Source organism: Amycolatopsis sp. CA-161197, from assembly GCF_050942255.1.
In the GTDB taxonomy this organism is placed as follows: domain Bacteria; phylum Actinomycetota; class Actinomycetes; order Mycobacteriales; family Pseudonocardiaceae; genus Amycolatopsis.
This window is the reverse complement of the sequence record NZ_CP192059.1, coordinates 8720320-8834483: the sequence shown is the minus strand read 5'-3', so window position 1 is coordinate 8834483 and position 114164 is coordinate 8720320. Positions and strand designations below refer to the sequence as shown.

General features: G+C 69.6%; 103 protein-coding genes and 6 pseudogenes (2 of these 109 only partly in view). 65 read left to right on the top strand and 44 right to left on the bottom strand.

The annotated features are described in order from the left end of the window. The 4 genes in view from ACQPXB_RS41830 to ACQPXB_RS41815 are tightly spaced (at most 17 nt apart) and all read left to right on the top strand, a layout consistent with a single transcriptional unit that may run on beyond the window. Positions 1 to 777, top strand: the 3' portion of a protein-coding gene (locus ACQPXB_RS41830) for an ABC transporter ATP-binding protein (protein WP_432847382.1). Its footprint begins 312 nt before the window's first position; 777 of the gene's 1089 nt are visible here — the last part of the coding sequence; its start codon lies off the left edge, out of view; it ends in the stop codon at positions 775 to 777. Then, positions 777 to 1472, top strand: a complete 696-nt coding sequence (locus ACQPXB_RS41825; RefSeq protein ID WP_432847380.1) for an ABC transporter permease — start codon at positions 777 to 779, stop codon at positions 1470 to 1472. Before ACQPXB_RS41830 ends, ACQPXB_RS41825 begins: the two co-directional genes overlap by 1 nt. Then, positions 1469 to 2167, top strand: coding sequence for an ABC transporter permease (locus tag ACQPXB_RS41820; protein WP_432847378.1), 699 nt, complete (start codon positions 1469 to 1471; stop codon positions 2165 to 2167). The genes ACQPXB_RS41825 and ACQPXB_RS41820 overlap by 4 nt, the downstream gene beginning before the upstream one ends. A gap of 17 nt (positions 2168 to 2184) precedes the next feature. Continuing rightward, entirely contained in the window at positions 2185 to 3054 is an 870-nt protein-coding gene (locus tag ACQPXB_RS41815) for an ABC transporter substrate-binding protein (RefSeq protein ID WP_386955161.1), read from the top strand. 4 nt (positions 3055 to 3058) lie between these two features. Here ACQPXB_RS41815 and ACQPXB_RS41810 read toward each other — a convergent pair whose 3' ends face one another. Together ACQPXB_RS41810 and ACQPXB_RS41805 are read right to left on the bottom strand one after the other, a co-directional pair. Beyond that, positions 3059 to 3394 (bottom strand): hypothetical protein, encoded by a 336-nt coding sequence (locus ACQPXB_RS41810; protein WP_432847376.1) that lies wholly within the window; start codon positions 3392 to 3394, stop codon positions 3059 to 3061. Positions 3395 to 3404: 10 nt separating this feature from the next. Further along, positions 3405 to 3923 (bottom strand): GNAT family N-acetyltransferase, encoded by a 519-nt coding sequence (locus tag ACQPXB_RS41805; protein WP_366579661.1) that lies wholly within the window; start codon positions 3921 to 3923, stop codon positions 3405 to 3407. A 174-nt stretch (positions 3924 to 4097) separates the two neighbouring features. On the opposite strand from ACQPXB_RS41805, the pseudogene ACQPXB_RS41800 reads away from it, so the two are divergent. Then, positions 4098 to 5297: pseudogene (locus ACQPXB_RS41800) on the top strand (S8 family peptidase); the annotation flags it as partial. A gap of 15 nt (positions 5298 to 5312) precedes the next feature. On the opposite strand, the gene map (ACQPXB_RS41795) reads toward ACQPXB_RS41800, so the two are convergent. Together map (ACQPXB_RS41795) and ACQPXB_RS41790 are read right to left on the bottom strand one after the other, a co-directional pair. After that, positions 5313 to 6098, bottom strand: a complete 786-nt coding sequence (gene map, locus ACQPXB_RS41795; RefSeq protein WP_432847374.1) for a type I methionyl aminopeptidase — start codon at positions 6096 to 6098, stop codon at positions 5313 to 5315. Between the two features lie 141 nt (positions 6099 to 6239). After that, on the bottom strand, positions 6240 to 9980 hold the full coding sequence (locus tag ACQPXB_RS41790) for a multifunctional oxoglutarate decarboxylase/oxoglutarate dehydrogenase thiamine pyrophosphate-binding subunit/dihydrolipoyllysine-residue succinyltransferase subunit (protein WP_432847372.1): 3741 nt from the start codon (positions 9978 to 9980) through the stop codon (positions 6240 to 6242). 322 nt (positions 9981 to 10302) lie between these two features. Here ACQPXB_RS41790 and ACQPXB_RS41785 point away from each other — a divergent pair, with 322 nt between their 5' ends. Further along, on the top strand, positions 10303 to 10575 hold the full coding sequence (locus ACQPXB_RS41785; protein ID WP_366579653.1) for a hypothetical protein: 273 nt from the start codon (positions 10303 to 10305) through the stop codon (positions 10573 to 10575). Here ACQPXB_RS41785 and ACQPXB_RS41780 read toward each other — a convergent pair. From ACQPXB_RS41780 to ald, 3 genes are all read right to left on the bottom strand, one after another. Beyond that, on the bottom strand, positions 10572 to 11219 hold the full coding sequence (locus tag ACQPXB_RS41780; protein ID WP_432847370.1) for a DUF4291 domain-containing protein: 648 nt from the start codon (positions 11217 to 11219) through the stop codon (positions 10572 to 10574). The two genes, ACQPXB_RS41785 and ACQPXB_RS41780, sit on opposite strands and share 4 nt — an antisense overlap. 349 nt (positions 11220 to 11568) lie before the next feature. Beyond that, a complete protein-coding gene (locus ACQPXB_RS41775; protein ID WP_432847368.1) occupies positions 11569 to 15330 on the bottom strand; it encodes an ABC transporter ATP-binding protein in 3762 nt (1253 codons plus the stop codon). A gap of 592 nt (positions 15331 to 15922) precedes the next feature. Next, positions 15923 to 17038 carry an alanine dehydrogenase gene (gene ald / locus ACQPXB_RS41770; RefSeq protein ID WP_432847366.1) on the bottom strand — a complete coding sequence of 372 codons (1116 nt, stop codon included), beginning with the start codon at positions 17036 to 17038 and terminating at the stop codon, positions 15923 to 15925. A 193-nt stretch (positions 17039 to 17231) separates the two neighbouring features. Between ald and ACQPXB_RS41765 the strand changes: the two genes are divergently transcribed. Together ACQPXB_RS41765 and ACQPXB_RS41760 are read left to right on the top strand one after the other, a co-directional pair. Further along, a complete protein-coding gene (locus ACQPXB_RS41765; RefSeq protein WP_432847364.1) occupies positions 17232 to 18173 on the top strand; it encodes a zinc-binding dehydrogenase in 942 nt (313 codons plus the stop codon). After that, positions 18170 to 18613 (top strand): pyridoxamine 5'-phosphate oxidase family protein, encoded by a 444-nt coding sequence (locus ACQPXB_RS41760; protein ID WP_432847362.1) that lies wholly within the window; start codon positions 18170 to 18172, stop codon positions 18611 to 18613. The genes ACQPXB_RS41765 and ACQPXB_RS41760 overlap by 4 nt, the downstream gene beginning before the upstream one ends. Before the next feature lie 632 nt (positions 18614 to 19245). On the opposite strand, the gene ACQPXB_RS41755 is transcribed toward ACQPXB_RS41760, so the two are convergent. Then, positions 19246 to 20805 carry a PucR family transcriptional regulator gene (locus ACQPXB_RS41755; protein ID WP_432847360.1) on the bottom strand — a complete coding sequence of 520 codons (1560 nt, stop codon included), beginning with the start codon at positions 20803 to 20805 and terminating at the stop codon, positions 19246 to 19248. A 289-nt stretch (positions 20806 to 21094) separates the two neighbouring features. Between ACQPXB_RS41755 and ACQPXB_RS41750 the strand changes: the two genes are divergently transcribed. Genes ACQPXB_RS41750 through ACQPXB_RS41740 form a run of 3 tightly spaced genes read left to right on the top strand, consistent with a single transcriptional unit; the run spans position 21095 to position 24187 of the window. After that, complete coding sequence (locus ACQPXB_RS41750; protein ID WP_366579639.1) at positions 21095 to 22402, top strand: bifunctional o-acetylhomoserine/o-acetylserine sulfhydrylase; 1308 nt, start codon at positions 21095 to 21097, stop codon at positions 22400 to 22402. Beyond that, positions 22399 to 23532: a homoserine O-acetyltransferase MetX gene (gene metX / locus ACQPXB_RS41745; protein WP_432847359.1), complete on the top strand. Its 1134-nt coding sequence runs from the start codon at positions 22399 to 22401 to the stop codon at positions 23530 to 23532. Before ACQPXB_RS41750 ends, metX begins: the two co-directional genes overlap by 4 nt. A gap of 37 nt (positions 23533 to 23569) precedes the next feature. Beyond that, positions 23570 to 24187 (top strand): hypothetical protein, encoded by a 618-nt coding sequence (locus ACQPXB_RS41740; RefSeq protein WP_432847357.1) that lies wholly within the window; start codon positions 23570 to 23572, stop codon positions 24185 to 24187. Between the two features lie 684 nt (positions 24188 to 24871). Here ACQPXB_RS41740 and ACQPXB_RS41735 read toward each other — a convergent pair. Next, a complete protein-coding gene (locus ACQPXB_RS41735) occupies positions 24872 to 25639 on the bottom strand; it encodes an SGNH/GDSL hydrolase family protein (protein ID WP_366579962.1) in 768 nt (255 codons plus the stop codon). 197 nt (positions 25640 to 25836) lie between these two features. Here ACQPXB_RS41735 and ACQPXB_RS41730 point away from each other — a divergent pair, with 197 nt between their 5' ends. From ACQPXB_RS41730 to ACQPXB_RS41700, 7 genes are all read left to right on the top strand, one after another. Next, positions 25837 to 26427: an SACE_7040 family transcriptional regulator gene (locus ACQPXB_RS41730; protein WP_285972690.1), complete on the top strand. Its 591-nt coding sequence runs from the start codon at positions 25837 to 25839 to the stop codon at positions 26425 to 26427. Positions 26428 to 26481: 54 nt separating this feature from the next. Beyond that, positions 26482 to 26979 (top strand): hypothetical protein, encoded by a 498-nt coding sequence (locus ACQPXB_RS41725; protein WP_285972691.1) that lies wholly within the window; start codon positions 26482 to 26484, stop codon positions 26977 to 26979. Positions 26980 to 27025: 46 nt separating this feature from the next. Further along, the gene (locus ACQPXB_RS41720) at positions 27026 to 27379 is read left to right on the top strand and encodes a VOC family protein (protein ID WP_366579633.1); all 354 of its coding nucleotides are present in this window, start codon (positions 27026 to 27028) and stop codon (positions 27377 to 27379) included. Positions 27380 to 27418: 39 nt separating this feature from the next. After that, the gene (locus ACQPXB_RS41715; protein ID WP_432847354.1) at positions 27419 to 28309 is read left to right on the top strand and encodes an oxidoreductase; all 891 of its coding nucleotides are present in this window, start codon (positions 27419 to 27421) and stop codon (positions 28307 to 28309) included. Between the two features lie 114 nt (positions 28310 to 28423). Then, positions 28424 to 30037 (top strand): carboxyl transferase domain-containing protein, encoded by a 1614-nt coding sequence (locus ACQPXB_RS41710; protein WP_386954833.1) that lies wholly within the window; start codon positions 28424 to 28426, stop codon positions 30035 to 30037. Between the two features lie 6 nt (positions 30038 to 30043). Then, positions 30044 to 32023: an acetyl-CoA carboxylase biotin carboxylase subunit gene (locus tag ACQPXB_RS41705; protein ID WP_432847352.1), complete on the top strand. Its 1980-nt coding sequence runs from the start codon at positions 30044 to 30046 to the stop codon at positions 32021 to 32023. Next, entirely contained in the window at positions 32020 to 33177 is a 1158-nt protein-coding gene (locus ACQPXB_RS41700) for an acyl-CoA dehydrogenase family protein (protein ID WP_366579627.1), read from the top strand. Before ACQPXB_RS41705 ends, ACQPXB_RS41700 begins: the two co-directional genes overlap by 4 nt. A gap of 3 nt (positions 33178 to 33180) precedes the next feature. Here the strand turns inward: ACQPXB_RS41700 and ACQPXB_RS41695 are convergent, their stop codons facing one another. Continuing rightward, complete coding sequence (locus tag ACQPXB_RS41695) at positions 33181 to 33909, bottom strand: class I SAM-dependent methyltransferase (RefSeq protein ID WP_432847350.1); 729 nt, start codon at positions 33907 to 33909, stop codon at positions 33181 to 33183. Positions 33910 to 34037: 128 nt separating this feature from the next. On the opposite strand from ACQPXB_RS41695, the gene ACQPXB_RS41690 reads away from it, so the two are divergent. Together ACQPXB_RS41690 and ACQPXB_RS41685 are read left to right on the top strand one after the other, a co-directional pair. Continuing rightward, entirely contained in the window at positions 34038 to 34163 is a 126-nt protein-coding gene (locus ACQPXB_RS41690) for a hypothetical protein (protein WP_432847349.1), read from the top strand. Positions 34164 to 34187: 24 nt separating this feature from the next. Next, a complete protein-coding gene (locus tag ACQPXB_RS41685; RefSeq protein ID WP_432847347.1) occupies positions 34188 to 34919 on the top strand; it encodes an alpha/beta fold hydrolase in 732 nt (243 codons plus the stop codon). Here ACQPXB_RS41685 and ACQPXB_RS41680 read toward each other — a convergent pair. After that, on the bottom strand, positions 34906 to 35649 hold the full coding sequence (locus ACQPXB_RS41680; RefSeq protein WP_432847345.1) for an alpha/beta fold hydrolase: 744 nt from the start codon (positions 35647 to 35649) through the stop codon (positions 34906 to 34908). The genes ACQPXB_RS41685 and ACQPXB_RS41680 overlap by 14 nt on opposite strands. Before the next feature lie 33 nt (positions 35650 to 35682). Here ACQPXB_RS41680 and ACQPXB_RS41675 point away from each other — a divergent pair, with 33 nt between their 5' ends. Then, entirely contained in the window at positions 35683 to 36144 is a 462-nt protein-coding gene (locus ACQPXB_RS41675) for a MarR family winged helix-turn-helix transcriptional regulator (RefSeq protein WP_432847343.1), read from the top strand. A 64-nt stretch (positions 36145 to 36208) separates the two neighbouring features. Further along, positions 36209 to 37651: an FAD-dependent monooxygenase gene (locus tag ACQPXB_RS41670; protein ID WP_432847342.1), complete on the top strand. Its 1443-nt coding sequence runs from the start codon at positions 36209 to 36211 to the stop codon at positions 37649 to 37651. On the opposite strand, the gene ACQPXB_RS41665 is transcribed toward ACQPXB_RS41670, so the two are convergent. Then, the gene (locus ACQPXB_RS41665; protein WP_432847340.1) at positions 37648 to 38127 is read right to left on the bottom strand and encodes a RidA family protein; all 480 of its coding nucleotides are present in this window, start codon (positions 38125 to 38127) and stop codon (positions 37648 to 37650) included. The two genes, ACQPXB_RS41670 and ACQPXB_RS41665, sit on opposite strands and share 4 nt — an antisense overlap. Before the next feature lie 47 nt (positions 38128 to 38174). Between ACQPXB_RS41665 and map (ACQPXB_RS41660) the strand changes: the two genes are divergently transcribed. From map (ACQPXB_RS41660) to ACQPXB_RS41645, 4 genes are all read left to right on the top strand, one after another. Continuing rightward, complete coding sequence (map, locus tag ACQPXB_RS41660) at positions 38175 to 38942, top strand: type I methionyl aminopeptidase (protein WP_432847338.1); 768 nt, start codon at positions 38175 to 38177, stop codon at positions 38940 to 38942. 16 nt (positions 38943 to 38958) lie between these two features. Then, the gene (locus ACQPXB_RS41655; protein ID WP_432847336.1) at positions 38959 to 39468 is read left to right on the top strand and encodes a GNAT family N-acetyltransferase; all 510 of its coding nucleotides are present in this window, start codon (positions 38959 to 38961) and stop codon (positions 39466 to 39468) included. A gap of 97 nt (positions 39469 to 39565) precedes the next feature. Continuing rightward, positions 39566 to 40429 carry an SDR family oxidoreductase gene (locus ACQPXB_RS41650; RefSeq protein WP_386954859.1) on the top strand — a complete coding sequence of 288 codons (864 nt, stop codon included), beginning with the start codon at positions 39566 to 39568 and terminating at the stop codon, positions 40427 to 40429. Positions 40430 to 40555: 126 nt separating this feature from the next. Continuing rightward, positions 40556 to 41608, top strand: coding sequence for an alpha/beta fold hydrolase (locus tag ACQPXB_RS41645; RefSeq protein ID WP_432847334.1), 1053 nt, complete (start codon positions 40556 to 40558; stop codon positions 41606 to 41608). Positions 41609 to 41662: 54 nt separating this feature from the next. Here ACQPXB_RS41645 and ACQPXB_RS41640 read toward each other — a convergent pair whose 3' ends face one another. Both ACQPXB_RS41640 and ACQPXB_RS41635 read right to left on the bottom strand, forming a co-directional pair. After that, entirely contained in the window at positions 41663 to 41923 is a 261-nt protein-coding gene (locus ACQPXB_RS41640; protein WP_432847332.1) for a hypothetical protein, read from the bottom strand. Then, positions 41920 to 42054: a hypothetical protein gene (locus ACQPXB_RS41635; protein ID WP_432847330.1), complete on the bottom strand. Its 135-nt coding sequence runs from the start codon at positions 42052 to 42054 to the stop codon at positions 41920 to 41922. The genes ACQPXB_RS41640 and ACQPXB_RS41635 overlap by 4 nt, the downstream gene beginning before the upstream one ends. 892 nt (positions 42055 to 42946) lie before the next feature. Between ACQPXB_RS41635 and ACQPXB_RS41630 the strand changes: the two genes are divergently transcribed. From ACQPXB_RS41630 to ACQPXB_RS41620, 3 genes are all read left to right on the top strand, one after another. Continuing rightward, complete coding sequence (locus ACQPXB_RS41630) at positions 42947 to 43192, top strand: hypothetical protein (RefSeq protein WP_432847329.1); 246 nt, start codon at positions 42947 to 42949, stop codon at positions 43190 to 43192. A gap of 12 nt (positions 43193 to 43204) precedes the next feature. Next, positions 43205 to 44638, top strand: coding sequence for an AIPR family protein (locus ACQPXB_RS41625; protein ID WP_432847327.1), 1434 nt, complete (start codon positions 43205 to 43207; stop codon positions 44636 to 44638). Between the two features lie 72 nt (positions 44639 to 44710). Next, a complete protein-coding gene (locus ACQPXB_RS41620; RefSeq protein ID WP_432847326.1) occupies positions 44711 to 45544 on the top strand; it encodes an alpha/beta fold hydrolase in 834 nt (277 codons plus the stop codon). 3 nt (positions 45545 to 45547) lie between these two features. Here the strand turns inward: ACQPXB_RS41620 and ACQPXB_RS41615 are convergent, their stop codons facing one another. Next, a complete protein-coding gene (locus tag ACQPXB_RS41615) occupies positions 45548 to 45904 on the bottom strand; it encodes a VOC family protein (RefSeq protein WP_053731577.1) in 357 nt (118 codons plus the stop codon). Between the two features lie 129 nt (positions 45905 to 46033). Between ACQPXB_RS41615 and ACQPXB_RS41610 the strand changes: the two are divergent. The 10 genes and pseudogenes from ACQPXB_RS41610 (at position 46034) to ACQPXB_RS41565 (ending at position 54441) form a co-directional block, all read left to right on the top strand. After that, positions 46034 to 47564: pseudogene (locus ACQPXB_RS41610) on the top strand (IS1634 family transposase). A 605-nt stretch (positions 47565 to 48169) separates the two neighbouring features. Continuing rightward, positions 48170 to 48379, top strand: a pseudogene (locus ACQPXB_RS41605) (hypothetical protein); the annotation flags it as partial. Next, the gene (locus tag ACQPXB_RS41600) at positions 48376 to 48687 is read left to right on the top strand and encodes a hypothetical protein (protein WP_432847323.1); all 312 of its coding nucleotides are present in this window, start codon (positions 48376 to 48378) and stop codon (positions 48685 to 48687) included. The pseudogene ACQPXB_RS41605 and the gene ACQPXB_RS41600, both read left to right, overlap by 4 nt. A 2-nt stretch (positions 48688 to 48689) precedes the next feature. Continuing rightward, positions 48690 to 48893: a hypothetical protein gene (locus ACQPXB_RS41595; protein ID WP_432847321.1), complete on the top strand. Its 204-nt coding sequence runs from the start codon at positions 48690 to 48692 to the stop codon at positions 48891 to 48893. After that, positions 48874 to 49125 (top strand): AMED_5909 family protein, encoded by a 252-nt coding sequence (locus tag ACQPXB_RS41590; RefSeq protein ID WP_432847320.1) that lies wholly within the window; start codon positions 48874 to 48876, stop codon positions 49123 to 49125. The genes ACQPXB_RS41595 and ACQPXB_RS41590 overlap by 20 nt, the downstream gene beginning before the upstream one ends. A 335-nt stretch (positions 49126 to 49460) precedes the next feature. Continuing rightward, positions 49461 to 51009, top strand: a pseudogene (locus tag ACQPXB_RS41585) (FtsK/SpoIIIE domain-containing protein). Further along, positions 51006 to 51392 (top strand): hypothetical protein, encoded by a 387-nt coding sequence (locus ACQPXB_RS41580; protein ID WP_432847318.1) that lies wholly within the window; start codon positions 51006 to 51008, stop codon positions 51390 to 51392. The pseudogene ACQPXB_RS41585 and the gene ACQPXB_RS41580 overlap by 4 nt, the downstream one beginning before the upstream one ends. Next, positions 51392 to 52987 carry a replication initiator gene (locus ACQPXB_RS41575; RefSeq protein ID WP_432847316.1) on the top strand — a complete coding sequence of 532 codons (1596 nt, stop codon included), beginning with the start codon at positions 51392 to 51394 and terminating at the stop codon, positions 52985 to 52987. Before ACQPXB_RS41580 ends, ACQPXB_RS41575 begins: the two co-directional genes overlap by 1 nt. Before the next feature lie 15 nt (positions 52988 to 53002). After that, a complete protein-coding gene (locus tag ACQPXB_RS41570; RefSeq protein WP_432847314.1) occupies positions 53003 to 53191 on the top strand; it encodes a helix-turn-helix domain-containing protein in 189 nt (62 codons plus the stop codon). Between the two features lie 296 nt (positions 53192 to 53487). Then, positions 53488 to 54441, top strand: a complete 954-nt coding sequence (locus ACQPXB_RS41565; RefSeq protein ID WP_432847313.1) for a tyrosine-type recombinase/integrase — start codon at positions 53488 to 53490, stop codon at positions 54439 to 54441. Between the two features lie 91 nt (positions 54442 to 54532). Here ACQPXB_RS41565 and ACQPXB_RS41560 read toward each other — a convergent pair whose 3' ends face one another. Both ACQPXB_RS41560 and ACQPXB_RS41555 read right to left on the bottom strand, forming a co-directional pair. Then, positions 54533 to 55735 (bottom strand): acyl-CoA dehydrogenase family protein, encoded by a 1203-nt coding sequence (locus tag ACQPXB_RS41560; protein ID WP_432847311.1) that lies wholly within the window; start codon positions 55733 to 55735, stop codon positions 54533 to 54535. 12 nt (positions 55736 to 55747) lie between these two features. Beyond that, positions 55748 to 57043, bottom strand: coding sequence for an acyl-CoA dehydrogenase family protein (locus ACQPXB_RS41555; protein ID WP_432857008.1), 1296 nt, complete (start codon positions 57041 to 57043; stop codon positions 55748 to 55750). Positions 57044 to 57297: 254 nt separating this feature from the next. On the opposite strand from ACQPXB_RS41555, the gene ACQPXB_RS41550 reads away from it, so the two are divergent. Further along, a complete protein-coding gene (locus tag ACQPXB_RS41550) occupies positions 57298 to 57819 on the top strand; it encodes an EF-hand domain-containing protein (RefSeq protein WP_432847309.1) in 522 nt (173 codons plus the stop codon). Positions 57820 to 57822: 3 nt separating this feature from the next. Here the strand turns inward: ACQPXB_RS41550 and ACQPXB_RS41545 are convergent, their stop codons facing one another. The 4 genes from ACQPXB_RS41545 to ACQPXB_RS41530 all read right to left on the bottom strand — a co-directional run bounded on the left by ACQPXB_RS41545 (position 57823) and on the right by ACQPXB_RS41530 (position 60990). Further along, a complete protein-coding gene (locus ACQPXB_RS41545) occupies positions 57823 to 59025 on the bottom strand; it encodes a low temperature requirement protein A (RefSeq protein ID WP_432847307.1) in 1203 nt (400 codons plus the stop codon). A gap of 58 nt (positions 59026 to 59083) precedes the next feature. Further along, positions 59084 to 59410 carry a hypothetical protein gene (locus tag ACQPXB_RS41540; protein WP_432847305.1) on the bottom strand — a complete coding sequence of 109 codons (327 nt, stop codon included), beginning with the start codon at positions 59408 to 59410 and terminating at the stop codon, positions 59084 to 59086. A 142-nt stretch (positions 59411 to 59552) separates the two neighbouring features. Continuing rightward, positions 59553 to 59729, bottom strand: coding sequence for a hypothetical protein (locus tag ACQPXB_RS41535; RefSeq protein WP_432847303.1), 177 nt, complete (start codon positions 59727 to 59729; stop codon positions 59553 to 59555). 88 nt (positions 59730 to 59817) lie between these two features. Next, a complete protein-coding gene (locus ACQPXB_RS41530; RefSeq protein ID WP_432847301.1) occupies positions 59818 to 60990 on the bottom strand; it encodes a TetR/AcrR family transcriptional regulator in 1173 nt (390 codons plus the stop codon). A 159-nt stretch (positions 60991 to 61149) separates the two neighbouring features. Between ACQPXB_RS41530 and ACQPXB_RS41525 the strand changes: the two genes are divergently transcribed. Both ACQPXB_RS41525 and ACQPXB_RS41520 read left to right on the top strand, forming a co-directional pair. Next, a complete protein-coding gene (locus ACQPXB_RS41525) occupies positions 61150 to 62361 on the top strand; it encodes an acetyl-CoA C-acetyltransferase (RefSeq protein ID WP_360594468.1) in 1212 nt (403 codons plus the stop codon). A gap of 9 nt (positions 62362 to 62370) precedes the next feature. Then, entirely contained in the window at positions 62371 to 64542 is a 2172-nt protein-coding gene (locus ACQPXB_RS41520; protein WP_432847299.1) for a 3-hydroxyacyl-CoA dehydrogenase NAD-binding domain-containing protein, read from the top strand. Between the two features lie 3 nt (positions 64543 to 64545). Here the strand turns inward: ACQPXB_RS41520 and ACQPXB_RS41515 are convergent, their stop codons facing one another. Then, a complete protein-coding gene (locus ACQPXB_RS41515; protein ID WP_432847297.1) occupies positions 64546 to 65142 on the bottom strand; it encodes a hypothetical protein in 597 nt (198 codons plus the stop codon). Positions 65143 to 65239: 97 nt separating this feature from the next. Here ACQPXB_RS41515 and ACQPXB_RS41510 point away from each other — a divergent pair, with 97 nt between their 5' ends. Continuing rightward, entirely contained in the window at positions 65240 to 66004 is a 765-nt protein-coding gene (locus tag ACQPXB_RS41510) for a GntR family transcriptional regulator (RefSeq protein ID WP_432847295.1), read from the top strand. A 64-nt stretch (positions 66005 to 66068) separates the two neighbouring features. Then, a complete protein-coding gene (locus tag ACQPXB_RS41505) occupies positions 66069 to 68861 on the top strand; it encodes a hypothetical protein (RefSeq protein ID WP_432847293.1) in 2793 nt (930 codons plus the stop codon). A gap of 163 nt (positions 68862 to 69024) precedes the next feature. Here the strand turns inward: ACQPXB_RS41505 and ACQPXB_RS41500 are convergent, their stop codons facing one another. Then, positions 69025 to 69573: a dihydrofolate reductase family protein gene (locus ACQPXB_RS41500; protein ID WP_432847292.1), complete on the bottom strand. Its 549-nt coding sequence runs from the start codon at positions 69571 to 69573 to the stop codon at positions 69025 to 69027. A gap of 54 nt (positions 69574 to 69627) precedes the next feature. Beyond that, positions 69628 to 70722: an FAD-dependent oxidoreductase gene (locus tag ACQPXB_RS41495; protein WP_432847290.1), complete on the bottom strand. Its 1095-nt coding sequence runs from the start codon at positions 70720 to 70722 to the stop codon at positions 69628 to 69630. A 140-nt stretch (positions 70723 to 70862) separates the two neighbouring features. On the opposite strand from ACQPXB_RS41495, the gene ACQPXB_RS41490 reads away from it, so the two are divergent. Next, positions 70863 to 71372: a DUF3761 domain-containing protein gene (locus ACQPXB_RS41490; RefSeq protein WP_432847288.1), complete on the top strand. Its 510-nt coding sequence runs from the start codon at positions 70863 to 70865 to the stop codon at positions 71370 to 71372. 17 nt (positions 71373 to 71389) lie between these two features. Here the strand turns inward: ACQPXB_RS41490 and ACQPXB_RS41485 are convergent, their stop codons facing one another. Next, positions 71390 to 72583, bottom strand: coding sequence for a hypothetical protein (locus ACQPXB_RS41485; protein WP_432847286.1), 1194 nt, complete (start codon positions 72581 to 72583; stop codon positions 71390 to 71392). A gap of 28 nt (positions 72584 to 72611) precedes the next feature. Here ACQPXB_RS41485 and ACQPXB_RS41480 point away from each other — a divergent pair, with 28 nt between their 5' ends. Further along, positions 72612 to 72827, top strand: coding sequence for a hypothetical protein (locus ACQPXB_RS41480; protein WP_432847285.1), 216 nt, complete (start codon positions 72612 to 72614; stop codon positions 72825 to 72827). A 48-nt stretch (positions 72828 to 72875) separates the two neighbouring features. Here the strand turns inward: ACQPXB_RS41480 and ACQPXB_RS41475 are convergent, their stop codons facing one another. After that, positions 72876 to 74033 carry an SPFH domain-containing protein gene (locus ACQPXB_RS41475; RefSeq protein WP_432847284.1) on the bottom strand — a complete coding sequence of 386 codons (1158 nt, stop codon included), beginning with the start codon at positions 74031 to 74033 and terminating at the stop codon, positions 72876 to 72878. A gap of 204 nt (positions 74034 to 74237) precedes the next feature. Here ACQPXB_RS41475 and ACQPXB_RS41470 point away from each other — a divergent pair, with 204 nt between their 5' ends. The 5 genes from ACQPXB_RS41470 (at position 74238) to ACQPXB_RS41450 (ending at position 79324) form a co-directional block, all read left to right on the top strand. After that, positions 74238 to 75041, top strand: a complete 804-nt coding sequence (locus ACQPXB_RS41470; protein ID WP_432847283.1) for an IclR family transcriptional regulator — start codon at positions 74238 to 74240, stop codon at positions 75039 to 75041. A 73-nt stretch (positions 75042 to 75114) separates the two neighbouring features. Beyond that, positions 75115 to 76311, top strand: a complete 1197-nt coding sequence (locus ACQPXB_RS41465; protein WP_432847281.1) for a Rieske 2Fe-2S domain-containing protein — start codon at positions 75115 to 75117, stop codon at positions 76309 to 76311. 20 nt (positions 76312 to 76331) lie between these two features. Then, positions 76332 to 77240, top strand: coding sequence for a PDR/VanB family oxidoreductase (locus ACQPXB_RS41460; RefSeq protein WP_432857005.1), 909 nt, complete (start codon positions 76332 to 76334; stop codon positions 77238 to 77240). Between the two features lie 9 nt (positions 77241 to 77249). Beyond that, positions 77250 to 77726 carry a hypothetical protein gene (locus tag ACQPXB_RS41455; RefSeq protein WP_432847279.1) on the top strand — a complete coding sequence of 159 codons (477 nt, stop codon included), beginning with the start codon at positions 77250 to 77252 and terminating at the stop codon, positions 77724 to 77726. 188 nt (positions 77727 to 77914) lie between these two features. Further along, positions 77915 to 79324, top strand: a complete 1410-nt coding sequence (locus ACQPXB_RS41450) for an MFS transporter (RefSeq protein ID WP_366579563.1) — start codon at positions 77915 to 77917, stop codon at positions 79322 to 79324. Positions 79325 to 79378: 54 nt separating this feature from the next. Here the strand turns inward: ACQPXB_RS41450 and ACQPXB_RS41445 are convergent, their stop codons facing one another. Beyond that, a complete protein-coding gene (locus ACQPXB_RS41445; protein ID WP_386954926.1) occupies positions 79379 to 80002 on the bottom strand; it encodes an NADPH-dependent F420 reductase in 624 nt (207 codons plus the stop codon). 24 nt (positions 80003 to 80026) lie between these two features. Further along, positions 80027 to 80766, bottom strand: a pseudogene (locus ACQPXB_RS41440) (SDR family NAD(P)-dependent oxidoreductase). Between the two features lie 120 nt (positions 80767 to 80886). On the opposite strand from ACQPXB_RS41440, the gene ACQPXB_RS41435 reads away from it, so the two are divergent. Continuing rightward, positions 80887 to 81462, top strand: a complete 576-nt coding sequence (locus tag ACQPXB_RS41435) for a TetR/AcrR family transcriptional regulator (protein ID WP_432847276.1) — start codon at positions 80887 to 80889, stop codon at positions 81460 to 81462. 112 nt (positions 81463 to 81574) lie between these two features. On the opposite strand, the gene ACQPXB_RS41430 is transcribed toward ACQPXB_RS41435, so the two are convergent. Together ACQPXB_RS41430 and ACQPXB_RS41425 are read right to left on the bottom strand one after the other, a co-directional pair. Further along, positions 81575 to 83128 carry an acetolactate synthase large subunit gene (locus ACQPXB_RS41430; protein ID WP_366579555.1) on the bottom strand — a complete coding sequence of 518 codons (1554 nt, stop codon included), beginning with the start codon at positions 83126 to 83128 and terminating at the stop codon, positions 81575 to 81577. 30 nt (positions 83129 to 83158) lie between these two features. Continuing rightward, the gene (locus tag ACQPXB_RS41425; protein ID WP_432847274.1) at positions 83159 to 84532 is read right to left on the bottom strand and encodes an FAD-binding oxidoreductase; all 1374 of its coding nucleotides are present in this window, start codon (positions 84530 to 84532) and stop codon (positions 83159 to 83161) included. Positions 84533 to 85385: 853 nt separating this feature from the next. Here ACQPXB_RS41425 and ACQPXB_RS41420 point away from each other — a divergent pair. Next, positions 85386 to 85691, top strand: a complete 306-nt coding sequence (locus ACQPXB_RS41420; protein ID WP_366579551.1) for a winged helix-turn-helix transcriptional regulator — start codon at positions 85386 to 85388, stop codon at positions 85689 to 85691. A 74-nt stretch (positions 85692 to 85765) separates the two neighbouring features. Here the strand turns inward: ACQPXB_RS41420 and ACQPXB_RS41415 are convergent, their stop codons facing one another. Further along, positions 85766 to 86266 carry a DUF3830 family protein gene (locus tag ACQPXB_RS41415; protein ID WP_364050084.1) on the bottom strand — a complete coding sequence of 167 codons (501 nt, stop codon included), beginning with the start codon at positions 86264 to 86266 and terminating at the stop codon, positions 85766 to 85768. 3 nt (positions 86267 to 86269) lie between these two features. Then, positions 86270 to 87529 carry an aspartate aminotransferase family protein gene (locus ACQPXB_RS41410; protein ID WP_364050082.1) on the bottom strand — a complete coding sequence of 420 codons (1260 nt, stop codon included), beginning with the start codon at positions 87527 to 87529 and terminating at the stop codon, positions 86270 to 86272. A 111-nt stretch (positions 87530 to 87640) separates the two neighbouring features. On the opposite strand from ACQPXB_RS41410, the gene ACQPXB_RS41405 reads away from it, so the two are divergent. The 3 genes from ACQPXB_RS41405 (at position 87641) to ACQPXB_RS41395 (ending at position 90714) form a co-directional block, all read left to right on the top strand. After that, entirely contained in the window at positions 87641 to 89104 is a 1464-nt protein-coding gene (locus ACQPXB_RS41405) for an NAD-dependent succinate-semialdehyde dehydrogenase (protein WP_432847271.1), read from the top strand. Then, positions 89101 to 90159, top strand: coding sequence for a tartrate dehydrogenase (locus ACQPXB_RS41400; RefSeq protein WP_366579545.1), 1059 nt, complete (start codon positions 89101 to 89103; stop codon positions 90157 to 90159). The genes ACQPXB_RS41405 and ACQPXB_RS41400 overlap by 4 nt, the downstream gene beginning before the upstream one ends. Positions 90160 to 90243: 84 nt before the next feature. After that, on the top strand, positions 90244 to 90714 hold the full coding sequence (locus tag ACQPXB_RS41395) for a DUF4262 domain-containing protein (protein ID WP_366579543.1): 471 nt from the start codon (positions 90244 to 90246) through the stop codon (positions 90712 to 90714). Between the two features lie 289 nt (positions 90715 to 91003). On the opposite strand, the gene ACQPXB_RS41390 is transcribed toward ACQPXB_RS41395, so the two are convergent. Genes ACQPXB_RS41390 through ACQPXB_RS41380 form a run of 3 tightly spaced genes read right to left on the bottom strand, consistent with a single transcriptional unit; the run spans position 91004 to position 93224 of the window. Beyond that, positions 91004 to 91699, bottom strand: coding sequence for a GntR family transcriptional regulator (locus ACQPXB_RS41390; protein WP_366579541.1), 696 nt, complete (start codon positions 91697 to 91699; stop codon positions 91004 to 91006). Between the two features lie 3 nt (positions 91700 to 91702). Continuing rightward, on the bottom strand, positions 91703 to 92437 hold the full coding sequence (locus ACQPXB_RS41385; RefSeq protein ID WP_386954942.1) for a maleate cis-trans isomerase family protein: 735 nt from the start codon (positions 92435 to 92437) through the stop codon (positions 91703 to 91705). A gap of 46 nt (positions 92438 to 92483) precedes the next feature. Further along, positions 92484 to 93224 carry a maleate cis-trans isomerase family protein gene (locus tag ACQPXB_RS41380; protein ID WP_366579537.1) on the bottom strand — a complete coding sequence of 247 codons (741 nt, stop codon included), beginning with the start codon at positions 93222 to 93224 and terminating at the stop codon, positions 92484 to 92486. A gap of 163 nt (positions 93225 to 93387) precedes the next feature. Here ACQPXB_RS41380 and ACQPXB_RS41375 point away from each other — a divergent pair, with 163 nt between their 5' ends. The 3 genes from ACQPXB_RS41375 to ACQPXB_RS41365 all read left to right on the top strand — a co-directional run bounded on the left by ACQPXB_RS41375 (position 93388) and on the right by ACQPXB_RS41365 (position 96022). Then, a complete protein-coding gene (locus ACQPXB_RS41375; RefSeq protein WP_386955173.1) occupies positions 93388 to 94320 on the top strand; it encodes a D-2-hydroxyacid dehydrogenase in 933 nt (310 codons plus the stop codon). Further along, on the top strand, positions 94317 to 95699 hold the full coding sequence (locus ACQPXB_RS41370; protein WP_366579534.1) for an amidase: 1383 nt from the start codon (positions 94317 to 94319) through the stop codon (positions 95697 to 95699). Before ACQPXB_RS41375 ends, ACQPXB_RS41370 begins: the two co-directional genes overlap by 4 nt. A 62-nt stretch (positions 95700 to 95761) precedes the next feature. Further along, complete coding sequence (locus ACQPXB_RS41365; RefSeq protein WP_366579532.1) at positions 95762 to 96022, top strand: hypothetical protein; 261 nt, start codon at positions 95762 to 95764, stop codon at positions 96020 to 96022. 387 nt (positions 96023 to 96409) lie between these two features. Here ACQPXB_RS41365 and ACQPXB_RS41360 read toward each other — a convergent pair whose 3' ends face one another. Then, the gene (locus tag ACQPXB_RS41360; protein WP_432847267.1) at positions 96410 to 97117 is read right to left on the bottom strand and encodes an ArsR/SmtB family transcription factor; all 708 of its coding nucleotides are present in this window, start codon (positions 97115 to 97117) and stop codon (positions 96410 to 96412) included. Positions 97118 to 97182: 65 nt separating this feature from the next. Between ACQPXB_RS41360 and ACQPXB_RS41355 the strand changes: the two genes are divergently transcribed. Next, positions 97183 to 97653 (top strand): MaoC family dehydratase, encoded by a 471-nt coding sequence (locus ACQPXB_RS41355; RefSeq protein ID WP_366579528.1) that lies wholly within the window; start codon positions 97183 to 97185, stop codon positions 97651 to 97653. A gap of 16 nt (positions 97654 to 97669) precedes the next feature. Here ACQPXB_RS41355 and ACQPXB_RS41350 read toward each other — a convergent pair whose 3' ends face one another. Then, entirely contained in the window at positions 97670 to 98893 is a 1224-nt protein-coding gene (locus tag ACQPXB_RS41350) for an MFS transporter (RefSeq protein WP_432847265.1), read from the bottom strand. A gap of 112 nt (positions 98894 to 99005) precedes the next feature. On the opposite strand from ACQPXB_RS41350, the gene ACQPXB_RS41345 reads away from it, so the two are divergent. Continuing rightward, complete coding sequence (locus tag ACQPXB_RS41345; protein WP_432847263.1) at positions 99006 to 99980, top strand: aldo/keto reductase; 975 nt, start codon at positions 99006 to 99008, stop codon at positions 99978 to 99980. A gap of 3 nt (positions 99981 to 99983) precedes the next feature. On the opposite strand, the gene ACQPXB_RS41340 is transcribed toward ACQPXB_RS41345, so the two are convergent. Continuing rightward, positions 99984 to 101360, bottom strand: coding sequence for a WS/DGAT/MGAT family O-acyltransferase (locus ACQPXB_RS41340; RefSeq protein ID WP_432847261.1), 1377 nt, complete (start codon positions 101358 to 101360; stop codon positions 99984 to 99986). 162 nt (positions 101361 to 101522) lie between these two features. On the opposite strand from ACQPXB_RS41340, the gene ACQPXB_RS41335 reads away from it, so the two are divergent. The 4 genes from ACQPXB_RS41335 to ACQPXB_RS41320 are packed head-to-tail and all read left to right on the top strand — an operon-like array spanning position 101523 to position 107678. Then, positions 101523 to 103154, top strand: coding sequence for a thiamine pyrophosphate-binding protein (locus ACQPXB_RS41335; RefSeq protein ID WP_366579522.1), 1632 nt, complete (start codon positions 101523 to 101525; stop codon positions 103152 to 103154). Then, positions 103154 to 105211: a hydantoinase/oxoprolinase family protein gene (locus tag ACQPXB_RS41330; RefSeq protein ID WP_432857001.1), complete on the top strand. Its 2058-nt coding sequence runs from the start codon at positions 103154 to 103156 to the stop codon at positions 105209 to 105211. The genes ACQPXB_RS41335 and ACQPXB_RS41330 overlap by 1 nt, the downstream gene beginning before the upstream one ends. Then, positions 105205 to 106890 carry a hydantoinase B/oxoprolinase family protein gene (locus tag ACQPXB_RS41325; protein ID WP_432856998.1) on the top strand — a complete coding sequence of 562 codons (1686 nt, stop codon included), beginning with the start codon at positions 105205 to 105207 and terminating at the stop codon, positions 106888 to 106890. The genes ACQPXB_RS41330 and ACQPXB_RS41325 overlap by 7 nt, the downstream gene beginning before the upstream one ends. A 2-nt stretch (positions 106891 to 106892) precedes the next feature. Continuing rightward, positions 106893 to 107678, top strand: a complete 786-nt coding sequence (locus ACQPXB_RS41320) for an SDR family NAD(P)-dependent oxidoreductase (protein ID WP_432847259.1) — start codon at positions 106893 to 106895, stop codon at positions 107676 to 107678. Between the two features lie 289 nt (positions 107679 to 107967). Here the strand turns inward: ACQPXB_RS41320 and ACQPXB_RS41315 are convergent, their stop codons facing one another. The 6 genes and pseudogenes from ACQPXB_RS41315 to ACQPXB_RS41290 all read right to left on the bottom strand — a co-directional run. Next, positions 107968 to 108762: an NPCBM/NEW2 domain-containing protein gene (locus ACQPXB_RS41315; RefSeq protein WP_432856995.1), complete on the bottom strand. Its 795-nt coding sequence runs from the start codon at positions 108760 to 108762 to the stop codon at positions 107968 to 107970. A gap of 9 nt (positions 108763 to 108771) precedes the next feature. Further along, positions 108772 to 109443: pseudogene (locus ACQPXB_RS41310) on the bottom strand (NPCBM/NEW2 domain-containing protein); the annotation flags it as partial. Between the two features lie 92 nt (positions 109444 to 109535). Next, complete coding sequence (locus tag ACQPXB_RS41305) at positions 109536 to 110801, bottom strand: tyrosine-type recombinase/integrase (protein WP_432847257.1); 1266 nt, start codon at positions 110799 to 110801, stop codon at positions 109536 to 109538. Positions 110802 to 110841: 40 nt separating this feature from the next. Then, positions 110842 to 111072, bottom strand: coding sequence for a helix-turn-helix domain-containing protein (locus ACQPXB_RS41300; RefSeq protein WP_432847255.1), 231 nt, complete (start codon positions 111070 to 111072; stop codon positions 110842 to 110844). Beyond that, the gene (locus ACQPXB_RS41295) at positions 111069 to 112712 is read right to left on the bottom strand and encodes a replication initiator (RefSeq protein WP_432847253.1); all 1644 of its coding nucleotides are present in this window, start codon (positions 112710 to 112712) and stop codon (positions 111069 to 111071) included. Before ACQPXB_RS41295 ends, ACQPXB_RS41300 begins: the two co-directional genes overlap by 4 nt. Further along, positions 112709 to 114164 carry the 3' portion of an FtsK/SpoIIIE domain-containing protein gene (locus ACQPXB_RS41290; RefSeq protein WP_432847252.1) on the bottom strand. Its footprint extends 134 nt past the window's final position, so 1456 of the gene's 1590 nt are visible here — the last part of the coding sequence; its start codon lies beyond the right edge, outside the window; it ends in the stop codon at positions 112709 to 112711. The genes ACQPXB_RS41295 and ACQPXB_RS41290 overlap by 4 nt, the downstream gene beginning before the upstream one ends.

The following is a 114164-nucleotide window of genomic DNA, read 5'->3' as shown; positions in this document are numbered from 1 at the left end:
TCCGGCTGGGACAAGCGCAAGGCCCGCGCCCGCGCGGCCGAGCTGCTGGAGACCGTCGGCCTCCCGAAGGAGCTCGGCAAGCGGTACCCGGCGCAGCTCTCGGGCGGCCAGCAGCAGCGCGTGGGCGTGGCCCGGGCGCTCGCGGCGGACTCGCCGGTGCTGCTGATGGACGAGCCGTTCTCGGCCGTCGACCCGATCGTGCGCGAGGAGCTGCAGGACGAGCTGCTGCGGCTGCAGTCGCAGCTGGGCAAGACCATCGTGTTCGTCACGCACGACATCGACGAGGCCGTGCGGCTCGGCGACAAGATCGCGGTGCTGCGGGTGGGCGGTGTGCTCGCCCAGTACGGCACTCCGTCCGACGTGCTGCGTCACCCCGTGGACGACTTCGTGGCTTCGTTCGTCGGCCGTGACCGCGGCTACCGTGGACTGTCCTTCGTGTCCGCCGGCGGTGTCGAGGTGTCCCCTGTGGACGTCGTCGAGCTCGGCACCAGGCTGCCGGAGCCGACGAAGAGCTGGCAGCTCGTGGTGAACTCCGACAAGCAGCCCCGCGGCTGGCTGCCGCCGAACTCCACTGTGGACGGCGAGCTCACCGAGGGCGACCTCGTGGCCGGCGGCTCCCTCTACGTGCAGGGCACCCCGATCCGCGGTGCGCTCGACGCCGCCCTGTCCTCGCCCGCCAGCCTCGGCGTGGTGGTGGACGAAGAACACCGCGTGGTGGGCACCGTCGTGGCCCGCCAGGTCCTGGACGTGATCGAGGCCACCCCGCAGGCGTCCTGATGGGCGGGTTCTTCGCCGAGCTCGGGCGCTACCTGGGCAGCGCGAACAACCGCGGCGAGATTCTCGGGGACCTGGGCGAGCATATCTACCTCGCACTGGTGCCGCTGGTGATCGGGATCGTGCTGGCCGTCGTGCTGGGCTGGCTCGGGCACCGCTGGCAGCCGGTGCGCAGCGTCCTGCTGGTGGTGGCGAACCTGCTGTACACGATCCCGTCGCTGGCGCTGTTCGTGGTGATTCCGGGTCTGATCGGGTCGAAGATCCTCGACAGCATCAATGTGATCGTCGCGCTCACGATCTACACCACGGCGCTGCTCGTGCGCCCGGTGCTCGACGCGCTCGACGCCGTGCCGTCACACGTCATCGCCGCCGCCACGGCCATCGGTTACCGGGCGCCGCGACGTTTCCTCGGCGTGGAGCTGCCGCTTTCGGTGCCGGTGCTCGCCGCGGGCGTGCGCGTGGCGTCGGTGAGCAACATCAGCCTCGTGAGCGTCGGCGCGCTGATCGGCACCGGCGGGCTGGGCGTGCTGTTCACCGACGGCTTCCAGCGCGAGTACTTCTCGCCGATCGTGGTCGGCATCGTGCTCACGCTGCTGCTCGCGCTGGTCGTCGACGTGGTGCTCGTGCTGCTGCGCAACGTCCTGACCCCGTGGGAGCGCGCCGGCCGCGCGCCCGTCCTCGCGGAGGCGGTGGCGTGAGTGTCTTCGACTGGTTCACCACGACCGCCAACTGGCAGGGCCCGGACGGCATCGCCACGCGCCTGGGCGAGCACCTCGCGTACGTGCTGCTGGCGCTGGTCATCGCGGTGGTGATCGCGTTCCCGCTGGGCCTGTGGGTCGGGCACACCGGCCGCGGCGCCGTGGTGCTGGTGGGCGCGGGCAACGCGATCCGCGCGCTGCCGACGCTGGGGCTCGTCACGTTCCTGTTCCTGCTCTTCACCGAGAGCACCACGGCCACGATCATCGGGCTCGTCGTCCTGGCGATCCCGCCGATCCTGGCCGGCACGTACGCGGGCCTGCAGGCGGCCGAGCACGACGTGGTCGACGCCGCCGAGGGCATCGGCATGACGGGCTGGCAGCAGCTGTGGAAGGTCGAGCTGCCGATCGCGTTGCCGCTGGTGCTGGGCGGGATCCGCAACGCCGTGCTGCAGCTCATCGCGACGGCGGCGGTCGCCGCGTACGTCGGGCTCGGCGGCCTCGGCCGGTTCCTGCTCGACGGGCTGGCCATCCTCGACTACACGGAGGTCGTCGCGGGTGCGATTCTGACGGCCCTGCTGGCGATCGTGCTCGACCTGGTGCTCGCCGCGGCGCAGCGCGCACTCGTTCCGAAGGGCGTCCGGCTCGCCGCGCAGGCGACCACCGGCTCGGCCGCGGCGGCGGGAGGTGTGGCGTGAGGCGCTGGGGTGTGGTCTTGGTGTCGTTGGCCTTGGTCGTCTCGGGCTGCGGCAACCCGCTCGCCGGCGGCGGCGAGGGCGGCACGACGGGCGACATCATCATCGGCGCGTCCGACGTCGGCGAAAGCCTCCTGCTGGCCCAGATCTACGCCGGCGCGCTGCGCAACGCGGGCGCCGCCAACGTCACCGTGCGCCCGCCGGTCGGCAGCCGCGAGGTCGTGGTGAAGGCGCTGCAGGACAAGTCCCTGTCGGTGGTGCCCGACTACAGCGGCAACCTCCTGCGCTACTTCGACAAGGACACGCAAGCGACCACTTCGGACGACGTGTACGCGCAGCTCAAGCAGAAGCTGCCCGCCGGGTTCGAGGTCCTCGACCAGGCGCCGGCGCAGGACAAGGACTTGCTGGTGGTGCGCCCCGAACTGGCGGCCGCGGGCGTGCGGACGTTCTCGGACCTGGGCCGCCGCTGCGGGGAGCTGGTGATGGGCGGGCCGGGCCAGTGGAGCAGCCGCTGGAAGGACCGCATCAAACAGCTGTACGGCTGCTCCTTCAAGGAGATCCGCACCACCGACACCGGCGGCCCCGTCACCGTCGCCGCGCTGAAGTCCGGCGAGGTCCAGGTGGCCGACCTGTTCAGCACGTCGTCGACGATCAAGTCCAACGGCTTCGTCCCGCTGGACGACGACAAGAACATGTTCCCGGCGCAGAACATCGTGCCACTCGTCGCCCGCGGCACCCTGTCGCCGGCCGAGGTCGCCGCCCTGAACCGCGTCTCGGCCGCCCTGACGACCGACCAGCTGACCGAGCTGAACGTCCAGTTCACCGACGAGAAGCGCAACCCCCTCGACATCGCCGACGACTTCCTGGCGCGCAACCACCTCAAGGCCTGAACCTTCAGCGGAACTCGTGCACGACCTCGATCTCGCCGATGATGTGGCGGTTGAACTCCGCCAGCTCTTCGGCGGGCACCCACAGCTCGAGGATCGTCTCGCCGCCCGCCTGCTGCACCGGGTAGCGCTTCAGGAACTCCGTCTCCACCTCGAACCGCGTGACGAACCCGGCGCCGTCGTGGCGCACGTTCCAGTCCCCCGCGATGCGCACCGCGTAGTCCTCGTTGAGCACCGGGTAGAAGATCGGCTGCTCCGGCAATCGCGGCGGCCACGCACGCCATTCGAGCTCGCGCACGAGTTCCAGCTCCACCGGCCCGGTGGGGCGCCAGAGGGTGGTCATCGGTTTTCCCTCACAGTCGTTCGAACGCCGGCGCGTAGCTGAAGGCGCCCCGGTTTTCCGGCTGGTGGGCGGTGAGGGCGCGGGCCTGGAAGTGCCGGGCCCACTCGGGCACCGGCGGCGTGATCCCGAGTTGCTCGGCCAGGACGAACCCGAACCGGCCGTAGTAGCCCGGATCACCGAGCAGAACCACGAGCCCGAACCCGAGCGCGTCCGCGGCTCCGAGCGTTGTGTGCACCAGCGCCGACCCGACGCCGCCGCGGTGAAATTCCGGCAACACCCCGAGCGGCCCCAGACCCACGGCGCTGCGGTGGTCTTGGCCCAGCTTGGCGGGACTCGAACACACGTGGCCGACCACCTGGCCGTCCCGCTCGGCAACCAGCGACAGTTCGGGGATGAGGTCGCCGTCGGCCCGCAACCCGTCGACGAGCAGGGCCTCGGGCACGGTCGTGAGCCCGGGCTGCGCGAACGCGGCCGTGTGCACGGCGCGGATCGCGGTCTCGTCGGCGCGGACGGCTCGGCGGATCAGCATGGCGTGAATTCTTGCTGGCCGCGTGTGCGGGGGTAAAACCCTTTTCCGATCAGCGAATGGTCCGAACAGGGCAACGCGGTGAAAACCTCCCGGACGACTCTTCTTCCGGCGAACAGGGCCGCACACCTAGCCTCAGGCCAACCGGTGTCCGCACTGGTCGAGGAGGGACGAACTGTGCGCAAATCTCGGGTAACTGTGACCAGAAGCGTGACGATCCTGGCGTGTGCCGCCTCGATCGCGACCGTCACTGTGTTCGGCAGCGGCGTGGCGTCCGCTCAGGAAGGCGCGATCGTGGGCGCGGGGAGCGCCGGTGCGGTGAAGGACAGCTACCTCGTGGTGCTCAAGAACGGCACTTCGGTGGAGTCGACGGCGAAGAGCGTCACCGGCCGCCACGGCGGGTCGGTCGAGCGCACGTTCTCGAAGGCGTTGCGCGGCTTCACCGGCACGATGTCCGAGGCGCAGGCCAAGCGCACGGCCGCCGACCCCGCGGTGTCCTTTGTGGAGCAGAACCGCGTGCTCCACGTGTCGGAGGACCAGTCGGACCCGCCGTCGTGGGGTCTCGACCGGGTGGACCAGCGTGAGCTGCCGCTGGACGCGGATTACAGCTACAGCACGACGGCCGCCGACGTGCACGCGTACGTGATCGACACCGGGATCAACCTCACGCACTCCGAGTTCGACGGCCGCGCCGTCTCCGGGTACGACTTCGTGGACAACGACTCCGACGCCACCGACTGCTACGGCCACGGCACCCACGTCGCCGGCACGATCGGCGGCACGACCTACGGCGTGGCGAAGGAAGTCAGCCTGACCGCCGTCCGCGTGCTCGACTGCACCGGCAGCGGTACGACCGACCAGGTCGTCGCGGGCATCGACTGGGTCACCGAGAACGCCGAGAAGCCGGCCGTGGCGAACATGAGCCTCGGCGGTCCCGTGTCCACTGTGGTGGACGAGGCCGTGCAGCGGTCGATCGAAGCCGGTGTCACGTACGGCATCGCGGGCGGCAACTCCTACGGCGGCAGCGCGTGTGACGCCTCGCCCGCCCGCGTACCCGAGGCGATCACCGTCGGCGCCACCACGGACACCGACGCCAGGTCCGTCTTCTCCAACACCGGCACCTGTCTCGACCTCTTCGCGCCCGGCACCGACATCACGTCAGCGTGGATCGGCAGCGACACCGCGACCAACACCATCAGCGGCACGTCGATGGCGACTCCGCACGTGGTCGGCGCCGCCGCGCTGTACCTGGCCGACAACCCGTCGGCCACACCCGAAGAGGTCCGCGACGCGCTGGTCGACGCGGGGACGAAGGACGAGATCACCGACGCGGGCACCGGGTCGCCGAACGTGCTGGTGTACACCGGTGCCGAGGGCACCGGGTGACCTGAGTCAGCCGGCGGAAAGTTCCGCCTCGCGTCGCGTGAGCACCACCGGCCCGTCATCGGTGACGGCCACCGTGTGCTCGGAATGCGCCGTCCGTGAGCCGTCGGCCGAGCGGATCGTCCAGCCGTCGGGGTCGTACACGATGCGGTCCGTCGTGCGCGCGAACCAAGGCTCCAGCGCGAGCGTCAGGCCCGGCCGGAGCTTCAAGCCGCGGCCCGCCGTGCCCTTGTTGGAGACGTGCAGGTCCTCGTGCATGGTGCGGCCGATGCCGTGGCCGCCGAACTCCGTGTTGACCGGGTAGCCGTACGAGGTCGCCACCGCGTAGATCGCCGCGGAGATGTCGCCCAGGCGGTTGCCGGGGAGGGCCGCCGAGATCGCCGCCTCCAGCGCTTCCTCCGTGGCGCGGATGATCCGCAGGTCCTCCTCGGCGGGAGTTCCGACGATCACCGTGCGAGCGGAGTCGGCGACCCACCCGTCGATGCTCACCGCGAGGTCCGCGGTGAGCACGTCGCCGTCGCGGAGCACGTAGTCGTGGGGCAGGCCGTGCAGGACCGCGTCGTTCACCGAAAGGCAGATGACGTTGCGGAACGGCCCCTTGCCGAACGAAGGCGAGTAGTCCCAGTAGCACGACTCGGCCCCGCGCCGTTTGATCATGCCGCGCGCGTGGTGCTCGAGGTCCAGGAGGTTGACGCCCACGTCGGCGAGCCGGCCGACCTCGGTGAGGACCTCCGCGACGAAGCGGCCGGTCACGTGCATGCGGTCGATCTCCGCAGGCGTCTTCAGTTCGATCACGAAAAACCTCGCAGCACGAAAGGTATAGTTATACCGCCAGCTTAACACTGGCCGGTATAGAAATACCACGCACTCGAGGTGCGGAAACGGCCGGAGGCCACCACGGGCGAACCGTGGTGGCCTCCGGAAAGAAACCAGCGATCAGTCGAACGCCTTCGCGATCAGTGCCTTCTGCTCCACCTCGTGCACCTTCGACGAACCCGCCGACGGCGCGGCCATCGGGCGGCGCGAGACGACCTGCAGGCCGGCGAAGACCTCCGGGAACTTCCGCGGCAGGTTGAGACCGAAGAACGGCCACGCACCCTGGTTCTCCGGCTCCTCCTGGACCCACGCGATCTGCTGCGCGTTGCTGTAGCGCTCGATGGCGGCGAGCAGCTTGCGCTTCGGCAGCGGGTAGTACTGCTCGATGCGCACGATCGCGACGTCGTTCGCCTCGCGCTTGGCGCGCTCGGCCACCAGCTCCCAGTAGAGCTTGCCCGAGGTCAGCAGCACCTTGCGGACGCCTTCGGGATTCTGGGTGGTGTCGTCGATGACGGACATGAACCGGCTCTGGCCGGTGAAGTCCTCGACCGCCGACGTCGCGGCCTTGTTGCGCAGCATCGACTTCGGCGTGAAGACCACCAGCGGACGCTGGATGCCGTCGAGCGCGTGGCGGCGCAGCAGGTGGAAGTAGTTCGCCGGGGTCGACGGCACGGCGACGGTCATTGAGCCCTCGGCGCACAGGGAGAGGAAGCGCTCGATGCGGCCGGACGTGTGGTCCGGGCCCTGGCCCTCGTGGCCGTGCGGCAGCAGCAGCACGACGTCGGAGCGCTGGCCCCACTTCGCCTCGCCCGAGGAGATGTACTCGTCGATCACGGTCTGCGCGCCGTTGACGAAGTCACCGAACTGCGCTTCCCACATGACCAGCGACTCGGGGTTCGCCACCGCGTAGCCGTACTCGAAGCCGACGGCCGCGTACTCCGACAGCGCCGAGTCGTAGATCATCACGCGGCCCTGGCCGTCGGCCAGGTTCTGCAGCGGCGAGTACTCCTGGCCGGTCTTGCGGTCGATGAACACCGAGTGCCGCTGCGTGAACGTGCCGCGGCGCGAGTCCTGGCCGGACAGCCGCACCAGGCGGCCCTCCATCGCCAGCGAACCGAACGCGAGCAGCTCGCCGAACGCCCAGTCGACGTCGCCTTCGCGCGACATCTTGTGGCGGCGCTCCATGACCGGCTTCACGCGCGGGTGCGGGGTGAAGCCCTCGGGGACGTTGACGAACGCGTCGCCGATCCGCTCCACGACCTCCTTCGAGACGGCCGTGGTGACCTTCGCCGGCACCTGCTGCTCTTCCTCGACCGAGGGGCTCGCCTTCGCCGGGTGCTTCTCGAGCTCACGCACCTCGTTGAAGACGTGCTCCAGCTGGCTGGAGAAGTCGCGCAGCGCGGCTTCGGCCTCTTCGACGGAGATGTCCCCGCGGCCGATCAGCGCCTCGGTGTAGGTCTTCCGGACCGAGCGCTTGGTGTCGATGATGTCGTACATCGCCGGCTGCGTCATCGAGGGGTCGTCGCCCTCGTTGTGGCCGCGGCGGCGGTAGCAGATCAGGTCGATGACCACGTCCTTGTGGAACGCCTGGCGGTACTCCACGGCCAGCTTGGCCACCCAGTGGGCGGCTTCCGGGTCGTCGCCGTTCACGTGGAAGATCGGCGAGCCGATCATCTTCGCGACGTCGGTGGCGTACTGCGACGAGCGCGAGTGCTCGGGCGCGGTGGTGAAGCCGACCTGGTTGTTCACGATCACGTGCACGGTGCCGCCGGTGCGGTAGCCGCGCAGCAGCGCAAGGTTCAGCGTCTCGGCCACGACACCCTGGCCCGCGAAGGCCGCGTCGCCGTGCATCAGGACCGGCAGCACCGAGTAGCCCCCGGTGGCACTGTCGCCCTTGTCGAGGATGTCCTGCTTGGCGCGGACGATGCCCTCGAGCACCGGGTCGACCGTCTCGAGGTGCGACGGGTTCGAGGCCAGCGACACCTTCGTCTCGCCGTCGCCGAACATGCGGAAGTACTTGCCCTCGGCGCCGAGGTGGTACTTCACGTCACCGGAGCCGTGGGCCTGGCCCGGGTCGAGGTTGCCCTCGAACTCCTGGAAGATCTGGCTGATCGGCTTGCCGACGATGTTGGCCAGCACGTTGAGGCGGCCGCGGTGCGGCATGCCGATCACGACCTCGTCGAGCTCGTGCTCGGCGGCCTTGTCGAGGATGGTGTCGAGCAGCGGGATCGCCGTCTCGCCGCCTTCCAGCGAGAAGCGCTTCTGGCCGACGTACTTCGTCTGCAGGAAGGTCTCGAACGCCTCGGCGGCGTTGAGCTTCGACAGCACGTACTTCTGGACGGTGGAGTCGGGCTTCTCGTGCGGGATCTCCACGCGGTCCTGGATCCAGCGCCGCTCCTCGGGGTCGAGGATGTGCGTGTACTCGATGCCGACGGTGCGGCAGTACGAGTTGCGCAGCACGCCCAGGATGTCGCGCAGGGTCATGCGCTCCTGGCCGGAGAAGCCGCCGACCGGGAACTCGCGGTCGAGGTCCCAGAGCGTGAGGCCGTGGGAGATGACGTCGAGGTCGACGTGGCTGCGCTGGCGGTAGTTCAGCGGGTCCGTGTCGGCCATCAGGTGGCCGCGGGTGCGGAACGCGTCGATCAGCTCGATCACGCGGGCCGTCTTGTCGACCGGGCCCTCGGGGATGTCGGCGACCCAGCGGATCGGCTCGTACGGCAGGCGCAGGCTGGTGAAGACGTCGTCGTAGAAGCCGTCGCCACCGAGCAGCAGCTCGTGGATGCGCTTCAGGAACTCGCCCGACTCGGCGCCCTGGATGATGCGGTGGTCGTAGGTGGACGTCAGCGTCATGATCTTGCTGACGGCCAGGTCGACCAGCGTCTTCTCGCTCGTGCCCTCGAACGCCGCCGGGTACTGCATGGCGCCGACGCCGATGATCGCGCCCTGGCCGGCCGACAGGCGCGGCACCGAGTGGTTGGTGCCGATGCCGCCCGGGTTGGTCAGCGAGATGGTGGTGCCGGCGAAGTCGTCCGCGGTGAGCTTGTTGTTGCGGGCCTTCTTGATGATGTCCTCGTAGGCCTGCCAGAACTGCAGGAAGGACATGTCCTCGACACCCTTGACCGAGGCCACGACGAGGGTGCGCGCACCCTCCTTGCCCTTCATGTCGATGGCGAGGCCGAAGTTCACGTGTTCCGGCGTGACCGCGAACGGCTTCCCGTCGATCAGCTGGTAGTGCCGGTTCATGTTCGGGAAGTCCTTCAGCGCCCGCACCATGGCGTAGCCGATGAGGTGCGTGAAGGAGATCTTGCCGCCGCGGGTGCGGTTGAGGTGGTTGTTGATGACGATGCGGTTGTCCGCCATCAGCTTCGCCGGGACGGCGCGCACGCTGGTCGCGGTGGGCACCGTCAGCGAGGCGTCCATGTTCTTCGCGATCGCCGCGGCGGCGCCGCGCAGCTGCTTGGTCTCGGGCTCTTCCTTCGCCGCCGGCGTGGCAGCGGGCGCCTTCTCGGCGGCCTTCGGAGCCGGCTTCGCGGGCGCGGTCTTCGGGGCCGGGGCGGCGGCCTGAGTGGCCTGGCCGGCCGGCTTGGCCGGCGCCGACTGCCGGGCGGCCGACTCGGCGTTCTGGACCGCCTTGGCCGACGGTTCGATCGCGTGGCCGTTACCGCTGGCCGCAGTGGTGGCGGCTGCGCTCTGGCGCGCACTGTCGGCCTTCGCCTGTGCCGTCTGCGTCGGCTTGAAGTCTGCGAAGAAGTCGTGCCAGGCGGCATCGACTGAGGAAGGGTCCGCGAGGAACTGGTCGTACATTTCCTCGACCAGCCACTCGTTGGGGCCGAACTGTGACGCAGGGCTGCTGCTGGACACGGCTTGGGCTCGCCTCTATCCGTCTCGATCTTGTCTGTGCTAATGCGCCTACCAGGCTAACCCCCTCTGTAGCGGCCGTGTGATGGAACTGCCCTGTGTGAGGCCTGGCGCACTAGGGGATCGATCACTGACTCGATCAAGTGTCCCGAGGAGCGGACTTTTGAGGTAGAGGAGATTCGCCTGTCACGACCATTTCGGGCAACGTTGGTGCCTGCTTCGCCGAGCCGCCCGCACGCGTTCACGCCCGCCCGGTGCACTGGCGGGAGGATGCGGCCCACGTCGGCTGTGCGGCCGCCCCGGCGTTCCGAGGTGGTGCAGCACGATGTGGCTCGTCGAATGTCCCTCGTTCTGGGACCAGGGGCTCATCCGCCCCCTGGTCGTCGAGAACGGCAAGGTCGTCCTCATGTGCGACTCCTGCGGCGTGGTGTGGCACACCCCCGCCGGCATCGACGACTTCGAGCACGTCGCACCTTGCGAACCGGACTGGTCCATCGACCAGGACAGCCACGTCCGCCCGGGCACGGTCCGCTGGGCCTCCGCGGCCGACGTCACGTCGGCCGGCTGGGGCGAGCTGGCCTGGCGCGAGCTGCCCTAGTTTCCTTCGCTCGCGTCGTCCTGGCTCGCGGCGACGGCCTCGGCCAGCTCGGCGGACAGCGGGTACGGCTTCTCGACCGGCAACAGCGCTCGAGCTTCGGCGACCCGCCCGTCGGCGAGGTGCGCACGGATGGCGCGCATCACCGGCGTGACGTCGGTGACCGCGGTGATCCACTCGTCCACGTACCGGTCCACGGCTTCGCCACTCAGCCCGAGCTGGATCGACCGGTGCGGCAGCGGCCGGTGGTGCACGTCACGCTCGGGGTCCCACTGCACGCGGACAGGGCTGGTCCGCATCGCCGCCTTCCACGCCGCCTCGTCGCGGTGCACGCGCGGGTCGAAGTGACTCAGCGCCGCGTGGGCGAGCACCCAGCCGAAGCCCTCGCGCGTCAGGTCCAGCGCCAGCACCCGCTCCTGCCCGGGCTTGGCCGCCCAGCCGCAGCGGTACCCCATCCACGCGAACGACGGCTTGATCCACGTCATCCGCTCCGGCTTGAACGGCGCCACGAACGTCCCCGCCGCCAGCGCCGCGTCGGCGATCTCCGGCGAGTACGCCTGGTAGACGCGGATCGTCCACTCGTCGTGCCGCGCGCGGATCTGGCGGGCCGGGATCCCGGCCGCTTCGACTGCTGTCTCTTCGAACACGCTCCTGATTCTCGTGTTGTACGCCCTGGCCTGGCGAAGGCTTTTCCGCCGGCTGGCCAGCACGGGGTCGCGCGCGGCTGGTCGGCTGCGCGGCGAGGCCCGCCGGATCCGGGACTTGCCGGGGATGGCGCCGGCCGGGTGACTGTCAGGTCACACACTCGTCGAACGCCGCGGCGCGGCATCGCGGTGAGTCGCAGGCGCACGCCGCGCGTCTGTGCGGCGGCGCGCAGCTGCTCGGCCGCCGCGCCTGCGCCGGCCGGCACAGGCGCGCACGTTGGCATGCGGTTGGTCGCCGCGCGGCGAGACCCCCCGAGGTCGGCCCGGCCTCGGGGAGCGTCCGCCGGCGACGTCAGCCGAGGGACCACAGGCGGGCGTAGTGGCCGCCGGCGGCCAGGAGGTCGGTGTGGGTGCCCTGTTCGATGATGCGGCCGTGGTCGAGGACGACGATGCGGTCGGCCTTGGCGGCGGTGGCCAGGCGGTGCGCGACGACGAAGGTGGTGCGGCGGCGCGCCAGGTGTTCGGTGGCGCGCAGGACGGCCGCCTCCGTGGAGGGGTCGAGGGCGGCGGTGGCCTCGTCGAGCAGGAGGACGTCGGGGTTCACGAGCTCGGCGCGGGCGAGAGCGACGAGCTGGCGCTGCCCCGCGGACAGCGACCGGCCGCGTTCGCCGACGGGCTGCAGGAAGCCGGCGGGCAGGGCGGCGACGCCGTCGAGCGCGCCGACCGAGCGGACGGCCGCCTCGACCTCCGCGTCGGTCGCGTCGGGGCGGCCGTAGCGGACGTTGTCGGCGACGGTGCCGGAGAACAGGTGCGCCTCCTGCGGCACCACGCCCATGCGGGCGCGCAGGCCGGGCAGGTCGTACTCGCGGACGTCGACGCCGTCGATCAGCACCGCGCCGCCCGTGGCGTCGTAGTAGCGCGCCACCAGCTTCACCGCCGTGGACTTGCCCGCGCCCGTCGCGCCGACCAGCGCCACGGTTTCGCCCGGTGCCACGTCCAGCGACAGCTTCTCCAAAGCCGGCTGATCGGCGCCGGTGTAGGAGAAGTCGACGTCCTTGAACGTCACCTCGCCGCTCAGGTGCTCGGGCAGCGCGATCGGGTGCGCGGCGGGCGGCACCGACGTCGGCGTGCGCAGCAGGTCGCCGATGCGGGACAGGCCGACGGCCGCCTGCTGGTAGCCGTCGAACACCGCCGACAGCTGCTGGATCGGCGAGAAGAACTGCTGCAGGTACAGCAGGAACCCGAGCAGCACGCCCGCCTCCAGCGTCCCCGCGGCCACGCGGTTCGCGCCGACCACGAGCACCGTGGTGGTCGCCAGGTCCGACAGCAGCGCGACCAGCGGGAAGTACGTGGCGACGTAACGCTGCGCCCGCAACCGCGAGCGCCGGTACGCGTCGCTGCGCGAAGCGAATGCCTCGGCCGAACGCTCTTCGCGCGTGTACGCCTGGGCGACCCGCAGGCCGCTCACGTTCTCCTGCAGGTCGGCGTTGACCACGCTGACCTTCTCGCGTGCTTCGGAATACGCGCGTGAAGCGACCCGCCGGAAGATCACGGTCGACGCCAGCAGTACCGGGAGCAGCGCGAGGGCGTACAACGCCAGCGACGCGTCCGTGACCAGCAGCGCCACGGTGATGCCCACCAGCGTCAGCACGCTCACCACAGCGGTGGCGAGGCCGGTCTGCAGGAACGTGGACAACGCGTCGACGTCCGTAGTCATCCGGGTCATGATCTTCCCGGACAGCTCGCGCTCGTAGTAGTCGAGCCCGAGCCGCTGCAGGTGCGCGTAGCTGCGCACCCGCAGCGAGTACAGCACCGTCTCGCCGACGCGCGCGGTGAGCCGCGTCTGACCGCGCACCACGAACCAGTCGGCCGCGACCACGATCGCGCCGATGCCCGCCATCAGCCAGATCACGCTGACGACACCCGGCTGCACGCCGTGGTCCACCCCACGCTGGTACAGCGCGGGCAGGGCCAGCGAGGCCAGCGCGTCGGCCGCCACCAGCGCGATCACCGCGACCAGCGGCCACCGCACGGGCTTCAGCAGCCGCGACAGCCGGAACCCCGGGTCGGCGGCGGTGATGTCCACTTCGGACAGTCGCGGTCGGTCGTCGGCCGGCGGCAGCTTGCGCACGCCCTCCAGCAGCTCCGGCGTCGGCGGCACGTCGGCCCCCGCTCCGCCGCCGACGAAACCGGTCCCGCCACCCGGCGCGCCCCCGCGTGCGGCGGCGGCTTCGGCGAGCGCGTCGACCTCGTCGCGGCCGTCGTCGCGCGGCCACAGCACCTGCGTCACGCCGCCGGCGTCGGGCTCGAGGTCCTCGCAGCGGTGCGGTTTCTCGACGTCGTCGCCCGGCCCCGCCACGAGCTCGCGGAACAGCGGGCAGCGCGCCTGCAGATCCTCCTCCGTGCCGACGTCGACGACCTTGCCCTGGTCGAGCACGGCGATGCGGTCGGCCAGCTGCAGCGTGGACCGGCGGTGCGCGATGAGCAGCGTGGTGCGCGAGGCCGTGACCGAGCGCAGGGTGTCGTGGATCGCGGCCTCGGTGACCGTGTCGATCGCCGACGTCGCGTCGTCCAGGATCAGCACGCGCGGGTCCGTCATCAGCGCCCGCGCGAGGCCCAGGCGCTGGCGCTGGCCGCCCGAGAGCGTGAGGCCGCGCTCGCCGACCTCCGTGTCGTAGCCGTGGGGCAGGGCGCGGATGAACTCGTCGGCCTCGGCCGCGCGCGCCGCCGCGTGCACCTCTTCGTCGCTCGCGTCGGGGCGGCCGTAGGCGATGTTGTCGCGCACGGACGAGGAGAACAGGAACGCCTCCTCGAACACGACGCCGATCGCCTGCCGCAGCTGCTTGAGCGGCACGTCGCGCACGTCGAGGCCGCCGACGCGGACCACGCCCGCGTGCGCGTCGTAGAACCGCGGCAGCAGCAGCGAGATCGTGGACTTGCCCGACCCCGCCGTGCCCACCAGGGCGAGCGTCTCGCCCGGCCGCGCGGTGAGCGTGAGGCCGTCGAGCACCGGCTCGCTGCGGGTGTAGCCGAACTTCACGTCTTCCAGCTCGACGCCGAGCGGGCCCTCCGGCAGCGGCCGCGCGTCGGGGCTGTCCACCACGTCGGGCTGGGCGTCGATGAGCTCGTACACGCGCTCGGCGCCCGCGCGCGTCAGCTGGGCCTGCACCACCAGGCTGGACAGCATCCGCGCGGGCCCGATGAGCGTGGCGAGGTAGGTGGCGAACGCGAGGAAGGTGCCGAGGCTGATCTGGCCGTTGAGCGCCAGGACGCCGCCGATCGCGAGCACCGCGACCTGGCCGGCGGCCGGCAGCGCGGTGGTCGTGGCGGTGGGCACCGCGGACAGCTTGGCCGCGCGCAGCCGCTCGGCGAACAGCCGCCGCGCCGTGCGCTCGAGCCGCGAGACCTCCCGCGACTCCTGGCCGAAGCCCTTCACCACGCGCACGCCGGTGACGGTCTCCTCCACCTGCTGCGCCACGTCGGCCGCGCGCTGCTGGGCCGACCACGTGGCCGGGAAGAGCCGTTTGCGGCTCAACGTGACGATGATGCCGACGGCCGGCGCCACCACCAGCGCGATGAGCGTGAGCAGCGGCGACATCCACAGCATCGCGCCCAGGGCGAGCAGCGCGAAGATGACCGAGCCCGCCGACAGCGGCACCTGCATCAGCAGCCCCGTGACCAGCTGCAGGTCGGAGATCGCCCGCGAGACCACCTGGCCGGTGCGCAGCGCGTCCTGTTTGCCACCGTCGAGCCGCGAAACGGAGCCGAACACGCGGTTGCGCAGGTCGTGCTGCACGTCGAGCGCGAGCCGGCCGCCGACGTAGCGGCGCAGGAACGCCGACCCGAACGCCACCACCTGCAGCGTGACCAGCGCGGCGGCGATGCCGCCGAGGCCCGCGGTGTGGCCCGCCACCGCGTCGTCGACCGCCGTGCGCACGAGCAGCGGGCTCGCCGCCTGCACGCCCACGGACAGGATCGCCGCGGCCATCGCGAGCACGACGACACCCCGGTGCTCCCAGCACGCGGCCGAGAGCCGCCGGACCCAGCCGACGGGGGGAGCCGGCGTCTCAGCAGCCGGACGGTCTTGACGCGCACGCGTCGCAGTGGTGGTCACGTTCTCAATCTAGGCATGGGGACCGACTTTTTATTCCGCCTTGAAGGTGTGACGGGTCCCTTCACCCCTTCGGCCGGGGGAGCGCAACCGCGACCTGACGCAGTGAAGCCCTTGCGCCACAACGCATCGCGACCCACTGCAACCACGCTGGGTCCGGCACCGACCGCACGGTGGGGTTTCCGGGGGCTCGGCCCCGGGCACTACCTCGCCCCTTCCACGGCAGCACGAAGTGCGAACAGGAAGGGGGAGAAGGGGCGACCCGCTCAACCAGCCTGGGGGTCACTGGGAGCGGGTCGCCGAGTACCAGCTTAGGTAATAAGTGCGGACTTCGCTCCTCGGGGTCTTCAACGAAGCCGGATTACTTCTTCACAGAGTGAGCCTGCAACCGGTTAAGAAGCACGTTCAGAATCGTGAAACCCCTTGTCAAGGGCACTTCTGCCGTCGAGGGGGTACCGCTGAACGGGACGCGGAGCGTGACGAACGTCGCTCCGGCCAGGGGTTCCTGTTCGGCCTCGGCGCGGTGCCCGAAGAGAACACGAGGGCCCCCGCTGGTTCGCGGAGGCCCCTCGAGGCGCCAGGTGGATCGGAAGGGTCACGCCAGGGCGGTCGCCAGCGTCGTGTGCGGCAGGCCGTGCGCGGTGGCGACGGGCTCGTTGGTGAGGGCGCCGTCGTGGGTGTTGAGCCCCTTGGCGAGCGACGCGTCGGCGTTCAGGGCCGCGTGCCAGCCGCGATCGGCGAGCTGCACGGCGTACGGCAGCGTCACGTTGGTGAGGCCGTAGGTCGAGGTCCGCGGCACGGCGCCCGGCATGTTGGCGACGCAGTAGAACACCGACTCGTGGACGCGGTAGGTCGGGTCGTCGTGCGTGGTGGGGCGCGAGTCGGCGAAGCAGCCGCCCTGGTCGATGGCGATGTCGACCAGCACGGAGCCCGGCTTCATGCGCGAGACGAGGTCGTTGGAGACCAGCTTCGGGGCCTTCGCGCCGGGCACCAGCACGGCGCCGATCACGAGGTCGGCCTCCAGCACGGCCTCCTCGACCGACAGGCGGTTGGAGGTGACCGTGCGGATACGGCCGCCGAAGTCGTTGTCGATCTGGCGCAGGCGGTCGACGTTGGTGTCCAGGATCTCGACGTCCGAGCCCAGGCCCAGCGCCACGCGGGCGGCGTTGATGCCCGCGACGCCGCCGCCGATCACCACGACCCGCGCCGGGTGCACGCCGGGGATGCCGCCGGGCAGCACGCCGCGGCCGCCACTCGGCTTCATCAGCGAGTAGGCGCCCACCTGCGGCGCCAGCCGGCCGGCGACCTCGGACATCGGCGCGAGCAGGGGCAGGGCGCCGGTGGCCGTCTGCACCGTCTCGTACGCGATCGCCGTGGTGCCCGCCGCCAGCAGGGCGTCGGTCAGGGGTCGGTCGGCCGCGATGTGGAGGTAGGTGAACAGCACCAGGTCCTTGCGCAGGCGGGGGTACTCCTCGGCGATGGGCTCCTTCACCTTGAGCACCAGCTCGCCCTCGGCCCACGTCTCGTCCGCGGTGGCGAGCACCTTCGCGCCCGCGGCCACGTACTCCTCGTCGCTGATCGACGAACCCACCCCGGCGCCGGTCTCGACGAACACGTCGTGACCACGCCCCACCAGCTCGTGCACGCCGGCCGGGGTCAGGGCCACCCGGTACTCGTGCTTCTTGATCTCACGGGGAACGGCGATACGCACGGCGGCCTCCTGGCGGCGGTTCGGTTCGAGGTGCTGCCACTCACGGTGATGCACCCGGACGGCGGTGTCATCATGCGCGCGGAACAGTTCTTTTGCCATTTCATGGTGCCACGAGAACAAATCGCTTGACCTCGACCGCGCTCGAGGTTGTTGGCTGTCGCACCTGGTTCGTCGATTTCGGGGAGGGCGTGGCATGCGTGCGGTGTGGTTGAGGGAGTTCGGCGGACCCGAGGTGCTGGTGGCGGGGGAGGCGCCCGACCCGGTCCCGGGGCCGGGTCAGGTGCTGGTCGAGGTGGCGTTCGTGAACGTGACGTTCGTGGAGACGCAGTTCCGGGCGTCGGGTTTCGGACCGGTCGATGCCGCCCTGCCGATGATCCCCGGCAACGGTGTCGGCGGCGTGATCAGCAAAGTCGGCGACGGCGTCGACCTGGCCCTCGTGGGCCGGCGCGTGGTGACCTCGACCGGCGGCAGCGGCGGCTACGCGCAGCGCGCGGTCGTCGACGCGACCCTGGTCTTCCCGGTGCCCGACGCGCTCTCGCTTGACGCCGCCGTCGCCCTCCTCGCCGACGGCCGGACGGCCACCGGCCTCGTCCACGCCGCCGCCGTCGCGCCGGGCGACCGCGTACTCGTCGAGGCCGCCGCCGGTGGCGTCGGCAGCCTCCTCGTGCAACTGGCCAAGTCGGCCGGCGCACAGGTCGTCGCCGCGGCGGGCAGCGCTGCAAAACTCGCGCGCGCCCGGGAGCTGGGCGCGGACATGACGGTGGACTACACGGCCGCCGACTGGGCTTCGGCAGTCGGATCGCTCGACGTGGTCTTCGACGGCGTGGGCGGCGCGATCGGGACCACCGCTTTCTCCTTGCTGCGCCCCGGCGGCCGCATGGCGGTGTACGGCCTCGCGAGCGGCACGTGGGCGGAAGTGCCCGAAGAGGACGCCCGGTCCCGCGGCGTCACGGTCATCCGCTCCCTGGGCGACGCGGCCGCACTCCGCGCCTTCACGGTGTCCGCCCTCGACGCGGCCTCGGCCGGCCGCCTCACTCCGGTTATCGGCCGACGGTTTCCACTCGCCGCGGCGGCCGACGCCCACGCGGCGATGGAGGCGCGGGGGACTTTTGGCAAGACGTTGCTGGTCGCGTGAAGTCGTTCGACGTCGACGAGTTCCTCGCGCAGCCACTCACCGCGCGCGTCGCCACGGACGGTCCCACCGTCCGCCCTACTTGGTACCTCTGGGAGGACCGGGCATTTTGGATCCTCAGCGGTCCGTGGTCCCGCTTGCCCGGGCAGGTTCGCTCGTCCCCACGGCTCGCGTTGACGGTTGATGTGTGCGATCTCGCGACCGGCTTGGTGCGCCAGGTCGTCGCGAGCGGTCCCGCGGAGGTGGTGGCCTTCGACGTGCCACGCGGCCGGCGGAAGCTGGCGCGGTACTTGGGACCTGACGAGCAGCAGTGGGACCCGCGGTTCCACGCTTACCTGACCGAGGCCGACCGCGGCACGGTTTGGGTGCGGCTGGTGCCGGAAAGGCTTCGTGCGAAAGACCTTTCGTACGTCAGCTCCACCGCAGCCCCATCAGCTGACTGAGCAACACCGGCCGGCCGTCGGCGTGTTCGACGCGAGGGCGTCGGGCCGAATTGCGCGCATTCCGCCAGAGTCCGCGCGACGGCGCCTGCCCTCCACCGTGGGGTCCAACAACTCGCTATGGCCTGGTTATGCGGCTCTGGTTGATCATGTGGGTGTCTGGACCCCGTGATCGCATGACAGCCGTGCTCGCGATGTCCCTCCTGGCCATCAGCGCACTCCGCCACGCCGGCGACACGACCGCCGCCGGACTACGCCACATGACTCGCAATCCCATCCGCGCCCGCACCCTGCTCGGCATCCACCCCGCCCCGACAGACAGCCCCCACCCTCCACGGGGGGCGTCCCTGTTCCAGCCTACCGGCCCATGGCCCCGAAAGACGGCGCCAGCGCAATCTGTGGACAACTCCGCCAAAGACGACCTGCCTGTGGACAAACCAAACCCATCACTCGGTTGTCGCGAGCGGTCCCGTGGAGGTGGTGGCCTTCGACGTCCAGCGGGCGGCGGAAGTCGGTGCGGTACCTGGGGTCTGACGACCAGCGCTGGGCCCCGTGGTTCAGCGCCTACCTGAACGAGACCAAACAAGCCGCCGCGTGGATCCCGGAAACCCTTCGCGGACAGGAACTCGCGTACGTCAGCTCCACCGCAACGCCACCAACTGCATGAGCAACGCCAACCGCACATCCGGATCATCCAGATCAAGCGGCACAAGATCCAGCAACCGCTTCATCCGATACCGCAACGTGTTCGGGTGGATGCGCAGCTCCGCGGCGGCCGCGCGGGGGTCGCCGGGGTGGCGGAGCCATTCGTAGAGGGTGTCGACGTAGCCGGCTTTCGTGGTGTCGTCGTGGGTGCGCAGGAGGCTGAGCGGGCCGAGGTCGGCGACGTGCGCGGTGGCGGAGCCCGTGGCGGCGCGGTGGAGCACCAGGGAAGTCCACGCGTCCTCGTAGGCGACGACGCGGCCGGCCACCAGGCCGGCGCGCAGGAGGCCCAGGGCTTCGTCGGCCTGGGTGCGCGAGGTGGCCAGGGCGGAGACGGCCACGGGCGCGCCGGCGGCGGCGCGGGGGACGCCGCCGCGGCGGGAGGCGGGCTGGAGGGTCAGGGCGTCGCGCAGTTCGGACCAGGCGTTGCCGTCGGGGACGACCGCGTAGAGGAGGCCGCCGAGTTCGGTGGCGACGGGGCGGCGGCCGATGCCCTGGGAGATGCGTTCGAGCAGCGCCAGCCGCAGGCCCTCGGCGTCGCGGCCGTCGCCGCCGGTGACCTCGATCGCGACGACGCGGTGGGGCTCGTCGGAGAGGTCCAGCTCGGCCACGACGCGTCGCTGGCCGGCGTGGCCTTCGAGCACTGCGCGCAGCAACTCGGCCGACGCGCGACGTTGCGCGTCCGTGTGCGCGCGGCGGCGGAGCAGGTGCAGCGCGACAACGGGTGCGGCGTCGGCGAAGGCGGCCGCTCGTTCCTCCGAAACCGGCCCCGCGACGACGGCCCACATCGACCCCAGCAGCTCACCGCCCATGCGGATGGGCACGATCAGCCGCGGCAGCGTGCCGTCGCGCTGGGCGGGCACGAAGATCGTCTGCCGGCCGCGCGACAGCTCGCGGAACACGCCGCGCGAACGGAACCGGGCGAGCACGTCGTCGGGGATCCGGCGGCCCATGATCGTGGCGACGCGCGCGGGGTCGGTGAGGTCCTGGCGCGCGGAGTAGGCGAGCACGCGCGAGTTCGTGTCCTCGATGGTCACGGGCGCGTCGACCACGGACGCCACCGCGTCGGCGAGCCGGAACAGGTCGCCGGAGCCGGGATCGCCGCCGTCTTCGAGGGACTCCGATTCGTCGCCCAGCGCGTCGAGGACCGTGCGCAGCAGCCACACGAGCTGGGCCCACGACGTCGCCGAATGGACCTGGATGAGCGCTATCCCGGCCGTTTTCGCCGCGCGCCGCACGGTGGGCTTGGCCGCCAGCGGCGGTTTCAAGAGGACGGCGGCGGCGCCCTGCGTGGCGCTCACCCGCACCAGCTCGGCCGCGTCGGCCGGATCGGCCGTGGCGACGCCCAGCACGAGGTCGCCCGCCGCGATGCCCGCCGGCACGCCGGGCTCGGCGATCACCACGTCGCCCGCCGCCGGGCAGTCGTCGGGCAGCTGGAGCGCGTGGAGCAACGTCGGCCCCACCCGGTCGACCACGCTGCGCACCGAGACCACGGGATACATCCTCGCCGAGACGCGTCCGGGGCGCTCGGCGCGGGTAGCCTTCGGGCAACCGCCGAACGGAGGAACCGGCTCCGAAAGCAACCGGTTCGCGCTCCGACGGCGTCGCGGAGTCCGTTATGGACGGTCACCCGAACGGCCGCGCCCGGGCACCCTGTCGGGTGATCGACTTGCACGGTAGGTTGACGGAGTACTCCCAGCCCGTGGGAACCCTTGGGTGGGCCGTTCAGGGGAGCTAGCTTCGTCCGAGGAGCCGATCCCTTTGAGCCGCAAGGAGAAACAGATGCCGGAAGACACCTCGGCCTGGTCCTTCGAGACCAAGCAGATCCACGCCGGCGCGGCACCCGACCCCGCGACGGGCGCCCGCGCGACGCCGATCTACCAGACCACGTCGTACGTCTTCCGCGACACCCAACACGGTGCAGACCTGTTCAGCCTGGCCGAGCCCGGCAACATCTACACGCGCATCATGAACCCGACCCAGGACGTGCTGGAGCAGCGCCTGGCCGCGCTCGAAGGCGGCGTCGCGGCGCTCGCGTTCGCCTCCGGCTCCGCGGCCACCACCGCGGCGATCCTGACGCTGGCCGGCGCGGGTGACCACTTCGTGTCCAGCCCGTCGCTCTACGGCGGCACCTACAACCTGTTCCACTACACGCTGCCGAAGCTCGGCATCGAGGTCACGTTCGTCGACGACCAGGACGACCCCGAGCAGTGGCGCGCGGCCGTGCGGCCCAACACGAAGGCGTTCTTCGCCGAGACGCTGGCCAACCCGGGTAGCAACGTGCTCGACATCCGCACCGTCGCCGACGTCGCCCACGAGGCCGGCGTGCCGCTGATCGTCGACAACACCGTGCCCACGCCGTTCCTGCTGCGCCCGATCGAGCACGGCGCCGACATCGTCGTGCACTCGGCCACCAAGTACCTCGGCGGCCACGGCACCACGGTCGCGGGCGTGATCGTGGACGGCGGCACGTTCGACTTCGGCAAGGACCCGGCGCGCTTCCCGGGCTTCTCCGAGCCGGACCCGAGCTACCACGGTCTCAAGTACTGGGAAGCCCTCGGCCCCGGCGCATACGCGGCGAAGGCGCGCGTCCAGATCCTTCGCGACACCGGCGCGGCCATCTCGCCGCTCAACAGCTTCCTGATCCTGCAGGGCATCGAGACGCTTTCGCTGCGGCTCGAGCGCCACGTCGCCAACGCGCAAGCGCTTGCGGAGTGGCTGGAGGAGCGCGACGAGGTCGAGACCGTGTACTACGCCGGCCTCCCGTCGAGCAAGTTCCACGCGGCCGCGCAGAAGTACCTGCCGCGCGGCGCGGGCGCGGTGCTGTCGTTCGACCTGCGCGGCGGCGTCGAGGCCGGGCGCAAGTTTGTGGACGGCACCACGCTGCACAGCCAGCTGGTGAACATCGGCGACGTGCGCAGCCTGATCGTGCACCCGGCGTCGACCACGCACAGCCAACTCAGCCCGGAGGAGCAGCTCGCGAGCGGCGTCACGCCGGGCCTGGTGCGGCTCGCCGTGGGGCTCGAGGGCATCGAGGACCTCAAGGCCGACCTCGAGGCGGGCTTCCGCGCCGCCAAGGCGGAACTGTGACGGATTCCGGTGCGTTTCCCCTGCCCGTCACCGGTGCGTGGCGGGCAGGGGACCCACCCGGCAGGCGGCAGTGGTTCACCGGTCCCGGCGCGCTGTCGCTGGAGGCCGGTGGGTCGCTGCCGTCCTACACCCTCGCGTACGAGACGTGGGGCACGCTCAACTCCGACGGTTCCAACGCGGTCCTCGTCGAGCACGCCCTGACCGGCGACAGCCACATCGCCGGCCCCGCCGAGCCCGGCCACCCCAGCGCGGGCTGGTGGGACGGGCTCGTCGGGCCCGGCAAGGCGCTCGACACGGACTCGCTGTTCGTGGTGGCGCCCAACGTGCTCGGCGGCTGCCAGGGCTCCACGGGCCCGTCGTCCCCCGACCCCGACGGCCGGATTTACGGCAGCCGCTTCCCGTCCGTCACCGTGCGGGACCAGGTGGCCACCGAGGCCGCACTCGCCGACGCGCTCGGCATCGAGCGCTGGGCCGCCGTCGTCGGCGGCTCGATGGGCGGCATGCGGGCCCTCGAATGGGCGGTGACTTTGCCCGATCGGGTGGCGTCCGTCCTGGTTCTGGCTTCGACGGCCCGCGCGTCGGCCGAGCAGATCGCCTGGGCCGCGCCGCAGCTGCACGCCATCCGCTCCGACCCGGGCTGGCACGGAGGCGACTACTACTCCTTGTTGCCCGGTGAAGGCCCCCACCGCGGCCTCGGCGTCGCCCGCCGGATCGCCCACGTGACCTACCGCAGCGAACCCGAACTCGCGCAACGCTTCGGCCGGAAGCCGCAGGGTTCGGAGGACCCGCTGCGCCGCGGCCGCTTCGCCGTGGAGTCCTATTTGGACCACCACGCCGACAAGCTGGTCCGCCGCTTCGACGCCGGTTCCTACGTGGTCCTCACGGAGTCCATGAACACCCACGACGTGGGCCGCGACCGCGGCGGGGTGGCCTCGGCGCTCTCGCGCGTCCGCGCGCGCACCGTGGTCGCCGGCGTGGACAGCGACCGGCTCTACCCGCTGTACCAGTCGGTGGAGATCGCCGAGGGCGTCGGCGGTGAGACGGCGGTGGTTTCGTCGCCGTACGGGCACGATTCGTTCTTGATCGAGACGGGGCAGATCGCGGCTTTGGCGAAGTCCCTGCTGGGTTGACCGGGCGCGCCTGCTTGGTTCACGGCACGGTGGTGTGGTGGACGATGCCTTCACTTCGCGCTTGGAGATCACCTACGGCCCGGCTGGTTCGGCCGATCGGCGTGACCCGGTCGGCTCGTCGGATCCGCTGGGTTCGGCCGGTGCGGGCGGCCAGGTTGGCTCGTCGGATCCGCTGGGTTCGGCCGGTGCGGGCGGCCAGGTTGGCTCGTCGGATCCGCTGGGTTCGGCCGGTGCGGGCGGCCAGGTTGGCTCGGCCGGCCTCGCCGGTGGGCTCGGCGCCGAGCCCGGCCAGCCGATCTCCCTCGACCTGCACCCGATCCTGCGCGACTTCGCCCACTCCACTGCTTCGGCTTCGCACCGCGCTTGGCTGACCGGCCTCACCTGGACCGCCCACCTTCGCGACGCGATGATCGTCGTCACCGCCTCGTCCCCGGACGGCAGTTCCTTCGGCTTCGGAATCCCGGACGGCCCCGCCGCCTCCCGTCTGGCCGCCGCGGCGGACCGCCTGCAGGACTTCGTGGTCGAGCACCTCCGCGTCGGGCTACCCCCGGTTCCCGGCACCGCTCGCCCTGCCCACGCGCTTCTCCACGACGGCGTCGCGCTCTGGGCTGACGACCGCACCGCGTGGACGTGCCCGATCGGCTCTTACGCCTGAACGTTTGCCTGTGACGTCGCACCGGCACACCGGCGCCGGCGCGAGGCTGCACGGGCGTCCGGCCCGCACCGGCACAACGGCACCGGCGCCAGGCCCGCACTGGCGCCCGGCCCGCACCGGCACCGGCGCCAGGCCCGCACTTGCGCCAGGCCCGCACGGGCGTCCGGCCTGCACCGGCACGAGGCCCGCACACGGTCCCCGCCGCGCGCACGAGGAGTGGCACCGCAGCGACGTCCCGACTGCTCGCTACCTTTGCTCACTACTCCAGAGAACTCTCGCCTGCAGAACGCAGATCGCTCCCGGCACAACCCCCGCGCGACGGCATAGCCCACCCTCCCTAAGGGGGCTGCCCAGGATTCATTCTATCGGTCGTCGGCGACAAAACCCTGTGCTCAGGCGGAGTTGTCCACAGCAGGCCAGGTCGGTTCGGGGTTGTCCACAGCACCCGATCGTGGAACCTCGATGGGCCGAGTTCGTCGGCCCCGCGACACGTCGGTGCTCCGGGGAAGGCGCGCGCAGCGAACGAGAACACCCTGAGCGAGCGGCCAAAAGCCGTCGATCAAGGTGAGCGCACGAACGACCAACCCGGCATCCTCCGCGAACCACCGACCTCAGTCGATCAAAGCGAACAAAAAAGAAGAGGCGCCCCACCAAGGGACGCCCCTTCCGAACGAACAGAACAGATCAGCCGATCGCCGATGTCAACGGGTTGTAGTACCCGCCCCGCTGCCCGGCCGCGGTCGGGTGGTACGACTCGTCCACCGGCCAGGTGAGGCTGTGGAGGTAGTCGCTCGCCGAGGAGCAGATGTTGTGGCCCACGAAAGCCGAGCGCACGTCCACGAACTGGGCACCGGCGGCGGCCGCGCGGGAAGCCAGGACCGAGGCCAGCGTGTCGGCGCCGGAGTTGATCGCGGAGCGCTTGGTGTCGCTCAGGCCGACGCTGCAGGAGCCCGGCACGGTGTAGAAGCGCGGGTAGGACAGCACCACGAGCTTCGCGTTGGGCGCCTTGGACTTCACGGCGCGGTAGACGTTGTCGAGCAGGCTCGGCAGGGTGTTCTGCACGTAGGTCTTGGCGGTGTTGACCCGGTCGATGCAGGTCTGGTCGCTGTTGAGGGTGCAGGTGGTGATCACGTCGGTGAAGCCGGCGTCGTTGCCGCCCACCGTGAGGGTGACCAGGCTGGCGCTGGACGGCATCGAGTTGATCTGGTTGAGCACGTCACCGGTCTTCGCGCCCGAGCAGGCGAGGAAGGTGAACGTGGTGCCGGCGTGGGCGTTGGCCCACAGCTGGCCGTAGGCGTTGGCGCTGCGCTTGCAGCTGCCCGAGCTGCCGTAGCTCCCGGCGCCCACCCCGGAGGAGTAGGAGTCGCCGAGTGCGACGTAGCTCTGTGCAGCGTTGGCGGTGCCCACAATGCCCAGAGAGGCGAGAACAGCGACCCCCAGGGCCGCGCACATCCGGAGGAACGATCGTGAGGTGGGACGGGTGGCTTCAGCCATGGGTCACTCCTGGTCGTGACGGCTCGACGAGGAATACGAATACCAGGTGGAATCCCCACACGACACCCCAGAATCCGCAGGTGACTCCACTTGGCCCAAGCACTAAGTAGGGCCGGAAGTTAGCGCTCGCTAACCGCCCGTCCTACTATGACCGAATGCCGGCGAACCCCACCCCACTCGTGAACGGCGAGAAGGCGAACAGGCGTGAACAGATCATGGCCGCCGCCGCCGAGCTGTTCGCCCACCACGGCTTCCACGGTGTCGGGATCGACGACATCGGCGCGGCCGTCGGCATCTCGGGACCGGCGCTCTACCGCCACTTCCGCAGCAAGGACGCCATCCTCGGCGAGATGCTGAACTCGATCAGCCACTACCTGCTCGAAGGCGGCACCGACCGCGCCGAGACGGGCGGTACGCCGCTCGAGCTACTCGAAGCGCTGGTGCGCTTCCACGTCGGCTTCGCGCTCGACCACCCGGCGCTGATCACCGTGCAGGAGCGCAACCTCGCGAACCTCACCGACAGTGACCGCAAGCAGGTGCGCGCGCTCCAGCGGCAGTACGTCGAGGTGTGGGTGCGCGCGATCCGCGACGCGATCCCCGGCCTCGAAGAGCGCGAGGCCCGCTCGGCGGCACACGCCGTGTTCGGCTTGATCAACTCGACGCCGTACAACCGCCATCTCGGTGACGCAGAGCTGTCCGAACTGCTCTGCCGGCTCGCTCTGGGCGCACTTTCCGCGGCGGGCTGATCACCCGGATTCGGGGTATCCCCACGGAAGCCGGTGCTGGTGTTTGATAGGCACGTGACCCCGGACCGGAGCGAGGACGAGCAGCGGCTCGTGGAGAAGGCGCAGCGCGCGCTCGTCGCCATCAGCCTCGGCGAGGACGCCGAGGCGCTCGAAGAGGTCACCCCGTCGTCCGACGAGCCGCAGGCGCGCTCTGAGGAGACCAAGGAGCTCATGCTGCTGCTGTTCGGCGAGTGCAGCGCCATGGTGTCCACGCTCGGTGACGGCGGCACGGCACCCGTGAAGGTCCAGGTCTTCGACGAGGACGGCGAAGAGGTTTCCATCGACCAGGCCGACCCGCCCGTGCGCACCGCCGTGCGCACGCTGCTCGCCGAGGTGCACGGCAACACCGCCGCCGCGCGCGAGCAGGTGGAGATCGCGCTGGCCAGCGCCGCGCCCAACGAGGTCGACAGCCTCGTGCTCCAAGCGCTGCGCTGGACGATCCGGCTGTCGGTCGAATGCCTCGATCGCGATCTCCCTGTCGCCGAGTGGATCTCCGACGCCGTCACCGACTGACCCTGTCTCTCGGACAACCGCCCGCCGCGCTGGCAGGATCACGGCCATGGAACGCGTGCTCGGCATCGGCGGCTACTTCATCCGCGCCTCGGACCCCGCGGCGCTGGGCGCCTGGTACCGCGACTGCCTCGGCCTCGACGCCGACGAAAACGGGGTGTGGCGCCAAGATCCCGGCCCGACGGTCTTCGCGCCCTTCGAGGCCGGCACGGACTACTTCGGCTCGAAGTCGCAGCAGACCATGCTCAACTTCCGCGTCCGCGACCTCGACGCCATGCTCGCCCAGCTTCGCGACAAGGGCGCCGAAGTGGCCGAGGAAACGCAGGAGATGGCCGGCATCGGGCGGTTCGGCTGGGTCACCGACCCGGAGGGCAACCGCATCGAGCTGTGGCAGTCCGCGTGACGACCGGCCGCCCGCGGTGAACCGGGCGATACTCGGAGAATGACGACGCCCGGAAGCGTCGCCGTGGTCGGCCCGGGAGCGATCGGGACGACCATCGCGGCCGCACTGCACCAGGTCGGCCGCACACCCCGGCTGTACGGCCGCACCGCCCGCGACCGGCTCGAGCTGCACGCTCCGGGGGAGCACCTCGTGGTGCCCGGCCCGGTCCAGGTCGAGGTGACGCCGGACGTCACCCCGGTCGATCTCCTTTTCCTGGCCGTCAAAGCGACCCAGGTGGCGGCGGCCGCGCCCTGGCTGGCCGCGCTGTGCCGGGCCGGCACGATCGTCTGCGTGCTCCAGAACGGCGTCGAGCAGGAAGCCGTCGTCGCGGCACACGCGAACCTCGGCCGGGTGCTGCCCAGCGTCGTGTGGTTCCCGGCGCAGACCCGGGCCGACGGGTCGGTGTGGCTGCGCGCCCCCGCCCGCTTGACCGTGCCCGACACCGAGGCGGGCCGCGCGGTGTCCGAGGCGCTGGCCGGGAGCTTGTGCACCGTCGAACCGGTCGCCGAGTTCCGCTCGCTGGCCTGGCGCAAGCTCATGCAGAACGCGCTCGCGGGCCTGATGGCCCTCACCGGCCGGCGCGCCGGCATGTTCGCGCGGGCCGACATCGCCGAGCTCGGGCTTGCGTACCTGCGGGAGTGCCTCGCCGTGGCCCGGGCCGAGGGCGCCGACCTCGATGACGACGTGCCCCGGGAAATCATCGACGCGTTCCGGGCCTACCCGGCGGACATGGGCACGTCGATCCTGGCCGATCGCGAAGCCGGCCGGCCGCTGGAATGGGACGTCCGCAACGGGGTGGTGCTGCGTCGCGGGCGCCACCACGGCATCCCCACACCCGTCAGCGAAATCGTGGTCCCGCTGCTCGCGGCCACCGGAGACGGGCCCGGCTGACGCGAGTGTGAGCCGCGGGACCCTGGGTGGACACTCCGGTTAGCGGTCGCTAACATCCGAAGAGGAGTTAACGACCGCTAACATCTTGGATCACCAACGTCTCGACGGGGAGTCATGGACACGCCGGTACTGAGCAGTTCCGCGGATCCGCGCAGCGACGGGTTCGCCCGCAGCGTCACCTCGCACGGCGAGCTCGTCGAGGACCTGCGCAAGCGCCTTGACACCGCCCGCCTCGGCGGGCCCGAGAAATCCCGGGCCCGGCACGTGGAACGCGGCAAGCTGCTGCCGCGCGACCGCGTCGACACGTTGCTGGACCCGGGTTCGCCGTTCCTGGAGCTCTCGCCGCTCGCGGCCAACGGCCTCTACGACGACGAGGCGCCGAGCGCCGGCATCATCACCGGCGTCGGGCGCGTCTCCGGGCGCGAGTGCGTGATCGTGGCCAACGACGCCACCGTCAAGGGCGGCACCTACTACCCGCTCACGGTCAAGAAGCACCTGCGCGCCCAGGAAGTGGCGCTGCACAACAACCTTCCGTGCATCTACCTCGTCGACTCAGGCGGCGCGTTCCTGCCGCACCAGGACGACGTGTTCCCCGACCGCGAGCACTTCGGGCGCATCTTCTACAACCAGGCCACGATGTCCGCACGCGGTATCCCGCAGATCGCCGCCGTGCTCGGCTCGTGCACCGCGGGTGGCGCGTACGTGCCGGCCATGAGCGACGAAGCGGTGATCGTCCGCAACCAGGGCACGATCTTCCTGGGCGGCCCGCCGCTGGTGAAGGCCGCGACGGGTGAGGTCGTCACGGCCGAGGAGCTGGGCGGCGGCGACGTGCACTCGCGCCAGTCCGGCGTCACCGACCACCTCGCCGACGACGACGCCCACGCGCTGCGCATCGTCCGCGACATCGTCTCCACACTCGGCCCGCGCACGCCGCGGCCGTGGGACGTGCGGCCCGTCGAGGAACCGGCCGTGGACCCGCGAGAGCTCTACGGCGTGGTGCCCACGGACTCGCGCACCCCCTATGACGTGCGCGAGGTGATCGCGCGCGTGGTCGACGGCAGCCGGTTCTCCGAGTTCAAGAAGGAGTACGGCGCCACGCTCGTCACCGGCTTCGCGCACATCCACGGCCACCCGGTGGGCATCATCGCCAACAACGGCGTGCTGTTCGCCGAGTCGGCCATGAAGGGCGCGCACTTCATCGAGCTGTGCGACCGCCGCTCGATTCCCTTGGTGTTCCTGCAGAACATCACCGGGTTCATGGTCGGCAAGGCCTACGAGGCCGGCGGCATCGCGAAGCACGGCGCGAAGATGGTCACCGCCGTCGCGTGCGCGCGGGTGCCGAAGTTCACCGTGATCATCGGCGGCTCGTTCGGCGCCGGCAACTACTCGATGTGCGGGCGGGCGTACTCGCCGCGGTTCCTGTGGATGTGGCCCAACGCGCGGATTTCCGTGATGGGCGGCGAGCAGGCGGCGTCGGTGCTTTCGACGGTCCGCCGCGACGCGATCGAGGCCCGCGGCGGCGAGTGGTCGGCCGAGGACGAGGACGCGTTCAAGGCGCCGATCCGCGAGCAGTACGAGCACCAGGGCAGCCCGTACTACTCCACCGCTCGGCTGTGGGACGACGGCGTGATCGACCCGGCGGACACCCGCACGGTGCTCGGGCTCGCACTGTCGGCCGCCGCCAACGCACCCCTGCCCGAGGTCAACTACGGCGTCTTCCGGATGTGAGTGAGCATGTCTTCGTTCGACACCGTTCTGGTCGCCAACCGCGGGGAGATCGCGGTCCGCGTCATCCGCTCGCTGCGTGAGCTGGGCATCCGCTCGGTCGCGGTGTACAGCGACGCGGACGCCGACGCCAAGCACGTGCGCGAGGCCGACACCGCGGTGCGCCTAGGCCCGGCCGAGGCGGCGAAAAGCTATTTGTCGATCCCGGCCATCGTCTCCGCGGCTCAGGTGACGGGCGCGCAGGCCGTGCACCCGGGTTACGGCTTCCTCGCCGAGAACGCGGCGTTCGCGCGAGCGTGTGAAGAGGCGGGGCTGGTGTTCATCGGCCCGCCCGTCGCCGCGATCGAGCAGATGGGCGACAAGATCCGGGCCAAGGCCACGGTGTCCGCGGCCGGTGTGCCGGTCGTCCCCGGGGTGTCCGATGTGGACATTCCGGAGGGCGGGTTCGCCGAGGCCGTGGCCGGGGTGGGTTATCCAGTGCTGCTGAAGCCGTCGGCGGGCGGCGGCGGCAAGGGCATGCGGCTCGTGCACGAGGAGTCGGAGCTCGCCGCCGCGATCGAGTCCGCGCGCCGCGAGGCCCGGGGCTCCTTCGGTGACGACACGCTGCTGGTGGAGCGGTTCGTCACCACGCCGCGGCACATCGAGATCCAGGTGCTGGCCGACAAACACGGGAACGTTCTGCACCTCGGCGAACGCGAGTGCAGCCTGCAGCGGCGGCACCAGAAGATCATCGAAGAGGCCCCGTCGGTGCTGCTCGACGAGGCCACACGCCAGAAGATGGGCGCCGCCGCGGCCGAGGCCGCGCGGTCGGTGGGTTACGTCGGCGCGGGCACCGTCGAGTTCATCATGTCCGCGCACGACCCGGACGAGTTCTTCTTCATGGAGATGAACACGCGGCTGCAGGTGGAGCACCCCGTCACGGAGATGGTGACCGGGCTCGACCTCGTGGCGTGGCAGGTCCGCGTGGCCGCCGGTGAGCCGTTGACGGTGAAGCAGGAGGACGTGCGCCTCGAAGGCCACGCCATCGAAGCCCGGGTGTACGCCGAGGATCCCGCGCGCGGCTTCATCCCGACGGGCGGCACGGTGCTGGCCGTGCACGAACCTTCGGGCGACGGCGTGCGCGTGGACTCGTGGATGACCGAGGGCGCGGTGGTCGGGTCGAACTACGACCCGATGCTGGCCAAGGTGATCGCGTACGGTCCGGACCGCGCGGCCGCGCTGCGCAAGCTCGACCGCGCGCTGGCGGACACCGCGTTGCTGGGCCTGGGCACGAACATCGCGTTCCTGCGCAGCCTGCTCGCCGACGAGGACGTGCGCGCGGGCCGGCTCGACACGGAGCTGGTGGACCGGCGGCTGTCGTCGCTGGTGTCGTCGGAGGTGGCCGAAGGGTTTTTCGTGGCGGCGGCGCTCGACCGGCTGCTTTCGTTGCAGCCGAAGGGTTCCGTGGTGGATCCGTGGGACGTGCCCAACGGGTGGCGCATCGGTGGCGGAGGCGGGGTCACGTTCCGGCTGCGGGCCGGCGAGGTCCAGGCCGTGGTCCGCGTAACGGGTTCGACCGTGCAGGTCGACGACAACGAACCGGTCGAAGCCACCGCGACCCGCGTCGGCGACGTGCTGGAAGTCCGGCGGGACAGCGGGCTCGAGCGCTACCGCCGCGCCGATGGTCCACAACGGACGGTCTGGCTCGCGCGCGACGGCTTCGGTTTCGCGTTCGCGGACCAGGAAGTGCGCCTGGCCGCCCGCGGTGAGGCCGCGGGCGCCGGGCCGGTGAAGAGCCCGATGCCGGGCACGGTGCTCGTGGTCAAGGTCGCTCAAGGCGACGTCGTCGCGGCCGGCACGCCGTTGCTGGTCGTGGAAGCGATGAAGATGGAACACACCGTGACCGCGCCGATCGACGGCGTGGTGAGCGAGCTTTCGGCGCGCGCGGGCCAGCAGGTGGCGTTGGACGAAACCCTGGCCGTGGTCAGCCCGAACGAGGAGCAACGATGATCGACTTCCGGCTGGACGAAGAGTACGAAGCGCTCCGCAAGACGGTCGAGGACTTCGCGCACAACGAGGTCGCGCCGGTGATCGGGCCGCTGTACGAGAAGGAAGAGTTCCCCTACGAGCTCGTCGCCAAGATGGGCGAGATGGGTCTGTTCGGCCTGCCGTTCGCCGAGGAGTTCGGCGGCATGGGCGGTGACTACTTCGCGCTGTGCCTGGCGCTGGAGGAGCTGGCGCGGGTCGACTCGTCGGTGGCGATCACGCTGGAGGCCGGCGTTTCCCTCGGTGCGATGCCGATCTACCGCTTCGGCACGCAGGAGCAGAAGGAAACCTGGCTGCCCGCGCTGTGCTCCGGCGAGGCCCTCGGCGGTTTCGGCCTCACGGAACCGGGCGGCGGCTCCGACGCCGGCGCCACGCGTACCCGGGCCAAGCTCGACGGCGACCAGTGGGTGATCAACGGCAGCAAGGCGTTCATCACCAACTCCGGTACCGACATCACGCGGCTGGTCACCGTCACGGCCGTCACCGACGTGATGGAGAACGGCCGCAAGGAGATCTCCGCGATCCTCGTGCCCTCGGGCACGCCGGGCTTCGCCGTGGCGCCCAAGTACTCCAAGGTCGGCTGGAACTGCTCGGACACGCACGAGCTGTCCTTCGCCGACGTCCGCGTGCCGGCCGAGAACCTGGTCGGCATCCGCGGCCGCGGCTACGCGCAGTTCCTGTCCATTCTGGACGAAGGCCGCGTCGCGATCGCCGCCCTGAGCGTCGGTCTGGCCCAGGGGTGCGTCGACGAATGCCTCAAGTACGTGAAGGACCGCGTCGCGTTCGGGCACCGCATCGGCGAGTACCAGGCGATCCAGTTCAAGATCGCCGACATGGAGGTGCGCACCCACACCGCGCGCCTCGCGTACTACCAGGCGGCGTCGAAGATGCTGCGCGGCGAACCCTTCAAGAAGGAAGCGTCCATCGCGAAGCTCGTCGCCTCCAACGCCGCCATGGACAACGCCCGCGACGCCACCCAGATCCACGGCGGCTACGGCTTCATGAACGAGTACCCGGTCAGCCGCTTCTACCGCGACGCGAAGATCCTGGAGATCGGCGAGGGGACGAGCGAGGTGCAGCGGATGCTCATCGCTCGTCACCTCGGCGTCGCCGGGTAGCGCTTACCGAGCGGTCAGCACGAAGAACAGGAAACTCGGGCTGATCGTGAGCAGCCGGTAGTCCTCGGGCCACAGCTCGCGGGCTTCCGGTGCGGGCATGGGTTCGCTGAGCACGGAGATCTCGAAGCCCGCCGCGGTGAAGGCCGCGGTCATGGCGTGCAGTGGCCGGATCCAGAACGACATCGGGATGGTTTGCTCACCGAACGTCCAGTCTTCGGTCCACTTGTAGGTTTCGAAGTAGTTGGTCTTGACGCCGTCCAGGCGCTGCAGCGCGTGGATCGCGAACGGGTGGTCGACCGAGATCAGCAGCCGACCGCCCGGTTTGAGGATGCGCTTCAGCTCGGCGAGTGACGGGCCCCAGTCCTCCAGGTAGTGCAGCACGAGGGACGCGACGACGTCGTCGAACGCGTTGTCGGCGTAGGGCAGCGGCTCGGCCAGATCGGCGACGCGCAGGTCGGCTTCGGGGCCGAGGCGGCGGCGGGCCAGCTCCAGCATGCCGGCGCTGAGGTCGAACCCGGACATGATCGCGCCGCGGTCGCGCAGCATCGCGGACAGGGGGCCGGCCCCGCAGCCGGCGTCGAGGATCCGTCTCCCGGCGACGTCTCCGGCGAGCTCCAGCATCGCGGGCTGCTCGTAGTAGGCGTTCTGGATGCCGCCCTCGTTCTGGGCCGCGTATGCCTCGGCGAAGCTGTCGTAGTGGTTGGCCGGCAGGGTGTGGTTGTCCGGGGTCATGCGACCGATCATGGCAGAAAACGCCGGACCGCCGGTCGATCCCCTTTCACCATAACCCGGGTGGCAAGCCGGAAACATCGGTCTTCGGAGCGATGTTTCCGCGCCGCCGAATGATTATTGTGGTCGGTATGTCTGAGGAACTCGCGCTGAACGTCGGCCCGTCCGGAATCGAGCTGGCGTACGAATGCTTCGGTGATCCTGGAATGCCGCCGGTCGTGCTGATCATGGGCGGTGGCGCGCAGATGATCAATTGACCTGAGGAGTTCTGCCGGGAACTGGTGGACCGCGGCCTGTACGTGATCCGCTTCGACAACCGCGATTCCGGCCGGTCTACGCATTTCGACGACGCGCCCGTGCCGGATTTCGCAGCCGTTCTCGCGGGGGATTTCGCGACGGCGTCTTACACGCTGTCGGATCTCGCGGGTGACACGGTCGGCCTGCTCGATCTGCTCGGGCTGGAAAGCGCGCACCTCGTCGGAGCGTCGCTCGGCGGGATGATCGCGCAGATGGTCGCCATCGAGCACCCCGATCGGGTGCGGACGCTGACGTCGATCATGTCCACGACCGGCGCCCCGGAGGTGGGCGCGCCCGACCCGTCGATCCTGGTCGAGATGGGACAGCCGCCGAGCGAGCGGGAGGCGTTCGTGGCTTGGCAGGTGCGCGCGTCGGGGATCACGGGGTCGCCGGGGTTCGAGTTCGACGAGGATGCCATTGCCGAGCGAGCGGGGCGGACGTTCGACCGGGGCTACCCCGCGCTGGGCATGCCGCGGCAGGCCGTCGCCGTGGTGGCGTCGGGCGACCGCACGGACCGGCTGCGGCGGCTGGACGTGCCCACCCTGGTCATCCACGGCGACGCCGACCGCATGTGCGACCTCAGCGGCGGCCGCGCCACGGCGGCGGCCATACCCGGCGCGGAGCTCGTGGTGGTGCCCGGCATGGGGCACAGCCTGCCGCGCGAGTTGTGGGCGGACTTCGCGACGAGGATCGCCGCGCTGGTCAAGACGCGATGACCGCGGCGAGTTCCCGAGGCGCGGTGCGCTGCGCGAAGTGCTGCTGACCGTCCAGCACCCGCACCTGCGCGCCGAGCCGCGCGGCGTAGTGGCGCACACCGTCGGCCATCCGGGCCGGGCTGGCGCCACCCAGCACGAACCGGGCCGGCACGGAGACCTCGGGTAACCCCGCCTCGACGATCGCCGCGTCGTACGCAGTGGTGTGGGCGAGCGTGAGATCTTCTTGCCACTGCGGGGTTTTTCGCATCGACGCGACCACGTCGGCCGGCATCCCCACCGCCTCCGTGCGGAACGAGGTCAACGCGCCGTCGAGATCACCGGCGTCGACCAGTGCCCGCAGCCGCTGGGCGACACCCGCCGTGACCACTGATGGCGGCTCATACGCGACCACCCGCCGCACCACATCCGGCCGCACCGCCGCCGCCCGCAACGCCAGCAGTGCCCCCGACGAATGGCCGGCCACCACGGCATCACCGCCGGCCGCAACCGCCGTGGCGACGACGTCGGCGACCTCGTCCGCCACCTCCGACCCGGCCCGATCGCCGCTGCCCCCACGCCCGCGGCGGTCCAGTGCGTACACCGTGAACTCGTCGCCGAGGAACGGCACCACCGCGTCCCATGCCCTGCGGTCGCCCCCGGCGCCGCCGACCAGCACCAGTGGTGGTCCGGAGCCGGTGCGTTCGACGGCGAGCCGCACGCCGTCGGGGGAGGTCAGCGTCAAGAGCGCCATAACGTCAGGGTACCTGACGATTAGACTCGACGCATGACGTCACGTCGATCCCTTGCCGAAACCCCCAGCTCAGGCCAGGGTCCGCTGCTCGGTCCGCTCGCGCGCCGGATGACGCGCTGGTTCGAGGACGGCATCCTCACGGAGCTGGCCGCGCGCGGCGAGGCGCGGCTGACGATGACGCAGATCGACATCGTCGCGAAGCTCGACGCCGAGGGCATCACGATCGCGGAGCTGGCGCGTCGCGCGGGGGTGGCGCGGCAGTCGGCGCACCAGGCGGTCGGTGAGCTGACCCGGGCGGGGCTGGTGCGCGTGGACCCGGACCCGGCGTCGGCGCGCAACAAGCTCGTCCGGCCGACGGAGGCCGGCGTCGCGCGGCTGAACCTGGCGCGCGAAGTGCTCGAAGACCTCGAACGCAAACTCGGCGAACGCGTGGGCGCACGTCGGCTGGAGCAACTGCGGGCCGCACTGGACCTCGACTGGGAGGCCATCGACTGAACCTCTTGAACCGGGCCACCTCCGAGGCTTATTGTCAGGTAGCCTGACAGTTTAGGTGGGGGTCATGGACGAGGTGCTGGTCGCCGGCGCGGGCCCGGTGGGGCTGCTGGCCGCGATCGAGCTGCGGCGCCGCGACGTGCCGGTGCGGATCGTCGACGCGGCCGCGGGGCCGGCGCGCATCAGCCGTGCGCTGGGCAACCTGGGGCGCACGATGGAGATCTACGACGAGCTCGGCGTGCTCGACGAGCTGCTCGCGAACGGCGTGCGCGTCACGAAGTTCGTGCGGCACCTCGCCGGCCAAGAGCCACTCGCGTACGGCATCGGCTACAGCGAAGTGCCTTCGCGCTTCCCGTTCGTGCTGTTGGTCGACCAGTGCGTCACCGAGCGCGTGCTGCGCGAACGTCTCGCGAAGCTGGGCACGCGCGTCGAATGGTCGACGCGCCTGGAATCCCTGACACAGGACGCCGACGCCGTTCGCACCGTGGTCGTCCGTGACGGCACCAGGGAAACCGTGTCCACGCCGTGGCTCGTCGGCTGCGACGGCGCGCACAGCGTCGTGCGCAAGCAGCTGGGAATCCCGCTGCGCGGCGAGTCCGGCCACACGTGGCTGGTCGTCGACGCGGAGGTCGAGAGCGCTCTCGACCCCGTCGCCATGCACTGGCTTTCGGCCGACGACGCCGCGATGCTCGCGTTCCCCCTGCCCGAGCCGGCGCGCTGGCGCCTGACCGACACCGCGTGGACCGCCGGCGGCGTCGAGACTCCGGGCGCCGTCGCCGAACGCTTCCGCGGCCGCCTCGCCGCGGCGACGGGCGCCCGGGCGCGGGTGCGCATCCGCGACTGGATCAAACCGTTCACCATCCAGCAGCGCGCGGTGCCGGCTATGCGGTCCGGCCGCTGCTTCGTCGCGGGCGACGCCGCCCACGTCCACAGCCCGGCCGGCGGCCAGGGCATGAACACCGGGCTGCAGGACGCGTTCAACCTGGGCTGGAAACTCGCGGCCGTCTGCGCGGGCGAGGCCGGCGTGGCCCCGCTGGACACGTACTCTCGCGAACGCGTCCCGGTCGGTGCCGCGCTGCTCGACGCCACCGCGATGATCACCGACTACGTGATGCACGGCGACTTCTCCGATCAGTCCGGAGTGGACGGTGCGGGCCGCGAGATCATCGGTAGCACGCAGGCACTCGCTTCGCGCTACGTCGACAGCCCGCTCACCACGCCCGGTCCGGGAGTTCCGGCACCCGGCGAGCGCGTCACCCGTGTCGATCCTCCAGGTGCGACGACGCCCGGCTGGCTCGACTTCCTCGACCGGCTGCGTGATCCGCGCTGGCTGCTTGTCCACCGCGCCACCGTGCGTCACTCGGCGCCCGGGATGACGGCCTGCCCCGTGGCTGAATCGGTGGCCGACGACCTGCAACTCGACGACGGCTGGCTGCTCGTGCGCCCCGACGGCTACGTCGCCGCCCGTGGCACCGGGGCTCCCGCGCGATTCGGGTACGCCGGCGCTTAGTCGATCGCCACTTCCGCCTCGATCTCCACCGGAATGCCGAACGGCAGCTCCGCGAGGCCGACCGCCGAGCGCGCGTGGTCACCCGCGTCCGCGCCCCACAGCTGCACGATGAGGTCGGAGAAGCCGTTGACCACGGCGGGGGTGCGGGCGAACCCCGGCGCGGCGTTGACCATGCCGAACACGCGCAGCCACGTCGTGACGCGGTCGAGGTCGCCGAGCGCGAGCTTCAGCGAGCTGAGCACCGCGAGCGCGGTCAGGCGGGCGGCCGCGTACGCCTGCTCCTCGGTGACCTCGGCGCCGACCTTGCCGAACGGGCCGGCGAGCGACCCGTCGGGCAGCAGTGGCCCGTGGCCCGAAACGAACGCGCGGTCCCGGAAGACGCGGACCCACGGGAAGGAGAGCGTGACGCCGGGCGGCGGGGTCATCGGCTCCGGTAGCTGGAGGCCGAGCTCGGCCAGGCGGGTTTCGATGTGCACAGCGGCAGCCTACGGACCTGGATAGTAATACCGGTATAGTTATCCGCATGGTGGAGCTGAAGACCGCGACCGAGCTCGCGGTGATGCGGGAGGCGGGCCGCGTGGTGGCCCGGGCGCTGGCGGCGGTGCGGGAGTCCGCGGACACCGGCGTGTCGCTGGCCGAGCTGGACGCCGTTGCCGCGCAAGTGATGGCCGACGCGGGGGCGAAGCCGTCGTTCCTCGGCTACCACCCGAACTGGGCGCCGACGCCGTACCCGGGCGTGATCTGCGCGAGCGTGAACGACGCCATCGTCCACGGCATCCCCGGCCGGTACCGCCTGCGCGACGGCGACCTGGTGAGCATCGACTGCGGCGCGGCCATCGACGGCTGGCACGGCGACGCCGCCGTGAGCTTCGTCGTCGGCGCCGCGGACCCGGCCGACCTCGCCCTGATCGCGGCGACGGACCAGGCGCTCGCGGCCGGCATCGCGGCGGCGCAGCCGGGCGCGAAGATGGGTGACATCTCCGCTGCCATCGCCACGATCGGCCGCGCCGCGGGCTACGGCGTCACCGAAGACCACGGCGGCCACGGCATCGGCCGCGCGATGCACGAGGACCCGCCGGTGCCCAACGACGGCCGCCCCGGCCGCGGCCTGCGCCTGCGGCCCGGCCTCGTCCTCGCCCTCGAGCCGATGTTCACCCGCGGAGGCCGCGACGACTACCGGCACGCCGACGACGGCTGGACCGTCCACACCACCGACGGCACCCGCGCATCGCACTCGGAGCACACCGTCGCGATCACTGAGGCCGGACCGGTGGTCCTGACGCTGCCCTAGGGGTACAACGTCGGGGATGGGGACGTTCACGATCCGCCCGGGCGAGCCCGGCGACGCCGACACGTTGCTGCGCTTCTTCGACGAGGCCGTCGAGTGGCTGGTGGCGCGCGGCAGCGCCGGGCAGTGGGGTGATCGGCCGTGGAGCGGCATTCCGCACCGGGCCTCGCGCGTGGCCGACATGACGAAGGAGCCGGGCCTGCGCCTCGCGGAGGTGGACGGGGAACCCGCGGGGGCGCTGATCGTTCAGGACGAATGCCCCAAGCACGTGCCGCCGGCCGGGGAGCGGGAGCTGTACATCGGGCTGCTCATCACGTCGCGCCGGTTCGCGGGGCATCGCGTGGGTACGCGGCTGCTGGAGTACGCGCTGGCGGAGGCTCGGAAACGCGGCATCAGCCTCGTGCGCGTCGACTGCTGGGCCGGCGGCGACGGCGAGCTGCAGCGCTACTACGAGGGCCAGGGCTTCACGCCGACGGTCCGCTTCGACGTCGACGGCTGGATCGGTCAGGTCTTCGAGCAACGCCCCTGATCGGGGCAGTCGACTGGCGCTCGGCGCCACGCCGGGGCACCATATTGACACGACGCCAACAGTGTTCCGTCTCCGTCGACGCAGGAGGAGCCCCGTCATGGCCAAGCAGCCGCGTTCGCTCGCCGGGAAGGTCATCGTCATCACCGGTGGCGCGCAGGGCATCGGGGCCGCCACGGCCACCGCGCTCAAGCGGCTCGGCGCGCGGGTGGTGCTGGGCGATCTCGACCACGTCCGCGCGGAGAAGACGGCCGGTGAGCTGGGGCCCGAAGCCGTCGCACTGCCGCTGGACGTCACCGACACCCGAGCGTTCACCGAGTTCCTCGACGAGGTCGAACGCCAGGTCGGGCCCATCGACGTGCTGATCAACAACGCCGGCATCATGCCGCTCGCGCCGCTCGACGAGGAGGACGACGCGGCGACGCGCCGGATGCTGGAGATCAACCTGCACGCCGTCATCCACGGCACGCGCGAAGCCGTGAAGCGGATGAAGCCGCGGGGGACCGGGCACATCGTGAACGTCGCTTCGATGGCCGGGAAGTCCGGGTTCCCGGGCGCGGCCACGTACTGCGCGACCAAGCACGCCGTGGTCGGCCTGTCGGAGGCGGTGCACCTGGAGCTGCGCGGCACGGGCGTGTCGGTGTCCTGTGTGATGCCGGCGGTCGTGCGCACGGAGCTGGCGTCGGGGCTCGGCGAGGCGAAGTTCATCAAGTCGGTGGGGCCCGAAGACGTCGCCGCGGCGATCGCGGATGCCCTGAAATACCCGAAGTTCGATGTTTTCGTGCCGAAATCCCTGGATTTCACGGGCCGGATCACGCGGCTGTTCCCGCGTGCGTTCGGCGAATGGTTCGTCCGCGCGCTCGGCGGCGATCAGCTGCTGGCTTCGGCCGCGCATTCCCCGGCCCGGGCGGAATACGAGTCCCGCGCTGCTCAGAGCGCTCCGGCCGCCGACTCGGGGAACTAGCTTCCCGGTCACCGGGCACTGTCCGAAATGGACGTGCTTGCCGGGTGCTTGCAAGTGTGGCGGTGTTGATGCCGCCCGCGGCCCCGGGCAAGATTGCCTCCGAGAGGTCGAGCTCAGGAGGCACGCATGGTTTCACCCACGGCACGGCTGGCCGCAGCGGCGTCGAACGTCGTGGGGAAGGTGCTGCACGGTGGCGTCGCCGACCTGCGCCCGATGCCGCGGGTGCTCATCGACCAGGGTCCGAACCGCTCGTTGTACCGGATGACCCACAGCGGCGCGCCGGTGTCGGGGCCGCCGATCCTGCTCGTGCCGCCGCTGGCCGCGCCCGCGCTGTGCTTCGACCTGCGCCGCGGCTGCAGCCTGATCGAGCACTTCGTGGAGGCCGGGCGCAACGTCTACCTCGTCGACTACGGCAACGTGGCGTTCTCCGACCGGCGCCTCGGCATCGAGCACTGGATCGACGAGGTGCTGCCGCGCGCGATCCGCAAGGTGAGCGAAGACGCGGGCGGTGAGGGCGTGCACCTGGTGTCGTGGTCGCTGGGCGGGATCTTCTCGCTGCTGGTGAACGCCGACCAGCCGGAGCTGCCGATCGAGTCCGTCACCGCCATCGCGTCGCCGGTCGACTTCGCGGCGATCCCGATCGTCGCGCCGTTCCGCCCGCTCGTCGACCTCACCGGCGGTCACCTGCTCACGCCGGTCTACCGCGCGTTCGGCGGCGCACCGTCCTATTTGGTCAGCCGCGTGTTCCGCGCGACGGGCATCAGCAAGGAGATCACGAAACCCATCGCGATCCTCAAGAACCTCGACGACCGCGACTACCTCGCGCAGATCGAGGCCGTGGACCACTTCATGGACAACATGTACGCATACCCGGGCCGCACGTTCGGGCAGCTCTACCACCGCCTGTTCCGTACCAACGACCTCGCCGAGGGCACCGTCGACCTCAACGGGCGCAAGATCAGCCTGGCCGACGTGAAGGCCCCGGTGCTCGTCGTCGCGGGCGAGAACGACACGATCGCCCCGCAGCCTTCGGTGGAACGCGTGGTGCGGCTGCTGGAGAACGCGCCGGAGGTGCGCTTCCGCACCGCACCCGGCGGCCACCTCGGTGTGCTCACCGGGCGCAAGGCGCGGGGCACCACGTGGACTTATCTGGACGAGTTCCTCGACGATCGCATCTGACGGCGTTGGGAAGCGGGCCACCCGGGACTCCGAGTGGCCCGCTTTGCGTTGCCGTCAGATGGCGGGCGCGGGGCCGCGCTGGGCGGTGATCCACGCGCGGACGTCCTTGTGCAGCAGGCCGCGCAACGCGAGGCCGGCGAACACGATCGGCAGGATGCCGGTCACGCCGGAACTGATGATGGTCACGATTCCGTTGATCACGACGATCGCCTCGACCACGATCGCCGTGACCCACGGCCACTGCTTGCCCGATTGCAGCGTGATCGCGCAGACGGCGAGGACCACCGCCATCAGGATGTTGATCACGATGATCACGACCAGCAGGCCCGCGACTCCGGTGTCGGGAGCAGGAGGGAGCCCAGCAGGTTGAAGGCGACCTGGATCCACATGAAGATCCGCGCCTGCCCCAGGCCCTTCGGCGGGCCGTAAACCCCAGGGTTCGTCATGCGGGGAAGGCTAGGGCAAAGGTGCGGAAAACGATCGTTCGGAGATCAATCCGATATTCTGCACCTTGGGCGCAAATTGCCGGATGGGTTGGGGAAAAACTCACTTGAGCGCGGAAAGTGCCGTTTTGAATGCGTCGAGGGCGTCGCGGTAGCACGCTTCGGTGCCGACGTCGCTTCCCGCCACGGCACTTCGGAGTTCCTCGGGCACTTCCACGGGTCTACTTCAGCTGCGCCGAAGTCTTCCCCAGCACCCGACGAGCCACGATCAGCTGCTGAATCTGCTGCGTCCCCTCGAAGATGTCCAGGATTTCTCAGCCGGTTTTCGCTAACCTTGCGATCTTGGCTGGAAACGGCCTCTGACCTGCGCTGATGTGTCTCGTTAGTTCTCGTCGTCTGTCGCCTCTCCCTGGCCGCTGACGGCCTGGAGACGGCCTGGCGACCAGCCACACCTACCCCTGCATCCCGATACGAGGCCAAGCACGCGGCCGGTGGTGCCGGGTCAAGACACGCTTCACCGTCTTGACGCGGTGCTACCGGCCGTTGTCACGATCCGGCGTCGGGATGGAGGTCTCCCACGACGGTGCGTAACGGAGATCGAGTCACGAACGACCCGAATGTCACCACCGCTCGTAGCTCGTCGAGGAGGCCGGGATGGGGCGGGGGACTCGTGTGTTGCCGCCGCGCGGCGCTGCGCCAGGTGACCCGCTGGCGGCCGCACCGCCCGGCCGGCGGGCGAAGCGGAGCGGCAGCCCGCCGTGTCGGAAGCGGATGCGGCCGCCCAGGCGAGGGGCTACGTAGGCGACAGGCGCGCCGCCAGCGGCGGCGCGCCCTTGATCCTGTAGAGGTAAATTCGGCAGTAGGCGGCGTCTGCTGAACGCAGAGAGGATGGGAATTGAGCAAGGTTCACGTGCGACACATCAAGGCTGCGCTGGTTCGTGACTTCGATCAGCTTATCGACATGTCTGACTATGCGAAGGCTAGCGACGAGCAGCGAGAGAAGGTGTTTTGTACGAGAGCCTTGGCGGCATTCGCGCTTCAGCGGTTTGCGGATGTTGATCAGGTGCAGGCTGCAAGCTGTGTGGTCGACGGAAGTAATGACAACGGAATCGACGCCATCTACCTCGATCAGGCTAATTAAAAAGTAATACTTGTGCAGTCCAAGTGGGATTCTAATGGTACGGCAACTATAGGACTGGGTGACTCTCGCAACTTCGTTGCCGGCTTCAAAGACCTAACTGACGAACGGTTTGACAGGTTCAACGATAAAATCGCTCGCCAGAAGGATCTCATAAGTGAAGCTCTAGGGGATCCAAGTGTTCGCTTTGTTCTGGTTGTAGCCACGACAGGTGCAAGTACACTTAACCCTGTCGTTCAGAATGTATTTGACGACACGCTTGAAGAGTTGAATAACCCCATTCCACTGGTGGACTTCCAGGTTCTAGGTCTGACTGAGTTTCATGCGCTGGTTTCTGAAGGGCTAGACGGGGGATCTGTAGACCTATCTGCAACCGTTGAGCACTGGGGAACTGTAACTGAGCCATACGAGGCATTCTATGGTGTAGTCGACGCGAAGACGGTGGGCGATTGGTATGCGCGATACGGAGATAAACTGTTCGCGCAGAATATTCGCGGATCGCTAGGTGCGACTGGGGTAAACAACGACCTTCGGGACACTCTTACTCGGGGGCCTGAGCATTTCTGGTACTTCAATAATGGTATCACTGTTCTTTGTCAAAAGATCGAAAAATCAGCGCGCGGAGCCACCACGCGAAACTATGGAAAATTCTCGCTATTCGGCGCGAGTGTAGTAAATGGTGCGCAGACGGTTGCAAGTATTCACAGGGCGTTGAAGGACTCAGAAGCTGCTGAAAATGCACGCGTATGGATCCGGTTCATCTCACTGGAAGCTTGTCCGCCGGAATTCGCGAAGGAAGTTACAAGGGCAACTAATACTCAGAATTCTGTTGAGGCCAGCGACTTCGTAGCTCTGGACCCTGAGCAAGCTAGGCTGCGTGTAGAGATGCTTCTTTCGTGCAGCAAAATCTATGCGATCAAGCGAGGTGACCAACCGCCAGATCAGGCTACGGGGTGCACGGTTTACGAAGCAACGGTTGCGCTCGCGTGCGCGTATCCGGACCCGTCGTTGGCGGTTCTTGCGAAAAGTGCCGTAGGACGTCTGTGGGAGTCAACGGAAAGGGCGCCATATAAATCGCTTTTCAATTCCGGGGTCAGTGCGTTCAGGATTTGGCGTACCGTTGACGTACTGCGTTCGGTTGATTCTGTGCTGAATCGTTTGCGTTACAGAAAAGAGGGCCGAGAAAAGTCTATTGTCGTGCAAGGTAATAGAATAGTTGCACATCTAGTGTTTCATATGCTCGATATGAGCAAGGTGGATGATCCGGATCTCGATTGGTCGAAGATTTTAGACACCGTGCCAAAGTTTACGCTATCGATCGTAAAGATGCTGACTGAACGCGTAGAATCGATGTATGCCAACAACTACATTACTAGCCTGTTCAAGAATGCGTCTAGATGCAAAGACTTGGTTGGCAAGATCACTAAACAACTGGAGGCTTTGCAGTAAGAAAAACGTTGGGTAGCTGTCGCGCAATGGCGCAATACCTGACTTGGCTCAAGATCGCTGATCTTGGGTAGGGTGCTGGCTGTTGAGCTGCGGTTTCGTCGTGTGAACGGCGAAAATCTGCGCACTGAGCGGCCGGTTCTAGGGGTCTGCCCATCGCTTCCCGGTTACGGCTTCAGCGACAAGCCGGCCGCGCCGGGGTGGGGGATCGAGCGGATATCCGACGCGTGGTGCGAGCTGATGGCCCGGCTCGGCTACCGGCGGTTCGGCGCCCAGGGCAGCGACTGGGGCACCAGCATCGCCACGAGCATCGGTCAACGGCAACCCGATCGGGTCGCCGGCATCCATCTCATGCCGCCGCTCGCACCGCCCGATCCGGCCACGTTGGACGACCTCACCGGTGCCGAGCGGGCGGCGCTCGCGACACTGCGGGAGGCGGACGAATGGGGCTCCGGATACTCGGCGCAGCAGTCGACCCGGCCGCAGACGGTCGGCTACGGGCTGGTCGACTCGCCGGCCGCCCTCTGCGCCTGGATCGTCGAGAAGTTCTGGTCGTGGACCGACTCCGGTGGCGACCTGCATCGGGTTATTACCCGGGATGAGCTGCTCGACAACCTGATGCTCTACTGGCTGCCCGGCACCGGTGCCTCATCCGCCCGGCTGTACTGGGAAAGCCTCCGGCAGGTCAACGAATGGATCTCCGGGTCGGCCGGCGCGCCGGTGACCGTACCCACCGGCTGTTCGGTCTTCCCCAAGGAGCTGCAGCGCCCGTCTCGGCGGTGGGCGGAGCGCCGGTTCCCGAACATCCGGTACTGGAACGAGCCCGGCAAGGGCGGCCACTTCACGGCGTTCGAGCAGCCGGCGTTGTTCGTCGACGAGGTCCGGTCATTCTTCCGGCTGGTCCGCTGATGGTCACCCGTACTCGGTAAGCGGCTGGCTAAAGATCAACAAGTGCCCATCGGGTGTCCGTACGTTGAAGTCGCGCATCCCGTAGGGCCGGTCAGCCAGTGGCTCGACGATGTCGGCGCCGCGGGCGCGCAGCTCGTCGTGGCAGGAATCGACGTCGTCGACGACAACCGTCACCCTGGCCGGGCCGACGCTGCTTTCGGCGTACAGGTGGAACTCGGCGGTGTCGCGGATCACGGCCGCGTAGCTAGGTGGGGTCTCCCAGGTGAATATGGTGTCGAATCCGAGCACGTCCGTGAAGTACGACCGCGCTGCCTGCACATCTCGGCACGGCAGCACGGGAACCGCCACCCGCATGACCATTCCGTCACCTTACCTGACTTTGGCTCAAGATCGCTGACCTTGGGTCAGGGTGCTGGCTGTTTAGCTGCGGTTTCGTCGTGTGAACGGCGAAAATCTGCGCACTAAGCGGCCGGTTCTAGGCTGTCTCTCGTGGCGTATGTGCGCACGGTGAAGACGGCGTCGGGGGCCGGGGCGGTGCAGATCGTGCACTCCTCGCGTCGCGGGTCGCGGGTCGCGGGACATCGAGCACATCGGCTCGGCGCATGACGATGCGGCGTTGGAGGCGCTCAAGGCGGTGGCGAGGCAGCGTCTGGCTGTGGGGCAGCCCGAGCTCGACTTTGGCCCGGACTTCGCGGCGTTGCAGGCCGGCAGTGGTGCTGGTGGTGGGCCGCTTGCGATCACGTCGTCGCGGATGGGGTACCTGTGGGACGCGCTCGGCCACGCCTACCAGCTGTTGGGGTTCGAGGAGGCCGCTGGTGGTGACGAGGTGTTCCGATTACTGGTGCTGGCACGGATCGTCGAGCCGACCAGCAAGCTGGACAGTCTACGGGTGGTCGAGGAGGCAGGTTTCGACCCGCCGGCGTACGCGACCCTCAAGCGGCGTCTGCCCGCGTTCGCGAAAGAGTCCTGGCGGCAGAAGTTGGCCGCGGCGTGCGCCCGCACCGCTGATCTGCGGCCGGCGTCACTGGTTCTCTAAGATGTGTCCACCTTGTACTTCGAGACCGATGCCGGGGACGGGTTCCGTGAGCCCGGGTTCTCCAAAGAACGCCGCCTGGAGCCGCAGATCACGATCGGGCTGCTCACCGACGCAAGTGGGTTTCCGTTGATGGTTAACGCGTTCGAGGGCAACCGGGGCGAGACCACTACGATGCTGCCGACCATCCGTGCGTTCATGGATGCCCACCAGCTGGCTGATGTCACGGTCGTGGCCGACGCTGGCATGATCTCTGCGGCCAACCAGCAGGCCATCGAGGCCGCGGGGTTGTCGTTCATCCTCGGCGCGCGGATACCCGACGTGCCGTACGTGGTCCAGGCGTGGCGCCACGAGCACCCGGATGAGCAGATCCCCGACGGGCACATCTTCACCCAGCCCTGGCCTGCCGGCCCCAAGGACCAGCGCCGCGACCAGATCATCTACTACCAATACCGGGCGGACCGGGCTCGGCGCACCCTGCACGGCATCGACGAACAGGTCGCCAAGGCCGAGCAGGCCGTCGCCGGCAAGACCGCGGTCAAACGCAACCGGTTCATCCAGCTCACCGGCGCCACCAAGAGTGTCAACCGGACCCTGGAAGCCAAGGCACGCGCCCTTGCCGGCCTCAAAGGCTACGTCACCAACCTCCCGGATGTCACCGCCGAGTTCGTGATCGACGCCTACCACCGACTGTTCCACATCGAGAAGTCGTTCCGAATGTCTAAACACGACCTACGTGCGCGGCCGATCTACCACCACAAGCGCGAGTCGATCGACGCGCACCTGACGGTCGTGTTCGCCGCCCTGGCCGTCAGCAGGTGGATCGAGCAGACCACCGGCTGGCCGATCAAGAAGTTCGTGCGCACCACCCGCCGCAGCCGCACCATCAACATCCAGGCCGGCGAGCACACCCTCACCGCCGTCGACCCGCTACCCGACGACCTCCGCGATGCCCTCACCCGCATCCACGACCGCGGTGCGCACTAATTTGAGCAAAGTCAGGTTACTAGTCTATTCAAGAATGCGTCTAGATGCAAAGACTTGGTTGACAAGATCACTAAACAACTGGAGGCTTTGCAGTAAGAAAAACGTTGGGTAGCTGTCGCGCAATGGCGCAATACAATTTCTCAGCGTGAACCGCGATCGCGAGTTACTTAAGGTGCGGTATCTACGGTCTGGCGACTTGCTAGCATCGCTGGGTGGATCGCGTCCTGCTCGCGGCGGCATAAGCTGTTCTACTCTGCCGTTAACTATTGCAGCTCAAAAAGGCTGCGGTGGCTGCTCTGCGAATGGCGCGGCTCGGTGACTGAACAGTTTGAGGGTCTTCAGGTGAAGTAAGGCGTTGAGCGTTGTTCGAGTGCGTGGCGCAGTCGCAGGCGAATGCTTGCGTGGACTGTAAGGTTCTTAAGTTGATCGGCCGAAATCCAAGCGACCTCCTTGCTTTCGCTACTTGTTCGCGTCGCGCCACCACTGAACTTCGCTCGAAAGCAGATTGAAAACTCTTGCCTAACTTCGCCATCGTCGTAGGCGATGACGTGTTTGGGATCTGAGTACAGGCCGATCACCCCGGTGATCTCGCATTCAACGCCAGTCTCGCCGACGTCCAGCCGGTGCCGACCACCTCGGAGGCGCTGCCCGGGATGCGGCCGATCGAGCTGGACGGCCTGACGGCCGAACCGCGCGTGGCGGGGCAGGGCGAGTTCAAGTACCAGTCCTACGTGTTCCGCGCGACCGGGTTCAAGCAGGCCGCGAGCAAGCCGTCTCGGTCCGGCGGGGCCAGTGAGACGGCGAAGGCGGCGTGACAGGGATGGGCTTCCGCGAGCGGGTCGAGGCGTGGGAGCAGGCGTATCGGGACTACATGGCCGCGTGGGAGCACGGTCGTGCGGTCCTGTCGCCGGTGAGTGCGACGAACACGGCGAACGCTGCTCGGCGGGTGTCGCGGGCGTGGCACGAGCTGGCGCAGGCGCGCGGGTTGCCGTGGTGGTGTGTGGCGGCGCTGGAGTCGGCGGCCGAGGGGTTCGCCGACCTGGCCCGGGAATGGGAACAACATGACGGCAACGTGGGACGGGCTGGGACTGCGCTGGACGGTGGGCGCGGGGGACCGAGGTGACGGTGGAGGAGACCGGGACGGGCGCGTCACATCCGCCGGTCCTGGTGCTGGCCGGTGGGCTGTGCGTGGTGACGCTGGTGCCGCCGGAGGATCAGACCGCGTGGACGGGGTGCGCGGTGTTCCTTCGCCGGCTCCGCGACCACGCCGAGGACCTGGCGGCGCTGCTGGAAGCCCGCGCGGAGAGGCGTGACGGTGCGGAAGGCTGAACCGAAGACGCTGCGGGAAGCGCACGAGGTCGTGATGGATCGCCGGCCGCCGAACAATGCGAACCCGTCGGTCTGGCCGGCGTTCCTTCTCGGCAACGCGCGGTTGTACAAGATGATCGCGGACGTCGACCGGGGTCATCACCACGAGGCGTTGTACTGGGCCGGATACGAGGAGCGGCAGGCGGGTGAGATCTCGGCTGAACTTCAGGCGGAAGGGACGCCTGCTGATTAGTCGCATGTAGACGACCGGAAAGTCAACAGTACTAGCGAAAAACGCACGCTATGACGTGCGGCGATGAAGCACGTCCTGATGTGGGTGCGTGTGATCCGTTAAGGCGCAGAAGCGGAAACCGGCTACCAACCTTGCCGCTCCTGCGCTGTCCACAACCAGCGGAAGTGAACAATGACAACGCTAAACGATGACAACGGGCGAGCGTCAACGGGGGTCACCCGAACGCGCTGCTCCTCCTGCAAACGCTTCGCGAAATTGTTGCCCGGCGAGACGCAGTGCGCTCCCTGCTTGGGAATGCTGCCGCTGGATCTCCGTGTGAAGCTGGGTGGTCGGTGATGTCTCCCGGCTTCGCGGTAGTGGCCCTGGCTGGGCTGGGACTTGGTGTGTGGGTGCTGCACAAGGTCGGCCGCGCCTTGGCGTCTGTGGTGGAAGCTGTAGCTGCGGCGGCCGTGGTGTTCGTGGCGCTGTGGTGGCTGTGCAAGGCCGTGCTCTGGATGCTCGCGCAGGTGGTGACGCGGTGGCGGACCAGCCTCACCGTGATCGCGGTGTTCGTGTGGTGCCAGCTTCTCGGCTGGCTCTCGCTGGCGATCATCGTTGGCAGCGTCGCGGTGGTCCTGCTGGCGTGGTGGCTCATCGACGCCGTCTCGTTCGACCAGTGGTGCTGGCGGTTTCTGCGGTCGTGGTGGGCTCGGTGGGCGGTCTATGGGCGGAGGCTGCCGGAGTGGCTGCACGCCTGCGGTCTGTCGGTGCGGGATGAGGCGCTGCCGGTGGTGGTGAACGTGAACCTGGTCGGCCGGCGTCGCGCCCTGTCCCGCTCGACGTCGAACCGGGCGAGCGCGCGGATGCCCAAGGTGCTCGGCGTCCGCTCGGGTGCCTCGTGGGATGAGGTACGGGTGGAGCTGGTGGCCGGGCAGAAGCCGGAGGACTTCGATGACGCCGCCCGTGCCCTGGCCGTGGCGCGGAAGGCCGCTCGCTGCCAGGTCCGCGAGCTGGCCCCAAACGTCGTCTCGATCGACTTCCAACGCCGTGACCTGCTCAGCGGCGGCGTGGCCGGCCCCCAAGTCCCCGACGGCGTCGACTCGACCGGCGTGGACCTGCGCAACGTCTGGGCCGGGCGGACCGAGTACGGGCGTGACTGGCGCGTCCCGTTGCTCGGCTCTGGCGCGCACTGCCTGACCGCCGGTGCCTCGGGCGCGGGCAAGAACAGCGTCATGTGGTGCCCGCTCGTGGCCGCTGCTCCGGCGATCCGGGCCGGGGTGGTGCGCATGTCCGGGATCGACCCAAGGGATGGAACTGGCCTACGGGCGCGGGATCTTCTCTCGCTACGCCGTGGGCGGCAAGGACGCGGTCGAGCTGCTTGACGGCCTGGTGGAGGAGATGGAGTCGCGCAAGCGCGCGTTCGCCGGGCGGCTGCGCACGATCCCGGTGTCGACGGAGTATCCGTTGGAGCTGCTGGAGTTCGACGAGATCGGCGCGCTGACCAAGTACACCGACCGCAAGACCCGCGAGGCCATTGTGGAACGCGTCGCGCTGCTGACCACCCAAGGGCGGGCCTTGGGGATCTCGATCCGTGGCTATGTCCAGGAGCCGACCAAGGACACCGTCCCGGTCCGGGAGCTGTTCACCCGGCGGGTGTGTTTGCGCGTGACGTCCAAGACGCACGTCGGGATGGTGCTGGGTGACGGCGCGTATGAGCGTGGTGCCTGGGCGAATCGGATCGGCGATTCGGAGGCCGGAGTCGGTTACGTGTGGGGCGAGGGCATCCGCGAACCGTTGCGTGTCCGGGCCGGGTGGGTCTCTGACAGCACTGTGAAGGCGTTGGAGTACGTGACCAATGGTGGTGTCGCGGATTTGCGACACGGTGGTGAGGGGGTGGCCGCGTGAACCGGCTGATGATCTTCCTTGACGCTATCCGTGACCACCTGGACTCGCACCAGCTGCCGCCGGCCGCGTCGGTCGACGTCAACGTCTGGTCCAGCCCGATCACGGTCCAGCTCGACGTGGACGGCCTGCCGGAGGTCGCGCGGGCGCTGCTGGTGTGGACGCAGACGCTCGAGGACGTCTCGGCCCGGCTGTGGCGGCTGTGCGACGGCAAGTGGGTGCACATCTCGATCACCGGCCGGACACCCTGCGGGATTCCAGTCCTGGTGTTCGGCGTGGTCCGGTTCGAGCCAAGCACGTTTCCCGACCTCCCGACCGGGGCGAAGCAGGACATGCCCGTCTACCTGCTGCGCGGCTGGTCCTCGCCTGGGGAGGTGGCGGCCTGATGAGTGAGACACGCGCCGAGAGGATGCGGGCACCGCTTGCGGCTGACGTGATCCGGGCGACGGCGGAGAAGCACGGTGTTTGCGTCCGCCCGTTCACGATGGAGGTCGGCGACACCACAACCGGCGAACTCCGTTACGTCTCGGTGCCGTGCGGGTCCACTGTGGAGTCGGTGTGCCTGCCGTGTGCGCGGAAGGCGAAGGCGCTGCGGCAGGCCCAGTGCCGCGAGGGCTGGCACCTGACCGAAGAACCCACCCTCACCGCCGCTCCGCCCTCGGATAATCACAAGGAGCTGCTGACCTACCGCGCCGATCTGGTGGCGGCGTATCGGGAGGTGGTCGAGCACGACCAGGCGGAGGCCGAGGAACTGCGGGAGGAGATCACCGGGGTCGACGCGGAACTTCGGCAACTCGGGATGCGGGGCCGGCTGCCCGCCCTCGACCTGCCGACCAAGCGGGCCGTGAAGCGCTCGACCAAGCGGCGACAGGGTGCGCCGAACCTGCCTCGGCAGAAGGTCGCGAAGACGACGGTCGGGCGGGAGTACGCGGGGAAGTTCCGGCCGTCCATGTTCGTGACGCTGACCTGCGACACCTACGGCCCGGTCCGTGGCGACGGCTCGCCGGTCGACCCAAGTCGATATGACTACCGGCGGGCGGCCAGGGACGCGGTGCACTTCTCGGCGCTCGTGGATCGGTGGTGGCAGAACCTGCGCCGGGTCGTCGGCTGGGATGCGCAGTATTTCGCCACCGTCGAGCCCCAGCGTCGGGCCGCTCCGCACCTGCACGCGGCTGTACGGGGCTCGGTGCCGCACGACGTGATCCGCCAGGTCACCGAAGCCACCTACCACCAGGTCTGGTGGCCGGCGCATGACGAGATCGTCTACGCCGATCGTCTGCCGGTCTGGGACGGCCCGGAGGCCGGCTTCGTCGATCCGGAGACGCGTAGGCCGCTGACCCGGTGGGACGACGCGGTGGAGACCGTCGAGCAACCGGCGCACGTCGTCACGTTCGGGCGGCAGGTGCACTCGAAGGGCATCCTCGGCGGCACCGAAGAGGCTGGCCGTCACATCGGCTACCTGACCAAGTACCTCACAAAGTCCACGGGTGAGGTGGTCGAGGCTGACAGCGCGGCTCAGGCCGATCATCACGACCGGCTTCATGCCGAGCTGTCGGTCACGCCGTGTTCGTCGCGCTGTGCGGTCTGGTTGTTCTACGGCGTCCAGCCCAAAGGCGTCACCGGCAAGACCACGCCGGGGCACTGTAAGGGCCGGGCTCACCGCCGGACCACGCTCGGGCTGCCCGGTCGTCGGGTCCTGGTCTCGCGGAAATGGTCGGGCAAGACGCTCGTCGACCACAAAGCCGACCGGCGGGCCTTCGTGCTGCAAGCGCTCGCGGCGGTCGGGATCGAGAAGCCGGAGGCCGACCGGTCACAACAGGTTTGGCGCAAGGTCGAGCCCGGCGACCCGCAGGTCCCGCCCCGGCCGCACCTGGTGATGCGCGCGATCGCGGAACGGATCACGTGGAAGGCCGAGTACGACCGGGCGCTACTCGCGGCGGGGAGACTTCCAGAAACTTCGGCAACTGGACTCGCGGCCTGATCAAAAGGGGGAGCAATGAACAACATCAGCAACATCGATCGGCTCTGGACCGTCGAGGACGTCTCCGACTACCTCGGGGTCCCGGTGAAGACGCTCTACCAGTGGAAATGGCGCGGTGAGGGCCCGCCGGTGAAGAAGATCGGTCGGCACCTGCGCGATGACCCGGCCAAGCTGCGCGCCTGGGTCGACGCGGAGGCGGCCTGATGGGGCACATTCAAGACCGTTGGTTTCGCCCCGCGCGGGATGCGGTGACCGGGAAGGTCATCCTCAACGCGCGGGGCAAGCCCGTCATGGAACGGTCCGAGCTGTACGGCATCGGTCTGCGGTACAAGGTCCGCTAACTCGACCCTGACAACAACGAACGCTCGAAGTCGTTCGCGGACAAGCAGAAGAAGCGCGCCGAAGACTTCCTCATCGGCGTCGAGTCCGACAAGCGTGAAGACAAGTACATCGATCCGCGGGCGTCCTCGACGACGTTTCGGCAGCAGGCGGAGAGCTGGGTGAAGAGCCAGTCTCCGGACCCGGGCACGCGGTCAACCATCCTCAGTCGGCTCGAAAGCCAGATCTACCCGGTCTTCGAGACCAAGAAGGTCGGGCAGATCAAGCCGTCGACCAGTCGTGACTGGGTCGGCTCGATGGAAGAGCGGAAGCTCTCGGACAACTACCAGGCGGTCTTGTTCAACACCGTCTCCGGCGTGATGGACTCGGCCGTGGACGACCGCCGGATTCGTGAGAACCCGTGCCACGCGAAGACCGTGCGGCGACCGGTCGCGAGTAGCCCGCCGATCGTCGTATGGCCGGAGGAACGTGTTCAGGCTGTGAGGTCGGGGCTGGTGGAGCGGTTCAAGATCGCAGTTCCGCTCGGTGCCGGCTTCGGTCTGCGGCAGGGTGAGATTCTGGGCTTCTCACCTGACGACGTCGATCGGACGGCGATGACCGTGCAGATTCGTCGACAGATCAAGACTGTCAGGGGCGTGGTGATGTTCGCGCGCCCGAAAGGCGGCAAGGAGCGAACCATCCCGTTGTCGGCCGCCATGCTGGCCGAGATTGACGACCACGAGGACCGGTTCCCCTCCGCGGCCGTCACGCTGCCCTGGCAGAGCGCTGACGGTGAGCCGGTGACGGCACGGCTGCTGATGACCGGGGAAGGTGGCCGGCTGTACTCGGGGGACTTGTTCACCAAAGTCGTCTGGTACGGAGCGTTCCGCGCAGCAGGGGTCGAGTACCGGCGTCGCGCGGACGGGATGCATGCGCTTCGTCACTTCTACGCATCGACGTTGCTCGCTCGCGCGGTCTCGATCAAGGAGTTGGCGGACTACCTCGGGCACGCGGACCCGGGCTTCACGCTCCGGACATACACGCACCTCGTCCCGTCGAGCCACCAGCGGGCGCGTGAGGCCGTCGACGCGGTCTTCGGACGGCCTGCCCTCGATGACGGCCTGGAGGCGGCCTGATCATGAAACCCGTCCCCGCCGACGCGAAAGCCGCCCGGTCGCAGAGCTCCGAGAAGGGACGGCGACCGGGCGGCTTTCCGTTACGTCACAACTACTTCAGCTCGGCGGAAGTCTTGCCGAGGACTCGACGGGCCACGATGAGCTGCTGAATCTGCTGCGTCCCCTCGAAGATGTCCAGGATTTTCGCGTCCCGGGCCCACTTCTCCAGCAGCGATTCCTCCGTGTACCCGTAAGCCCCCGCCAGCTCGACGCACTTCAGGGTCACGTCGACGACCGTCCGGCCGGCCTTGGCCTTCGCCATGGAGGCCTGCAGGGAGTTGGGCTTGCGGTTGTCCGCCATCCACGCGGATTGCAGCGTCAGGAGGTAGGCGGATTCGAAGTCGGCCTCCAGTTCGAGCCAGGTGGCGGCGGCCGGGTGCTGCGGGGGGCGGTCGTAGTCGATGGTGACGCCGGCCGAGGTCAGGATGCGGTGGGTTTCCTCCAGGGCCGCGCGGGCGACGCCCACCGCCATGGCCGCGACCAAGGGGCGGGTGTTGTCGAACGTCTGCATGACGCCCGCGAAGCCCTTGGCGGTGTCGATGTCCGGCGTGCCCAGCAGGTTTTCGCGGGGGACGCGGCAGTTCTCGAAGCGCAGCACGGCCGTGTCGGACGCGCGGATGCCCAGTTTGTGTTCCACGCGAACGACTTCGAAGCCCGGGGTGCCCTTCTCGACCACAAAGGACTTGATCGCGGCGCGGCCCTTCGAACGGTCCAAAGTGGCCCAGACGACCACGGCATCCGCGCGCTGGCCCGAAGTCACGAAGATCTTCTCGCCGTTGAGCACGTAGTCGTCGCCGTCGAGGACGGCGGTGGTGGTGATGGCGGCGGAGTCGGAGCCGCAGTCCGGTTCGGTGATGGCCATGGCGGCCCACAGGCCGGAGAACCGTTCGAGCTGCTCGTCCGTCGCGACGGAGCTGATGGCCGCGTTGCCGAGGCCCTGGCGGGGCATGGAAAGCAAGAGCCCGACGTCGCCCCAGCACATTTCGATGGTGCCGAGGACGACGTTGAGGTTGGCGCCGTTGCGGTTGGCCTTGGCGGTGTCCGGAGCGGACCGGCGCACGCCCGCCGCGCCCGCGCCGCCTTCGCCGGAGGAGTTGAGGCCGTCGAGCAGCGCGGCGAACATGTCGAGCTCGGCGGGGTAGGTGTGCTCGGCGCGGTCGTACTTGCGCGAGATCGGCCGGAACACTTCGGCCGCGGCCTGGTACGCCTGGTTGATCAGCGCGCCGGCCTTCTTCGGAACTTCGAGGTTGATCATCGAAAAGCCTTTCTAGAGGAGGACGGCGCCTTCCATCACGCCGATCGCTCGCAAGTCCCGGTACCAGCGCTCCACGGGGTGTTCCTTCACGAAGCCGTGCCCGCCCAGCAGCTGCACGCCCGCGTTGCCGATGCGCATGCCCTTGTCCACGGCCAGCTTGCGCGCCAGCGCGGCCTCCCGCGCGTAGTCCTTGCCCTGCTCGGCCCGCGCCGCCGCGCGCAGCGTGACCAGGCGCAGGCCCTCCAGCTCGATGGCGATGTCGGCGACGGAGAACGCCACCGCCTGCCGGTGGCTGATCGGCTCGCCGAACGCGGTGCGTTCGTTCACGTACGGCACCACGTAGTCGAGCACGGCCTTCGCCGTCCCGGCCGCGAGCGCCGCCCAGCCCAGCCGCGAGAGTCGCACGACCTCGGTGAACACGTCGGCCTTCCCGCCGCCGAGCAACGCACCCGCCGGCAGCGCGACCTTCTCCAGGTGCAGCTTGCCGGTCGCGGCGCCGCGCAGGCCCATCGCGGGCTCGGCCTCCACCGTGACGCCTGCCGACGACGATTCCACGAGGAACAGCGCCGGGCCGCGGCCTTCGAGATCGGCCGAGACGAGGAACAGCTCGGCCTCCGCCGCGCGCGGGACCAGCGACTTCACGCCGTCGAGCTGGTAGCCCTTCGGCGTGCGCTTGGCCTTGGTGGCGGGCTTGAACGGGTCGAACAGCGGCGTGCGCTCCAGCAGCGCCAGCGCCGCGGCGGGCACCTGGTCACCGGCGAACGCGGGCACGTAGTCGGCCTGCTGCTGCTCGTCGCCCCAGGCCACGAGCGCCGTGCTCACCGCGGACGGCGCCAGCACGGCCACGGCCAGCCCCATGTCGCCGTGCGCGAGGGCCTCGGCGACGAGCGCGTTGGTGACCACGGAACGTTCCGTGCCCGCGCCGCCCAGCTCCTCGGGGATGCTCAGGACGCTGATGCCCAGCTCCGCCGCCCGCATGAGCAGGCCTTCGGGCGCCGCGAGCTTGGCGTCGGCGTCCGCGGCGGCGGGCCGCAGCTGCTCGGCGGCGAACTCGGTGACCGTTTCGGCGATGAGCTGCTGGTCTTCGCTCGGGGTGAGGTCGAACAGCCCGGTGTCGGTCGTCGGTGCGAGCCGCGCGGGTTTGCCCAGCCGTCGCATCGACTTGAACGACCGCGTGGCCGCCCCCGCCGCGCGGAAACCGTTGCGGGTGCCCGCTTTGACCAGGTTCTGCACGGGCCCGCGCAGCCCGGCCCTGTCGATCACGCCGCTCCCGGCCAGCCGGGTGAGCGCGGCCAGGCCGAAGCCCATCGCGTCTCGTTTCCTCGCCGCAGCCATGTGGCCTCTCCCTCGGGTTACCTACTGGCGAGTAGGTTAGCACGGGCCGGGCGGCTTCGCGTGGCGGTGCGTCACCGGCGGTGGATCGAACGGCCGAACTGCTGCGCTTCTCCGGTGAATTCGCCCGGTGACGGCAATTGCACTCTTTAGTGTGGAAACGGTTTCATGGTTACCTGGGTCTCGGCACACTTCGATGTGGAATTTTCGCCGGAATGATGTGGGGAGTCATGGCCGTCACAACCGAAGATCGGACCAAGGTTGTTTTCGAATTGTTCGACGTTGATCACAACGGATATCTCGAGGGGAGCGATTTCGCGGCGATGTCCACCCGTGTGGAGCAGGTGGCGGGCGGCTCGAGCGATGCCGCGAAGGCCGCGTTGAGCGCCTCTTTCAGCAAGTGGTGGACCACCGTCGAGCGCGAACTCGATGCCAACCGCGACGGCAAGGTGAGCTACGACGAGTTCACCGCGTGCGTCCTCTCGCCCGAAAAGTTCGACGACACCGTCACCGACTTCGCCGACGCCCTCTCCGCCCTCGGCGACCCCGACGGCGACGGCCTCATCGAACGCCCGCTTTTCACCGCTTTGATGCTCGCCATCGGATTCAACCCGGCCAACGTCGACGCATTGTTTGATTTTTTCCAACCCAATTCCGAAGACCGGATCACCGTCCGCGTCTGGCGCGACGGCATCGTGGAGTACTACCACCCGACGAAACCCGATGTCGCCGGGAACTACCTGGTCCCCTGACGGTCATCGCGGCGGCAGGGGCACCTGCCGCCGCACCCAGGCCATCCGCTCGAACGCGACCAGCCCCAGCACCGCCACGGCCGCGGTGACCACCGCCGCGGCTGCGGGCGCATGCTCCAGCAGCGGCGTGACCCCGAGCAGCACCGCGGCGAGCACGAGGCGCTGGATGTTCCAGCTGCCGACGTTCCGCCGCCGCAACGCGCTCAGCGCCACGAGGTACAACGCGAGCCCACCGGTGAGCGTCCACATGGGCACGCCGTGCAGTGCTTCGCCGGGTGTGTGGTGCGCGGTGTCGGACAGGTAGAGGAACGCCTTCTTCAGACCCAGTGCCACGAGCACGATCCCCGCGATCAGCGGCAGGTGCAGGAACGTGTACGAGTCCGTCGCGAGCTTCGTGCGCTCCACGCCCTTCGCTCCCGCAAGCCGGTGCTCGGCGACGCGCGCGACCACGTCGAAGTACGTCCACCACATGCCCGCCGCGAGCGCGATCCCGCACAGCGCGCAACCGGCGATCAGCCACGTCATGGGCACCGGCCCGATGCCTATCCCGATCGCCACGATCGACTCGCCGAGCGCGATGATCACGATCAGCCCGAACCGCTCCGCGAAATGCGCCGGCGAGTTGAGCCGCCAGCCGGCGGGGCCGGAGAAGTAGACGTTCAGATAGTCCACGGTCAGCGCGACCACCCAGAGCACCAGCTGCCACGGCCCGTTGAGGAACGCCGCCAGCACCAGCAACCCGATGCTCGGCACCAGCCCGCGCAACATCCGCAGCAGCACGCGTTGCAGCTCCGGGTCGTGCCGCGCGGCGCCCAGGTACGCGACCTCGTGCAGCACCCGCACGATCGCGTAACACCCGACGAACAGCAACGGCCCGTCCAGTCCGCCCGGCCGGTCCGTGAACGCTTCGGGCACCGTGAGCGAGAGCAGGAACATCACGCCCGTCGCCCCGAACATCGCGAGCCGCGCGATGCCGTGGTCCACATGGATCGTCGTGCCGAGCCACGCGTAGCAGCACCAGCACCACCACAGCACCGCCAGCACCAACAGCCCCTCGACGACCCCGAGGGGGCTCAGGTGGTCGGCCATCAGCTGGGTCGTCTGCGTGATCGCGTACACGAACACGAGGTCGAAGAACAGCTCGAGCGTCGATACTCGATGTCCCTCGTCCGCCGTGACCAGATGCAGCCTTCGTCCAGTGGGCACTCGGCATGCTCGCACGCCGAAGCGGCAACGGGCAGCGATTTCGCCCAGGACGGATATTTCAGGGGAGCTTCAGGACGTCCCGCGTGCCGGGCGGCGGAGTGGTGGTGCCAGCAGCCCTCACCGCGACTTCCGTCAAGTGGTAGAGGTCGACCCAATACCGGCCGTTCTGGAGCCACGTGGCGCCGGCGGCGAGCCAGACGTTGCTGAAGATCTTGTAGATGAGCCAACCGCCGCCGAGGGCGAGAACCCAGAAGAACGCCAGACCGGGCTTTTGCACCCGGCCGACACCGCCGCTGTTCGCGGCCGGCAACCCGAGAACGATCAGCGCCGTGACGACCCCGGCCCAGAGCGCACTCTTCGGCGTCTCCTGCCGCCATTCGAGCACCGGCCCTCGTCCGTCCGGGGTCGGCGGGTGACTGCGCGGTTTTCGGTCGACCGGTGTCACGTCGGCGCCCCGAAACTCCGGGGCGCCCGCGGCGGCCGCGGCTCGCCCGTGGAGACGTCCGGCTGCGGAGGCAGTGGGCTCGTCACGGCTGGAAAATACTGGAGAAGAAGTGGCCGACGGCCTTTCCGGCGTTCTCCACGCCGTGGCCGATGTCTTGCGCGGTGTCGCCCGCCCCATGGGAGATCTCGGGCCAGTGGTTCACCACTTCGCCGACCCCGTACGCCACACCCACCCCGATTCCGATCGCCGCCAGAGTCACCGGGCCGCTTGAAAAGGTGCCGCGACGCTCAGCCCCGATCTGCAAATGTCGTGGTAGCAAGCGACTTCGCCCAACAAACCGCAAGAACTCACGGAACCGGGCACTCCAGCACCACATGCAACAAAGCCGTCAACTCCGCCTCCAAATTCGCCCGCCCACTCACCCGACGCGTCCGAGTCAGATCGTTGGCGATCGTCAACGCCGCATGCACGCGGATCTTCGCCTCGCGGGCCGGCAAGGAAGGCGAGATCGTCCCCAGCAAAGCCACCCACTGATCCACATAATCCCGTTGCACCCGAAGCAGATCGGCCTTGTCGCGGTCCGGCATGGTGACGCGGTCGGCGGTGAAGGACACGAGCAGTTCGGGCGTGTGCAGCAACGTGTGGACGTACGAAGCGGCAAGCCGGCGCAACGCGGAGAGCTCGTCCGGTGCCCGCAGCGCCTGTTCGGCAGCGAGGGCCAGCCGGTCCGCAGCCCGGTGACCGATGGCCACCATCAGAGCCGCTTTGCTCGGAAAGTGCCGGTACACGCTGGGGCCGGCAATGCCGGCCGCGGCGCCGATGTCCTCCATGCTCACGGCGTGGAAGCCGCGTTCGCCGAACAACGCGGTCGCGGCGGCCAGGACCTGTTCGCGGCGGGAAGGTGTGCCGAGGCCGTCCCGCTCAAGCTCCGCGACGCCCCCGGCGGGGAGTGTGCTGTTCAACACAGCGGTGGCCAGCTCCACCAGCAACGGCACGAACCGGCGGCGGGCCACGGTCGTGTGGTGCACGGCCACGCTGCCGAAGACCGACAGCGCTCCCCAGCACAGGAACTCGGCGTCGTCCACGGCGAGGTCGGGGCGGGCGGCCAGGAGGGCCTTCGTCCACGCGTCGAGCACCGCGCCCGAGCGGTGGCGGATCTCGCGGCGCTCGTCGCGGGGCAGGTGGGGGCCCTCCCAGCGCCACAGAGCGGCGATCTCGCGCCGTTCGACGGCCTGCGTGGCCAGGCCCGTGAGCAGCACTTCCAGCTGGTCAGGCGCGCCCGACAGCGCCGAAGCGGTCACCGCCTCCATGTCGTCGATCCCGGCCAGCACGACGTACGCCAGGATCGCCTGCTTGTCCGCGAAGTGGCGGTACAGCGCCGGCCCGGTGACGCCCGCCGCGGCCGCGATGTCGTTGATGCCGACGCCGTGGAAGCCGCGCGCGCGGAACAGCCCGGCGGCGACCGCGGCGAGCTGGGCCTTGCGGTCGCGGGGGCGCGACCCGCGGGCTGGAGTACTCATGGTGAACCGACGATAGCGCTAATCGGAACACGGGCAACCCATTGACACCATCGGGTTCGCCGGGCTTATGTTAATGGGCATTAGCACCCATGGCCCGGTACGCTCGGCCGTGAGATACACCGAAGTGTCCAACCACGCCGCTGCGCGGAGGAGTGTTCAGTGAGTAGCGAGGCCTACATCTACGAGGCGATGCGCACGCCTCGAGGTAAGAACAAGGGCGGTGCCCTCCACGGCACCAAGCCGCTCGACCTGGTGGTCGGGCTGATCGAAGAGCTCAAGGTCCGCCACCCGAACCTCGACCCGAAGGCGATCGACGACATCGTGCTCGGCGTGGTCTCGCCGGTGGGTGAGCAGGGCGCCGACATCGCGCGCACCGCCGCCCTCGTGTCCGGCCTGCCGGAGACGGTCGCGGGCGTGCAGCTCAACCGCTTCTGCGCGTCGGGCCTGGAGGCCACCAACATCGCGGCCCAGAAGGTGCGCTCGGGCTGGGACCAGCTGATCATCGCCGGCGGCGTCGAATCGATGTCGCGCGTGCCGATGGGTTCGGACGGCGGCGCGCTGTTCATGGACCCGACCACGGCGTACGACGAGTACATCGTGCCGCAGGGCATCGGCGCCGACCTGATCGCGACGATGGAGGGCTTCAGCCGCGAGGACGTCGACCGGTTCGCGGTGCGTTCGCAGGAGAAGGCCGAGGCGGCCTGGTCCGGCGGCTACTTCGCGAAGTCCGTGGTGCCCGTGAAGGACCTCAACGGCGTCACGATCCTCGACCACGACGAGCACCGTCGCCCCGGCAGCACCGTCGAGGGCCTGGCGAAGCTCAAGCCCGCGTTCACCACGATCGGTGACATGGGCGGCTTCGACGCCGTCGCGCTGCAGAAGTACCACCAGGTCGAGAAGATCGACCACGTCCACACGGGCGGCAACTCCTCCGGCATCGTCGACGGCGCGGCCATCGTGCTCGTCGGCAGCGAAGAGGTCGGCAAGACCTTCGGCCTCACGCCGAAGGCGCGCATCGTCGCGACCGCCGCCATCGGCTCGGAGCCGACGATCATGCTCACCGGCCCCACGCCGGCCACGCAGAAGGTGCTCAAGACCGCGGGCCTGACCCCGGACGACATCGACCTGTGGGAGCTCAACGAGGCGTTCGCCTCCGTCGTGCTCAAGTGGATGAAGGACCTGCACCTGCCCGAGGAGAAGGTCAACGTCAACGGCGGCGCGATCGCCATGGGCCACCCGCTCGGCGCCACCGGCGCGATGCTGGTCGGCACCGTGGTCGACGAGCTGGAACGCCGCCAGGCGCGCCGCGCCCTGGTGACCCTGTGCATCGGCGGCGGCATGGGCGTCGCGACCATCATCGAGCGGGTGTGAGGATCCAGAATGGCTGAGAGCAAGACCATCCGCTGGGAGAAGGACGCGGACGGCATCGTCACGCTGACGCTGGACGACCCGAACCAGTCGGCCAACACGATGAACTCCGCGTTCCGCGAGTCGCTCGGCGTGACCGTCGACCGGCTGGAGGCGGAGAAGGACGACATCACCGGTGTCGTGATCACGTCGGCGAAGAAGACGTTCTTCGCCGGTGGCGACCTGCGCGACCTGATCCAGGCCAAGCCGGAGCAGGCCGAGGCGTTCACCGCGTCCAGCACGCTGATGAAGTCGCAGATGCGCCGCATCGAGCAGCTGGGCAAGCCGGTCGTCGCGGCGATCAACGGCGCCGCTCTGGGCGGTGGCCTCGAAATCGCGCTGGCGACGCACCACCGCATCGCGGCCGACGCGAAGGGCAGCCAGATCGGCCTGCCCGAGGTCACGCTGGGCCTGCTGCCCGGTGGTGGCGGCGTCGTGCGCACCGTGCGGCTGCTGGGCATCCAGAGCGCGCTGCTGAACGTGCTGCTGCAGGGCACGCGCCACAAGCCGCGCAAGGCGCTGGAGCTGGGCCTGGTCCACGAGGTCGTGGACACCGTCGAGGAGCTGGTGCCCGCCGCCAAGGCGTGGATCAAGGCCAACCCCAAGGGTGGCGTGCAGCCGTGGGACGTCAAGGGCTACAAGATCCCGGGCGGCACCCCGTCGAACCCGAGCTTCGCGGCGAACCTGCCCGCGTTCCCGGCGAACCTGCGCAAGCAGCTCAAGGGCGCGCCGATGCCGGCGCCGCGCGCGATCCTGGCGGCGGCCATCGAGGGCGCGCAGGTCGACTTCGACACCGCGATCCAGGTCGAGACCCGCTACTTCGTCAGCCTGGCCACCGGTCAGGTCTCGAAGAACATGACGAAGGCGTTCTTCTTCGACCTGCAGTCGATCAACTCGGGCGGCTCGCGTCCCGACGGTTTCGAGAAGTACACCGCCCGCAAGGTCGGTGTCCTGGGCGCCGGGATGATGGGCGCGGCGATCGCCTACGTGTCGGCGAAGGCCGGCATCGACGTCGTGCTCAAGGACGTCTCGCAGGAAGCCGCCGACAAGGGCAAGGGTTACGCGGTCAAGCTGGAGGAGAAGGCCCTCTCGCGCGGCAAGACCACGCAGGAGAAGTCCGACGAGCTGCTGGCCCGGATCAAGCCGACCGCCGACGCGGCCGACTTCGCCGGCGTCGACTTCGTGATCGAGGCCGTGTTCGAGAGCGTCGAGCTCAAGCACAAGGTCTTCGGCGAGATCGAGAGCGTCGTCAACTCCGACGCCGTGCTGGGTTCCAACACCTCGACCCTTCCGATCACCACCCTCGCCGAGGGCGTGAAGCGGACCGAGGACTTCATCGGGATCCACTTCTTCTCGCCCGTGGACAAGATGCCGCTGGTCGAGATCATCTGCGGTGAGAAGACCTCGCCCGCGACGCTGGCGAAGGTCTTCGACTACACCCTGCAGATCAAGAAGACCCCGATCGTCGTCAACGACAGCCGCGGCTTCTTCACCTCGCGCGTGATCGGCACGTTCATCAACGAGGCCGTCGCCGCGCTGGGCGAGGGCGTCGAGCCGGCGTCGATCGAGCAGGCGGGTTCGCAGGCCGGCTACCCGGCGCCGCCGCTGCAGCTGATGGACGAGCTCACGCTCACGCTGCCGCGCAAGATCCGCCTAGAAACGAAGAACGCCGTCGAGGCCGCCGGCGGCACCTGGACGCCGCACGCGTCCGAGGCCGTCATCGACCGCATGCTCGACGAGTACGACCGCAAGGGCCGCTCCACCGGCGCCGGCTTCTACGAGTACGACGAGAACGGCAAGCGCACCGGCCTCTGGCCGGGCCTGCGCGACGCCTTCAAGTCCGGCACCGGCGACGTCCCCTTCGAGGACCTCAAGGAGCGCATGCTCTTCGCCGAGGCCCTGGAAACGGTGAAGTGCTTCGACGAGGGCGTGCTCACCACCGTGGCCGACGCCAACATCGGCTCGATCTTCGGCATCGGCTTCCCCGCGTGGACCGGTGGCGTGATCCAGTACATCAACCAGTACGCCGGCGGCCTGCAGGGCTTCGTCGACCGCTCCCGCGAACTGGCCGCGCGCTACGGCGACCACTTCCTGCCGCCGGAGTCGCTGGTGGCGAAGGCCGCCAAGGGTGAGATCTACGAATAAGTTCTAAGCGCTGAGCGAGAGGGGCTCTTTCCCGGATTCTTCCGGGGAAGAGCCCCTCTCGCTTTCGGGTACGGAGTCGTGCTCGGGCACCAGATCCAGCCGGATGGTGTAGCCGAGGAAACGGGCGTACATCAGGAACTCGCACAACGCCAAGTCGTGGACGGTCGGGCTGTACTCCAGGCACCAGATGTGGAGGGGGCTGGCGTCGAGGGCGTCGGCGAGGTCGGTGCGGGAGCGGCCGGCGGCCATACGGGCGTGGCGCAGCTTCTCTTGCAGGCGACGGGGTTCGGCCATGGCGTCCGCGTCGGGGTCGGGGGTCGTGAAGTCGGTGTGGGGCATGCGTTCGCGCCAGGGCAGGGGGCGTTCGGCGGGGTCGTCCTCCACGATCAGCAGGCGGATGCCGTAGCCGAGTTCGCGGGCGTAGTCGGCGAGCCGGTGCAGGCCCTTCGAGTGCGGGGCGCGGAACCACCAGCGGGCGGCGGTGACGCGGTTCGGGAGGCCGGTCATCTCCTGGATGTTCGAGAGAGTCCAGCCGCGGGAGTAGCGGATTTCCTCCAGCCGCGTCCGCGCCACCTCGATCTGCTCGGTCAACGAATCCATGGTTCACCATCCAGCGACTTGTCCTGACGAGTTGCGCTACGGTGACATACCGCAGGGGAACTGGTCAAGACAAGTTGATGAGTGCAAGAATGGTGGCATGGTGGATCGCAGAAGCGGCATACCTGCGTTTCGGCAGGTCGCCGGGGATCTGCGCGACAAGATCGCGGCGGGTGAATACGCGCCGGGTGAGCAGTTGCCCAGCGAGCGCGAGTTGGTCGACACTTACGGTGTGTCGCGGCCGACCGTTCGCGAAGCGGTGAACATGCTGCGCTCCGAAGGTCTGGTGACCTCCGAGCACGGACGTGGAGTGTTCGTCCGGCCGCCGGCACTGGTGCAGGAACGAGTGGCGACCACTCGGCTGTCGCGCGCTGCTCGGCAAAGCGACCGCGGAGCCTTCCGCGCGGATGCCACAGCGCGCGGGCTCACTCCCTCCGCGTCGGTCGAGGTCCGGTTCGAGCGTGCGGACGCCAGAGCCGCCACGAGGCTTGGGATCGCTGAGGGCGACGAAGTGACCGTTCGGGATCGCGTGATGCGCGCCGATGATCTGGTTGTTCAGCTCGCGGTGTCGAGGTTGCCTCGTGAACTGACCCGCGGCACCGTTATCGAAGATCCCGACACCGGGCCTGGTGGCACCTACGCGCGGCTGGAGGATGCCGGACACCGGCTCGGCTCGTTCACCGAACGGGTCGGCGCGCGGATGCCGTCGCCGGGTGAGACGTCGTTGTTGCAGCTCGCCGATGGTGTCCCCGTCATCACCGTCACGCGGGTGGCCTACGGGACCGACGGGACGCCGCTCGAGATGAACGACATGGTGCTGGCCGCGGATCGCTACGAGTTGTCGTACGAGTGGCCCGCTGACTAGACCATTCGGTAGGTGACGGCAGAAATGCCGGGAGCCCTCCCGTGCTGGCATGTGAAACTGGTTCATGACCACGACGACGCCCACCGAGGAGCGCGACCCGCTCGCGTTCGCGGGGTCCGACAAGCTGGTGAAGCTCGTCGGCGCGCTGTACCAACGGCCGCGGATGGGGGATCTGCCGCGGTCGTTGCACGCGGCGAACGTCGAGTGGGAGCCGGGCTACCAGCAGGAACGCGCGGGCCGCAAGGGTTTGCCGATGGTGTGCCTGGTGGGGCCGGCCGAGGGTGTGCTCGAGGAGTTCAAGCGGCGCCTGGGCACGGCGCGGCCCAGCGGCGGCGTGCGGTACGCGTACCTGACGCTCGACCAGCGCAAAGACGCCGAGGGTCCCGCGACCGAGGCGAGCGTCCACGCGATCCGCGACATCCTGTGGGAAGCGCGCACCGAACTGCTGCGCAGCCCGCGTTCGCGGGGTTCCGGCCTCAGGTTCGGGCTGTTCACGCTCGTCGTGCAGCTGATGGCCGAGAAGCTGCCCGCGTCGGATCCGCCGGAGCGGACGTTGCTGCGGAAGCTGCAGGACAACGGCCTGCTGGTGCGGTTCCGGTCGGCGATCGAGAACGTTGGCAAGGAGCTGGTGCCGTCCAACGACGCGTGGAAGTACCCGTTGCTGGTGCTGCGGTTGCTGACGATGGCGACGTTCCGGCTCGCCGTCACCGGCCGCGTGCCGCTGCTTTCCGGGCGGTACCGGTGGTTCCTGCGCCAGCCGCACCTCGCGCCGGAGATGTCGGGCAGCTTCGCGCGCTTCGCGGTGCGCCTCACCGACGGCGAGTGGCAGCAGGAGTCGCCGGAGTTCGTCGCGCGGCTGCTGGTCAACGCGTTCCTCGAAGACCTGCGCCGCGGCTACCGGCGGCAGTTCTTCCGGCGCCGGCGCATGACCTATCCCGTGCTGCTGCTCGACCACGTCACCACCACCAACGGCGGCTACCGGCTGCTGGAGCTCATCAACGACGTGCGCAACCAGACCGGCCTGTTCGACCCGCTGCTGGTGGTCAGCACGAGCGACGCACCGCCCCCGGACGACCGGCCGAGCCAGGACCGTCCACGGTGGACCGCCGCGGACGCGGGCGACGCCTACCGCTCGTGGCAGCACGAGCTGCTCCGCGACCGCCGCGCCCGCGACGCCGCCGCGTGGTACCTGCCGATCGGCCTCGACCCGGGCACGCCGGAGCAGCAGAGCCGGGCACGCAAGCACCTGCAGTCGCTCGGGGACAGGTATGTGTTGCGCCGCAGGCAGTCGAGCCCGCCGTGGTGGGCGACGCGGTGGATGCGGCTGGGGGTGCCGCTGGTGATCGTCGCGCTGGTGGCGAGTTTCGTCGGCGTGCGGTACCAGGACTACCGGACCAGTCACTGCGGCACGTCGAGCGAGTGGCTCACGTGGACGGGCACCGAGTGCGTGGGGATCTCCGACGGCTCGTTCTCGGTGTACCAGCCGGCCGACGACACCATCCGGCAGGTGCTTTCCGTGATCACGGACCAGAACCGGCGCGCGGCCGAGCTGCACGGCGCGCACCCGGAACGGCCGTACATCACGCTCGTCGACCTCGAAGCGCTGACGTCGCCCAACGGCACCGCCGAAGGTCTCACCGCCGAACGCGAGTCGCTGGAAGGGGTCGCGGTCGCGCAGCTCCGGCAGCTCACCGCGACGGCGACGGCCGAGCCGATCGTGCGCGTGCTCGTGGCGAACGGCGGCCTCGGGATGCGGCAGGGCGTGGCCGTCGCGCGGCAGCTGAGCCGGATGGCCGAGCAGGACCGCAGCATCGTCGGCGTGGTGGGGCTGGACATGAGTAGCCTGCCGACGCAGCAGACCATCCGCGCCCTCGGCGACGCCGGCCTGCCGGTGGTGGCTTCGACGTTGTCGGCCGACGGCCTCGCCGACCAGAACCCGGTGTATTTCCAGGTGGCGCCGCAGAACCGTCGTGAGGCCGCGGTGGCCGCGGCTTTCGCTGCCACCCGGCCGGGTCCGAAGGTCTTGCGCGTGTACTACTCGGACGACGACTCCGACACCTACAGCACCAATTTGCGCGACGACGTCATGAAGTCGTTCGCGGACAAGGGCTTCTCGGTCGAGGCCAGGGCTTTCACGCCCGATGGCGGCCAGCAGGCCCCGTCGTCACACGACCGCTACGGCGAGCGCCTCGTCGGCAACGCCGCCGCGGCCGGCCGGGACAACTGCTCCTACAACGGTTTCGTCCTCTTCGCCGGCCGCGGCGTCCCGGACTTCGGCGACTTCGCCACCGGCGCCGCCCAGTGCGGCAGCACCGCCACGATCATCGGCGACGACGACGTGTCCCGATATGTGGCGGACCAGGTGGCGCGCGAGCAGAACCGCGCGCTGCCGTACTACTACCTGTCCTTCGCCAGCGAACCGGCGACCGATCCGCAAGGCCTGGCGCGCGACTTCTACACCACTTTGGACCGAACACTGTTCCCGTTCGAGCAAACGGAACGCGGCCGTTCCTTCGACGGCCACGCCGCCCTGTCCTACGACGCCGCGCTCGTGATGATCACTGCGACCGCCTACCTGCGCGAGACGTCCGCCGACATCCCCGTGACGCCGGGCGCGGTGTGGCGCGAGATCACCGCCATCCACACCTCCCGCCCCGACGACCACCAGACGAACAAGTACATCGAAGGCGTCAGCGGCACCATCGACTACGGCGGCGACATCGGCCGCCACGTCCCGGAAGCCAAGCCCGTGTCCGTACTGCGCGTCGAGGGCGGCGAGGTCGTGCGCGGGCTGCAGGGCTTCTGCGGCATGGCGGCGGGGCGCACGTCGGACGCTTGGTGCCCGGCGGATTCGTGAGGGTTACTCGGAAGGCCAGCAGCGGACCGAGCGCGTAGTCGATCAGCCAGATGATCGGCTGGTGGGCTCCTGGCGGGGTGGTTTTCCCATCGGTGCCTGGCGCAGACGAGTTCAGCGCCTTCGTCGAGCCGCGCGGACTTGAACGTGGATCGGCGGCCACGGCTCACCTCAGCGGGCGGTACCGGAGATCCACCGCCAGCGCCGGGTCGCCGTCGTGGATGCGGGCCCAGCGGACCGGCGCCGTGCCCGGGCTGTCGAAGAGGCGTACGCCCGAGCCGAGCATCACGGGGGCCAGGTGGACGCGGAACTCGTCGATCAGGCCGAGTTCGAGGCATTGGCGGGCGATGTCCTGGCTGTGGATCTCCAGGTCCTTGCCTTTCGCGGCGGCCACGCCGATCTCGACGGCCTCGGCCAAACCGCAGTCGAGGAAGGTGATGCCGTCGTCCGGGGCCGCGTCTTCGGGATGGTGGGTGAGCACGAACACCGGGCCGGTCCACGCGCCGCCGTAGGGTTGGCGGCTCGCTTGGCCGGGGAATTGCTGCGCGAGGGCGTCGTAGCCGCGGCGGCCGCCCAGGATGGCGCCGAGGGTGGAGATGGCGTCGTGGTGGGTGGCGGGGTCGACTTTGGTGCCGGCCATCCAGTCCATCGAGTGGCCGGGGCCGGCGGCGAAGCCGTCGAGCGACATCATCAGGTGCCAGCGCACGTTGCCCATGGGGCCTCCGTTCGTTTTCGGTGTGCCCGTACTGACTGCCGGGCACCCGAAAACTCATCGGCCGAGCATCCACCTGACGAAGTCGAAGAACTCCTTGGCGTACAAGTGGGGTGCGTCGGCGGCCGCGGCGACCTCGTCGACCCAGCGGTAGACCTCGGCGTAACGCGGGAGCCGATCGGCTTCGTATGCGCGCAACGCGGCGGGGACGTCCGCCTGCGTGAGGTGGTCGGCGAGCACCAGCGCGTCCTCGATGCCCAGGGACGCGCCCGACGTGATGTGCGGGGACACGGCGTGCGCCGAATCGCCGGCGAGGGCGACGTGGGCGGAGACCCAGCGGGACTGCAGGGGCAGCGCCATCACGCGGTTGCTGACCACGCGGTCCTCCGGCGTCGCCTCGATGGCTTCGCGCAGGGGAAACGGCCAGCCGCCGTCGTAGAGGTGGGGGACCCGGGCGAGGGCTTCCTCCTTCGCGGACCGCGTGGCGGGCGGCGAACCCAGCTGCGCGAGGACCCAGAACGCCGTGCCGCCGCCGCTGCGGACCACACCGCCGCGGGTGCGTTCGCGGCCGACGACGAAGCGTTCCACGGTGATCTCCGGGATCGCGCTCTCCGCGACGATCCCACGCCACGCTAGGTGGCCCGGGTACTCCTGCGCGGCCGAGCCGGGGGAGAGCCGCTCGCGGACGCGTGAGTACACGCCGTCGGCGCCGACGAGGAGGTCGGCTTCCTCGGTGGAACCGTCGGCGAACTCCACGGTGACGCCGTCGTCGTGGTCCCGGTAGCCGGTCACGCGGGCGCCGGTGCGCAGTTCGTCGGCGCTCAGCGCGGCGGCGAGCAGCTCGTTGAGGCGCTGGCGGGTGACCATGAGGTAGTCGACGTCGGCGAGGTCGCCGTAGTACTCGTCCATGACCTGCCCGGCCGGGTCCTGGTAGCGGATCGCGCTCGGCGCGCCGGCCGCCCGGATGGTGCCACCCACGCCGAGCCGGTCGAACACCGCGAGCGCGTTGGCCCACAGCCCCAGCGCGGCGCCGACCCCGCGGATCTCGGATTCCTGTTCGCACACCAGAGTTTCGAACCCCGCCTGCCGGAGCGCGAGCCCCGTCGTCAGCCCGACGACGCCGCCCCCGGCCACCACAGCTCGTTTTCGCACGCGCCACATCTTCCTCGGGGAATCGGCGCCGTGACAACCCGGAAAAGGTGTCCAGACCTCTCAAGACCTTCCGGAACGGGGCTTACCGGCAGTTCATGAGGCGCGCCCGCACGGCCGCGAGTCAGGTCGGCGGCTGACACGTGGTCTGTCGCCGGGTGGCTTTAGTGGCCCGGCAAGGAATGGTGCTGGCTGCCGGACTGCTGGTCGCGGGCTGCGGGGCGGCACCGGCGCCGACCGGGAACACCGGTGTCGTCGTGCCGGCCACCACGACCTCGGCTCCGAGCAGTTCTGCGTTGCCGGAAAGCACTTCCGCGACGCCGACGACGACCGATTCGCCCGTTTCGACCACTTCGGTGCCGGCTTACGTCACACCGGAAACCACAGCTGCGAAAACCACGGCTCCGAAAACCACGGCGAAAGCCAAAACCACTCCGAAAACCACCGCGGCGCCGCCGAAAACCGACTCGACTGCCTGCAGCGCCGACTACTACCGCAATTCGTCCGGCGTGTGCGTCCACCGCCCGTCGTCCAACCCCGCCGGTGCGACCGCCAAGTGCAAAGACGGCAGCTACAGCTACAGCCAGCACCGCTCCGGCACCTGCTCCGGCCACGGCGGGGTCCTCACCTGGATCGCCCGCCCCGCGAGCTGATTCCCGGTGCGCCTGCGTCAATGGTGGTGCGTCACCGTGGTGTGGTGAGTCGTCGTCGAGTGGGTGGTCGACGAATGCGTCGATCCGCTGCTGTGGCCCCGGATCGCGACGAAGTAGACGATCGCCGCGACGACGATCAGCGCAATGAGGGCCGCGATGGCGATCTTCGCCTTGCTGTAGGGCCGTTGACCCTGCACTTCGCCGGTGCGGCCGTTGACGAGGATCCGCCAGTTCTTGCCGGCGTAGACGTAGGTGGCGACCCAGACCGGGAGCAGCATCAGTTTGAAGGTGACGTCGCGGTGCTGCGTGTTCATCGACTGCACACGCTGCTCGTCGCCGCCGATGTCGTGGCGGCAGTCGTCCTCGATGACCGGCGTCATGCGGCGCTTCGCTTCCTCGAAGCCGGCTTCGGCCTCGATGTCGTAGCGCAGCGCGAAATGCCCGGCGAGGAACTGCGGCTGATACGGCTCGGCCTGCTCCAGCGGCCACGGCGCGAGCTTGTCGAGCTCCTTGGCCGGCAGCTGGGTACTGCCCGGCACCAGCACGTCGTCGAAGAACCGGGCGACCTGGCCGCCCGCCGGATACCAGCGCGTGTGCCGCACCCGGCGGGTCTTCTGCTGCCCGTTGTCGTAGTAGGTCTCGGTGACCCAGTAGTGCTCGCCGCGCTGTCCGGAGTAGACGGTGTCCGTCTGCGAATCGTAGGTCCAGTGCGGGATGTAGGTGCTCTTGGTGGACTCGGCCGTGCCGACCTTCTTCAGCGCGTTCGGCGCGAACCAGCGCGAGTTCGTCCACTTCTTCAGGTGCGTGCTCACCGCGCCCTTGTCGAAATGGAACGGCAGCACGCCTTCGGGCACGAGCTGTCCGGACGCGTGCGCGTCGATCACCAAGGGGGCACCGCAGAACTGGCACAGACTGGCGGTTTCGTTCGTCTCGGTGGTGGCGCCGCAGCGCTGGCACTTTAAGACGTACTGGCCGATCGTGGCCACCGGTTTGCGGGCCAGGTCGGTCAGCTCGGCGAACGCGATCTCGCGGATCTGCCGGTCGCCCGCCGTGATCTCCTGGCGGTACCCGCAGTACGGGCACTGCATCGACGTCGACCCCGGCGCGAACTCCAGGCGGGCGCCGCAGCCGCCGCACGGGTAGGTGCTCGCGGCGGTGTGGGCCGGCGCGAACGCGGGTGGCGGACCGGCCTGCACGGGACCGCCGGGCATGGGGCCGCCTGGCATTGGTGCGCCCGGCATGGGTCCGCCGGGCATCGGGCCACCCGGCATGGGTGCCCCGGGCATCGGTCCGCTCGGCATCGGGCCACCGGACGCCGGTCCGCCGGGCATGGCGCCGTTCGGCATCGGGCCACCCGGCATGGGCGCGCCGGGCATCGGTCCGCTCGGCATCGGACCACCGGGCATCGGGCTACCGGGCATGGGCCCGCTCGGCATCGGGCCGTGGTGCGGGTAGTTCGGGTTGGTCATGGCGGCTCCCCTCCGCTGGACGAGTCAGGACGGCTCAGGACTGCGGCGGCAGCGGCGGCGGGGTCGCGCCGAACAGCGGCGAGACCTCCGGCACCTGCGCGGCCGGCGTCCATTGCGGCATTCCGGACTTCCACACGAGGGTCTCCCGGGTCAGCGTGCCCGAGGAGATCTGCTGCCCGAGCTGGCTCCGGTCGAACGGGCCGAGCTGCTGACCGTTGGCCCCGACGAACCACTGCTCGGACTGCGGCAGCGGCGGCGGCATCTGCGGCGTCGGCGCGGACGGCGGCTGCTGCTGGTACTGGGGCTGTTGGTACTGCTGCGGCTGCTGGTACTGCTGTGGCGCGCCCTGCGGCCCCGCGGCGCGCTGGCCGAGCGCTATGCCGAGGCCGATGCCCAGGCCTTCGCCCGCGCCGCCCTGGTTGTTCGCGGCCGCCTCGATCGCGTTGGCGGACTGGAACTTCGTGTACTGGTCGAGATCGCCGACCACGCCCATCTGGGTCCGCTTGTCCATCGCGGCCTCGACCTCGGGCGGGACCGAGATGTTCTCGATGATGAACTTCGAGATCTCGATGCCGTTGGCGTGCAGTTCGAGGTTGAGCGCGTTGGCGATCGCGCCGCCGATCCGGTCCTGCTGGGTGACGAGGTCGAGCATCGGCACCTTGGCCGCGGCGATGGCGGGGCCGAGCTTGCCGATGATCATCTGCCGGAGGTACTCGGAGACCTCCTCGGTGCGGAACTGCGGGTCGGTGCCCGCGAGCTCCTTGAGCAGCGCGACCGGCTCGACGACGCGCACCGCGTACCCGCCGAACGCGCGGAGCCGGACCATGCCGAACTCCGGGTCGCGCAGGATGATCGGGTTCTGCGTGCCCCACTTGAGGTCGGTGAACTGCCGGGTGCTGACGAAGTAGACCTCGGCCTTGAACGGCGAGTTGAACCCGTACTTCCAGCCCTTGAGCGTGGACATGATCGGCATGTTCTGCGTCTGCAGCGTGTGCATGCCCGGGGCGTAGGCGTCGGCGACCTGGCCCTCGTTGACGAAGACCGCCGCCTGCGATTCGCGGACGGTGAGCTTGGCGCCTATCTTGATCTCGTTCTCGTAGCGCGGGAAACGCCACACGATCGTGTCACGACTGTCGTCGGTCCACTCGATGATGTCGATGAACTCGCCGCGGATCTTGTCGAAAATCCCCACGTACTTGGCCCCCGTCGCCTCCGTCGTTCCGGGCGCTCCCCGGCCCGTCGACACAGTACCGCGCGCCCCGTCCGGACGCGGCCGGATGGGGCGGGCCCGTCGGGCGGCGGACCGCGGTGCCCGAAATCGGTCATCATGAGTGGCGGGAAGCGAGTCCTTCCGGCGGCGGCCGGAACCGCAGGCACACGGGAACGCGGAGGCACGGTGGCGCGCTGGACGACAGGCGAGTCGGTGCTCGCCAGAGGCGCCCGCGTGCTGGAGGCGTTCGACGAGGAGCATCGGGTCCTGACGGTCGCCGAGATCGCGCGGAAGGCGGGCCTGCCGGTGCCGACGGTGCACCGGCTCGTGGCGCAGCTGCTCGAGGTCGGGTTCCTGGAACGCGCCGAGGACCACCGGGTCCGGATCGGGCTGCACCTGTGGGAGCTGGCCGCGTCGGGGGCCCGCGCGCTGGATCTGCGCGAGGCCGCGATGCCGTACCTGGAGGACGTGCACGTCGCGACCCGGCAGCACACGCAGCTGAGCGTGCTGGAGGGCAAGGACGTGCTCGTGGTCGAGTGGCTGAAGGCCCGCAACGTGCTGAAGGAGCTGATCCTGCACGCCGGACGGCGGGTGCCCGCGCACGTCGTGGCCGCGGGCGCGGTGCTGATGGCGCACGCGGGTGCCGAGCTGAGGGACGAAGTGCTCGCGGGACCGCTGGCGCGGTTCAACGAGAAGACCCCGACCGAGCCGGGTGAGCTACGGCGGCTGTGGGCGTACGCACGCAAGCACGGCTATGTCGTGTGCGACGGGTTCGTGAGCCCACGGGCGGTGAGCGTCGCGGTGCCGGTGACCGGCCGCGACGGTGCCGTGGTGGCGGCGATCGGCGTGGTCGCCCCGACGAAGGGCATCCAGCCGATGGCGCTGGTGCCGGCGCTGCTCGCGGCGGCCCACGGGATCGGGCGGGCGTTGCGTTCGCCGGTGCCCGCGAGGCCGACGCGCATGTGGCCGGACCGACCGGCACTCCATTGATCGGAGTCGCCGTTGAGCGGCGGCGTTCCCGGGCGCTTGAGTGGGTTTTCACCACCACGAGCGAGGAGTTCCCATGGACGTCGGCACCGCCTACGGACGCCAGCCCGGGCAGTCCCTGCTGGAGCTGGCCCAGGTCGGACCCGGCACGCCGTACGGCGAGGTTCTGCGCCGCTACTGGCAGCCGGTCGCACTGTCGGCCGACGCCACCACGACCCCCCAACGGCTGCGGATCCTCGGCGAGGATCTCGTGCTCTTCCGCACCCGCCGCGGGGCGCCCGGCCTGCTGGCGCCGGACTGCGCGCACCGGGGCGCGTCGCTGTTCTACGGCGGCGTCGAGGAAAACGGCATTCGCTGCTGCTACCACGGCTGGGTCTTCGACACCGAGGGTCACTGTCTCGAGCAGCCGTGCGAACCGGAGCTGGGCCGCCACCGCGACCGTGTGCGCCAGCCGTGGTACCCGCTGAAGGAGTACCACGGGCTCATCTTCGCCTACCTGGGCCCGCCGGATCGCAAACCCGCGTTCCCCGTCTACGACGTGCTGGAGAACCTCGGCGAAGGTGAAGCCGTGTATGCCGACGACAAGAGCTTCGGCGCCGGCGGACCGGCCGAAGTGGACTTCAACTGGCTCCAGCACTGGGAAAACGTGATGGACCCGTTCCACATCCCCATCCTGCACGCGCGCTTCTCCGGCAACCAGTTCATCCCGGAGATGGCGGTGCTGCCCGAATGCACGTTTTCCTACACCGAGCAGGGCGTGCGCGTCACGGCGCTGCGCGATTTTCCCGGCGGCCGCGTGCTCACGCGGCTGACCGACGTGGTCTTCCCGAACGTCCGGCTGATCCCGGGGCCGCGCCTGCAGGTGCTGGGGCCGACGACGATCGTCGGGTGGGCGGTGCCGTTCGACGACACGCACTTCAAGGTCTTCACGTTGTTCCGGGCCGCCGACCCCGGCTACTTGCGCACCGAGGGCCTGAAGCTGGGCGACGACCAGTTCTGGCACGAGCTCACCGAAGACGAACACCAGCGCTACCCGGGTGACTACGAGGCACAGAAGTCGCAGGGCGCGATCGCCGTGCACTCGCGCGAGTTCCTGACGACGACCGACCAGGGTGTCGCGATGCTGCGGCGCATGATGGCCAAGCAGATCAAGGCGGTCGCCGACGGCCACGACCCGGTCGGTGTCGTACGCGAGGGCGAGACCACGACCTACCACGTCGTGGCCGGAAGCTACTTCGACGGCGTGCCGGCGGAAGCCGGGGCCACCCCGTGACGGAGCTGCGGGTGGTGAGCATGACGTGGGAGGCGGACGGTGTGCTCTCCCTGCTGCTGGCGGATCCCGGCGGTGCGCCCGTGCCCGCGTGGACGCCGGGCGCGCACCTCGACCTCGACCTCGGCCCGGGACTGCGGCGCAGCTATTCGCTGTGCGGTGACCCGGGTGATCTGCGGACGGCGAAGATCGCCGTGTCGCGCGACCCCGCGGGCCGCGGCGGCTCCGAGTTCGTCCACACGCGACTGCGTCCCGGCGCACTGGTGACGGTCTCCGCGCCCAGGAACAACTTCGAGCTGGCCGACGCACCGGCGTACCTGTTCCTGGCGGGCGGGATCGGCATCACGCCGTTGCTGCCGATGATCGCGGAGGTGGCCGCGTCCCGAGCGCGGTGGCGGCTGGTGTACGGCGGCAGGCGGCGCGCGTCGATGGCGTTCCTGGACGTTCTCGAGGGTCTCGGCCCGGCGGTCCTCGTTCGTCCCGAGGACGAGTTCGGGCTGCTGGACCTCGACGAGGCGCTGGAAGAGACCACTTCGGACACTCTCGTCTACTGCTGCGGCCCGGAACCGTTGCTGGCGGCGGTCGAAAAGCGGTGCGCGGAGCACGGGCGGCAGCTGCGGCTGGAACGCTTCGCCGCGCGGCCACCGGGCCCGCCGCGGCCGGCGAGCCCGTTCGAGGTCGTCTGCGCACGCTCGGGGCTGACCGTGACCGTCGGTCCCGGCCGCAGCGTGCTGTCGGTGCTGGAAGAAGCCGGGTTGCCCGTCGCGTACTCCTGCGAGGACGGCATCTGCGGCACCTGCGAAACCGGGGTGCTCGAGGGCGATCTCGACCACCGCGACTCCGTGCTCACCGACGCGGAACGGGAAGCCGGCGACACGATGTTCATCTGCGTGTCCCGCTGCACGTCGCCGCGGCTGGTTCTCGACCTGTAGGAGGAAATCGTGAGCTCACGCCCGATCGCGGTCGTGGAGGTCGACGGCGTGCTCGCGCTGGACGACCCGAAGGTGCCGGTCGTGGAGACGGTCGTCCACACCTACGGCCACCGCTGGGCCAGGCCGATCAGCATCCCGGTCGGTGCGTCCGCCGTGCTGCGACAGCTGGCCCAGGAGTTCGACGTGGTGTGGGCGAGCTCGTGGTCCCACAACGCCCATCCCGCGTTGCGCGAGGTGCTCGATCTGCCCGCCGAGCCGTGGCCGTTCCTGCCGGTGCAGTTCCGCAAGCTGGGCGCCATCCGCGCCTACGCGGCCGGCCGCCCGTGGGTCTGGATCGACGACGCCATCCACGACCTCGGCCACCTCCCCGATCCACCGGACGGCCTGCTGGTTCCGGTGGACGCGGGCGAGGGGATCGTCTCGGTCGATCCGGCGGCGCTGCGGGAGCAGCTGGCCCGCCTGAGCGCTGTCCCCGGCGGACGGTGACGCGGGCGCGTCATTGCTTTACTGCTCCGCGGCGGCGACGGTACCTGGCCCTGATCCGCCGTTGTCCGGAATGACTGCTCCGTTCAGCCCAATCCGGTAAGTCGGATCAATCACGTACCTCCCGTCGAGGCCGGTCTAAGCGGTAGCGTTCCTTCCGGTACGGCGTACGACTGAACCGGGGGCACAACGTGGCTCAGACAAGCGGACGAGCGATCGTTCCTGTGCTCGCTTCGTGCGGCCTTGTCGCGTCCTTCATGCAGACGTTGGTGGTGCCGCTCATCCCGGCGTTTCCGAAGCTGCTCAACGCATCCGCGACCGACGCGTCGTGGGTCGTCACCGTGACGTTGCTGGCGGGCGCGATCATCACGCCCGTCGCGGGGCGGCTCGGGGACCTCTACGGCAAGCGGCGCGTGCTGCTCGCGAGCCTGGCCGTGCTGGTCGCCGGCTCGGTGATCTCGGCGCTGACGAGCTCGCTGGCGCTGATGGTCGTCGGCCGCGGGCTGCAGGGCTGCGCGATGGGCGTGATCCCGCTGGGGATCAGCATCATGCGCGACGAGCTGCCGCCCGAGCGCGTGAGCGGCGCGGTCGCGTTGATGAGCGCGACGCTGGGTGTCGGCGGCGCGATCGGCCTGCCGCTGGCGGCGGTCGTGGCGCAGAACGCCGACTGGCACGTGCTGTTCTGGAGCGCCGCCGCGCTCGGTGTGGTGTGTGCGGCGCTGATCCTGCGCTACGTCGGCGAATCGCCCGTGCACACGCCCGCGCCGTTCGACTACCTGGGGGCGTTCGGCCTGGTCGTCGGGCTGACGTGCCTGCTGTTGCCGATCGTCAAGGGCGGCGAATGGGGCTGGGGCAGCGCCGGCACGCTCGGCAGCGCGGCCGCGGCCGTCGTCGTGCTGCTCGGGTGGGGCTGGTACCAGCTGCGCCGCCGGGACCCGCTCGTGGACCTGCGCGTGTCGGCGCGGCGGCCGGTGCTGTTCACGAACCTGGCGTCGATCCTCGTCGGGTTTTCCATGTACGCCATGGCATTGTCCTTCCCGCAGCTGCTGCAGGCACCGTCGGCCACCGGCTACGGACTCGGCCAGACGATGGTGCAGGCCGGCCTCTGCCTCGCGCCCAACGGCCTGGTCATGATGGCCCTGTCACCTGTCTCCGCGCGCCTGACCAACCGCTACGGCGCACGCGTCACCCTCATGACCGGGTCGATCGTGATCGCGATCGGTTACGTCTTCGCGATCCTGCTGATGGGCAACGTCGTCGAGCTCATCACCGCGTCCGTGATCATCGGTGCGGGCGTCGGCATCGCCTACGCCGCCATGCCCGCGCTCATCATGGGTTCGGTGCCGGTGACGGAAACCGCGTCCGCGAACGGTCTCAACTCCCTTATGCGCTCGGTCGGCACCTCGACGTCCAGCGCGGTGATGGCCACCCTGCTCGCGAGCTTGACCATCACCGTCGGCGGGCTGACCGTCCCTTCGCTCACGGGCTTCCGCACGACGTTCGCGGTGGCGGCCGTCGCCGCGGTGATCGGGCTGGGCCTCACGGCCCTCGTGCCCCGGGTCCGCGCGAAGACGGCCGCCCCGGAACCCGCTGTCGTCTAGGGAAAGAGGGCGGCGCCGTGGTTGTGGGCGTATCCGCGTGCCGGATGTGGCGACTCAGCCGAGGTTGTTGATGCCGAGGGAGAAGTCGAAGTTCCCCACGCCGTGGCGGGCCAAGCCCATCGTCAACAGGCCCGCTCCCTCCAGCCAGTGGGCCATGCTCAGATCGCCGGTGTCGCGCGGGCGCAGTCCGAGGCTCTCGATGAACGTCGACACGCTCGCCTTGGCCTGCGCATCGTCGCCGGCCAGGAACACGTCCACGGGGCCGCCTTGGGCCAGGACGTGGCGGAAAAGAGTGTTGAAGGCCTTCACGACCCGGGCGCTCGCGGGCGCGGCCTCGGCCACGCTTTGGGCGACGGAGGTGTCGTGGGGGAGCGCCAGCCCGGTGCCGGTGGCGTTGAAGGGGTTGGTGATGTCGACGATGATCTTGCCGGCCAGCGCGTCCCGGAACTCGCGGACGACCGGCACGGCGCTGTCGAACAGCACGGCGAGGAGGACGATGTCGCCGGCCGGGGTGGCACCGAATGTCCCGGCCGTGGTGCCGCCGCCGAGTGTCTTGGCCAGGGCCGCGGATTTGGCCGCGTCGCGGCCGATCACCTCGACGGTGTTGCCGCCCGCCACCGCGAGCGTGCCGATGGTGCGGGCCATGTTTCCCGTACCGATGAGGGTGATGCTGCTCATGAGGTGCGCTCTCTTCTGCGTGGGTCAGATTGCGGTGGCGCCGCCGTCGGTGACGAGTTCCAGGCCGTTGACGTAACTGGAGTCGTCGGAGGCGAGGAACAGCGCGACGGCGGCGATTTCTTCGGGGCGGCCCATCTTCCGCGGGGGATGAGGGACTCGAATGCGGCTTTGGTGGCCTCGTCGAACAGTTCTTCCTGTTTGGCGGTGGCGACCTGGCCGGGGGTCAGGACGTTGACCCGGATATTGCGGTCGCGCAGTTCGTTGAGCCAGACGCGGGCCCAGGCCTGCTGAACGGCTTTGCTTCCCGCGTAGAGGCTCCAGCCGGGGAACGCGCCGAGTGAGGCGTTGGATCCGGTCATGAAGATCGACCCGTTGTCGTTGATCAGTGGCAGTGCCTTCTGGACGGTGAAAAGGGTGCCGCGCGCGTTGAGCCAGAAGGCGCGGTGGAACTGTTCCTCGGTGATCTCGCCGAGGACGGCGGGTTCGCCCGTTCCGGCGCTGGCCCACACCACGTCGATCGAGCCCTTTTCCCGTTTGACGGTGTCGTACAAGCGGTCCAGGTCGGCCAGGTCGGCCGCGTCACCCTGTACGGCGGTGACGTTGCGGCCGATCAGCTTGACGGCGTCGTCCAATGCTTCCTGCCGCCGAGCCTGGATGAAGACGTGCGCGCCTTCCTCGACGAACAGCTTGGCGCCGGCCAGTGCCAAGCCGGTGGATCCGCCGGTGATCACCGCTACCTTGCCGTCGAGCTTTCCCACAGCCACTCCGTTTCAGTTGCCCAGTCGATGTTATGTACACCGATCTGAGTGCTTAACGTAGCGGGCGGGCGCGCGGGATGCAAGCTATGTACACCGGTCGGTACCCAAGTCGGCTACACTGAGCGCGTGACAGAGGTGGAGAAGGGGCCGCGAGGCCTGCGCCGCGGCAGGGGCGCACGAGAGCGCATCGTCAGCGCGTCACAGCAACTGTTCCGCGATCAGGGCATCAACACCACGGGCATGGACCAGCTGTGCGCGGTGGCTGAGGTATCCAAACGCACGCTGTACCAGCACTTCGCCGGCAAGGACGAGCTGATCGCCGAATGCCTGCACCGATTCGATCCCGACATCCTGCCGGAGGTGTTCGACCGCGCCGACCTCACACCGCGCGAACGACTCCTCGCCGTGTTCGAGGTGCACGCGCCCCTGTGCCCCTTCATCCAGGCGGCAGTCGAAATCCCCGACCCGGGCCACCCGGCACGCATGTACGCCCGCGACTACAAGAAAGCCTTCGCCGCTCGGCTCACCGAAACCGCTCGCGAGGCCGGCGCCACCGACCCCGAGCAACTCGGCGAGCAACTGGCGCTGCTCCTGGACGGCGCCGCGGCCCGCACCCGAGTCCTGAACACCGACGTGTTCACGACCGCCGCAGCCATCGCTGCCGCCCTCATCGACAGCGCCATCCCCGCGACAGCCCGGTGATGACGGCGGCGAGGGCCAACCGTCGAGGGTGAACCGGGTCAGACAAGTCCATCCGTAACTGCCACGCCGCCACCGGGTTCAGCAACACGGCTTGACGCGGGCAATTCGGGGTTCAGAGGAGCGGCGCCACCGCGGCGTCGATCAGGTGCGGTCCCGGCTCCGCCAGCGCCCGGCGGAACTGCTCGGCCAGCTCCTCCGCCGTGGTCGCGCGCGTGGCGGGCACGCCCATGCCCTCGGCCATCTTCGCGAAGTCCATGTCGGGCCGGCTGAGGTCCAGCAGATCCTTGGCCTTCGGCCCGTCCGACGCCGCGCCGACGCGCTGCAGCTCCATGCGCAGGATCGCGTAGGCGTGGTTGTTGAGGATGACCGTGGTGACGTCGAGGTTTTCGCGCGCCTGCGTCCACAGCGCGGAGATCGTGTACATCGCGCTGCCGTCGGACTGGAGGTTGATCACCGGCCGCGACGGCGCGGCGATCGCGGCGCCCGTGGCCACCGGCATGCCGTAGCCGATCGCGCCGCCGGTCAGCGTCAGCACGTCGTGGCGCGGGGCGCCGGCCGTGGCGCCGGGCAGCAGCAGGCCGGACGTGTTGGCCTCGTCGGCGATGATCGCCTGCTCCGGCAGCAGCGCGCCGATCACCTCGACCCAGTTCTGTGCCGTCAGCGGTCCGCTCGGCAACTTCGGCCGCGAAGCCTCCTGCAACACCGGCTCGACGTCGGCGGCGACGATCGCGGCGACGTCGGCCAGTGCGGTCGCCACGTCCTGCCCGACCTCCGCCAGCACGTGGACCTTCGCGCCCTCGGGCACGAGCACGCTCGGCTTGCCGGGGTAGGCGAAGAACGACACCGGCGCGCGCGTGCCGGCCACGATCAGGTGCTTCACGCCGTCGAGCTGGTACATCGCCTGCTCCGACAGGTACCCGAGGCGCTCGATGTTCGGCAGGCCCGCGCCGCGTTCGAGACGCGCCGGGAACGTCTCGACCAATGCCTTGGCGCCCGTCGCGGCGGCGATGCGGCTGGTGGCCAGCAGCCCGGCCTCACGGCAGGCGGGTCCGCCGATGAGCAGCGCCACCGATTCGCCGCTGCGCAGCACCTCGGCGATGTTCTTCACGGTCGTCGCGTCCACGGCCTGCGGCGCGCGCGGCGGGATCGGCGCGCACGTCTCGCCGCCTTCGCCCCACGACGCGTCGGCGGGCAGGATCAGCGTGGCCACCCGGCCCGGCGCGTCCTGCGAAGCCGCGACGGCCGCGGCCGCGTCGGCACCGACGTCCTTGGTGTGCGAAGAGCGGCGCACCCAGCCTTCGAGCGAACCCGCGAGCGCGTCGATGTCCGACTCGAGTGGGGCGTCGTACTGCTTGTGGTAGGTGGCGTGGTCGCCGACGACGTTGACCACCGGCGTGTGCGCGCGGCGCGCGTTGTGCAGGTTGGCGAGCCCGTTGCCGAGACCGGGGCCGAGGTGCAGCAGGGTCGCGGCGGGCTTCTCGGCGATGCGCGCGTAGCCGTCGGCCGCGCCGGTCACCACGCCCTCGAACAGCCCGAGCACCCCGCGCATCTCCGGCACGGAGTCGAGCGCGGCGACGAAGTGCATCTCCGACGTGCCGGGGTTCGAGAAGCAGACCTCCACCCCGGCGTCGACGAGGGTGCGGATCAGGGACTGGGCGCCGTTCATGCTGCTCACTTTCTGGGTCAGGCTCAGGGCTCAGGAGAAGAGGACACCGGGGTTGAGGATGCCGGCGGGGTCGAAGCCCTGCTTGATCCGCCGCAGCAGCTCGAGCTTCGCCGGGTCTTCGAGTTCCTTGTGGTACTTGGTTTTCGTGCGGCCGAGGCCGTGCTCGCCGGAGATCGCGCCGCCGAGGTCCATGGCGCAGGTGAAGATGTCGGTGAGCAGTTTCGTGCGCACCTCGGGGTCTTTGCAGAAGATCGCGAGGTGCACGTTGCCGTCGCCGGCGTGCCCGCAGCCGATCGCGCCGGCGCCCGCGGCCTGTGCCAGCTCGCGCGCCTTCGTGAGGAACGGGGACATCGACGAGCGCGGCACGACCACGTCGATCACGTCGTCGGCGCCCGCGGACTTGGCCGACCAGAACGCCTTTTCCCGCGCCTCGATGAGCTTGCGCGCGGAGCCGCCTTCGAGCACGTACACGTCGATCGCGCCGAGTTCGCCCAGCAGCTCGCCGAGCGTCTCGACGTCTTCGGCGAGCCGGCCGGTGTCGCGGTTTTCCAGCGCCACCACCAGATACGCCTGCACCCGGTCGCGGATCGCGTCGGGGACCCCGAGCTCGAGCTTCTCGTTGTAGACGAGCGCGGCCATCGTGAGGTTGTCGATGTACTCGAGGATGTGCGGCGCGAGGCCGCTGGTCACCACCTTCGGCACCGCGGCCATCACCTGGTCGAAGTCGTCGAACGGCGCGAGCACGGTGGCGCCGTGGGGCAGCCGCGGGTGCAGCTTCACCGTTACCTCGGTGGCGAGCGCGAGCGTGCCCTCCGAGCCGACGATCAGCTGCGTGAGGTCGTAGCCCGTGGAGATCTTCGACGTGCGCCCGCCCGTGCGGATGATCTCGCCGGTGGGCAGCACGGCTTGCAGGCCCAGGACGTTGCTGCGGGTCACGCCGTACTTGATCGCGCGCATGCCGCCCGCGTTGGTGCCGACGTTGCCGCCGACGCTCGCGCTCAGCTCCCCGGGGTACACGGGGTAGGTCAGGCCGGCCTCGGCCGTGCGCTGGTCCAGCTCCGCGAGCGTGACACCCGGCTGCACCACCGCGACGTGGTTCACGGTGTCGATTTCGAGGACGGAGTTCATTCGCTCGAACGACACGAGCAGACCGCCTTCGACGGGTCGCGCGGCCGCGGAGAGCCCGGTGCCGGAGCCACGCGCGGTCACGGGCAGCCCGGCTTCCGACGCGGCCTTCAGCAGCTCCGCGACGTCCTCGGCGCTGTGCGGCTTCGCGACGTACGCGGGCTTCTGCTGCTGCACGCTGAGCGCTTCGTCGTGGGCGTAGTCGTCGGAGATCGCGTCGCCGACCAGCAGGTTCTCCGCCCCGACGATGTCCGCCAGCCGTGCCGCGACGGTACCCATCAGCTGCCACTCCCTCACGCGCCGGTGCCTGGTTACCGAAGCGTAGTACGTCGCGTGGAGGGCTCGCTATGAAACTTCTTCACGTTCGTCGGAGGGGTGTCGCGAAGGGACCGTTCGTGCCCCCGCGGCGACCGGTGGCCTCGGTGCCGCGTCTCCTTCGCCTCGAAATGAAAAACGACCATTTCGGCGACGCCCCGCGAGTCGCCGAAAAATGGCCGGAAAGAAAACTGTGCCGCGCCGTTGCGCTCGGCGTGGCAGTTGATTCAGTAAAGCGCTGACCGAGGGGGCCGGCCCGCGCCAACAGGCCGGCCCCCGGTGAAACCTTGCCGCCAGATCAGACAAGCCAGCCGAGCACGTGCGCCAGGTGGGCGAGCAGACCCGTGATCAGGTCGTGGCCGTGGTGCGCGTGCTGGATGAACGTGTGCATTGAGGGGCTCCTTGTTCTGATTTGTGTTCAGTTGTGCTCTCGCGAGGAGCGACCGAAGATTTTCACCGCCCTGGCGTGGTGTCAAAAAGTCATTCGCCGGCCGGGCCGGGCGTCACGAATCTTCCCACCATAAACGCGTAAGGCTTTCGTGTTCTGCGGCGGGGTGCCATTGTGGACGGACGGCCACCGTAGGTAGCCGAGAGTCGAGTTGATCACTCTGGGTAGCAGACCTGCGTTGCGACAACCGGGCGTCGTCGTTACCCGAACCGGTGACGGGGCTGCCACGAATGGTGAGTCTCGGAGGTTCACACGCCCGGGTGATGGAGGCGTGGTGTCAACGCCCGCGACGGCCGCGTCAAAGCTTCGTCAACGGCCCGAGTTCCTTGTGCCCGACCGCTTTAGCGTCGCGGGCGAAGGAGGTGTGCCGTGCCCGGACCGCTGCACGTGACCGGCTACCGCAAGGCCGTCGAGGTGATCGACGTGCTCACCGAGGGTGAGACGGGCTTCACCGAACTGCGCAGGCGCACCCGACTGTCGCGTCACTGGCTCACCCGGGTGCTGAGGGTGCTCGCCGCCGAAGGGCTCGTCCGGGGGACCGGTTCGTGGGACGAGCGCCCGGCGCCGGACACGCGGTTCGCGCTCACCGAAGAAGGCCGGTGCCTGGCCGACGAGCTCGCCGACCTCGACGTGTGGACGGCGCTGTACGAGAACTACCTCAACGGCGCCAACTGAGCTGGGGATGCTGGGGACGACGGAGGCCTCCGCGCCCGTCCGGACACCGGACGCGGAGGCCTCCGCCGGCGGGGCTACTCGGCGCGCGCGTACGTGAGCGTCTCGCCTTCGACGCCGCGCAGCCACAGGTCCTGCGCGGCCGCCGCCATCTCGGCGAGGCCCTCTTCGATCGTGGCGAACACGTTGCCCGGCACCCAGCCGGCGTCGCCGTTGATCAGGAGGTTGTTGCGCCCGTAGAAGATCGCGAGGTCCGTGGCGCCCTGGTCGCCGTGGGCCTCGCTGTCGTCGTCGTAGCCGTACGCGGGGTTGCCGATCTCCCACGCCTCGAACCCGAAGTACACGACGTCGCCCGGGATCGGCGTGATGGTCGGGTTTTCGCGGCCCGGCTTGGGGTTCGCGAAGGGCGGCACGAGCGTGTAGACCTCGTTGCGCGCGTACTTCGCGTGGTAGGCCGAGCCGCTCTGCGGCAGCGCGTCCCACACGGCCTGGCAGGTACGCGGCGCCTCGGCGTCGAGCAGCCGCGCGCGGCAGGAGACGCCGCGCTTGTCGAGCGTGATCGTGATGTAGCGCGCCATTGCTCAGCTCCCCGCGGTGACGGAGGCGACCACGTCGCCCCAGATCTTCAGTGCGTCGTCGACCTGCTCGGCGTTCACGACGAGCGGCGGGACCATGCGGACCACGTTCGAGTAGGCGCCGCAGGTGAGCAGCAGCAGGCCGCTCTTCGACGCCAGCTGCTGGGCGGCCGCGGCCGTCGCGCCGTCGGGCTCGCCGTCGGCGGTGGTGAACTCGGTGCCCACGAGCAGGCCGAGGCCGCGGACGTCGCCGATCGCCGGCGTCTTGTCCGCGATCAGCCGCGCGCCTTCGAGCAGCTGACGGCCGCGTTCGGCGGCGTTCTCCACCAGCTTCTCGTCGCGGATCACGTCGAGCGTCGCGATCGCCGCCGCGCACGACACCGCGTTGCCCCCGTACGTGCCGCCCTGCGAACCCGGGTACGCCTTCGCCATCAGCTCCTGCGAAGCGGCGATGCCGGACAGGGGGAAGCCGCTGGCGAGGCCCTTCGCGATGAGGACGACGTCGGGCGTGATGCCGAAGTGGTCGTGGCCCCAGAACTTGCCGGTGCGGCCGAAGCCGGCCTGCACCTCGTCGACCACGAGCACGATGCCGTGGCGGTCGGCGCGCTCGCGCAGGCCGGCCATGAACTCGCTGTTGGCCGGCACGTAGCCGCCCTCGCCGAGCACCGGCTCGACGAAGAACGCGGCGGTCTCGCTCGGCGCGGAGACGGTCTGGAACAGGTAGTCGAGCTCGCGCAACGCGAACTTCGTGGCGGTCTGCTCGTCCCAGCCGTAGTGGAAGGCGTAGGGGAACGGCGCCACGTGCACGCCGCCCATCAGCGGGCCGATGCCGGTGCTGAACCGGGTGCCCGACGTGGTCATGGTGGCCGCCGCGACCGTGCGGCCGTGGAAGCCGCCCTGGAACACGATCACGTTGGGGCGCTTGGTCGCCTGGCGCGCGAGACGCAGCGCGGCTTCGACGGCTTCGCTGCCGGAGTTGGCGTAGAACAGCGAGTCGAGACCCGTCGGCAGCACCTCGCCGAGGCGCTTCGTGAGCTCCAGCAACGGCTTGTGCATCACGGTCGTGTACTGCCCGTGGATGAGCTTGCCGATCTGGTCGCGCGCGGCCTCGACGACGCGCGGGTGGCAGTGGCCGGTACTGGTCACGCCGATCCCCGCGGTGAAGTCGAGGTGACGTTTCCCGTCGACGTCGTAGAGGTACACCCCTTCACCGTGGTCGACCACGACGGGAGTTGCCTGCTTGAGCAGCGGGGAAAGCTCGGCCATGCGGCGCTCCTGGTTCTTGGTGTGAGGTTGCTTGGGAAAGCACGGTAGCGGTTGTCGATTGTTGACAATATCCATAGCATGGCCTCGGGACAACACGGAGGAGCAAGCTGGATGAGCGCGATCACTGAAGCCGGCGTCGTCGGCGCGGTCGACAAGGAACTCTTCATCGGCGGCAAGTGGGTGCCCGCGAAGAGCGGGAAGACCTTCGAGGTGCAGGACCCGTCCACCGGCACCGCCCTGTGCGAGGTGGCCGACGCGGGCGCCGAGGACGGCATGGCGGCCCTCGACGCGGCCGTCGCCGCACAGGCCGGCTGGGCCGCCGTCGCGCCCCGTGAACGAGGTGAAATTCTTCGCCGGGCCTACGACAAGCTGATCGAGCGCCGTGACGAGCTGGCGCTGCTGATGACCCTCGAGATGGGCAAGCCGCTGGCCGAGGCTGCCGGCGAGATCACCTACGCCGCCGAGTTCTTCCGCTGGTTCGCCGAGGAGGCCGTGCGCATCGACGGCGGGTACGCGACGGCGCCCAACGGCGCCGGCCGCTTCCTGATCACCAAGCAGCCCGTGGGTCCGACGCTGCTGATCACGCCGTGGAACTTCCCGATGGCGATGGGCACGCGCAAGATCGGCCCGGCCGTGGCCGCCGGCTGCACGATGGTGATCAAGCCGGCCGCGCAGACGCCGCTGTCGATGCTCGCGCTGGCGTCGATCCTGGCCGAGGCGGGGCTGCCCGAGGGCGTGCTGAACGTCGTCACGACCACCGACGCGGGTGGCGTGATGGAGCCGCTGATCCGAGACGGACGCGCGCGCAAGCTGTCGTTCACCGGGTCCACCGCGGTGGGGCGCAAGCTGCTGGAGCAGTGCGCGGAGAAGGTGCTGCGCACGTCGATGGAGCTGGGCGGCAACGCGCCGTTCCTGGTCTTCGACGACGCGGACCTCGACGCCGCCGTCGAAGGTGCGATGCAGGCGAAGATGCGCAACATCGGCGAAGCGTGCACGGCGGCCAACCGTTTCTACGTGCAGCGCGGCGTGGCCGAAGAGTTCTCCCGGCGGCTGACCGAGCGCATGCAGGCGCTGGCGATGGGCCGCGGCACCGAGGAGGGCGTGGTCGTCGGCCCGCTGATCGACGAAGCCGCCGTGAACAAGGTGACCGCGCTGGTCAAGGACGCCACCGACCGCGGCGCGCGGGTGCTCACCGGCGGCGCGACCGTGGACGGGCCCGGCCACTTCTACCAGGCCACGGTGCTCACGGACGTGCCGGTCGACGCGCGGATGGCGTCGGAGGAGATCTTCGGGCCGGTCGCGCCGATCACCTCGTTCGACACCGAGGACGAGGCGGTCGCGAAGGCCAACGACACCGAGTACGGCCTGGTGTCGTACGTGTTCACGAACGACGTGAAGCGGGCGCTGCGCGTGTCGGAGCGGCTCGAGGCCGGGATGATCGGGCTGAACCAGGGCATCGTGTCGAACCCGGCGGCGCCGTTCGGCGGCATCAAGCAGTCGGGCCTCGGGCGTGAGGGCGGCACGGTCGGCATCGAGGAGTTCCTCGAGACCAAGTACATCGCGGTGAGCCTGTGAGCGAGTACCGCATCGCGAGCATCCCGGGCGACGGGATCGGCGTCGACGTCACGGTCGAGGCCCGCAAGGTCCTGGACGCGGCCGCCGCTCGGCACGGCTTTTCCTTGCGGTGGACCGAGTTCGACTGGAGCTGCGAGCGCTACACGCAGACCGGCTCGATGATGCCGGACGACGGCGTGGCGCAGCTGGCGGCGTTCGACGGCATCCTGCTGGGTGCCGTCGGGTTCCCCGGCGTACCGGACCACATTTCCTTGTGGGGCTTGCTGATCCCGCTGCGGCGCGCGTTCCAGCAGTACGTGAACCTGCGGCCGGTGCGGCTGCTGCCGGGCACCACATCGGTGCTTTCGGGGCGGACGGCCGAAGAGCTGGAGATGGTGATCGTGCGTGAGAACTCCGAAGGCGAGTACTCGGCGATCGGCGGACGGCACAACTCCGGGCGGCCCGACGAGTTCGTGCTGCAGGAATCCGTGTTCACGCGGGTCGGGGTGGAGCGGATCATCCGGTACGCGTTCGAGCTGGCGCGTACGCGTTCTTCTCGCGTGACGTCGGCGACGAAATCCAACGGGCTGATCCACTCGATGCCGTTCTGGGACGAGATCTTCGCCGAGGTCGCGGCGAAGTACCCGGATGTCGAAAGTGGACAGATGCACGTGGATGCGTTGGCAGCACGCATGGTTCAGGCGCCCGACCGGCTCGACGTCGTCGTCGGGTCGAACCTCTTCGGCGACATCCTGAGTGACCTGGCGGCCGCCGTCACGGGCGGACTGGGCATGGCACCGTCCGGAAACATCAACCCATCGGGTGAGTTTCCGTCGATGTTCGAAGCGGTCCACGGGAGCGCTCCGGACATCGCCGGGCAGGGCATCGCCAACCCGGTGGCCCAGATCCTGGCGGGCGCGATGCTGCTCGAACACCTGGGCGAAACCGTTGCCGCGCAAGCGATCCGCACGTCCGTCGACGAGGTGCTCACGGCCGGCGCCGAGCTCACCCCCGACCTCGGCGGCACCGCTACCACAACTCGCCTCGGCACGGCGGTGGCCGAAGCGCTCCGCTGATTTTTCGTCGGTGCTCCCCGCTTCACTACTCCTCGACCGACCGGCTCCCGCCGGACCGGTTTCGTCGAGCGAGGGGGAGCACCGATGTGCGAGCAGTGCGAGAACGGGAGAAGACCCGGGGCGAGTTACCTGGCGGAGGTCCTGGAACGGATCCAGGAGTACGGCTGGTGCGTCCAGGGCGTGCTGGGGGCGGGTCCCCGGCCGCCCTGGGCCTACACCGTCGGCCTGACGGCCCACGGGCTGCCGGAGCTGGTGGTCACCGGCCTGCCGCCGCACCCGTCCATCCTGCTGCTCGGCGCCGCCGCCGAACGCTCCTTCGACTCCGGCCCACCGCGGCCCGGCGAGATCTTTTCCTTGCGGGGCATGCCTTCCGTCGAGGTCGTCGCCCTCACGTCACCGTCGGCGCACCTGTCGGTCGCGGTTTCCCTGTACGGCCACGACATCCGCGCGCTCCAGCTCGTCCACGCCGACGAGGCCGGCCGCTTCCCGTGGTCCCCGTCGTACCGCGACGGCCTCGGCGGCCAGCCGGTGCTGGGGACGCGGTCCGATGACTGAGCGAGGATGGCCGCGTCTTCGCGCCGGGCGATTGTGCGGCATGGCAAGAGAATCGGGCTCCGGCAACCGCCGTCGGCGGATCACGGGCGCTCGCGCTGCCGTGGCGGCCGTGCCCCTCAGTCGGTCCGGCGGCTGCCGGTCGACGGCTCGGCGGGCGTGGCGCCGTCTTGCTCGCGGACTGTCGGGTGCGTGTGTCCGCCGCTCTCGGTTTCTCCTTGCGGCGGCGGGTGAATCCCGGCAACGCGGCGTGCGGCGGCCCGTGAGCCGGGCTGCCGCACGCGGCTCGCGGTCAGGCCGGAGCCGGTGCTTCGCCTTCCTTCAGGCTCGTCCCCGGCACCAGCCGGCCGATCGCGTCGTCCATGTGGGCGTCCAGCAGGTGCAGGGCCGCGTCCGCGTCGCCGGTGCGCAGGGCGTCGATGATGCGCGTGTGCTCGTCCACGCGGTCTTCCACGCCCTGGTAGGTGCTTTGCAGCAGCGTCAGGCACATGCGCGTCTCGATGAGGAGGGTGCGGGCCATGCGCACGAGGCGTTTGCTGCCGGAGGCGTTGATGAGGGCCTCGTGGAAGGCGAGGTCGGCGGCCGACAGCGCGGCGGGGTCGTCGTCGTTCGCGGCGGTGGCCATGTCGGCCACGAACTGCTCCAGGGAGGCCGCGATGAGCTCGCGGTCGCCGCGCAGGGCGCACAGGAGGGCGGCGCGTTCGACGGCCGAGCGGGCGAGGTAGATGTCGAACACGTCGCTCGGTTCGAGGTCGATCACGAACAGGCCGCGGTGGCGCTCGCTGCGGAGCAGGCCTTCGGAGACGAGGTGTTGCATCGCCTCGCGCAGCGGGCCGCGCGAGACCTGGAAGCGGGAGGCGAGGTCGGTCTCGCCGAGCTGGGTGCCGGGAGGCAGCGCGCCGGTCATGATCGCGTCGCGCAGCTGGCGCGCGATCACCGCGGCGGTCGACTCCCGGCTGACCGGTTCGATGTCGGGCAGGACGACCACGGCTCAGCTCCTCACCCGGAACAACGCGCCCAGCGAACGCACCAGGCGCGTGGTGCCGGTGAGCCGCAGGCCTTCCCAGATCGTCACCTGGTTCGCGGTGAGCACGGGCTTGCCCAGCGCCGTCTCGATGGTGTTGATCTCGCCCAGTGTGCGCATCGCGGTGTCCGGCACGAGCACGGCGTCGGCCTCGGGGTGGTCGTTCTCCACGGCCAGGCGCACCACGGCTTCGGGCTCCAGGCGGCCGACCTCGGCGGCGGTGTCGATGCCCGCGCTCGCCATCGTGAGCACCTCGACGCCGCCGGCGGCGAGGAAGTCCACGAACAGGCGCGCCACGTCGTCGGGGTAGCTCGCGGCCACCGCGACCCGCTTCACGCCGAGGGCCTGCGCCGCGTGCACGAAGGCGAACGACGTGCTCGATGCCGGGACCCCGGCCACCGCGGCGAGGCGGTCGGCCTGGTCGCGCGCCCCGTCCCAGCCGTACACGAAGCTGCCGGACGTGCAGGCCCAGATCACCGCGTCGGGCTCGTGCTTGGCGAGCAGGGTGGCACCGTCGGCGAGCCGGGCCTCGCTGCCGAGGTCGAGCAGCTCGGGCACGGCGTGCAGGTCGGTGCCGTAGATGTGCTCGACCGGCAGCCGGATGTCGCCTTCGTCGGCGTCCGATCCGCCGAGCAGCTGCTCGGCGAGCGGGTAGTCGTCCTCGGCCGCATGGTCGGGGTAGATGAAGCCGATCGTGGTCACGAAACCTCCGGGATGAGCAGATTGTCGACAATCTTAGTCAGATGCGTCAAGAGACCTCCCGCAGCCACTTGCCGGGGCCGACGATCGGCAGGTGCATGCGGCGCAGGCAGGCCCACATGGTCAGCTGGTTGGCCGTGAGCACGGGCTTGCCCAGCGCGGTCTCGAGGGGCTCGATCAAGTCGAACGTGGGGAGGTTGGTGCAGCTGACGAAGATCGCTTCGGCGTCGCTGTGATCGGCGGCGAGGATGCGCTCGGCGATGGTGCGGTAGCTGACCTTCCAGATGCCGCCGCCCAGGCCGAGGTGGTCGCTGGACACCGTGGTCACGCCGAGCTCGGCGAGGAAGTCGTGGAGCTTGCCGGTGAGGTCGGCGTCGTAGGGGGTGAGCACCGAGATCCGATGCAGGTCGAGCTGCTGCAGCACCTCGGCCAGCGCCCCCGAGGTCGTCACGGCGTCGGGCGCGCCCGCGTCGCAGATCGCCTTGGTGAGGGAACGCTCGTAGTCGATGCCGTTGACGAAGCTGCCCGACGTGCAGAGGTAGGCGACCACCTCCGGCTCGACGTGAAGCACGTCGCGGGTCGCGGCCGCGAGGTGGCGGCTGTCGCTCACGAGCTGCGCCATCTCCATGCTCACGGGCACGGGCTCGTACGGCGTGCGGGCGAGGTGGAGGGAGACCTCCATCGGCACCCAACGCCAGAGTTCGCGTTCGAGGGCGAGGTCGAACGGCGCGATCACGCCGATGCCGCGCTGTGCGAGCGGGCCCTCGAACGCGAGGAAGTCAAGATCCAAGGCTCAGCCTCCGGAATACGCCTGTGCAGATGACACGTCCGGTGCTCCGGGGGTCGTTCCTCGGATTGTTGACAATCATACGAGCCACTTTTACGGTGTCAATGTGATCGCCTCGGAATTTCCCGTGCTGGCGGTGCTGTGCGGGTCGGCTCCACCACCGGACATGGCCGCTATCGAAGAGGCGGCGGTGGTTCGTTACACCGACGCGCGAGGACTACCCGAAGCGCTTACCGGAGCCCAGGGGCTGTTCGTCTACGATTTCCTCTCCACGGCCGTGCCCGGCGCGTGGCACGCGGCCGGCGACCTGCGCTGGTTGCACATCGCGAGCGCGGGCGTCGACCCGGTGCTGTTCCCGGGGCTGGTCGAGAGCGATGTCGTGCTCACGAACTCGCGGGGCGTCTTCGACGACGCCATCGCGGAGTACGTGCTGGGCGTGGTTCTGGCCTTCGCCAAGGACTTCGCGCGATCGCTGGACCTGCAGCGCGCCGGCACGTGGCAGCACCGCGAGACCGAACGCGTCACCGGCAAAGAGGTGCTCGTGGTCGGCACCGGGCCCATCGGCCGCTCGATCGCGCGGCTGCTGCGCGCGGCCGGCCTGCGCGTGTCCGGGGCCGGGCGGCGTCCGCGCACGGGCGACCCCGACTTCGGCACGGTGCACGACTCCGCCGAGCTCACGAAGCACTTGCCGGTGTTCGACTACGTCGTGGCCGTCGCGCCGCTGACTGAGCAGACGAAGGGCATGTTCGACGCGGAAGCGTTCGCGGCGATGAAGCCGTCGGCGCGGTTCGTGAACGTCGGGCGCGGCGAGCTGGTGGTCACGTCCGACCTGGTGGCGGCGTTGCGCGGCGGGCAGATCGCGGGCGCGGCCCTCGACGTGTTCGACACCGAGCCGCTGCCGGGCGACAGTCCACTCTGGACAATGCCGGACGTGCTGCTGTCGCCGCACATGTCGGGGGACTTCCTCGGCTGGCGCAGCACCCTGGTAGAGGTGTTCACGGCGAACTTCCGCCGCTGGGTGGCCGGGGAGCCGTTGCACAACGTCGTGGACAAACGGCTCGGTTACGTGCCGTCGGAATCTCAGGGAGCAGCCGGATGAGCCACCGGGAACTGACCGCCAGCGAACTGGTCGCCGCCTACGCCACCGGGGAGCTTTCGCCGGTGGAGGCGACCGAGGACGCGCTGCAGGCCATCGAAGAACGCGACGGCGAGCTCAACGCCTACTGCCTGGTCGACGCCGACCGCGCGCTGGAACAGGCGAAGGCCGCCGAGATCCGCTGGCGCGACGGCAACCCGATCGGCTGGCTCGACGGCGTGCCCTCGTCGATCAAGGACATGTTCCTCACCGCCGGCTGGCCCACGCGGCGCGGTTCCACGAGCATCCCGGCCGAGGGGCCGTGGGACGTCGACAGCCCCGTCATGGCGCGGATGCGCGAGGCCGGCCTGGTGGTGCTGGGGAAGACGACCACACCCGAGATCGCGTGGAAGGGCGTGACCGACAGCGCGCTCGCCGGCATCACGCGCAACCCCGTCGACCCGTCGAAGACCGCGGGCGGCTCCAGCGGTGGCAGCGCGGCGGCCGTCGCGGCGGACATGGGTGCGATCTCGGTCGGCACCGACGGCGGTGGCTCGGTTCGGATCCCCGCGTCGTTCTGCGGGATCGTCGGGCTGAAGCCGACCCACGGGCGGATTCCGTTGTACCCGGCGAGCCCGTTCGGCCCGCTGTCGCACGCCGGCCCGATGGCGCGCAGCGTCGACGACACCGCGCTGCTGCTCGACGTGATCGCCACGTCCGACCCGCGCGACCCGGCCGCGCTGGCGCCGCCCGTCAGCACCTACCGCGAGGCGGTGCGGCGTGACGTGCGCGGGCTGATCGCGGCGTTCTCGCCGACGCTCGGGTACGTGGACGTCGACCCGGAGGTCGCGGCGATCGTCGCGGCGGCCGTGAAGGCGCTGGACGACGCGGGGCTGCAGATCGAGGAGGCGGACCCGGGGTTCGAGGACCCGAAGCCGTCGTTCGACATCCTGTGGTCCACCGGCGCGGCGAAGATGCTGGACTCGTTCCCGCCGGGCAGCGAGGACCGCGTCGACCCCGGGCTGCGCCGCGTGTGGGAGCAGGGCAAGACCTACAGCGCGAGCGACTACCTCGACGCCACCGCGGCCCGCGCGGCGCTCGGCATCCTGATGGGCGAGTTCCACACGCGCTACGACGTGCTGATCACCCCGACCATCCCGATCCCGCCGTTCGAGGCCGGGCACGACGTGCCGCCGGGCAGCGGGCTGAGCGAGTGGCCGGAGTGGACGCCGTTCACCTACCCGTTCAACATGACGCAGCAGCCGGCGATCAGTGTCCCGGCCGGACGGACGTCGGCCGGATTGCCGGTGGGGCTGCAGATCGTGGGCCCGCGGCACTCCGACGACCTCGTGCTGGCCGTCGCGAAGCTGCTCGAAGAGGTGCGGCCCTGGGTGGTGCGCTGACCCGACGCACGTTGGGGTGAACTCCGGCCGCGAGCGCCGGAAACTGTGCCAGGGTCTGGCGCGTGCATTCCACGGGCTGGCGATACGAGCAGGCGATCGCCACTGTCGACATGACCGGTCAACCCACCCGCGTGATCGTGGGCCTCATCGAACGCGACGACCGTCTCTCGGCCGCCCTCCGCATCGAGGACGGCCCGACCGCACTGGTGCCGCTCGAAACGGGCGGCGAGCTGCTCAAGGCGCTGCGCCAGACCCTCGAGAGCTGGTGGAAGCTCGACGGCCACCGCGACGTCGCGCCCGAGCCGCGCTCGCCCGGGCTCTGACCACCGGTTACGCGGGCTACCGGGTGACCTCGCACCGGAAGGCTCGCTACCGGAAGCTCTGACCACCGGTACCGGAAGCGCTCGCTACTGCAAGGGCTCGCCACCGGAGCCGCCGGCTATCGGAAGCGCTGGCGACCGGGGACGCTCACGACCGGAAACGTTCGCCAGCGGACGCGCCTACTGCCGGAAGCGCTCGTTACCGGGGTCGTTGGTCACGGAAGCGTCGACCGGCGGAAGTGCCCACTGCCGGATGCGCCGGCGCCCGGAAACGCCGGCTAGCGGAAGTGCCCACTGTCGGAAACGTTCGCTAGTGGAAGTGCCCACTGTCGGAAACGTTCGCCAGCGGACGCGCCCACTGTCGGAGACGCCGGCGACCGGAGACGCTGGCTACCGGAAGCTCTGACCGGCGGAAGCGCCGGCGACCGGAAATGCCAGCCGGGCCAAGCGGTCGCGGCCGGTCGGGGTGAGGCGCAGGGCTCGGCCGGCCGGGCGGCGGCGGACCCAGCCCGCGTCGAGGAGGCCGGTCAGCAGCGCGGTGCCGAGTGCGCCGGCGAGGTGGACGCGGCCCTGGGACCAGTCGAGGCAGGCGCGGACGGCTGGAGCCGCGGTGACGCCGGTGATGCCGAGTGCGGTGAGCAACGGATGGTCGAAGGTGCGCACGGCGTCGGTCTCGCCGGGGCCGAGGGCGCCGACAACGCCGTCGGCTTGCAGGCGGGCCGCGATGGTGACGCCGAGCCGGCCGCCGAGGTGGCCGTAGCAGACGCGGGCCTCGAGCAGCTCGCCCGTCGGCGGATCCGGCTGCAGGTTCGCGGGCAGCCGCGGAGGCGCGTGCGCGGCGAGGGCCTCCACGAGCTGGGCGACCTCCGGCCCTGCGAGTCGGTGCAGCCGCTGCCGGCCGGACTCCGTCACGTGCACCAGGCCCGCCTCGCACAGCCTGCGCAAGTGCGCGCTCGCCGTGGACGGGGCGATGCCCGCGACCGTCGCGAGGACGCGCGCGGTGTGGGCGTCACCGTCCATGAGCTGCAGCAGCATCGCCGCGCGCGCCGGTTCGCCGATCGCCTGCGCGACGGTCGCGATGTCCGGTCCGGCTGTCATCGGCCGAGGCTAGCCCGCTGACTGTTCGCTGCGGAGCGAACAATGGGTGTGGCAGGCTGCGAGCCATGACCGAGTTCACGACGCCGATCGACGACCGCTGGTTCGAGGACTACCCGCAAGGCGCGGTGTACGAGTTCGGCGAAGCGGTGGTGACCGCGGAAGAGATCGTCGAGTACGCGCGGCGCTTCGACCCGCAGAGCTTCCACACCGACCCGGCGGCGGCCGAGCACGGTCCGTTCGGTGGCCTCGTCGCCAGCGGCTGGCACACGGCGGGCGTGATGATGCGGATGTTCGTGGACCACTTCCTGTCCTCGGTGTCCAGCCTCGGCAGCCCCGGCATGGACGACGTGCGCTGGCCGCGCCCCGTCCGCCCCGGCGACAAGCTCCACGTGCGCGCCACCATCGAGGAAGCGCGCCTGTCGAAGTCCAAGCCGGACCGCGGCCTGCTCCGCACGCACATCGAACTCTTCAACGCCGACGACGAGGTCGTGATGAGCGCCCACGCCATCAACTTCATGGCAGTGCGCCCGAAATAGCCGGTTCGCGGCGGATTCAGGCGGCCGGCAGCGCGACCGGTTTGTACCGCACCAACCCGCGCACCTGGCGGCTGGACAACGCGAGCAGCGTCGCCACCACGATCAGCACGCCGCAGCCCAGCAACACGGGCTCGCGGCCCAAGTGCTCGACCAGCGGTCCCGCCGCGATCTGGCCGATGGGCATGGCCGCGAGGGACCCCAGCATGTCGTAGGAGTACACGCGGGCGAGGCGGTCGGAGGGGATGTTCTCCTGCAGGGCCACGTCCCAGACGACGCTGAACTGCTCCATCGCCAGACCGGCCAGGACCATGGCCACGAGCAGCGGGATCAGCGCCGGCCAGAGGCCCAGGCTGAGCACCGGCAGCGCCTCCGCCGTCACCAGCAGGACGCCGACGAACATCGCGCGCCGGGGTTGCCAGCGGGCGGCGATGAGGCCGCCGAGCATGGAGCCGGCCGTCTGGACCGCGAGCGCGAGGCCCCAGCCGGTGCGGCCGAAGGTGTCGTCGGCGACGACCGGGCCGATCACGACGAGCGTGCCGAGGCCGGCCGCGTTGACGAAGGCGAACTGCACCACCACGATCCACACCCACGCCCGAGAACGGAACTCGTGCCAGCCGGCGATGAGGTCGGCGATGGGGTGGCCCGCGGCGATGCGGGCGCCGCGCGGGAGACGGATGCCGCGGTAGGCGAAGGCGGCCGCGAAGAAGAGAAGCGCGTTCACCGCGACCGCCCAGCCCGAGCCGGCCACGGCGACCACGATTCCCGCGGCGCCCGCGCCGGCGACGCGGCCGGTGTTGGTGAGCAGGCGGATCAGGGCGTTGGCTTGGCTCAGCTGGTCTCGCGAAACGGTCTGCGGCGTGATGGCCGCCGCGGCCGGTAGTGATATCGCAGCCACCGCGCCGTTCACCGCGCTGAGCCCGACCAGGAACGGGATCGACGCGAATCCACAAAGGACACTCACCGCGAGCACACCCTGCGTGACACCGGCAGCCACCTCGGTGCCCTGCATGATCACCGAGCGTGGCAGCCGGTCGGCCAGCACGCCGCCGAACAGCAGCAACGCGATGTTCGCGACCGAGCGCACCCCCACCACGAGCCCGAGGTCGACGGCCGAACCGGTGAGGTCGAGCACGGCGAACGCGAGCGCGACCGGGGCGACGGCGTTGGCGAAGGTGGCGAGGGTCCGTCCGGTGGCGAGCGCGCGGAAACTGCGGCCGCGCAAGGGCTCGAGGAGGCTCACGGTGAGCCACTATCCGATCATCGGGACATTCGGCACAACTCGATATCCGCTGGCCGGGACGCACGCCACAGGTGTGGTGCGTGGCCGTGGCCCGTGTGCTCTCCTGAGGATCATGCGTACGACGATTCTGGGCAGGAGCGGCCTCGAAGTGTCGAGGATCGCCTTCGGCACGTGGCAGCTCGGCGGGCAGTGGGGTTCCTTCGACGAGGACACGGCGATCGCGGCCGTTCGGCACGCGCGCGAGCTCGGCGTGACCCTCTTCGACACCGCGCAGGCCTACGGCGGCGGCGCGGCCGAGCAGCTCCTCGGCAAGGCCCTGCGCAGCGAGCTGGACCACGACCGCGACAGCGTCGTCATCGCGACCAAGGGCGGCACGAAACCGCGCGCCGAACGGGCCCGCGACTCCCGCCGCGCGTGGCTCACACAGGGTGTGGACAACAGCCTGCGCCTGCTCGGCGTCGACCACCTCGACCTCTACCAGATCCACTGGCCCGACCCCGAGACGCCGGCGGCGGAGGTCGCGGCGACGCTGCAGGAGTTCGTCGACGCGGGCAAGGTCCGCCACGTCGGCGTCTCGAACTACAACGCCGCCCAGCTCGCGTCCTTCGACGAGACGCGCCCGGTGGAGACACTGCAGCCGCCGTACCACCTGTTCCGCCGCGGCATCGAGACCGATCCGCTGCCGTACGCGCGGGAACACGACATCGGCGTCCTCGCCTACAGCCCGCTCGGCAGCGGCCTGCTCACCGGCACCTTCACGGCCGACTCCGTCTTCGACGAGTCCGACTGGCGCTCGAAATCCTCGGCGTTCCAAGGGGAAAACCTGCGGCACAACCTGCAGATCGTCGACGAGCTCGCCAAGTTCGCCGCCGAACGGGGCGCGTCGGTCGGCCAGCTCGCGATCGCGTGGACGCTCGCCCAGCCCGGCGTCCACGTCGCCATCGTCGGCGCGCGCAAACCGCGCAACATCGAGGCCAGCGCGGCCGCCGCCGACCTCGATCTGACGCCCGAAGACCTCGCCGAGATCGAGCGCATCACCGCCGGCGCCATCCAGGTCGGCGGTGCCAGCCCGGAGGGCATCGCGTAAGTCCTACTTGACCCCCGTCGCGCCTTCCAGCTCGGCCAGCGCCGTGTCCAGGTGCGTGAGGATCCGCTGCAGGTGCGGCACGCTGCGCCGGCAACCGGTGATGCCGAAGTCGAGGTTGTCGCCGTTGCTGGTCAGCGTGATGTTCAGCGCCTGGCCGTCGAGCAGCACCGACGCCGGGTAGATGCCGTCGAGCGAAGCTCCGTTCCAGTACATCTGCTTGCGCGGGCCCGGGACGTTGGAGATCACCAGGTTGAACGGCGGGCGCGTGTTGTTCACGACGCCCGGGATCGGCGACGCGCCCAGCTGCGCCACGTTGACGCCCGAGAGCAGCAGCGTCTGCAGCGGCGTGAGCTCCGAGAAGAGCTTCTTGCCGTTGGTCATCGACGTGTGGATCGCCGAAAGCCGCAGCGCCGGGTCGGACAGGTCGGTGCCGAGGTTGCACAGCAGCGCGCCGATGTTGTTGCCGCTGGCCTCGCCCGCGTCGGCCTTGCGGCGCAGCGACACGGGCACCATCGCGATCAGCGGGGCGTCGGGCAGGGCGCTCTGCTCGATGAGGTAGTCGCGCAGCGCGCCGGAACACATGGCGAGCACCACGTCGTTGCGCGAGACGCCGGCGGCGGTCGCCACCGCGCGCACGCGGTCGAGCGACCACGACTGCGCGGCGAACCGGCGCGCACCGCCGATGGGCACGTTCAGCATCGTCTTCGGTGCCTGCATCGGCAGCGTGAGCGTGTGCTCGCGGAACGCTTCCCGCGCCACCTTGGCCGCGGCCGGCGCGATGCCCGCGACCTGGTCGAACGTCTTGCCCGCGAGGTTGAACAACGACGGCTGCGCGTGGCCGTTGCCGTTGCCGTCGGTCCCGTTGTGCCGGCTGCCCCACGGCGGCGGGCAGTCGAGGTCGTTCGGATCGTCGGACAGCGTGCCCTGCAGGTGGCGCAACGCGGAGACGCCGTCCATCAGCGAGTGGTGGATCTTCGAGTACATCGCGAACCGGCCGTCCTGCAGGCCCTCGATGAGGTGGATCTCCCACAACGGCCGGTGCCGGTCGAGCAGCGTGCTGTGCCAGCGGGAGGTGACCTCCAGCAGCTCGCGGATGCGGCCCGGCTGCGGCAGCGCGGAGTGTCGGAAGTGGTAGTCGAGCTCGAGCTCCGCGTCGGCGGTCCAGCGCACGTACCCGGCGGTGTTCACGGGCCGGCTCGGGCGGCGCCGGAAGACGCTGCGCATGTTGTCGGTCGCAAGCATCTTCTGGCGAAGATCGCTGAGGTAGTTGCCGTCCGCGGTCTCCGGTTTGCGGAACAGCTGCAGGCCGCCGACGTGCATGGGGTGTTCGCGGGTCTCGACCATCAGGAACATCGAGTCGGTCACGGGCATCAACGGCATTTTCCGACCACCTTCCGCCACGCCGGGGGCATCGGCGCACCCCGGAGCCCGAGTCTACGCACGATGGGCTCTTTCTTGCCCATTACTGCGTAACCGCTGGTGACAAACGGTGTCCGGTGACGACTGTGCGGTGCTTTCCCCGCGGTGGATACAGTGGCAGCCGTGGCAGGACGGACTGGTGCTCAGCATCTGGGCGACGCGCTGAAGGCACTCGGGACCGAAGTCGTGTTCGGGCTTCCCGGTGTGCACAACCTGCCGCTGTGGGAGGCGTTGGCGGAAACGGGAATCCGGATCATCGGTGTCCGGCACGAACAGACCGCCGGGTATGCGGCCGACGGTTATGCCCGCGCCACGGGAAAACTCGGCGTCGCGCTCGTGACGACCGGGCCCGGCGCGGCCAACACACTCGGCGCCGTGGGCGAGGCGATGGCCTCGGCCGCGCCGGTGCTCGTGGTCGCCACCGACATCCCGTCCACGCTCAAGCGCCCCGGCGTGGTGCGCGGTGTCCTGCACGAAACGTCCGATCAGCAGGCGATGTTCGCGCCCGTGACCAAGGCCGGCTTCACCGTCCACCGCGCCGACCAGATCGGCACCACCGTCCACCGCGCGGCGCGCCTGGCGCTGATGCCGCAGACCGGCCCGGTGTACCTCGGTATCCCGACCGACTACCTGCGGGAGACCACCGAGGCGAGCGGACCGCCGAAGCCGCTGGCCGAGCGGGTGCTCGACCTGCCGGACCTGGCGCGTGCCGCCGATCTCCTGTCCGGCGCGCGGCGTCCGTTGATCTGGGCCGGCGGTGGCGCATTGCGGGCGGAGGCGGGCGAGGCCATCGGCAAACTCGCCGAACGGCTGGCCGCCCCGGTGGTCACCACGTTCGCCGCGCGCGGGCTGCTGCCGCTCGATCACCCTTGCCTGGCCCCGAATCCGGTGCACGCGCCGGAGGTCGGCGAGCTGTGGGACGAGGCCGACGTGGTGCTCGCCATCGGCACCGACTTCGACGGCCTGATGACGCAGAACTGGCTGATGCCCGCGCCGCCCAAGCTGATCGCGGTGAACGTGGACGCCTTCGATGCGGCGAAGAACTACAAACCGGACATCACGTTGGTGGGTGACGCCCGCCGCGTCGTCGAGTCACTGCGCCCCGCCAGCCGGCCGGGCCTGGACGAGCTGACCGTGCGGCTGGCGTCCATCGGCCGCCGCGTGCGCCAGCGCATCCGCACCGAAGAACCGCAGGCAGCCGACTTCCTGTCCACTTTGGAGGAAGTGCTGCCGGAACCCTCGATGCTGGTCACCGACATGTGCGTGGCCGGCTACTGGATCGGCGGTTTCCACCGCGTGCGCGCACCGCGCAAGCTGGCGTACCCGATGGGCTGGGGCACGCTCGGCTACGGATTCCCCGCGTCGCTCGGCGCCGCCGCAACCGGTTCCGGGCGCGTGGTGTGCGTGACCGGCGACGGCGGTTTCCTCTACGCGGTGGGCGATCTCGCGACGCTCGCGGAGGAGCAGCTGCCCGTGACGGTCGTGGTCGTCGACGACGGCGGCTACGGCATGCTGCGCTACGACCAGGACCAGGAAGGCCTGCCGCACCGCGGGGTCGACTGGGACAGCCCGGACTTCGTCGGCCTGGCGCGGTCGTTCGGGGTGCACGCCGACCGCGTGTCCGGGTTCGGGCGCGCGTTCCGCCGGCTGCTGGGCGAGTTCATCGAGTCGGACGAGCCCAACGTGCTCGTGGTGCGGGCGAAGCTGAAGCCGCCGGTGAACACCTCGCCCCGGTGGCCGCGGAAACCGCGCTGATGACGGGCCTGCGGGTCGGCGTCGACATCGGTGGCACGTTCACGGACCTGTGCGTGCTCGGCGAATCCGGGGTCGTCGCGGTCGGGAAGGTGCTGACCACCCAACGCGAGCCGGCGCTCGCGGTCGCCGAGGGCCTGGCGGAGGTGTTCGCGCGCGCCGGGCTGGACTTCGGCGACGTCGAGCAGCTCGTGCACGGCACCACGCTCGTCACCAACGCGCTGATCGAACGCAAGGGCGCGCGCACGGCGTTGCTCGCCACAGCGGGGTTCCGCGACGTGCTCGAGATGCGCCGCGAACACCGCTACGAGCTCTACGACCTGCGCCTCGAGCTGCCCGAGCCGCTGGTGCCGCGGTACCTGCGCTTCGACGTGCCGGAGCGGGTCCTGGCCGACGGGACCGTCCACACGGGACTGGACGAGGAGTACGTCGCGCGGCTGGGCCGTGAGCTCGACGCCCGGGGGATCGACGCCGTCGCCGTGTGTTTCCTGCACTCCTTCACCAATCCCGCGCACGAGCGGCGCACGGCCGAGGTGCTGGCGCGAGTAGCGCCGCGGCTGCGGGTGGCGCTGTCGTCCGAAGTGGTGCCGGAGATACGGGAGTTCGAACGGACGTCGACCACCGTCGCGAACGTCTACGTGCAGGACCTCGCCGAGCGGTACCTCGCGGATCTGGCGCGCCGGCTGCGTGAGCTCGGCGTGCGGCCCGCGCCGCACATCATGTTGTCCCACGGCGGGATCGCGACCGTCGAGACCGCGGGCCGGTATCCGATCCGCATCCTCGAATCCGGCCCGGCGGGCGGGGCGCTCGCCGCGTCGGCGTTCGGCGTCGGGGCCGGGGAACGCGACCTGCTGGCGTTCGACATGGGCGGCACCACGGCGAAACTCTGCCTGGTCGCCGACGGCGCGCCCCTGGTGACGCACGAGTTCGAGGTCGGCCGCGAGTACCGGCTGCTGCCGGGCTCGGGGCTGCCGGTGAAGGTGCCGGTGACCGACATGATCGAGATCGGCGTCGGCGGTGGCTCGATCGCGCGCGTGAACGCGCTGGGGCTGCTGACCGTCGGGCCGGATTCAGCGGGGTCGGAGCCGGGCCCGGTGTGTTACGGCCGCGGCGGGACCGAGCCGACGGTCACCGACGCCGACCTGCTGCTCGGCTACCTCGACCCCGCGTACTTCCTCGGCGGCGGGATGGCGCTCGACGTCTCGGCGGCTCACGAGGCGGTGCGGACGAAGATCGCCGAACCGCTGGGCGTGAGCGTCGAGGAAGCGGCCTGGGGCATCCACACGAGCGTGAACGAGGACATGGCCAACGCGGCGCGCGTGCACGCCGTGGAGCGCGGCAAGGATCCGGCGAAACTGCCGATGTACACGTTCGGCGGCGCGGGTCCGGTGCACGGCGCCGGTGTCGCCCGGGCGCTCGGGGCGCCGACGGTGGTGGCGCCGCCGGCCGCGGGTGTGCTGAGCGCGCTCGGGTTTCTGACGGCGCCGCTGGCGTTCGACTTCGTGCGTTCGGCGCGGGCGGCCGTGCTCGACCTGTCGTGGGAGGACGTCGACGCGCGGTTCGCCGAGATGGAGGCCGAGGGCGCGGCGCTGCTGCGGGAGTCCGGTGTGGACGGTGCCGACGTGACCCACGCGCGCGTCGCCGAGATGCGGTATGCCGGACAGGGGTACGAGATCCGCGTGCCGGTGCGGGCTTCGGCCGCGACTTGGCCGGACGCCCTGGTCGCGGATTTCACCGACGTCTACCGCTCGTTGTACCGGCGAAGCGGACCGCCGGTGGCGGTGGAGGTGCTGAACTGGCGGGTGGTCTCGTCGGCTCCGGCGCCCGAGGTTTCGTTGCGGCTCAAGGACTCCGCGTCCGGAGACGCGTGCAGCGGCAGCCGCCTGGTGTACTTCTCGGGTGGATTTGTCGACACGGCGGTGGTGGACCGGTACCGGTTGCGGCCGGGCGCGCAGGTCACCGGCCCCGCGATCGTGCAGGAACGCGAGTCGACCGTGGTCGTCCCGCCGGGCGCGCGCTGCGTGGTGCGCGGCGACGCGAGCCTGGAGGTAAGCTGGTGACCGATCCGATCCTCGTGGGCCTGATCGGCAACCGGCTGCACTCGATCCTCGCCGAGCAGCAGAACGCGCTGGTCAACACGGCGTTCTCCGCAGTGGTGCGCGAATCGCTCGACCTCGCGTGCGCCGTGTTCGACTCGCGCGGCGAGATGATCGGCCAGTCGACCGGCGGCACGCCCGGCCACATCAACGCGATGGCCACGGGTCTGCGCCACTTCGTCGCCGAGTACCCGCCGGAGACGCTGGAGCCCGGCGACGTGCTGCTCACCAACGACCCGTGGCAGACGGCCGGGCAGATCAACGACATCACCGTCGCCACGCCGGTTTTCGCCGGTGGCCGGCTGGTCGCGTGGTTCGCGTCGTGCTGCCACGCGCCGGACATCGGGGGCCGGCTCGTGTCCGCGGACGCCACGGAGGTCTTCGAGGAGGGCCTGCGGCTGCCGATCCTGAAGTTCCTCCGCGCCGGCGAGGTCAACGCCGATCTGGAACGGCTGATCCGCGCCAACGTCCGCACACCCGAGGAGACCATCGGCGACCTGTACGCGCAGGTCGCGGGCAACGACGTCGGCGCGGCGAGCCTCGTGCGGCTGCTGGACGAGTTCGGGCTGACGTTGCTGGACGACGTCGCCGCCGAGATCATGAACCGCTCCGAACGCGCACTGCGGGAGGCGATCACCGCGTTGCCGGACGGCGTGTACCGCAACGAGCTGGTGACCGACGGCTTCGACGACGAACCGGTCGTGCTGCGTGTCGCGGTGACCGTGGCGGACGACGAGATCCACGTGGACTTCGCGGGTTCGTCGCCGCAGAGCCGGCGCGGGATCAACGTGGTGCTGAACTACACGCGGGCGTACGCGTCGTTCGCGGTGAAGGCCGCGATCTCGCCGGAGGTGCCGCACAACGCCGGCTCGTTCCGGCCCGTGCACGTGACCGCGCCGGAGGGCTCGGTACTCAACTGCGTGCCGCCGGCGCCCGTCGCGTCGCGGCACCTGATCGGGCATTTCCTGCCGTCGTTGCTGATCGGGGCGCTGCCGGACTGCCCCGTCGCGCCGAGTGCCGACGCGCTGTGGATGACGATCTGGCGTGGCGAGGGCTTCATGTCCACGGTGTTCCAGACCGGCGGCATGGGCGCGCGCGGGTCCCGCGACGGCCTCTCGACCACGGGTTTTCCCAGCGGCCTGCGCTCGACGCCCACCGAGGTGATCGAGACGAGCGCGCCGCTGGTGCAGGGCGTGCGGGAGCTGCGCGTGGACTCGGGTGGCGCCGGGCAGTTCCGCGGCGGGCTGGGCCAGCGAACAACGATGGCGGCCTTGGGCGGGATTCCCTGGAGCGTCAACGGGAACGTCGACCGGGTGCGGGCCGCCGCGTCCGGTGTGGACGATGGTGCTCCGGGCGCCCTCGGCCGGTTCGGGCTGGCCGGCGGCGCCGACCTCCCCGCCAAGAGCCGCGTGGCCCTGGACCCGCGCGCCGAGGTCGACGTCGTCCTCCCCGGTGGCGGCGGCTACGGCGACCCGCGGCGGCGCGCCGTGGCGGACGTCCTGGCCGACGTGGTGGCGGGGTACGTTTCCGCGGAGGCGGCCGAGTCCGTCTACGGCGTGGTGGTGCGCTACACCGGCGCGCCGGACGCGCTGGTCAGGCTGCCTGAGGACTACGAGGTGGCCGAACTTCGAGGGAGGGACTGAACATGGGTCGGTTGGCCGGCAAGGTCGCGGTGATCTTCGGGGGCGCGCGGGGCATCGGCCTCGCCACTGTGAAGGAGTTCCTGGCCGAGGGCGCCGTGGTTTTCGCGAGCGACATCCGCGAACCGGCTGCTCACCTGGACGGCTACCGCCACTCGCTCGTCGACGCCACCGACGAGACCGCGGTCAACGAGTTCGTCGCGGGCGTCATCGAGGACGCGGGCCGCATCGACGTGCTGGTGAACAACGTCGGCGCCCACCTCTCCAAACCCCTCACCGAGACGACACTGCAGGACTTCGACACCATCTTCGCCCTCAACGTCCGCACCGCCTTCCTCGGCACGCGCGCCGTCCTGCCCCACATGCTCGCCCAACGCTCCGGCAGCATCATCACGACCTCGTCCAACGGCGGCGTCATGGGCCGCCCCAGCGACCCCGTCTACAACGCGACGAAGCACGCCTTGGTCGGCCTCACGAAGTCCCTCGCCGTCGCCCACGCCCACCAGGGCATCCGCGCCAACACCGTCAACCCGGGCGCCATCGACACCGACATGCTCCGCTCGACCCTCGCCTCCCCGGACGACTTCGAGACCAAGCAACACCAACTCGTCGCCAGCACCCCCGCCGCCCGCGTCGGCGAAGCCACCGAAGTCGCCAAAGCCATCCTCTTCCTGGCCACCGACGAATCCCGCTTCATCAACGGCGTCGTCCTCCCCATCGACGGCGCCAAATCCGCCGGCGCCATGCCCTCAAACCGCTACAGCCTCGACTTCGACCTAGGCGCCCGCTGACCCACGGCCACGGCCCCACCCAACCGCCGGCCGCCCACCCAAGCCACCGTGCGCTCGGGCCGCGCCACCCTCACCAACCGCCGCTCACCTACGCGCCGAAACCTGCACCCAGCCCCTCCCCGGCACCCCGATCCGAAGCCTCTTTGCGGCCGGCGACGTGTTGTCAAGGCACGCTTTCCCGCCTTGACAACACGTCACCGGCCGTCAACACAATCCAGCTTCGGGGTGCACGCCTGGCGCAACACGCCCTGCGAGGACAAGAACCAACTCCAGCAGAACCAGCCAGCCCTCAGCACGTCACCAAAGCATCAGCCCAATCAGCATGATCCGTGTTATTCCCATCCCCACCATCCGTCACCACAAGATCCAACACCTGCACCCCACCGAGCGGCACATCCAGAACCTGCGCCACCGACCCATGCCGCACCACATCCGTCGAAGCCAACGTCTTCCCATCCCCCCGAACCTCGAACGTCACACTCCCGGTCGCGAACTCATCATCCAGCCCCACAACCGAATGAAACGCCTGACACCCCCCACCCAAATACACCCGCACCAACGAAGGCGCATGCGCCCCCAGCCCATCCGAATACACCTGACCGTTGATCGTGATCGGATTCCCGTCACCAGCCTGGTTCTCCCCGTTGCTGGTCCCTCGCTCAACCGGACCCCACCCGTTCTCCGTCAGCAGGAACGGCGCCTTCGACATCGCCGTCACCCCGGCCGCGAACGGTGTCACCACCGGTCCACCCGCATCAGCTGACAACGATCGCTGCCCCCAGCCGGTCACGTACGAAGCCTTCACCGACATCGAAACCTGCGCCCCCGGCTTCACCGGCTTCACCGTCACCGCCCGTTCCCAAGACTTCCCCGGCGCCACCACGGGAACGAGCACCTCACCCCGCCCGTCGATCTGCCAACCAGCCGGCGAAGACACCGTCACCCGAGCCGCGGCAAGCGGCGTACTGCCGTCATTGGTCAGCCGGACATGCGCCGTAAACGGCTTCCCAGCCGGAAAATACGACCCCGCATCAAGCGACAACGTCGCCGCCGGTGCCGCCGCCGGGAACTTCGCCGGCCACACCCGCAACACCGCCGACCCGTGACGCGGCACAGTCGCCCGCAACGTCCCGGCGCTCTCGGTCTCCGCACCACTCCACAGATCCCGCACCCGGAAATCCCGCCCGGACAACCCGATCTCCGACGAGTTACTCGTCATCGTCGCGGCCGAAATCCCGCGGTTGAACAGCACCACCGCAGCCGAACCGTCCGACATCGGCTTCGTCCACACCTCGGTGTCGCCGTCGTCGCGCACCTTGTGACCCTGCACGCCCGCCCAGTCCTGGTCGAGGGCGACGACGTCCTTGTTCGCCAGGATCGCCTTCGTCGCGGCCGGCATGGAGCGGACGTCGTTGCCCGCCAGCAGCGGCGCGTTCATCAGCGACCAGAGCGCGAAATGCGAGCGGTACTCGGCGTCGGTCATGCCGCCGTTGCCGACCTCGAGCATGTCGGGGTCGTTCCAGCCGCCGGGACCGGAGTACTTCTCGAGCCCCACCTGCTGGTCGAGGATGCCGGTCATGCTGGTCCAGTTGTCGCTGATGTCACCGGTGGTGCGCCACAGCTGCGCGCCGGAGGTCTTGCCCCACAACCACGGCTGGTTCTCGCCCCACTCGCACAGCGCGTAGATCATCGAGCGCCCGGTTTTCTTGATCGCGTCGCCCATCTTCGTGTAGCGCTCGATGGCCGGGCGGCCCTCGTTGTTGCAGTTGTCGTACGAATGAAATCGAAATGCGCTTTGACCTGGGGATCTGGGCCCTCTCTCCTGGGTTTCGAGTAGCCCAGGCCGTCATCAGGCCGTCAGGCCGTCTCCTCGGCGGTCGGCGGCTTGCGACGGGGCTTGATCAAGTCGTCGATGGCGGCCCGGGCACGGTCGTAGCTGGAGGGCATGAGGTGCGTGTACACCTTCAGCGTGAACGCCTCAGACGCGTGACCGAGGAACGCCGCCAGAGCCTTGATCGACACGCCGCGTTCGAGCATGGCCGAGGCGAACAGGTGCCGCATGGCGTGCATCCCGTCCTCTCGATCCTCATATGACAGCCCGGCTCGCCTGAACGTGGGCCGCCAGATGACGTTGTTGAACGCCTGGCGGGTGTACAGCTCTCCGGCGTTGTTGGTCATCAGCACGTTCACCGTGTCGAACTCTTTGGCGTCCTGCTCACCCCACGGCAAGGTGATCGCCACCGGTGGGTAGATCTCCGTATACGCGTCGATCTCATCCAGCACGCCATACCCGAGCGGGATCACGCGAGTCTTGTGCCCCTTGGGTAGCTTGAACTTCCGCACTCCGTTCACGGTCACCATCTGCCGGGTGCAGTGGTACTCCATCTTCTCCCGGTCGATGTTGTCCGGGCTGAACGCGAAGATCTCGCCTTGGCGCAGTCCCAAGCCCGCCCCGAGCGGGGCACACGGCTTGAACCGGGCAGGCAACGCCAGCTCGACACGGTGACGCCGCGACTCCTTCCACGGCGTCACCTTCCGCGCCACCGGTGCCGGAGCCTTGATCGACTTGTCCCGGCACGGGTTCTTCTTGATCTTCCCGTCGGCAACCGCAGCGTCCAGGATCGACGACACGAGGTCGAACACCTGACGCTGGTAGTTCACTGACACCGGATTGTCCTGCTCAGCCATCCATGCGAGCCATTTCCGGATCAATTCCGGAGTGGCAAATGACTTCAGCATCTTCCTGCCCAGGAACGGAATTACCTGACTTTCCATCCTGTCTTTGAGGTTGGCTACGGTCGACTCGTCGCGCGATCGGCCAGCCAACACCTCCCATGCGTACTTTTCGAACTGAATCTCACCCGCCTTCGGGTCGATGTACGTGCCGTCGTAGACGGCGTTCTCCATCTTGGTCAGAAACTTCTGTGCTTCAGTCAGCTTCCCATCCGGGTACGACTTCGCGCGCTCGACCTTGTCCGGATCCAGGTAGCGAACCTTGTAACGCAGTCCCTTCCCGTGTAGCTCTGTCTTCTCCTGGACCGGCTTGCCTTTTCCGTTCAGCACGGGAAAGCCGGTTTCCGGATCTTCTTTGTCGCGAAACCATCGGTCTTGAATGTGACCCACTGATCGCTCCTCTCATAGATTGCCGAAGTAACGGGAACCCTTACGCTGCGCTGGCGTCAGCAACCCACGCCCGGACTGCGGCCGGGTCGTAGCGGACGTGCTTTCCCAGCTTCGAGAACGGCGGCCCGTACTTCTTCAGCCGCCAGTCCCTGAGCGTCTTGACCGGAATGTTGAGGAACGCCGCCAGTTCCTCAGGTCCCCACAGTCCCTCAACCGCCACGATGCGCACGCGTGCCGTCGTCCCCGTGTCCTCCCCTCCGCGTTGGGTCAAGCCGCCTCCACGGCCGTAGTTGCCGAAGTTTCGGGCCCCGGGGGCCCGGCGGCGGCGAGCATCGCGCGCTTGTATTCGGCCTCCCAGGTGATCCGTTCGGCGATGGCCCGCATCACCAGGTGATCCCTTGGCGGGCAGTGGGTGTCTCCGGGCTCGACTTTGCGCCACACGAACCGGCCCGGGTCCGGGTCCGGCTTGCTGATACCAACCGCCGCCAACGCCGAAAGCACGAAGCCGCGCCGGTCGGCCTTGTGCTCAGCCACAGTCTTGCCCGACCACTTGCGCGAGACGAGCACCCGCCGCCCTGGGAGCCCGAGTGTCGATCGGCGATGCGCCCGGCCTTTGCAGTGCCCCGGGGTGGTTTTGCCGTTGGCGCCCTTGGGATTGATCCCGTAGAGCAGCCACACCGCGCAGCGCGGCGAGCACGGCGTGACCGACAAGTGCGCGTGCAACAGGTCGTGGTGATCCCGCTGTCCGGCCGTGTCCGCGTCCACGACCTCGGCCGTGGACTTGGTGAGGTACTTGGTCAGGTAGCCGACGTGACGGCTTGCTTCGTCAGTCCCGCCGAGGATGCCCTTGGAGTGCACCTGGGCGCCGAAGGTCACCACATGCGCCGGGGTCTCCACGGCCTCCACCGCGTCATCCCACGACGTCAGCGGCGCACGCGTTTCCGGGTCCACAAAGGAACGAGCGTCGGCGTCCCACAACGGTTTCCGATCCGTGTAGACCAGTTCATCATGAGCGGGCCACCACACCTGGTGGTAGGTGGCTTCGGTGACCATGCGGATGGTGTCGTGGGAGATCGCACCCCGCAACGCCGTGTGCAGATGCGGTGCGGCCCGCCGTTGCGGTTCCACGGTGGCGAAGTACTGCACATCCCAGCCGACGACCCGGCGCAGGTTCTGCCACCACCGATCGACCAGCGCCGCGAAGTGCACCGCATCCCGAGCGGCGCGCCGGTAGTCGTAGCTCGCCGGATCGACCGGTGACCCATCGGGCCGCACCCGGCCGTAGGTGTCACAGGTCAGCGTGACGAACATCGACGGCCGGAACTTGCCCGCGAACTCCCGCCCGACCGTCGTCTTCGCTACCTTCCGCCGAGGCAGGTTCGGAGCATCCTGCCGACGCCGCGTCGACCGCTTCACCGCCTTCCGCTCCGGGACGTCGAGGGCGGGCAGGCGGCCGGTCATCCCCGAGGCCCGCAACTCGGCATCCACGGTCGCCACTTCCGCCCGCAGTTCCTCCGCTTCTGTCTCGTCTCCTGCCGTCATGACGTCGCGGTAGTGAGCAGCCAGGTCGGCCCGATAGGTCAGCAGCTCCGTTTGTGTCTCGGACACCGGTTCACGGGTGATTACCGGCTCTTCGGTCAGGTGCCAGCCCTCGCGGCACTGGGCCTGCCGCAGCGCCTTGGCCTTGCGCGCACACGGCAGGCACACCGATTCCACGGTGGACCCACACGGCACGGGGACGTAGCGAACTTCTCCGGTGTCGGCGTCCCCGACTTCCATCGTGAAGGGCCGGACGCACACCCCGTGCTTCTCCGCCGTGGCCTTCACCACCTCGGCTGCGAGTGCCCCGCGGATTCGCTGGACCGGTTCGGCCGGCGGGGCCTGCACCTGCGCATCTTCGGTGGTGGTCATGCCGACCTCCCTTCGCCCGTGCGTCGATCGGCGAGGCTGATCACCTGGGCGCCGCCGTTGGTGACGTAGTGCTCCAGTTGCTTGATGGTCTGGTCTGACACCCATCCCGCCCGCACGCGCAGCGGCTCACGCAGGCCCTCGCCCCACACGTAGCCGACACCCGCCGCCGATTCGGGGATGCGGTTCGCCCATGCGCCGCGTTCGTAGGCGCCGTCTCCGAGGACCATCGGAACCTGTGTTTTCGAGGTGAGCCGCATGGCGATGCGCCGGGGCAGGAGTTCCCGCACGGGCACCGTGTCCTTGGTCGGTTCCTGCACGTAGCCGCGCACGGTGAAGCCCAGAGCGCGGCCCTGCGTGGTCAGGATCGCGACCTTCTCCACGATGGCCTCGCGGGTCTTGCGGTCGGTGTACTTGGTCAACGCCCCGATCTCGTCGAACTCCAGCAGCTCCACCGGGTACTCCGTCGAGATCGGCACCTCACGCGTGTGTCCGGCGAACGTCCGCTTCCGGTTCTCCAGCTCGTCCAACAGTGCGTCGAGGACCTCTAGCGCTTCTTTCCCGCTCTGGCCATAGCGGGCGAAGATCCCGCGCCCGTAGGACAGCTCCATGGCCTTCGGGTCGATACCGGACAGCCGGATGACGCCGGACCGGATCGCCGACGCGGCCGCCACCAGCGGGCACCACATCACCGAGTTCTTTCCCGATCCCGTGGCCCCGGCCACCAGTGTGTGTGACCCGGTACCGACGAGCGGCAGCCGCCACGGTTTCCCGTACTCGGTCGAGCCCGCGAACACCGCCCGCAGGTCCACCCCGGTGCCATCGACAGCAACGAGGTCCGGCACCGGCAGGCACGTCACCGGCGACGCCAGCAGATCCCGCCGCATGAAGTCGATCGACACCACATCCGGTTCCAGCTCCCGGATCTGGCAGCGGGTGACCTTCCGGGCGACAGCCAGCGCGCGGGCCGCGTCGTCGAACTCCTCCGGGGTTTGTCCCGGCACCAGCCGCACCCGGACCTCATCCCAGGACGCGCCCGAGCGAACCGACAGCAGTTTCGGCACAGCGACACCGGCCGCCCGGCTTTCGCTGCGCGTCACGGAGTCGCGGCCCCGCCGACGACCGACCAGCGACACCGTCACGTCCACCGGCACCGACGCGTCCCGCACCACCAGGCCGCAGGCCGTCAGCCAGAGCGACAGCTTGCGGCCGTAGAGCGCCCAGCGCAGCCACCAGGCACGCAGCCACCGCCCGCAGCACTGGTCATAGCCCACCGCGTCCAGCCGCCACCAGACGAGCTGAACCAGCCCCAACGCGGCCACGGTGACGAGGAGCGAGACCCAGCCGAGCCAGTGGCACCAAGCCCACGCCGCCAGCAAGACGAGGCACGTGCGCCAGTGCGTGACCAGTTGCCGAACAATCCAGCCCACCATGCGAGCCAAGCCCCACAACGCC

Coding starts and splice junctions, on each gene's coding strand:
- ACQPXB_RS41825 (WP_432847380.1), top strand. CDS start 777: ATGGGCGGGTTCTTCGCCGAGCTCGGGCGCTACCTGGGCAGCGCGAAC.
- ACQPXB_RS41810 (WP_432847376.1), bottom strand. CDS start 3,394: ATGACCACCCTCTGGCGCCCCACCGGGCCGGTGGAGCTGGAACTCGTG.
- ACQPXB_RS41805 (WP_366579661.1), bottom strand. CDS start 3,923: ATGCTGATCCGCCGAGCCGTCCGCGCCGACGAGACCGCGATCCGCGCC.
- ACQPXB_RS41785 (WP_366579653.1), top strand. CDS start 10,303: ATGTGGCTCGTCGAATGTCCCTCGTTCTGGGACCAGGGGCTCATCCGC.
- ACQPXB_RS41765 (WP_432847364.1), top strand. CDS start 17,232: ATGCGTGCGGTGTGGTTGAGGGAGTTCGGCGGACCCGAGGTGCTGGTG.
- ACQPXB_RS41750 (WP_366579639.1), top strand. CDS start 21,095: ATGCCGGAAGACACCTCGGCCTGGTCCTTCGAGACCAAGCAGATCCAC.
- ACQPXB_RS41735 (WP_366579962.1), bottom strand. CDS start 25,639: ATGTGCGCGGCCCTGGGGGTCGCTGTTCTCGCCTCTCTGGGCATTGTG.
- ACQPXB_RS41730 (WP_285972690.1), top strand. CDS start 25,837: ATGCCGGCGAACCCCACCCCACTCGTGAACGGCGAGAAGGCGAACAGG.
- ACQPXB_RS41720 (WP_366579633.1), top strand. CDS start 27,026: ATGGAACGCGTGCTCGGCATCGGCGGCTACTTCATCCGCGCCTCGGAC.
- ACQPXB_RS41715 (WP_432847354.1), top strand. CDS start 27,419: ATGACGACGCCCGGAAGCGTCGCCGTGGTCGGCCCGGGAGCGATCGGG.
- ACQPXB_RS41710 (WP_386954833.1), top strand. CDS start 28,424: ATGGACACGCCGGTACTGAGCAGTTCCGCGGATCCGCGCAGCGACGGG.
- ACQPXB_RS41705 (WP_432847352.1), top strand. CDS start 30,044: ATGTCTTCGTTCGACACCGTTCTGGTCGCCAACCGCGGGGAGATCGCG.
- ACQPXB_RS41700 (WP_366579627.1), top strand. CDS start 32,020: ATGATCGACTTCCGGCTGGACGAAGAGTACGAAGCGCTCCGCAAGACG.
- ACQPXB_RS41695 (WP_432847350.1), bottom strand. CDS start 33,909: ATGACCCCGGACAACCACACCCTGCCGGCCAACCACTACGACAGCTTC.
- ACQPXB_RS41690 (WP_432847349.1), top strand. CDS start 34,038: ATGTCTGAGGAACTCGCGCTGAACGTCGGCCCGTCCGGAATCGAGCTG.
- ACQPXB_RS41680 (WP_432847345.1), bottom strand. CDS start 35,649: ATGGCGCTCTTGACGCTGACCTCCCCCGACGGCGTGCGGCTCGCCGTC.
- ACQPXB_RS41675 (WP_432847343.1), top strand. CDS start 35,683: ATGACGTCACGTCGATCCCTTGCCGAAACCCCCAGCTCAGGCCAGGGT.
- ACQPXB_RS41670 (WP_432847342.1), top strand. CDS start 36,209: ATGGACGAGGTGCTGGTCGCCGGCGCGGGCCCGGTGGGGCTGCTGGCC.
- map (WP_432847338.1), top strand. CDS start 38,175: ATGGTGGAGCTGAAGACCGCGACCGAGCTCGCGGTGATGCGGGAGGCG.
- ACQPXB_RS41655 (WP_432847336.1), top strand. CDS start 38,959: ATGGGGACGTTCACGATCCGCCCGGGCGAGCCCGGCGACGCCGACACG.
- ACQPXB_RS41650 (WP_386954859.1), top strand. CDS start 39,566: ATGGCCAAGCAGCCGCGTTCGCTCGCCGGGAAGGTCATCGTCATCACC.
- ACQPXB_RS41645 (WP_432847334.1), top strand. CDS start 40,556: ATGGTTTCACCCACGGCACGGCTGGCCGCAGCGGCGTCGAACGTCGTG.
- ACQPXB_RS41635 (WP_432847330.1), bottom strand. CDS start 42,054: ATGACGAACCCTGGGGTTTACGGCCCGCCGAAGGGCCTGGGGCAGGCG.
- ACQPXB_RS41615 (WP_053731577.1), bottom strand. CDS start 45,904: ATGGTCATGCGGGTGGCGGTTCCCGTGCTGCCGTGCCGAGATGTGCAG.
- ACQPXB_RS41575 (WP_432847316.1), top strand. CDS start 51,392: ATGAGTGAGACACGCGCCGAGAGGATGCGGGCACCGCTTGCGGCTGAC.
- ACQPXB_RS41570 (WP_432847314.1), top strand. CDS start 53,003: ATGAACAACATCAGCAACATCGATCGGCTCTGGACCGTCGAGGACGTC.
- ACQPXB_RS41560 (WP_432847311.1), bottom strand. CDS start 55,735: ATGATCAACCTCGAAGTTCCGAAGAAGGCCGGCGCGCTGATCAACCAG.
- ACQPXB_RS41555 (WP_432857008.1), bottom strand. CDS start 57,043: ATGGGCTTCGGCCTGGCCGCGCTCACCCGGCTGGCCGGGAGCGGCGTG.
- ACQPXB_RS41550 (WP_432847309.1), top strand. CDS start 57,298: ATGGCCGTCACAACCGAAGATCGGACCAAGGTTGTTTTCGAATTGTTC.
- ACQPXB_RS41530 (WP_432847301.1), bottom strand. CDS start 60,990: ATGAGTACTCCAGCCCGCGGGTCGCGCCCCCGCGACCGCAAGGCCCAG.
- ACQPXB_RS41520 (WP_432847299.1), top strand. CDS start 62,371: ATGGCTGAGAGCAAGACCATCCGCTGGGAGAAGGACGCGGACGGCATC.
- ACQPXB_RS41515 (WP_432847297.1), bottom strand. CDS start 65,142: ATGGATTCGTTGACCGAGCAGATCGAGGTGGCGCGGACGCGGCTGGAG.
- ACQPXB_RS41510 (WP_432847295.1), top strand. CDS start 65,240: ATGGTGGATCGCAGAAGCGGCATACCTGCGTTTCGGCAGGTCGCCGGG.
- ACQPXB_RS41505 (WP_432847293.1), top strand. CDS start 66,069: ATGACCACGACGACGCCCACCGAGGAGCGCGACCCGCTCGCGTTCGCG.
- ACQPXB_RS41500 (WP_432847292.1), bottom strand. CDS start 69,573: ATGGGCAACGTGCGCTGGCACCTGATGATGTCGCTCGACGGCTTCGCC.
- ACQPXB_RS41485 (WP_432847286.1), bottom strand. CDS start 72,583: ATGCCCGGCGGTCCCGTGCAGGCCGGTCCGCCACCCGCGTTCGCGCCG.
- ACQPXB_RS41480 (WP_432847285.1), top strand. CDS start 72,612: ATGGGTCCGCCGGGCATCGGGCCACCCGGCATGGGTGCCCCGGGCATC.
- ACQPXB_RS41465 (WP_432847281.1), top strand. CDS start 75,115: ATGGACGTCGGCACCGCCTACGGACGCCAGCCCGGGCAGTCCCTGCTG.
- ACQPXB_RS41460 (WP_432857005.1), top strand. CDS start 76,332: ATGACGTGGGAGGCGGACGGTGTGCTCTCCCTGCTGCTGGCGGATCCC.
- ACQPXB_RS41445 (WP_386954926.1), bottom strand. CDS start 80,002: ATGAGCAGCATCACCCTCATCGGTACGGGAAACATGGCCCGCACCATC.
- ACQPXB_RS41430 (WP_366579555.1), bottom strand. CDS start 83,128: ATGAACGGCGCCCAGTCCCTGATCCGCACCCTCGTCGACGCCGGGGTG.
- ACQPXB_RS41425 (WP_432847274.1), bottom strand. CDS start 84,532: ATGGGTACCGTCGCGGCACGGCTGGCGGACATCGTCGGGGCGGAGAAC.
- ACQPXB_RS41415 (WP_364050084.1), bottom strand. CDS start 86,266: ATGGCGCGCTACATCACGATCACGCTCGACAAGCGCGGCGTCTCCTGC.
- ACQPXB_RS41410 (WP_364050082.1), bottom strand. CDS start 87,529: ATGGCCGAGCTTTCCCCGCTGCTCAAGCAGGCAACTCCCGTCGTGGTC.
- ACQPXB_RS41405 (WP_432847271.1), top strand. CDS start 87,641: ATGAGCGCGATCACTGAAGCCGGCGTCGTCGGCGCGGTCGACAAGGAA.
- ACQPXB_RS41395 (WP_366579543.1), top strand. CDS start 90,244: ATGTGCGAGCAGTGCGAGAACGGGAGAAGACCCGGGGCGAGTTACCTG.
- ACQPXB_RS41375 (WP_386955173.1), top strand. CDS start 93,388: ATGGCCGCTATCGAAGAGGCGGCGGTGGTTCGTTACACCGACGCGCGA.
- ACQPXB_RS41370 (WP_366579534.1), top strand. CDS start 94,317: ATGAGCCACCGGGAACTGACCGCCAGCGAACTGGTCGCCGCCTACGCC.
- ACQPXB_RS41360 (WP_432847267.1), bottom strand. CDS start 97,117: ATGACAGCCGGACCGGACATCGCGACCGTCGCGCAGGCGATCGGCGAA.
- ACQPXB_RS41355 (WP_366579528.1), top strand. CDS start 97,183: ATGACCGAGTTCACGACGCCGATCGACGACCGCTGGTTCGAGGACTAC.
- ACQPXB_RS41345 (WP_432847263.1), top strand. CDS start 99,006: ATGCGTACGACGATTCTGGGCAGGAGCGGCCTCGAAGTGTCGAGGATC.
- ACQPXB_RS41340 (WP_432847261.1), bottom strand. CDS start 101,360: ATGCCGTTGATGCCCGTGACCGACTCGATGTTCCTGATGGTCGAGACC.
- ACQPXB_RS41330 (WP_432857001.1), top strand. CDS start 103,154: ATGACGGGCCTGCGGGTCGGCGTCGACATCGGTGGCACGTTCACGGAC.
- ACQPXB_RS41320 (WP_432847259.1), top strand. CDS start 106,893: ATGGGTCGGTTGGCCGGCAAGGTCGCGGTGATCTTCGGGGGCGCGCGG.
- ACQPXB_RS41295 (WP_432847253.1), bottom strand. CDS start 112,712: ATGACCACCACCGAAGATGCGCAGGTGCAGGCCCCGCCGGCCGAACCG.